Consider the following 83037-nt stretch of genomic DNA (forward strand, 5'->3'; position numbering starts at 1 on the left):
GGTACGCCCTCCCACGGGCCGTTGGTTCCCCGCGCGGGTCTGTTGTGCGCGGTTGCGGGGCTGGGGGGCCTCCCGGCCTTCCTCTTGCCCCCCCCCCGGCGCGGGGCGGGGGCGCGGGCCCGGGGCCCGCTCGTAGCCCGTCCGCAGCACCGCAGCAGCAGCACACGAGGAAGCCCCTCGGCCCGGTTGTCCGGGCGGAGGGGCTTCCTCGTGCTACGCCTCGCCTCGTGCGTCAGTGACTCGCTCGCGGCCCTGCGGGCCGGTTTACGGCTCGAACTTGTAGCCCAGGCCCCGGACCGTCACGAGGTAGCGGGGCGCGCCCGGGTCGGGCTCGATCTTGGCGCGCAGCCGCTTGACGTGGACGTCGAGCGTCTTGGTGTCCCCTACGTAGTCGGCGCCCCAGACGCGGTCGATGAGCTGCATGCGGGTCAGCACTCTGCCCGCGTTGCGCAGCAGCATCTCCAGCAGGTCGAACTCCTTCAGCGGGAGGTCCACCTTGCCGCCGCCCACGGTGACGACGTGCCGGTCCACGTCCATGCGGACGGGCCCGGCCTCCAGGGCCGCCGGAGTGACCTCCTCCGGCTCGCCGCGGCGGCGCAGCACGGCCCGCACCCGCGCGACCAGCTCGCGCGAGGAGAAGGGCTTGGTCACATAGTCGTCGGCACCTATCTCAAGACCGACGACCTTGTCGATCTCGCTGTCCTTGGCGGTCACCATGATGACCGGGACGTTGGAGCGGCCGCGCAACTGGCGGCACACCTCCGTGCCGGGCAGCCCCGGCAGCATCAGGTCGAGCAGCACCAGATCGGCGCCGTTGCGTTCGAACTCATCCAGCCCCTCCGGCCCCGTGGACGCGATGGCGACCTCGAAGCCTTCCTTGCGGAGCATGTACGACAGTGCGTCGCTGAACGATTCCTCGTCCTCGACGACGAGCACTCGGGTCACGGGCGGACCTCCGGGGCAGAATCAGTGTCGCGAAGCGAATCAATTGACGTGTGGTGTCGGTCGACCGGTGGGCCGTCCTCGTACGGCCGCTCCTCGTCCTCGAAGACGGCCGGTTCCTGCAACGCGCCGGAGAGGCGGTCCCGGCCGCGCCGGTCCACCTCTGCCCTCTCCCTCGCACTTGCCGCCTCCGGCAGTCTCAGGGTGAAGGTGGAGCCCTGTCCCTCGGCGCTCCATACGGTGACCTCCCCGCCGTGCGAGGCGGCCACGTGCTTGACGATGGCGAGGCCGAGGCCGGTGCCACCTGTGGCGCGGGAGCGCGCCGGATCGACGCGGTAGAAGCGCTCGAAGATCCGGTCCTTGTCCTTCTCCGATATCCCGATGCCCTGGTCGGTCACCGCGATCTCGATCAGGTCTCCGCCGGGGGCCGCTATGCGGCGCCCGGCTATCCCGACCCGCGTGCGGGCCGGGGAGTAGTTGACGGCGTTCTCGACGAGGTTGCCGAGCGCCGCCGCGAGCTGGCCCCTGTTGCCCCACACGTGGAGCCCCTCGGTGCCGCCAGCGGCCAGGTTGATGTGCTTGCTGCTCGCGGTGTGCCGGCAGCGGTCGATGGCCTCGCCGACCAGCTCGTCCACGCGTACGGGCTCGGAGTCCTCCAGGGGGTCGTCGTTCTGCACCCGGGAGAGATCGATCAGCTCCTGGACGAGGCTGGTGAGACGGTTCGCCTCGTTCTGCATCCGGCCCGCGAAGCGCTCGACGGCCTCCGGGTCCTCAGAGGCGTCCATGACGGCCTCGGAGAGGAGGGAGAGCGCGCCGACCGGGGTCTTCAGCTCGTGGCTCACGTTGGCGACGAAATCCCGTCGCACCGCTTCGATCCTGCGCGCCTCGGTCAGGTCCTCGACCAGCAGCAGCACCAGCCGGGAGCCGAGCGGGGCGACCCGCGCGGAGACCGCGAGGGCGTCGCCCCGTCCTGTGCCCCTGCGCGGCAGGTCCAGCTCGATCTGGCGTATCTCGCCGTCCCGCCGGGTGTCCCGTGCCATCTGGAGCATCGGCTCCACGGCGAGCTGCCCGCCGCGCACGAGCCCCAGCGCGTACGCCGCAGAGCTGGCCTTGACGACGGCGTCGCTCTCGTCCAGCACGACGGCGGAGGAGCGCAGCACCGACAGCACGGTGTCGACCCCCGGGGGGAGCACCGCATCGGTGTGCAGCGAGGTCCGCGTGGGGCGGGCCTGCTCGCGTTCGCTCCAGCGGAACGCCAGTACGGCGATGACGCCGGTGCAGAGACCGGCGATCGCTGCCGCTGCGGCGACCGCCGCGTTCACGTCCATGCGTCCAGGTTATGCGCCTGTCGTGACAGTCCCCCAGACCTATTGGTCCCAGCTCGAACACTCGTCCCCCAGAATTCACCGTCAGGTCGGTGCTGGTTCACTCCGTACCGGGGCCCGGCGCCCCTTGGGAGAGCGGGGCGGGGGCGAGGTGGGGGCGCAGGGGGCGCTTCGTCCCGTGCCGTACCGGTACGGGCTCATCGGGTGATCATGGCGAAGGGGCACCGTCTCTCAGAGTTCACCTCGGTGACGGTGGCGGTTCACTCCGGAGGGCGGATCCGGACGCATTTCGGACGGAGCGTGGGAGCGTGGAGAGGCTCGTGCTCTTCGACGGGAGCGCCGACGGAGCGCCCCGGAGCCTTTCGGAAACGACCCATGCGAGGGAAGGACAGTCATGCGGGACGCGTACCACGAGGAGCTGGACTCGATCAGCGACAGCCTGGTCGAGATGGCCCGGCTCGTAGGTTCCGCTATCGGCCGCGCCACCACGGCGATGCTGGACGCGGACCTCAAGCTCGCCGAGAGCGTCATCGCGGCGGACGAGAAGGTCGACGATCTCCAGCGCGGTCTGGAGACCCGCGCCATACAGTTGCTGGCCCGCCAGCAGCCGGTCGCCACCGACCTGCGGATCGTCGTGACCTCGCTGCGGATGAGCGCCGATCTGGAGCGCTCGGGGGACCTGGCCCAGCACGTGGCCAAGGTGGCGCGGCTGCGCTTCCCCGAGTCCGCCGTGCCCCGTGACCTCCAGGCGACCCTGCTGGAGATGGGGCAACTCGCGCAGCGGCTGATGGCGAAGGCCGCCGAGGTCATCATCACCAAGGACGTCGATCTGGCCATGCAGCTGGAGCAGGACGACGACGCGATGGACGACCTCCACCGCACGCTCTTCCAGCACCTGATGGACGACCGCTGGAAGCACGGCATCGAGACGGCGGTGGACGTCACCCTGCTCGGCCGCTACTACGAGCGCTTCGCCGACCACGCGGTCTCCGTCGCGCGCCGCGTCGTCTACCTGGTCACGGGCGACTACGCCGACGAGATCGACCCGGCCGCCGCGGCGAACGACGGCACGGCCCCCGTCGAGGGCGCCTGAGCGCCGCGCGGCCCGCGTGCCGCCCTCGGCGGGCGGCGGCACGTGCAACCACGCGCCCTTGATGCGCCCGCTCCGGCGGACGGTGCAATGGGCAGGAGGCGGGCGAAGGTCACGCCTTTCCTTGCCGAGGAGGGAACTCATGGCTGACTCCCCCGACACCCGTACGTCCACCGAGCACATCGAGGAGGGCCGCAGGTCGCTGCCCCTGCTGGGGGCCTGCGGCTGCGGCCCCGGCTGCGGATGCGGCTGCCAGTCCGGCGGCCCGTGCCAGTGCGGTGGCTGCTGCGGCTGACGCGCTGTCGTCCCCGGTGCCTGTGTGACGGCGCCGGCGCCGAGGGCCCTGTCCGGTTCGACGGGACGGGGCCCTCAGCTCTGCCCGGAGTCCCCTTCGGGGCCGGGGTCGGCGTCGGACCTGGCGTCAGCGTCGGGAGCAGGAGCGGGAGCGGGAGCGGGCCAGGGGAGGCGGGCGCGGAGGCGGAAGGAGCCGTCCGCGCTGCCGTGGTCCAGCGCGCCGCCGTCCAGCGTGACGCGCTCGCGCAGCCCCGTGAGCCCCGCGCCCGCGCCGGGAATCCCGGCGGGCCGCAGCCCCGGCGGCAGCGGGTTGACCACGGTGACCACGAGATCCCCGCCGGGCCCGCCCTCGAGGGTGACGGTGACGGCGGTGCCCGGAGCGTGCTTGCGCGCGTTGGTGAGGCCCTCCTGCACGACGCGGTAGACGGTGCGCTCGTGCTGGGCGCGCAGCGTCTTCGCCGCGTCGGGCGCGAGGGCCCGGCGCAGGGTGACGGACTGTCCCGCCGCGCGGGCCTCCTCGGCCAGCTCGGCGAGGTCGGCGAGCGTCGGCTGCGGGGCCGAGGGCGCGTCCTGGCCGCCGCTCTCGTCGGCGCGCAGCACGTGCAGCACCTCGCGCAGCTCTTCGAGCGCGTGGTGCGCGTTGTCGCGGATGACCTGGGCGCTCTCGCGCACCTCGGCGTCGCCGAGCGCAGGGCCGCCGCCCGCGGCCGACTGCTCCGTACGGTAGGCCAGCGCCCCCGCGTGCACCGACAGCAGCGAGATGCGGTGGGCCAGCACGTCGTGCATCTCGCGCGCGATGGCCTCGCGCTCCGCGCGGCGGGTGTCGGCGAGCCTGCGCGCGTGCTCGCGGCGCTCGCGCTCGGCGTCGGCGCGCAGCCGTACGACGAGCTGGCGGCGGGCCCGGATGGCGGCGCCCCAGGCGAAGAAGACCAGGTAGAAGGCGAGCACGAAGGTGGCGCTGGACCAGCCGCCCTCGTACGGGACCGAGTAGACCAGCACGTACGGCGCCGACGCCGCGATGTAGAGACCCAGTACCAGCAGCGCCCGCCGCCAGGGGACTCGCAGGCCGAGGTTGAGGACGACGGTCATCAGCGCGCCGAAGGCGGTGTTGCTGACGGCACCTGCGGGGACCAGCACCAGAGCGACGGCCAGCGGCCAGCGCCGCCGCGCCCACAGCGCGAGGCAGGCGAGGGCGCCCAGCACGGTGTCGGCGGCGGAGAGCCAGCCGGGCAGAAAGCGGGCCTCCGCGTCGTGGTTGTAGTCCAGCAGCAGCCACCACAGGACCACCGCACCGGCGAAGAGCACGGCGTCGACGGCCCAGTCGCGCGGGGTGCGGTGGATCGGGTGGACGCGGTGGGCTGGGTGGACGCGGTGGGCTGGGCGGGTGCCGTCCGCGCGGGTCGCGCCGCCGGGGTCCGGGGGCTGACCGCTCGCGAGCGCCGCGGCCAGCTCGCCGGGGAGGAGGGCCCAGCGCGGGAGCGGGACGTCGTCCGCCTCGGGGGCGGGAGCGTCGGCGGGCGCCGGTCCCGCACGGTCCCGGCTCCGTCGGGCGCCGTCGCCGCCCTGCGCGCCTGGTGCGTCGGTCACGCTTCGAGCGTAAGCAGGGCGGGGACGGCGCGCCTCGTGATCGTGGGCGGTCGTTCAGCGCGCGGGGAGAGGGCGGGGCCCTATGCGGCTCCCCAGTCGTTGCGTCGGCGCTCGTCCTCTTCGCGCTGCTGCCGGTCCTCGTCGGTGTCGTCGTCCTCCCGGCCGTATGCGAGAGCCGCGTTCACGCGCATGATGCCTCCTCCTGCCGTCGGGTTCCTCCGCGAACGAGCCACGGTAGGGAAGCGGGCGGCCCGCCCGGTAGGGCGCGAACAAGCCCCCTGTTCGCGGGGTGGCCGCGGGCAGGGGGCTCGGTCGTTGGGGCGTGGGGGCTGGGGGCGGGGTTACTTCTTGCCCTGGTTCTTGACCGCCTCGATGGCCGCCTTGGCGGCGTCCGGGTCGAGGTAGGTGCCGCCCTTCTTGACGGGGTGGAAGTCCGCGTCCAGCTCGTAGGCCAGCGGGATGCCCGTGGGGATGTTGAGACCCGCGATGTCCTCGTCCGAGACGCCGTCCAGGTGCTTGACCAGGGCGCGCAGGGAGTTGCCGTGGGCCGCGATCAGGACGGTGCGGCCCGCGAGGAGGTCCGGGATGACGCCGTCGTACCAGTACGGCAGCATCCGCGTGACGACGTCCTTCAGGCACTCCGTGCGGGGGCGCAGCTCGCTGGGGATGCCCGCGTAGCGCGGGTCGTCGCTCTGGGAGAACTCGGAGCCGTCCTCGATCTCGGGCGGCGGGGTGTCGTACGAGCGGCGCCAGAGCATGAACTGCTCCTCGCCGAACTCGTCGCGGATCTGCGCCTTGTCCTTGCCCTGGAGCGCGCCGTAGTGCCGCTCGTTCAGCCGCCAGGAGCGGTGCACGGGGATCCAGTGGCGGTCCGCTGACTCCAGCGCGAGCTGCGCTGTGCGGATGGCGCGCTTCTGGACGGAGGTGTGCAGCACATCGGGGAGCAGGCCGGCGTCCTTGAGCAGCTCACCGCCGCGGACCGCCTCCTTCTCGCCCTTCTCCGTGAGGTTGACGTCCACCCACCCGGTGAACAGGTTCTTCGCGTTCCACTCGCTCTCTCCGTGGCGGAGGAGGATCAGCTTGTACGGTGCGTCGGCCATGCCTCCGAGCGTACTGGGTGCGGAGCGCGGGCCCGGCCCCTCCACCCCCTCCCTCCGCTCATGGGTCGCGGGCGCACAGCGCGGGCCCGGACTGTGGTGTCCCGCCACATGGGCCGCGGGCGCGGCCGTTCCTACGGTTCAGCGATGCACGACAGCTCCTCCGTGGCCGAGGGCTCTGTGTCCGTCAGCCCTTCGTCCGTCAGCTCCGCCCCCGTCCCCGCCCAGAAGTGGTGAGCATGGTGACCTCCGCATCCGCGCCTCCGACTCCCCGTTCCCTGCGGCGCATCGTCGCCGCGAGCCTCGTGGGGACGACCATCGAGTGGTACGACTTCTTCCTCTACGGGTCGGCCGCGGCGCTCGTCTTCAACAAGCTCTTCTTCCCGGGCTCCGACCCGCTCGTCGGCACCCTCCTCTCCTTCCTCACCTACGCCGTCGGCTTCGCGGCGCGCCCCGTCGGCGCCCTGGTCTTCGGCCACTACGGCGACCGGATCGGCCGCAAGAAGCTCCTCGTACTGAGCCTGCTGCTGATGGGCGGCGCCACGTTCGCCATCGGGCTGCTGCCCACCCACGCCGCCGTCGGCTCGCTGGCGCCCGTCCTGCTGACCACGCTGCGGCTGGTGCAGGGCTTCGCGCTCGGCGGCGAGTGGGGCGGGGCCGTGCTGCTGGTCTCCGAGCACGGGGACGCGAGGCGCCGCGGCTTCTGGGCCTCCTGGCCGCAGACCGGCGCGCCCGCGGGCCAGCTCCTGGCCACGGCCGTCCTCGCGGTGCTGACGGCCACGCTGTCCGACGCCGCCTTCGAGAGCTGGGGCTGGCGGGTGCCGTTCCTGCTGTCAGGGGCGCTGGTGGGCGTGGGGCTGTGGATACGGCTGGCCGTGGACGAGTCCCCCGTCTTCAAGGCGGCGCTCGCGAACGCGTCGGCCTCCGGCACCGGAGCGCGGGTCGAGAAGCAGCCGCTCGTCGCCGTCGTACGGCACCACTGGCGCGACATCCTCGTCGCGATGGGCGCCCGCATGGCCGAGAACATCAGCTTCTACATACTGACCGCGTTCATCCTCGTCTACGTCACCGAGCATCTGAAGCTCTCCCAGCAGACGGCACTGAACGCCGTGCTGATCGCCTCGGCCGTCCACTTCGCGGTGATCCCGGCGTGGGGCGCCCTCTCCGACCGGCTCGGGCGCAGGCCCGTCTACCTGTTCGGCGCAGCGGGCGTCGGGCTGTGGATCTTCCCGTTCTTCGCGCTGCTCGACACGGGGAACTTCGGCGCCATGGTCCTCGCCGTGACCGTCGGCCTGGTGCTGCACGGTGCGATGTACGCGCCCCAGGCCGCGTTCTTCTCGGAGCTGTTCGCGACCCGGATGCGGTATTCCGGCGCCTCGATCGGCGCCCAGTTCTCGTCCGTCGCCGCCGGTGCGCCCGCGCCGATGATCGCGACGGCGCTGCTGGCCGACCACGGCAGCTCGACGCCGATCTCGCTGTACGTGATCGGCGCGGGGGTGCTCACCGTGATCGCCGTGCTGTGCGCCAAGGAGACCAGGTCGCGGGACCTGGCCACGGTGGGCGACGTGGACGAGCCCGTCGGCACCGTCGGCACCGTCGGATCAAGGGCTTCCGGGGCCGGTCCCGGGGCCGGTGGGGGTGCCGATCGCTCCCGACAGTCGGTGGAGCCGTAGCGCGAGCTGCGCCTCCAGGGCGCGTTCCGGCGACTGCCAGTCGTCGCCCAGCAGCCGGGCCACGCGCTCCAGCCGCTGGGCGACGGTGTTCACGTGCACGTGCAGCCTGTCCTTGGCCCTGGCCGGGCTCATCCCGCACGCGAAGTACGCGTCGAGCGTGGCCACGAGCCCTGTGCCGCGCCGTGCGTCGTAGTCGAGCACGGGGCCGAGGGTGCGGCGTACGAAGCCGTCCACGTCCCGCGCGTCCGTGAGCAGCATCCCCAGGAACCCGAAGTCCTCGGCCGCCGCGCCCTCGCCCCGTCGCCCCAGCAGCCGCAGCGCGTCCACGCAGCGCCGTGCCTCGGCGTACGCGCCCGCGACCGCGCGCGGGTCGGCGGCGGGCGCGGGGACGGGCGCGGACGCGCCCACCGTCACCGGTACGCCCGCAGCGGCGCCCAGTTGCGCGGCGACGGCCGTGGCCACGCGGGAAGCGGAGGCGGGTCCGGTCGCGGATTCGGCGGCGGGCAGCAGGAGGACCGCGCCGCCGCCCCTGGCCGCTGCCAGCCCGTGCCGGGTGGCGGCGAGATGCGCAGCCGCTGCCCAGAGCCGCTGGCGGCTCGCGCTCTCCTCGGGGTCGGCGCCGGAGCCGGGGCCGACGGCGTCGGGGCCGTGGGGGTCGTCGAGGAGGGCGCTGAGGACCACGTGCGGGGCGTCGAGGTCGGCGCGGAGCCTGGCCGCGCGCTCGCGCAGCAGGCGCGGGTCGCGCTCGCCCGAGGCCAGCAGGTCGTCCAGCAGCTCGCCCCGTACGCGCTGTTCGGCCTCCCCCGCCGAACGCCTGGCAAGCAGCAACAGCGAGGTGACGAGGGCCGCGCGCTCGAAGGTCCGCTGGTCGACGGGGGTGAGCCCCGGGTGCCCGTGCAGCGCGAGCGCCCCGAGCAGTTCGCCGCCCGCCGCGACCGCCGCGACCCAGGTGTCGCCCGCGCGTACGGCGTACCCGTCGGCGCGCGACCGCTCGACGGCCCGCGCCAGCGCGTCCGGCTCCACGTGGGGCGCCACGTGCGGCAGAGCGTGCGGCGGGGCGTGCGGCGGGGCGACGAACTCGACGTCGCCGCGCAGCACTTCGCCCACCGCGCGCGCCACGTCCGCGACGTCGCCGCCGCGCAGGACGAGTTCGGTGAGGCGGTCGTGGACCTCGCCCGCGCGCTCGATCGTCTCGTTGGCCGACTCCAGGCGGGCCAGCGCGTCGCGGGTCTCCCCGAGCAGGCGGGTGGTGTCGATGGCGACGGCGGCGTGCGCCGCGAACGAGCCGAGCAGCGCGATCTGTTCGCGTTCGAAGACGCGGGCCCTGCGGTCGGCCGCGTACAGGACGCCGATCACGTCACGGCCGCCGAGCAGCAGCGGCACGCCGAGGATGGCGACCAGGCCCTCTTCGCCGACGGCCGTGTCGATGGGCCCTGTGTGCTGGAAGCGCGCGTCGTCGGGGTAGTCGTCGGTGACGTACGGGCGTGCCGTCTGCGCGACGAGCCCGCCCAGCCCCTCCCCCATGCCGAGCCGCAGTTGCTGGAAGCGCGCGGAGACCGAGCCCTCGGTGACGCGCATGTAGGTGTCGCCGCGTTCGGGGTCGGTGAGGGTCATGTAGGCGACCTCCGTCCCGAGGAGGGAGCGGGCGCGCTGCACGATGGCGCGGAGCACGGCGTCGAGGTCGCGCAGCCCGGCCAGGTCGTGGACCGTCTCGATGAGCGCCGTCAGCTCGGCCTCCCTGCGGCGGCGGCCCTCCAGTTCGGCGCGGATGCGCAGCGCGAGGAACTTGCCCCGCTGGAGCGCGGCGAGGCGCGCGGGCGGCGCGCCCGCCTCGCGGGCGCGCGCGAGGGGTTCCTCGTACGCCTCGGCGGGGGCGCCGCGCGCGAGCAGCTCCAGGTACGCGTCCTCCTGGGGTACGGGGTCGGCGGGCGGTTCGGGCTGTTCGGGGCGGGAGCGGGTGGTGCGGGCCATGGTCACAGGCTTACCCGCCCCCTCGGGGCTCCGCCAGGGCCGCGACCGGCACCGACGACCTCAGTGCGCGGTCCAGGCGCCGTCCATCGGCAGGGAGGCGCCCGTGACGAACGAGGCCGCCGGAGAGCACAGGAACGCCACGGCCTCGGCCACCTCCTCCGGCTCCAGCAGCCGCTTCAGCGCGGAGTCGGCGAGCAGGATCTCCGACACCACCCGCTCCTCGGGGATGCCGTGCGCCGCCGCCTGGTCGGCGATCTGCCGCTCCACCAGCGGAGTACGCACGTAGGCGGGGCTCACGCAGTTCGACGTGACCCCGTGCGCCGCGCCCTCCAGCGCCGTCACCTTCGAGAGCCCTTCGAGGCCGTGCTTGGCGGACACGTAGGCGGACTTGTACGCGGAGGCGCGCAGCCCGTGCACCGAGGAGATGTGGACGACGCGGCCCCAGCACTGGCCGTACATCCCGGGCAGCGCGCCGCGCGTCAGGCGGAAGGGTGCCTCCAGCATCAGAGTGAGGAGGGAGCGGAAGGCGTCGGGCGGGAACTCCTCGATGGGGCGGACGAGTTGGGCCCCCGCGCCGTTGACGAGGATGTCGGCGCCGGCGGCGGCGCGCTCGGCCGCGTCGAGCCCGTCAGGGGTGGTGAGGTCCAGCGCGTACGGCTCGATCAGCCCGTCGCCCGAGGACGCGGACGCGGACGCGGTGAGCGCGGGCGCCGCGAGCCCTTCCTCGTCGCGGTCGACGGCGCGGACCTTCGCCCCGGCCGCCGCCAGCCGCAGCGCGCAGGCGCGGCCGATGCCGCTGGCGGCCCCCGTGACGAGCGCGGTGCGTCCGGCGAGGTCGAGGGCGACGGAGTGGGGCGGGTACGGGGAGTGCGCGGGGCTCGGCGGGTGCGCGGGGCCGTCGGGTCCGGGGGGCGTGGGCTGCGGGGGCATGCCGGTCATGGCACCACGGTAGGCAGGCCCGGCGGGGTCCTTGATGTGTGACCCGGCCACAGTTCGCCGGGCAACGGTGTTCCTCCGGCACATCCCCCGCCCCTCCCGCCGCGCCTAGGTTGCGCCCCGACCCCCACCCGGCCCCTCCCCCAGGGGCCCGCCCCGGAAGGAGCGCGCCATGAGAACGAACGGCACCCCGGTCGGAACTCTGACCGGAACCCTCCTCGCCCTGTTGCTCACGCTGCTCACGCTGAGCGGCACAACGGCTGCCACGGCCGCCGCGTCGCCCCGCAGCACCCCGGCCCCGGACCCCGACCCCGCCCGTACCGCAGCCCTGGAGCGCGTCACCGGCTTCGGCTCCAACCCCGGCGCGCTCTCGATGTTCCGCTACGTCCCCGACGGGCTCCCCCAGGGCCGCCCCGTCGTCGTCGTGCTGCACGGCTGCACCCAGGACGCGGCCACGTATGTGACCGGTGCGGGGTGGCAGCGGTTCGCCGACGCGTACGGGTTCTCGCTCGTCGCGCCGCAGCAGGAGCCGGGCAACAACCTCAGCAAGTGCTTCAACTGGTTCCAGGCGGGCGACCGTTCGCGCGGGCAGGGCGAGGCGCTGTCGGTCCGGCAGATGGTGGACCGTACCGTCGCCGATCTGGGCGCCGACGCCTCGCGCGTCTTCGTCACCGGACTCTCCGCGGGAGGCGCCATGACCGCGTCGCTGCTCGCCGCGTACCCGGACGTCTTCCACGGCGGCGCCGTCATCGGCGGACTGCCGCACGGCTGCGCGAGCACCGTGCTCGCCGCGTACTCCTGCACGAACCCCGGCGTGACGAAGACGGCGGCCCAGTGGGGCGGCCTCGTACGGTCCGCGTACCCGGCGTACACCGGGCCGCGTCCCGCCGTCTCCGTCTGGCACGGCACGGCGGACACCACCGTCGTGCCCAGCAACGCGGCCGAGTCCGTGAAGCAGTGGACCGACGCGCTCGGCGCGGACCAGAGCGCGGACGGCACCGAGGCACTGCCCGGCGGGACCACGCGCACCGACTACACGGGTCCCGGCGGGTCCGTCGCCGTCCGCTCGTACCTCGTCCAGGGCATGGGGCACGGCACGCCCGTGAAGCCGGGCGAGGGGTGCGGGGTGGCGGGTGCGCACTTCCTGGACGCGATCTGTTCGAGCCAGTACATCGCGCGGGACTGGGGCCTGACGGGCTGACCGCCACACCCCTGTCCCTCAGCGCGCCCCGCACCCGATTGACGCGCGCCGTCAATTCGGTGGCAGCCGCTCACGTGCCCTCAGTACGTTGCTCACCAGCCGCGCCGCACGCCGACGGCGCTGTCACCTGGGGGGTTTCATGAGCGCAGCCGGACCGCCGCCGAAGGACGGGCCGGAACCGGGGCCGGGGCCGGGGCCGGGGCCGGGGCCGCTGGGCAGGGTGCGGCGCGCGGCCGTCGAGAGCGTCGGCGGGCTGCCGCGCCAGTTCTGGTGGCTGTGGACCAGCACCCTGGTCAACCGCCTCGGCGCCTTCGTGGCCACCTTCCTCGCGCTCTATCTGACGGTGGAACGCGGCTACTCCGCCTCGTTCGCCGGTCTGGTCGGCGCCCTCTACGGGCTCGGCGGGGTGGTCTCCTCGGTGGGCGCGGGGGTGCTGACGGACCGGCTCGGGCGGCGGCCGACGATGCTGATGGCGCAGACGTCCACCGCGGTCTCGGTGGCCACGCTCGCGTTCGTGGAGCACCCCGTCGCCATCGCGGTGACGGCGGGCGTCGTCGGCATGGCCACGAACGCGTCACGGCCCGCCGTGCAGGCGATGATCGCGGACATCGTCGCGCCGGAGGACCGCGTGCGCGCTTTCTCCCTCAACTACTGGGCCATCAACCTCGGCTTCGCCGTCTCCTCCAGCGCGGCCGGGCTCATCGCCCGCTACAGCTACGACCTGCTCTTCTTCGGCGAGGCCGCCATGGTGCTGGCCTGCGCCGTCGTCGTCTTCGTCAAGATCCCGGAGTCCCGCCCCGAACGCGGCGCGGAGGCGGAGACCGAGGCGAAGGCGGACGGCGACGTGGGCTCGACGCCCCTGCCCAAGGAAGCCGTCTCGATGTGGACGGTGCTGCGCGACGGCCCGTTCATGGCCGTGGTCGGCCTCAGTCTGCTGATGGCGACCCTCATCCAGCAGGCGTTCGTCGCGCTGCCGGTCTCGATGGGCCAGCAGGGCTTCTCCAGCGCGGACTTCGGACTCGTCATCGCGGTCAACGGACTGCTGATCGTGCTCGTCCAGATCCCCGTCACCCGCTTCATCGAACACCGCGACCCGGCCCGCCTGCTGGTCCTCTCGGCCCTGCTGACGGGCTACGGGTTCGGACTGAACGCGTTCGCCGGATCGATGGGCCTCTACATCGTGGCCGTCGCCGTCTGGACCCTCGGCGAGATCATCAACTCCCCGACCCAGATGGGCCTGGTGGCCCGGCTCTCCCCGGTGCACGGACGCGGCCGTTACCAGGGCATGTACGTCCTCTCCTGGTCCGTCGCCTCCCTCGGCGCCCCGCTCGCGGGCGGCTTCGTCATCGACCACTTCGGCGCGGGCACCCTGTGGGCCGTCAGCGCCGTGATCGGCACGGTGGCGGCACTGGGCTACGGACTGCTCCTCCGCAAGCTCCGCACCACCCCCACCCCCCAGGAACCAGCCCACACGGCCGATCCCGAGGCGGCGCCCGTGCCCGCACCCGTCACAGACACCGCCGCACCTCGCTGAGGCGGCGGCCGACCCGGCCGGTCGGCCGGTTCGGGGATGCCACCCGAGCGGTGGGTGCGCGTGAGCTGGCGCGGCGCGCGAAGGTCCCCGTACGCCCCCCATGTCCCTCGTAGCGCTGACGCGCGACTCCCCCGCCCCATGGGCCAACTCCCAGCTCAGCAGGCCCTTTCGCCTCTCCCCGGGTTCAAACATCCTGGTGCCAGAACCTTCTTGACGCCTCTTCACAGTGCTCCGCTGGGGCAGAGTGGTTCCATGAGCAACGACCCGGATCCGGGGCGCTCCCCGCACGGCAGGCGAACGCGGCACGCACCTGTCGTCGGCGCCGGGAGCGACGGCACGCCCCGGCACCCGCCCCAGGACCCCGGGGCGCACGCACCGGAACGGCTCACCGGGCCGCCGGACACGCATCGCGCCGGCACCCCGGCGCCGCAGGCGGGACGGTCCGCACTCGCCGCCTCACCAGGCACGACGGGACACCGCCCACGCAGCACACCACAACTGCCACACCACAACTGCCGACAGCGGAATCGGGAGCACATGAGCACCACGCAGAAATCCACCGTCAGCACGAAGATCGCCGACGCCGAGAAGGCCCTGGCCACCCTGCGCGAGGCGCTGTCCCAGGCCGGGATCACGCTGCCCTCACTGCGGGTGGACCCGTCCACCTGGAGCAGCAGCACAGGCTCCGCGATGGTCGATCTCGGGCCGTGCAACGTCGAGACGGCCGAGCGGCTCGCAGCGCTCCTGCGCGCCACGCGCCCCGAAAGCTGACCGCACCGGCCGAAGGAACGCACCGGCCGAAGGACCCCGCCCCGCAGCCGAGTCCCCGCCCCTGCCCCCACCGCTCCCCAGCGCCCCCGTCCGGGCGCCGGGTCAGCCCTCGGAGGGCTTGCCCCCGGTCAGATGGGTGAACGCGTCCAGGTTGCGCGTGGACTCGCCGCGGGAGGTGCGCCACTCGTACTCGCGCCGGATCGCCCCCGCGAAGCCCATCTCCAGCAGGGTGTTGAACGACCCGTCCGCGTTCTCCAGCACCACACCGAGCAGCCTGTCCACCTCGTCGGGCGTCACAGCGGCCAGCGGAAGGCGCCCCGCGAGATAGATGTCGCCGAGCCGGTCCAGCGCGTAGGCCACCCCGTACAGCCGGGTATTGCGCTCCAGCAGCCAGCGGTGCACGGAGTCGTGGTTCTCGTCGGGGCAGCGCACGACGAAGGCGTTGACGGAGAGGGAGTGCTTCCCGACGACCAGCGAGCACGTGGTCGACAGCTTGCGCGTGCCGGGGAGCTTCACGACGTACGTGCCGTCCGCCTCCGCCGGGCTCTCCCACTCCAGTTCCGCCTCGCGCAGCACCGCCTCGATGACGGCCCGCGCCTCGCCCGCCGCGTCGCCCGCGCCCGCTCCCTTACCACTGACGCTTCCGCTTCCGCTGCCGTTGCCCTCAGCCATGGGGCGATCGTAGGCGACGGCGGCGCGCCTGGAGCGCGGCGGTGTAGACGTCCAGGGTGTCCGCCGCGGCGGCGTCCCAGCCGAAGCCCCGCGCGTGCCGGGCAGCCGCCGCGCCCATGCGCTCGGCGCGCGTGCTGTCGTCGATGAACAGGCGCAGCCGCCGCGCGTAGTCGGCGGGGTCGTGGCCTTCGACGAGATAGCCGCTCTCCCCGTCCCGCACCGCGACCGGCAGCCCGCCGACGGCGGCGGCCACCACGGGCGTGCCGCACGCCTGGGCCTCCACGGCGACCAGCCCGAAGGACTCGCTGTAGGACGGCATCACCAGCACGCTCGCGGCGCGGTACCAGTCCGCCAGCCGCTCCTGGCCGACGGGCGGATGGAAACGCACCAGATCGGCGATGCCCAGCCGCGCGGCCAGCTTCTGCAACTCCTCGGGCTTCGCCAGGCCGCTGCCGCTGGGCCCGCCCACCACGGGCACCACAAGACGCCCGCGCAGCCCCGGCTCCTCGTCCACCAGCAGCGCGACGGCGCGCAGCAGGACGTCCGGCGCCTTCAGCGGCTGTATCCGCCCCGCGAACAGCGGGACGACGGCCTCCTGCGGCAGCCCGAGCCGCGCGCGGGCCGCCGCGCGTCCGTCGCCCGGACGGAACCGGTCCAGATTGACGCCCGGGTGGACCACGGCCGTGTTCACCGGGTCCGCCTCGTAGTGGCGGACCAGCTCGTCGGCCTCCTCCCCGGTGTTCGCGATGAGGCGGTCGGCCGCCCGTACGATCTGCGTCTCCCCGATCACACGGGCCGCCGGCTCGGGCGCGTCCCCCTCGGCGAGGCAGGCGTTCTTCACCTTCGCCATCGTGTGCATCGCGTGCACCAGCGGCACGCCCCAGCGCTGCGCCGCGAGCCAGCCGACGTGCCCGGAGAGCCAGTAGTGCGAGTGCACGAGGTCGTAGTAGCCGGGGCGGTGGCCCGCCCAGACCTGCATCACGCCGTGCGTGAAGGCGCACAACTGGGCGGGCAGGTCCTCCTTGGCGAGTCCCTCGTAGGGACCCGCGTCGATGTGCCGCACCAGCACGCCGGGGGCCAGCTCCACGGTGGGTTCCAGCGCCCCCGTCGTCGCCCGGGTGAAGATCTCCACCTCGGTGCCCTGCGCGGCGAGCTGCCTGGCCAGCTCGACGATGTAGACGTTCATGCCGCCCGCGTCGCCCGTGCCGGGCTGGTGGAGGGGCGAGGTGTGCACGCTGAGCATCGCCACCCTGCGCGGGCGACGCCCTGGAAACCGGAGACGCGGCTGCTGCGAGGGCCGGGTACGCCGCTGGCCGAGCCGGGACACGTACTGGCTCACGGGGCGGTTGCCTCCTCCGGTGGGCAGGAAGAATCGAGGGAGCCGGAGAGCCCTCGCGCGTACAACAGCGGAAGGTTGCTCTCCATTTCCACTTTGCCCAATCTTGACGAAGCGTTCTGGCGCGGCGCCGGGCCGTACGCTTCTCCCATGGCATCCCGCACCTCCGCACGGCCCGTCGGCGCCGTGACGCGCGGGACCACCAACCCGAACCGGCTGCGCCGCATGGACCGCTGGATCGCCGCCGTACACGGCCCCGCGCTCCGCCGCTCCCACCTCCCGCCCGTCGCCGTCGACCTCGGCTACGGCGCCGCACCCTGGACCGCCGTCGAGCTGCTGACGCGGCTGCGCCGGGAGCGCGCCGACGCCCGCGTCGTCGGCGTCGAGATCGACCCCGCACGGGTGGCCGCCGCGCTGCCCTACGCACGCGACGGGCTCACCTTCCGCCGCGGCGGCTTCGAGATCCCGCTCCCCGGCGACCGCCGCCCGGCCCTGATCCGCGCCGCGAACGTGCTGCGTCAGTACGAGGAGGGCGAGGTCGGCCCCGTGTGGGAGCGGCTGTGCGCGCGGCTGGCGCCCGCAGGGCTGCTGGTGGAGGGCACGTGCGACGAGATCGGGCGCCGCCACGTCTGGGTCGCGCTCGGCCCCGAGGGCCCCCGCACCGTCACGTTCGCGGCCCGCCTCGGCTCCCTCGGCACCCCGTCGGACCTCGCGGAACGGCTCCCCAAGGCGCTGATCCACCGCAACGTTCCGGGCGAGCCCGTGCACGCCTTCCTCCGCGACTTCGACCGCGCGTGGGCCGCCGCAGCCCCTTACGGCTCCCTCAGCGCCCGCCAGCGCTGGATCCGCGCGGCCCACGCCCTCTCCGCCGCCTGGCCCCTGACGGACGGTCCTGCGCGCTGGCGCCAGGGCGAGGTCACGGTCCGCTGGGAGGCGGTGGCACCGGGCGGGTGACGGACCCTGCGGGGTGGGCCCGGGGTAACCAGGGCTGCCCGGCCTCAGCCCGCCCCGCGCAGCCCCCGCGTCCCCCGCGCACCGGCCAGACCCAGCGCCGCGGTCAGCGCGTCGACCAGCGGACGGTCCCGCTCGTGCGTGAGGCGGCGACGGGCCGCCGACGGGGGCAACCACACCATGCGGTCCACCTCGCGATCAGGCACCGGCCAGGGCTGCCCGGCCTCAGCTCGCCCCGCGCAGCCCCCGCGGCCCCCGCGCACCGGCCAGACCCAGCGCCGCGATCAGCGCGTCGACCAGCGGACGGTCCCGCTCGTGCGTGAGGCGGCGACGGGCCGCCGACGGGGGCAGCCACACCATGCGGTCCACCTCGTGGTTGGGCACGAACGAGCCGTCCGTCGCCTTCGCCGCCCAGTAGCGGACCTGTTTGGGGCGGCCGTTGGCCACGTAGTGGGAGGTGGGCAGCGGGGCGCCCACCTCGCAGTCCAGGCCCGTCTCCTCGCGCACCTCGCGCAGCGCGGCCCGCAGCGGCTCCTCGTCGCGCTTGAGCTTGCCCTTCGGATGCGACCAGTCGTCGTACTTCGGCCGGTGGACGAGCGCGATCTCGACGCCACCGTCGTACGGCGAACGCCGCCACAGCACGCACCCCGCGGCCAGCACGGGCCGCTCGTCGCCCGCGGGCTCCCCGTATGCCATCCGCTCAGCCCCTCTCAGACCCGGGCGGCTTCGCGTTCCACAGGCGGCCGAAGGCGAAGCGGGCGGCCTCGACGTCGTGGCGCTGGTCGGCGTGGAGGACGCCGAGCGCGTAGGCCGTGGCGGGGGCGATGCGCGGGGTGCGGGCAGCCGCCGCTGCCGCCGCGGCGGCCTCCGCCGCGTCGCGGTGCCGGTCGAGCGCGGCGGAGGCGGGGGCCAGGCGCGGGTCCGAGCCAGGCGCCGGGGCGCCCTCGCCCGCGCTGTCACCGGCCCCTGAGCCCCACAGCAGGACCTCCTCCGCGTACCTGTGCAGCCGCAGCAGCAGCCGCACCTGGTGCCAGGCCGCGTCCTGCTGCGCCTCGGAGGCGAGGGAGCGGGCCAGCGCCTCCGCGTTGTACGGCGCCTCGGCCCGCGCCAGCGGCAGCGCGTCCACCGCTTCGAGGAGCCGCCGCTGCGCCTGCTCGGCCAGCGGTACGAGCACGGGCGCGGCCTGCCCCGCTGCCTCGTCGGAGGTGAGCGGGGCCTCGGAGGCGAGCACCGCGACGGCGTCGGCCACCGCGTGGAAGCGCGAGGAGCCCAGCGCCTGGAGCGCGGCCGAGTGCGCGCGGGTGCGCGCGAGCCGCAGCTGCCGCTCCAGCAGGGCACCGGCACGCGCCGCGCCCATGGGCAGCGCACCCGTACCGCCGCCCGCACCGCCCGAGCCGCCCTCCGGCGGCTCGCCGCCGCCCGCCGCGCCCCCGTCGCTCGCGAGCCGGTGCAGCGCGCCGAGGAGCCGGTCGAGCCGTGCCGCATAGGCGTACTCGCGGGCCAGCGTGCCCGAGAGCCAGCTCAGCTCCGCGCGCAGTTGGTCGGCCCACGCGGTGTCAACGAGGGGGCGGTACGTGTGCAGCGCGCCGTTCAGGCGGCGGGCCGCGCACCGCAACTGGCGCACCGCCTCCGCGGTCTGCGCGGCGGTCTCGGCGCTGCCCGCGCTCTCGCCGTGCAGCCGCAGGCTGCGCAGGAAGCCGGTGGCCTGCCCGTGCAGATAGCCGCCGAGCACGTCGGCGACCGTCCCCGTCTCCAGCGAGTGCGCGCGCTCGGCGCCCGCCCCGCCCGCCCCGCCCGGCCCGCCCGGCCCGGACACGGGGCCGGAGCGGCCCGTCGCGTGCCCCGGCTGCCCCCCGCCGTGTCCGGGCGTCACCTGCCCGGCCGCCGCTCCGGGGCTCGCCCCGTGCCCCTGCCGCGCGGCGCCCGCTTCGCCGCCGACCCGGCGGCGTTGCCCGCCGGATCCCGCGGCCACCAGCTCGCCGTCAGCGAACGCGTCCTGGCCCTGAGCCATCACCGCTCCCTCCCCGTGTCCGCGGTAAGCCCGGCCGGCGGGTCGTGCCACCGGTCGTGCGGCGGCCGGTCGTGCGGCGGCGCGCACCGCGGGTCGCGCCGCGGGTCATGTCGCCGGGCCACGTCGGCGCCTCCGCGCTTCGATCAGCGTCTCCTGGATGTTGCGCAACGGCTGCCCCTCCTGGTCGTGGGCGTACCGCGTCCAGTCGCCGTCCGGGCCCAGGTGCCAGGAGGCGGTGTCGTCGGACATGCCCGTCTCCAGGAGCCCGTTCAAGGAGGCGCGGTGGGCGGGATCGGTGACCCGCAGCAGGGTCTCGATCCGCCGGTCCAGATTGCGGTGCATCATGTCGGCGCTGCCCAGCCACACCTCGGGCTCGCCGCCGTTCCCGAACACGAAGACCCGGGAGTGCTCCAGGAAGCGCCCCAGGACGCTGCGCACCCGGATGTTCTCGCTCAGCCCCTCGACACCGGGGCGCAGCGCGCAGATCCCGCGCACCCACACGTCGACGGGCACGCCAGCGCGCGAGGCGCGGTAGAGCGCGTCCACGACGGCCTCGTCGACCATCGAGTTGACCTTGATACGGACGTACGCCGGCCGCCCCTCGCGGTGGTGGGTGATCTCCCGCTGGACGCGGGTGAGCAGCCCGTCGCGCAGTGACTTGGGCGCGACGAGCAGCCGCCGGTACGTCTCGCGGCGCGAGTATCCGGAGAGCCGGTTGAACAGGTCGGACAGGTCGGCGCCCACCTGGTGGTCGGCGGTGAGCAGGCCCAGGTCCTCGTAGAGCCTGGCCGTCTTCGGGTGGTAGTTGCCGGTGCCGACGTGCGCGTAGCGGCGCAGGTTCTCGCCCTCCTGACGCACCACGAGCGACAGCTTGCAGTGCGTCTTCAGCCCGACGAGCCCGTAGACCACATGGCAGCCCGACTCCTCCAGCTTCCTGGCCCACTTGATGTTGGCCTGCTCGTCGAAGCGCGCCTTCAGCTCGACGAGGACCAGCACCTGCTTGCCGGACTCGGCCGCGTCTATGAGCGCGTCGACGATCGGCGAGTCACCCGACGTGCGGTAGAGGGTCTGCTTGATCGCCAGCACGTCAGGGTCGGCCGCCGCCTGCTCCAAGAACGCCTGCACGGAGGTGGAGAAGGAGTCGTACGGGTGGTGCAGCAGGACGTCGCGCTCGCGAAGGGCCGCGAAGATGTCGGGGGCCTGCGCCGACTCCACCTCCGCGAGGTCCCGGTGCGTCCCGGCCACGAACTTCGGGTACTTCAGGTCGGGGCGGTCCAGCGCCGAGACGATCCCCGAGAGCCCGCTCAGGTCCAGCGGGCCCGGCAGCGGGTACACCTCGGCGTCCGAGATCTTCAGCTCGCGCACCAGCAGGTCCAGCACGTACGGATCGATCGACTCCTCGACCTCCAGCCGCACCGGAGGCCCGAAACGACGCCGCAGCAGCTCCTTCTCCAGAGCCTGGAGAAGGTTCTCGGTGTCGTCCTCCTCCACCTCCAGATCCTCGTTCCGCGTCACCCGGAACATGTGGTGCGCCAGCACCTCCATACCGGGGAACAGCTCCTCCAGATGCGCCGCGATCACGTCCTCCAGCGGGACGAACCGGCGCGACGACGCCTCCAGGAACCGCGAGAGCAGCGGCGGCACCTTCACTCGCGCGAAGTGGTTGTGCCCGCTCACCGGGTTGCGCACGACGACGGCCAGGTTGAGCGAGAGGCCCGAGATGTACGGGAAGGGGTGCGCGGGGTCGACGGCCAGCGGCGTCAGCACGGGGTAAATCTGCTGCCGGAACAGAGTGAACAGGCGCTCCTGCTCCGACTCCGTCAGCTCCGTCCAGCGGATCAGGTGCAGGCCCTCTTCGGCGAGCGCCGGGGCGATGTCCTGCTGGTAGCAGGCCGCGTGCCGGGCCATGAGCTCACGCGAACGCGTCCAGATCTGGTCCAGCACCTCGCGCGGCTGAAGCCCCGAAGCGGAGCGGGTCGCGACGCCCGTCGCTATGCGGCGCTTCAGGCCCGCGACGCGGACCATGAAGAACTCGTCCAGGTTGCTCGCGAAGATCGCCAGGAAGTTCGCCCGCTCCAGCAGCGGGGTCTCCGGGTCCTCGGCCAGCTCCAGTACGCGCTCGTTGAACGCGAGCCAGCTGCGCTCACGGTCCAGGAACCGGCCCTGCGGCAGGTCTTCCGCTTCCGCGTCCGGGCCGCGCCCGTCCACGAAGGCGTCGGCGTCGGCGTCGAGGTCGGGCTCCAGGGCGGGCGCGGAGCCGCCCACCGCGTGCGGGCGGTGGGCCGCGATCGATCCCACGGACGGCTGTGCGGTATGCGGTGCGGGCTGGCTCATGTCCCCATTGTTCCGCGACGCGGCGGGGCCGGGCGCGGTGTGGGGAGCCTCCCAGTGGAAAGGGGAGGGGTGAGCGGCGGGCTGCATTCCGCGATGCTCGCAAGCGAGTTTGAATCAATGGTTACGCCCACATGGCGCACAGGCGATGTCCAGGGGGGCGGTTCCCCTTCCCGGGGTGCGGAGGAAACGGCGGTTGCCCCTTCACTGGCTGTGCCCCTTCACGGGGTGCGGGGTGAAGGGGCACACGGGGTGCCCGTTTCTCACGGGGTGCGCTCTGTGGACGCCTCTCAGAGGTGGTGAGGAGTCCGAAAGAGACGGAGGGGCGTAACCATTGGCGGATGTGCGGGTGCTGGTGGGCGGCGAGGCTGCTGGCATGTCCCTACAGCACACGCCCGCCCCCGAGTGTGGCGCGCAAGAAGAAACTGTCCGGCTCCCCCGCGGCACCTGGTTCCCTGGGCGGTTCATCGGTGGGGCGGCTCTCGTCCTCGCTCCCGTCGTCTGGTGCGTCGGGCTGCTCCTGCGCTACCTGGCCATGCGCACGGCGGGTTTCACCTCGGAGCAGTTGGCGTGGTTCGACAGCCGGCCGTTCCCCGCCTACGGCCAGCTCGCCGCTTTCCAGGCCGGCACCGGCCTGACCACCGCGGGCTACGGATGTTTCGCCGCAGGCGCCATCCTGCTGTGCATCGCCTTTGTCGCCCTCGCCGGGATCGTCGCCGTACGCGCCCCGAGACTCGCCGGCATCGGCGGCACGCTCGTCGTGATCGGCCTGTTCTGCCGCCTGTACTGGGCCGGGGTCGACCACACCGCCTTCCAGCTGATCGAACCGCTGGGGCTCGACCGGGCCACCCAGTTGGTGATGGCCGACTACACGGACATCTCCTACGGGCCCCTGCGGGTGCCCATCACGGCCGCCTTCGCCCTGTACGCCGGCACGGCGGTGCTCGCCGTCGGGGCCTTCCTGTCGAGAACCTTCGGTACGGGGCGGCTGGTGCTGTTCCTCCTCGCGGGATCGCTGTGGACCGGTGCGCTCAAGGAGAGCGGGCTTCTCGATGTCGTCCTGTCCGTCGGCCTGTGCGCGGTGCTCGTCCCCATCGGTGTTCGCGTGCTCCGGGACACCGTGCCCGAGCTGCGCGGTCAAGGGGTGCTCGCGACCGGACGCAGTCCGTGGAGGATCCTGAGCTGGTGATACAGCCACCATGCACGGCGCGGATGTCGGCGAATCCGAGTAATCCGGTCCGTCGCCGGCTGCGGGCCTGGCTGCTTCCCGTCGTCGCGTTCGGCAGCGCGTTCTTTCCGGCCGCGCTGCCCGGTCCGTACGGTCCCGCATGGCCGGTGCTCGCCTCGGTGCCCGGCCCGGTCGCGGCCACGGTGGTGGGGCTGCTGGCGGCGGTGGCGGTCCGGACCGCCTCGGAGTGGCCGTGGCCGCTGTTTTTGATCGCAGGCGTCGACTCTGTGGTCAGGTCGCCGGGGCTGCTGGTATCGGTGGCCTCCTACATGGCCGCGACCTCGTATCGGCGACCTCGCCATCTGGTGCTCCTCACCTTGGCCGCGAGCCTGCTGGTGGCGGTGCCACGGCCGGGAGTCGAGGCGATGTCGGCGCTCGGCGGTGTGGCGCTGTTCGTCTGGCTGCCCGTCGTGGGCGGGCTGTGGCGGGGTGCCCGGGCACAGGTGGTGGCCGGGCTGCGCGAGCGGGCCGAACGGCTGGAGCGGGAGCAGGCCGTACGGACCGAGCAGGCCCGCGCGCAGGAACGTGCCCGCATCGCCCGCGACATGCACGACGTCGTGGCCCACCGCGTCTCCCTGATGGTGCTGCGCGCCGGAGCCCTGGAGATCAACGCCACCGACGAAAAGACCGCGGAGGATGCGGAGCTCATTCGCACCACGGGAAAGGAGGCGCTTGTTCAACTCCGCTCCGTGCTAGGTGTTCTGACGGATGCGAAGACGACTGCGCCCTTCCTGCCGGAGCCGACGCTCGCCGACCTCGAACGGCTGCTGGAGCAGTCGAGGTCGGCGGGCGTCCCCGTCGAGCGGCAGGACGAGGGCACCGCGCGCGACGTCCCCGCCATGGTCGAGCACACCGCCTACCGGGTCGTTCAGGAAGCGCTCACCAATGTCCACAAGCACGCCGTCCGGCCCACGGTCCGGGTGGCGGTACGGCACCTGCCCTCGGCGTTGGAGGTCACCGTCACGAACACCGCCGCGCACGTCCCCGCTCCCCCGCTGCCCGGCAGCGGCTTGGGGCTCGTCGGTCTGCGGGAGCGCGTCGAACTGCTCGGGGGGCAGTTCGCGGCTGCCCCCGAACCCGCCGGAGGGTTCGCTGTCACTGCGAGACTGCCGACATGACGCGGACCTCCAGCCCCATCCGCACCCTGGTAGTCGACGATGAAGCCCTTGTCCGGGCCGGCCTGCGCATGATCCTCGAAGCTGCCGGGGACATCGAGGTGGTCGCCGAGGCCGACTCCGGAACCGCCGCGGTCGACGGGGTCGCGCGCCACCGGCCGCACGTCGTCCTGATGGACGTACGCATGCCCGGTATCGACGGTGTGGGCGCGCTGGCGGAGATCAACCGGCTGCCCGACCCGCCGGCCGTGATCATGCTGACGACCTTCGACCGCGACGAGTACGTCCACGGCGCCCTCCGCGCCAGGGCCGCCGGGTTCCTGTTGAAGGACACAGCGCCGCGCGACCTCATCGCCGCCGTCCGTGCGGTCGCAGAGGGCAGCGCGATGCTCGCGCCGACGGTCGCGAGGCGTCTGATCGATGCCTACGCCGGACAGCGCTCCGCCGACTTCGTCGCCGCCAGGCAGCGTCTGTCGGTCCTGACGGACCGCGAGCGAAGGGTCGTCGGCGCGGTTGCCCGCGGGCTGGCCAACGCAGAGGTCGCCCGTGAGCTGGGGATGTCGGAGACCACCGTCAAGGTCCACGTGAGCCGGTCTCTCACCAAACTTGGCCTGTCCAACCGGGTACAGATCGCCCTCCTCGTCCGCGACGCGGGCAGCCCGGGGAGCTGAGTCACGGACCGATAGTCACACTGAGCACGCCGCGCCCACCCACACAGCCGCACCCGGAACACGACGCACCGCCCAGCGCAGCGCCCCGCACCCCGTGAAGCCGCACAAAAATCAGCGCGGGACCCTACGGCACCCACCACACCGGCCGACCGTCCCGCGCAACACCCCGTCACAGGGCGCACCCCGAAAACGCCGAACCGCCCAGTGCAACGTCTAGCTCTCCGTGCGGTACATCAGGTCCGTTTCATGGGTGCGGAAGCCCAGGCCCTCGTAGACCGCCACCGCCGCACCGTTGTCCGCGTCGACGTAAAGCATCGCCGTCGGCAGCCCCCGGTCCCTCTCCAGGTGGCGCAGGCCGACCGCCGTGAGGGCCTTGCCCAGGCCGCCACCCTGCGCGCCGGGCGCGACGCCCAGGACGTAGACCTCCCCGAGCTGCTCCGCGCTGTGGACCTTCGTCCAGTGGAAGCCCACCAGCCGCGGCCCCGCACCGTCGCCGCTCCCCTCGCGCTCGGCGAGGAAGAAGCCCGCGGGGTCGAACCAGGGCTCGGCCTTCCTGTCGTCGAGGTCGCGCTGGGTGAGCCCGCCCTGTTCGGGGTGGTGCGCGAACGCCGCCGCGTTCAGCTCCAGCCAGGCCGCGTCGTCCTCACCGGGCCTGAACGTCCGCACCCGTACGCCCTCGGGCAGCGCCGGCGCGGCAAGGTCGAGCCCGGCCAGCGGACGGCGGAGCTGGCGCAGCTCGCGGAAGAGGGTGAGGCCGAGGACCTGCGCCAGGTGCCGGGCCGCCGGGTGGCCGCCGTGCGCCCAGACCCGCAGCCGACGCCCGGACGCGTCGAGCAGCGCCTGCCCGAGCCGCCGCCCGTAGCCCTTCCCCCGGTGCGCGGGGTGGACGACCAGCTCACCGGCGGGCGCCTCCACGGGGTCGGTGTCCTCGAGCTGGGCGTAGCCGACCAGCTCTCCGCTCTGCCTCAGCAGCAGGTGCCTGACCCCCGTGCGGCGCCCGCCCCGCAACTGGAGCCGCCCCTGTTCCGATACGGCCGACTGCCCGTCGGCGCGGGCCGCCTCGTCGATCAGCTCCTGCGCCTCCCGTACGACCTCGGCCGACGCCTCGTCCGTTACCACCACGTCGCTCATGGGACACGACCTTACGACCCGCCCCGAATGTGCCGGACCACCACCGCGAAACCTGACGGTAACCCTCGTCGTCCTGACACGCTACGCGCGTTGACCTAGGCTGCCGTCCGCACCGAAGGTCCAGACGGTCCAGACGGTCAGTCATCCGCAGAGGGGCACGTATCCATGACAGGAACTCCCGGCGTCAGAGGCATCGGACGAGAGCGGCACTCCGGGCGGCGAGGGCGGCGGCGGTTCGCCGTGGCCGGTGCGGCGCTGGCCGCCGCCGCGGGGCTGCTGGGCGCGGCCACCACCGCACCGGCCGCCACCGCACCAGCCGCCACCGCACCGGCGGGCGCCGACTCCCCTGGCGCCGCACACGGCAAGCGCACTGTGGACGTCCAGATGCTCTCCTTCAACGACTTCCACGGGAACCTGGAGCCGCCCCAGGGCTCCTCGGGCCAGGTGGCCGAGACGCAGCCGGACGGGACGGTGAAGCAGATACCGGCGGGCGGCGCCGAGTATCTGGCCTCCAGTCTGCGGACGGCGCGCGAGGGCGAGGGCTACGAGGACTACACCGTCACGGCGGCGGCCGGTGACATGGTCGGGGCCAGCCCGCTGCTGTCGGGGCTGTTCCACGACGAGCCGACCGTCGAGGCGATGAACCGGCTCGGGCTCGACGTGACCTCCGTCGGCAACCACGAGTTCGACGAGGGCAAGGACGAGCTGAGGCGGCTCCAGAACGGCGGCTGCCACCCGGAGGACGGCTGCTACGAGGAGGGCCGGACCTTCGCGGGCGCCGACTACCCGTACCTCGCGGCGAACGTCACCCACGAGGGCACGGGGAAGCCGGTCCTGGACCCGACGTACGTGTGGAAGCACAAGGGCGTGAAGATCGGCTTCATCGGCGTCACCCTGGAGGGCACCCCGGACATCGTCTCCGCCGACGGCGTGAAGGGGCTCGACTTCCACGACGAGGTCGAGACGATCAACGCGTACGCGAAGAAGCTCCAGGCCAAGGGCGTGAAGTCGATCGTCGCGCTGGTCCACGAGGGCGGGCTGCCCGCGAGCACGTCGTACAACTACGACTGCGACAGCCCGGGCCCCGGCGACGGCATCTCGGGCCCCGTCGCCGACATCGCGAAGAAGGTCACCCCGAAGGTGGACGCGCTGGTCACGGGCCACACCCACCAGGCGTACGCGTGCACCGTGCCCGACCCCTCCGGCACCCCGCGCACGGTCACCTCGGCGGCGTCCTTCGGCAAGCTCTACACGGACACGACGCTCACCTACGACCGCGCGACGAAGGACATCGTCCGTACGCGTGTGAAGTCAGCGAACCACGTGGTGAGCCGCGAGCAGCCGAAGGCGAAGGACATGACCTCGCTCATCGCGCGCTGGAACAAGCTGGCGGCGCCGGTCGCGAACAGGCCGGTGGGCTGGATATCCGAGGACATCCCGGGGCGTGGCGCCAAGACCCCCGAGTCGCCGCTCGGCGATCTGATAGCCGACGCGCAGCTCGCCCACGGCCGCACCCACGACGAGAGCACCGACCTGGCGCTGATGAACCCGGGCGGCATCCGCGCCGATCTCGTCCACGCGGCCTCGGGCGGCGAGGGCGACGGCGTGGTCACCTACGGGGAGGGCTTCGCGGTCCAGCCGTTCTCCAACACGGTCAACCTCACCAGCCTGACGGGCGAGCAGGTGCTCCAGGTGCTCCGTGAGCAGGTCAGCGGCGCGAACGCGGCGTCGCCGAAGATCCTCCAGGTCTCGGAGGGCCTGGCCTACACGCTCGACATGACGGCCTCGGGCGCCGACCGCGTCGTCGCGGACTCGGTGCGGCTGAACGGCGAGCCGCTGGATCCGGGCGCCACGTACCGGGTCGCGCTGAACTCCTTCCTCGCGGGCGGCGGCGACGGCTTCCCGACGCTCGCGAAGGGCGGCGACCCGTATGTGGGCGGGGACGACCTGGAGGCGCTCCAGACGTATCTCAGCGCCAACTCGTCGGCCGACGCGCCGCTTCACGCGCCTGCCGCCGACCGGATCACGGTCGAGGACTGACGCGGGGACGGAACGCGCCTGCGAGGGGGCCCCGTCGCGATCAGCGATCACGGCGGGCCCCCTCGCCCCCTCGCCCCTCCGCCCCCTCACCCCCTCGCGGGTTCAGCGCGCGGCCCCGTAGGGCGTCCTCGTACGGGCCTCGCGCAGCGCCCTGCCCCACCATTCGAGCTGGCCCAGCATGTTGCGTGCCGCCGCGCCGGTGTCCTTGGCGTCGTGGGGGCGGCCGTCCTCGTCGAAGCGTTCCCAGGCCATGTGGAAGCTGAGCGCGTCCCGGACGGTGACCGCGTGCAGCTCGGGGAAGACCTGCCGCAGTTGTTCGACGGCGCGCAGGCCGCCCGACATCCCGCCGTACGAGACGAAGCCGACCGGCTTGGCGGCCCACTCGCCGTGAAACCAGTCGATGGTGTTCTTCAGGGGCGCGGGGAAGCTGTGGTTGTACTCGGGTGTCACGACGACGAACGCGTCCGCGTTCCCGAGCCGCCGCGAGAGGCCGTCCCGCACGGCCTCGACCCCGGCGGGCAGCGGAGCGGAGAAGTCCGGGAAGGCGACGGGCAGCACGTGCTCGGCCTCGGCCAGGTCGATGAGGTCGACGTCGAAGCCGCCGTGTTCCCGGGCCTCGGCCGCGAACCAGTCGGAGACGACGGGCCCGAAGCGGCCCTCCCTGACGCTTCCGACGATGACGGCCAGCCGCAGCACGTCCGCGCGGTCGTCCTCGGGAGTGGCGGCGGCACTGGCCTCGGGGGTGGCGGAAGCGGTGACGGTGGCGGTGCTCATGACGGGCTCCTCTGGTGTCGTGGCCTGCTCGGTCACCCCAGAGTCGTCCTTCAAGTGAGGTTTAAGTCAAGCGCCCGCTGCCCAGGACGTCCTCAGCGCCCGTCTCCCCGCCCTCACCGGGCAGTTCGGGCGGCGGCGTCGCCGCGCCGGGCAGCCGCAGCACCGCCACCGTGCCGGGCCCGTGCCCCTCGCCCGAGCCGGTCCCGGCCGCCGCCTCGTCCGCCGGGCCCAGCCCGATCTCGCCGCCGAGCTGCTGCGCCGTACGGGCCACGATGGACAGCCCCAGCCCAGAGCCGGGCAGGCTGCGCGCCGACGGCGAGCGCCAGAACCGGTCGAAGACGTACGGCAGTTCCTCGGCCGGGATACCGGGCCCACGGTCCCGCACCCGCAGCGCGCCCTGCGCCAGCTCGACGGTGACCACACCGTCGGCCGGGCTGAACTTGACCGCGTTGTCCAGCAGATTGACCACCGCACGCTCCAGCGCGGCGGGCTCGGCCCGCACGTACCAGGGCGCCAGCGCCGTCTCGATCGTCACGCCGGACTTGCGCAGCCTCGCCCGCTCCACGGCGCGGGCCGCGATCTCGTGGAAGCCGACGACCTCGGCGTGCCCCGAGCCCGGGGTGGCGTCGGGCCTGGACAGCTCCTGCAAGTCGCCGATCAGCGCGGCGAGTTCGGTCATCTGGGCCCGTACGGACTCCAGCAGCTCCTTGCGGTCCTCGGGCGGCAGCGAGCGCCCGGTCTCCTCGCTGCGGGTCAGCAGGTCGATGTTCGTGCGCAGCGAGGTCAGCGGCGTGCGCAGTTCGTGCCCCGCGTCGGCGATGAGCTGCTGCTGCAACTCGCGCGAGGAGGCCAGCGCTGCCGTCATCGAGTTGAAGGAGCGTGAGAGGCGGGCGATCTCGTCGTCCCCGTCGACGGGGATGCGGACCGCGAGGTCCTCCGTGCGCGCGATGTGCTCGACAGCCCCTGTCAGCCGGTCCACGGGCCGCAGGCCGGCGCGTGCCAGCGCCACACCTGCCCCTGCCGCGCCCAGCACCCCGGCGCCGCCGACGGCCGCCAGGATGAGGGCCAGCTTGCTCAGTGAGTCGTCGGTCTCGGTGAGAGGACGGGCCACGGAAACGGCCACGTTGGTGCCCTCGACGGGGGTGGTGAGCACGCGGTAGTCCGTGCCGTCGCTGGCCCGCGAGGTGTGCACGGCCTCCTGCCGGGTGCGCTTGGCGACGGCCGCGTCGCTGTCGCTCACGTCCAGCTTGCTGCCGACGATCACGCAGCTCTTGCCGTTCCGGTCCACGACCTGGACGGTCGCGCCGAACGGGTTGGGCGCGCGGTCGTCTGCGGGGGTGCACTGGCCCGAGCGGACCTGGTCCACGATGAACCCTGACTGGACGCGGCTGTTGCGCAGCGACTCGTCCAGCGAGCCCATCAGCTCGGCCCGTACGAGGAACCAGCAGGTCGTCGCGCACGCGGCCACCGCCAGCGCCACGGTGACGGCGGCCAGCAGGGCCAGCCGCGACCGCAGGGGCAGGGCGCGCCGTGCGCGCGCCGCCGACCAGGGTGCCATCACGCCGACTCGTCCCGCAGTACGTAGCCCACGCCGCGCACCGTGTGCACGAGGCGCGGCTCGCCGCCCGCCTCCGTCTTGCGCCGCAGATACATCACGTACACGTCCAGGGAGTTGGAGGAGGGCTCGAAGTCGAAGCCCCAGACGGCCTTGAGGATCTGCTCGCGGGTCAGCACCTGGCGCGGGTGCGAGAGGAACATCTCCAGCAGCGTGTACTCGGTGCGCGTCAGCTCCACGGGCCTGCCGCCGCGCGTCACCTCGCGGGTGCCGACGTCCATCCGCAGATCGCCGAAGACCAGCACCCCGGCGTCACCGCCCGCGCCCGCCGCGCCCCGGTCCTGCGCGTACGAGCTGCGCCGCAGCAGCGCCCTGATGCGGGCCAGCAGCTCGTCGAGTTCGAAGGGTTTGACGAGGTAGTCGTCGGCGCCCGCGTCCAGTCCCGTGACGCGGTCGCCGACGGTGTCCCTCGCGGTGAGCATGAGGATCGGCACATGGCAGCCGCCCGCGCGCAGCCGCCGTGCCGCCGTGAGTCCGTCCATGCGGGGCATCAGCACGTCGAGGATGATGAGGTCGGGACCGTAGGCGTCCGCCTTCTCGACCGCGTCCAGGCCGTCGACGGCCTCCTCGGTCCCGTACCCCTCGAAGCTGAGGCTGCGTCGCAGCGCGTCCCGCACAGCGGGCTCGTCGTCGACGATCAGCACCTTCATGGACTCCGACTCCGTGGCCACCATGGTGACTAGCTTCGCATCACCGGTGGCGACGTCCTGACTATCCATTGCCGTCCCGCAGGTCGTCCAGGATCTTCTTGACGTCGTTGACGGGGATCGCGAAGCCCAGGCCCACGCTGCCCGAGTCGCTGGCGGAGGCGCCGCCGGAGCCGGACGAGGAGGAGTACATCGCGGAGTTGATCCCGATGACCTCCCCGTCCATGTTGAGGAGCGCTCCGCCGGAGTTGCCGGGGTTGAGCGAGGCGTCGGTCTGGATGGCCTTGTACGAGGTGGTGTCGCCGCCGACCTCGCCGTTGTACTGGCCGCCGCCGAACTCGAACGGCCAGCGCTGGCCGCCCTGCCCCTGGCCCTGTCCCTGCTGCTGGCCGTCCTCCTTCTGGACGGTCACCTCGCGGTCGAGGGCCGAGACGATGCCGCTGGTCACCGTGCCGGACAGCCCCTCGGGGGAGCCGATGGCGACGACCTGGTCGCCCACGCCCACCTTGGAGGAGTCGCCGAGGGTGGCCGGGGTCAGGTCGCTGACGCCCTGCACCTTGATCAGCGCCATGTCGTGGTCGGGGCTGGTTCCGACGACCTCGGCCGTCGCCGTCTTGCCGTTGCTGAAGGTGACCTTCACGGACTGGCTGCCGGAGACGACGTGGTTGTTGGTGAGGATCTCGCCGTCCTCGGAGATGACCACGCCCGAGCCCGTCGACTGGCCGTTGCCCGAGGTCGCCTGGATCTCCACGACGCTGGGGCTCACCGCCTTGGCGACGCCCGCGACGGTCCCGTCGGCCGCGGCCGACGACGCGTTGGTGCCGCTCACGGTGCTGGTGGCGCTGGTCCGGTCGTTGCCGCCGAGGAGCTGCTGCACGCCGACGGCCGTACCGCCGCCGATCACCGCCGCGCCGACGGCGACGGCCGCGAGCAGCGCGACGGGCCGCCGCATCCGGCGCTTGCGCCTGCCGTGCGCGGGCTCTGCGGCACCGGGCTCGGGCTGCGCGAAGGTCCCGTCGGCCGGGGGCGGCGGCGGGAAGCCGTCGCCGGGCGCGGGCTGCGGGAGCCGCGCGGACTCCGCGTGCTGTGCGGGCTGCGGCGCGGCGGGCTGGACAGTGGGCTGGACGAGGGTGTCGTCGGCCGCGGGCCGCGCGTGGTCCTCGCCGTAGGGCGCCGGGCCCGGCTCGTACGGGGGCACCGGCGGCGGGCTCACGGGAGGGGGCACCTGGGAATCGCGGTATTCGCTCATGCCACCGAGAATGGGCGCCCACTATGAGAGCTTCCTGAGCCCTGCCTGAGAAGCAGCCGAGATTCCGGTGGCTGTACACCGACAAGTACGGGAAGAGTACGGGCCCGGCCCGTACCCGCCCCTCGTTCCGCGTCGTCGCAGGTCAGTCCACGTCGCAGCCGCAGGAGCGGCGCAGCACCAGGCCCGAGGGGAACTGCCGGACGCGCTCGCGCCGGGAGCCCACCACGCGCAGGGAGTCGTCGAGGACGAGGTCGACGGCGGCCTTCGCCATGCCCTCGCGGTCCGAGCCGACGGTGGTCAGGGGCGGGTCGGTGAGGGCCGCCTCCTTGACGTCGTCGAAACCCACCACGGCCAGCTCGCGCGGCACGTCGATGTTCAGCTCGCGCGCGGCCCGCATGACGCCGATCGCCTGGTCGTCCGTCGAGCAGAAGACGGCCGTCGGGCGGTCGGGGCCGCTGAGCAGGCCGAGCGCGTGCCGGTAGGTGTCGTAGCGGTTGTAGGGGGCCGGGAAGAGGCGCCCCTCCACCGACTTGCCCGCCTCCCGCATCGCACGGCTCCAGCCCTCGACGTGGTCGGTCACCGGGTCCCCCGACTTGGGGGTGGACTCGCCGCCGCCGAGGCAGGCGACGTACTCGTGCCCGTGCTCCAGCAGATGCCGCGTGGCCATCTGGGCGCCACCGACGTCGTCGAGCCTGACGGCGACGTCGTCGATGGCCTCGGGGCGGCGGTGCAGGAGCACGACGCGCGCGTCCCACGCGTCGATCTCCACGGCCGCGTGCTCGCTCGGCCCCTGGCTGATGAGGATCAGCCCGGAGACCCGCATGCCCAGGAAGGCCCGCAGATAGTGGACTTCGCGCTCGTCCAGGTAGTCGGAGTTGCCGACGAGGACCATCTTCCCGCGCTCGGCCGCCGCCTGCTCGACGGCGTGCGCCATCTCCGCGAAGAACGGCTGCCGCGCGTCCGGGACGATCAGCCCTATGAGATCGGTGCGGCGCGAGGCCATGGCCTGCGCGACGCGGTCGGGGCGGTAGCCCAGCTCCTTGATCGCGGCGAGCACCCGCTCTTTGGTGGCCGGTGCGACCGGTCGGGGTCCGTTGTTGATCACATAGCTGACGACCGCGGTCGACGTACCCGCCAGTCTTGCCACATCGTCCCGCGTCACCTTGGCCACGGCGGCAGTCTACGCGGGCAGCGTCACCCCTCCGTCTGCCGTGAGGTGGAGATCCGCGAACCCCGCGCGGTGCCGCGCGCGCCCTCGTCCACGGCTTCCCTCGCGACCTGAGTGGCCGCCTCGGTGATCGCCTTGGCGTCGGCCTTCGCCTTCTTCTCCTCGGCCGACTTCTCGCCCTTCTCCGGCGAGACGAAGCGGTAGCCGACGTTCCGGACGGTGCCGATCAGCGACTCGTGCTCGGGCCCGAGCTTCGCACGCAGGCGCCGTACGTGCACATCGACGGTGCGGGTGCCGCCGAAGTAGTCGTAGCCCCACACCTCCTGGAGGAGCTGGGCGCGGGTGAAGACCCGGCCCGGGTGCTGCGCCAGGTACTTCAGCAGCTCGAACTCCTTGAAGGTCAGGTCCAGGACCCGGCCCTTGAGCTTGGCGCTGTAGGTGGCCTCGTCGACGGACAGGTCGCCGTTGCGGATCTCCATCGGGCTGTCGTCCGTGGCGATCTGCTGCCGGCCCGTGGCCAGCCGCAGCCGCGCCTCGACCTCGGCGGGGCCCGCGGTGTCGAGCAGCACGTCGTCCACGCCCCAGTCGGCGGTGACGGCGGCGAGCCCGCCCTCGGTGACGATGAGGACGAGGGGACAGCCGGGGCCCGTGGAGCGCAGCAGCTGGCAGAGCGAGCGGACCTGCGGGAGGTCGCGGCGCCCGTCGATGAGGATGACGTCGGCACCCGGGGTGTCGACGAGAGCCGGCCCCTCGGCGGGGGCCACACGCACGTTGTGCAGCAGCAGGCCGAGCGCGGGGAGGACTTCGGTGGAGGGCTGGAGAGCGTTCGTCAGCAGGAGTAGCGAGCTCACGTCTGAGTTCCTTCCTCAGTCCCGGTGAGGACGTATGGCGGCACTGCTTCGTACGGCTTGGCTTGTGTCTCCTGAAAGCGCGTCGCGCACTCCCGTAGGGGCGTGCGGCGGGCTCTTGAAAGCACAAAAGGACCCGGGGGCGGCGCTGCCCGGATCCTTCTGACACAGCAGAATAGCCGAGATGAGCGGCGGAATGGAGTGTGAGATCGCTCGCGCGGGCGCTTCGGCGGTCACGCGACGTGACCCCGGTGGCACGCTGCGCGCGACACTGAGCGCGGCTGACGGGGTGCCGATCGAGGCGGCGTACACGCCGTGCGGGGCGGGCGCGGCGCCTTACGCGACGGTCCTCGCGCACGGTTTCACGGGCGCGCTGGAGCGGCCCGCGCTGCGCCGCGCCGCCGCCGTGCTGGCCCGTCACTCGGCCGTCGTCACCTTCTCCTTCCGTGGCCACGGCGGCTCGGGCGGGCGCTCGACGGTCGGCGACCGCGAGGTGCTGGACCTGGCCGCCGCCGTGCGCTGGGCCCGCTCGCTGGGCCACGGGCACGTGGTCACGGTGGGCTTCTCGATGGGCGGCTCCGTGGTGCTGCGGCACGGGGCGCTGTACCGCCCGGACCGCACGGACGGCGACGCGGATGACAACACAGCGTGCGCGGATCTGTATACGAAGCATGGGGGGCGCGCGGGGGCGCACGACGGAGCACTTGTCCATATGCCGGACATGGAGCCGCTGAGCGCGCACGCCGACGCCGTCGTCTCCGTCAGCGCCCCGGCCCGCTGGTACTACCGGGGCACGGCGCCCATGCGGCGGCTGCACTGGGCGATCCAGCGCCCCGTGGGCAGGCTCGTCTCGCGGTACGGGCTGCGCACCCGCGTGCATCCCCACGACTGGGACCCGGTGCCGCTCTCCCCCGTGGCGGCGGCGCCGCTGATCTCGCCCGCGCCGCTGCTCGTCGTGCACGGCGACCGCGACCCGTACTTCCCGCTCGACCACCCCCGCTCCCTCGCGGCGGCGGCCGATCCTGAGCGCTCGGAGCTGTGGATCGAGCCCGGCTTCGGGCACGCGGAGAACGCGGCGGACCCCGCGCTGCTGCACCGGATCGGGTCATGGGCGGGTGCGCGGTGCCGGGAGCCCGGCGCGGCACGTCATCATGGGAGCCGCAACGCAGACGGCTGAGAGGGACCGACCATGGCGAGTGGCACGATCCGTTACTGGGCGGCGGCCAAGGCCGCAGCCGGGATCGCGGAGGAGCGATACGACGCCATGACGCTCGCCGAGGCGCTCGACGGCGCCCGCGAGCGGCACATGGAGCGGCCCGACTTCGCCCGCGTCCTGCTGCGCTGCTCGTATCTGGTGGACGGCGACCCCGTGGGCACCCGCGCCCACGACACGGTCCGGCTGGCCGAGGGCGGCACCGTCGAGGTGCTCCCGCCGTTCGCCGGGGGCTCCGTATGAGCGACCAGCAGGGATACGGGTACGGGCAGGGCCACGGGCAGCAGTACGGGGACGGCTACGGGCAGGGGTACGAGGGGTACGGGCAGCAGCCGTACGAGCAGCAGGCCCCCGTCGACCCGTACGCACAACAGGGGCCGCACGGCGCCTACGGGCCTCCGGCCGACCCGTACGGCCAGGGCGGCTACGGCCAGCAGTACGGCGCCGGGGCGCTGCCGCCCGAGCAGGGCGCGGCCGAGCGGGGCGGCCGGCCGGTGACCACGACGGCCCCCGGCGGGGTGCACGGGCTTCCCCCGGAGCAGGGCTACGGGCAGGGGTACGGATACGGGCAGGGACCGGCGTACGGGGACACCACGGCGTACGGCGACGGCGCCGTCCCGCCGCCCACACCGCCCGGCGACGCCGCACAGGACGCGCGCGGCGCCCAGGACACACCGGCCGCACAGGGCGCGCCCCGTCGCGAGGGGTCGCCGATCATCGCGCCGGGGCTCCAGCCCGCCGCGCTCACCGCCGTGCTGAGCCTGCTGCTCGCCGTCGCCGCGCCGCTGGGCAGCGTGCCGCTGGCGGTCGCCGTCGTGCTGCTCCAGGCCGTCACGGCTGCGGGCTGGTTCCGGCTCAACGGGATGTGGCCCGCGCGGCAGGGCATCGCGCTCGCCTTCCTCGGGGGCGTGGTCACCGACGTCGGGCTGCTGGTCGCCGACGAGGACCAGGCGCCCACCGTGGTCATCGGCACCCTCGGCGTCTGGTGCGTCCTCACCCTGCTGCTGCACCTGCGCAACCGTTCGGGGGCCGACGAGCGCCTCTACGCGCTCACCGCGGGCATCACGACCACCGCGCTCACCGTCGTCGCCGCAGGCCACCTCGTGGCGGCGCCCGAGGCGGTCACCACGGGCGCCGCCGGCGTCGCCGCGGCGACGCTCGCCCGCGCGCTGCCGCTGCCCTCCGTCGTCTCCCTCGTCGTCGCGCTGCTCGCGGCGGCCGGTGTGGGCGTGGCGGTCGGCGGGCTGACGGGGCTCGGCACGGCGGGCGCGCTGGTCGGCGTGGTGGCGGGGGCCTGCGCCCTGGCCGGGCTGCGGGTGGCCAGCTACGACTTCCCGTCGCGCTTCGTCCACATGACCGCGGGCGTGGCCCTGCCGCTGACGCTCGCGGCGCCCGCCGTGCATCTCCTCGGCCGGGCCCTGGGCTGACAGCGGTCGCGTTAGGCTCGCGGCACGTCGACTGCATGGGGGAAAGAACGCTATGCGCGCACTTCGCATACTGCTGGTCTTCCTGGTGATCTTCGCGGTGCTCTTCGTCGCCGCCGACCGCATCGCGCTCAAGCTCGCCGAGGACGAGGCGGCCGAGCGCGTCAGGAGTGCCCAGGGTGTCGCGGAGGCCGGTGACGCCTCCGTGGACGTCCAGGGCTTCCCGTTCCTCACCCAGGTGTTCGCGAAGGAGCTTGACCAGGTCGACGTCACGCTGGACGGGCTCACCGCGCGGGCGGGCGACCGCGAGGTGACCGTCACGAAGATCGACGCGCGGTTGCGGCACGTGAAGCTGGAGAACAACTACTCCTCGGCCGTGGCCCAGGACGCCACGGGCACGGCCCTGATCTCCTACGCGGACCTCTCCAAGGCGGCTGACGAGGGCGTGAAGGTCGGCTGGGGCGGCAAGAACTCCAAGGGCGAGGGACAGGTCGAGGTCACGGCGGGCGTCACCCTGCTGGGCCGCAGCTTCGAGCGCAGCGTCCACAGCACGGTGAGCCTCAAGGACGGCGACACGGTGAAGCTGCACGCCGAGAAGGTGCCGGGTGACGGCATCCCGGGCGTCGAGGACGCGATCCGCAAGAAGATCGACTTCGACCGGACGATCAGCGGCCTGCCCAAGGGCCTGGAGCTGAACCGGGTCGAGGCCACGAAGAAGGGCATCGTGCTGGGCGTGAAGGGCACCGACGTGGAGCTGGCGGGCTGAGGCACCCGACGCCCCAGGCCGGCGTTCCGGCCCGATGTCCCAGTAAGCGAGACGGGCCCGTCCGAGGGCCGACGAACCCAGGCGGCGCGCGGACCCCGCGCGCCGCTTCCGCGTACCGTCGCACGTTTCACCCATCTCAGCATACGAACAAGACCGTCTCAGAATCCGGATCGACGGTGACACGGCCCCTCCCCCGTCCTTACGATCGACCGCATGAAGCGACAGGCGGACCTCACGAAGCGACGGGCAGTCGACCTGTGCCGCGTCGCCGCCATGCTCTGTCGCGCGGCCGGCTGACGGCTGTCCGCCCCAGGCAGGCACCGCACGGCGCGCCCGCGCCCCGCACCCCGTAGCCGCACCGTTCCTGGTGCGCGCGGCGGCGTGCCCCTGGCCGGGCCGGGTGCCGGGCAAGGTGCCGCAGCCGTTTCCTCACCCGCTTCCCGCGCGTACGGCAGCAGTGCGCGCACCCCGAATCTCCGCAGGTACGGGCGCTCCCCCGCCCGTACACACCGCACCCGCCTACCCCGCTCCCGGAGGAGAACAGCATGAGCCGCAGCGACGTCCTGGTAGACGCCGACTGGGTCGAGGCCCGCATCGACGACCCGAAGACGGTCATCGTCGAGGTGGACGAGGACACCTCGGCCTACGACAAGAACCACATCAAGAACGCCGTCCGCATCGACTGGAAGCAGGACCTCCAGGACCCGGTGCGCCGCGACTTCGTCGACCAGGCGGGCTTCGAGAAGCTGCTGTCGGAGAAGGGCATCGCCAACGACGACACCGTCGTCCTCTACGGCGGCAACAACAACTGGTTCGCCTCCTACGCCTACTGGTACTTCAAGCTCTACGGCCACCAGGACGTGAAGCTCCTCGACGGTGGCCGCAAGAAGTGGGAGCTGGACTCCCGCGACCTGGTCGCCGAGGTCCCGACCCGCGCGAAGACCGACTACAAGGCCAAGCCGCAGGACCTGTCGATCCGCGCCTTCCGCGACGAGGTCGTGGACGCGATCGGCACCAAGAACCTCGTCGACGTGCGCTCGCCCGACGAGTTCAGCGGCAAGCTGCTCGCCCCGGCCCACCTCCCGCAGGAGCAGTCGCAGCGTCCCGGCCACGTGCCGAGCGCCCGCAACATCCCGTGGTCGAAGTCGGCCAACGACGACGGCACCTTCAAGTCCGACGAGGAGCTGAAGGAGCTGTACGAGGGCGAGGGCGTGGACCTGTCCAAGGACACCATCGCCTACTGCCGCATCGGTGAGCGCTCCGCGCACAGCTGGTTCGTGCTGCACGAGCTGCTGGGCCAGGAGAACGTCAAGAACTACGACGGCTCCTGGACCGAGTACGGCTCACTCGTCGGCGTGCCCGTCGAGCTCGGCGCCAACGACTGACGGCCGCACCCACCCGGCCGACCCGAACCCACCGAGAGGACCGTAGACGCATGTGCGGAGCGAAGGCAGGCGGCCCGGACGCCTCCACCATCAAGCCCGGCGAGACCACCATCCAGGGCAGCGTGACCCGTGACGGCGAGCCCGTCACCGGCTACGTGCGGCTCCTGGACTCGACCGGCGAGTTCACGGCCGAGGTTCCCACCTCCGCCACAGGCCAGTTCCGCTTCTACGCGGCCGAGGGCACGTGGACGCTGCGCGCCCTGGTGCCCGGCGGCACGGCCGACCGCAAGGTCGTCGCCGAGAAGGGCGGCCTGGCAGAGGTCGCCATCGCGGTCTGACGACCGGCACCGACTGCGGCGAGGGCCGCACCCCCAGGGTTGGACGCCACTGGCTGGGGGTGCGGTCCTCGCCGTGTACGGGGCCCGCATTCCGGGCCGCTCAGTAGACGAGGGCCTGGGTGTCGTCCGCCATCGCCTCGCTGACGAAGACCTGGGCTCCCGCGATGCGCACCCCCTCCAGTACGTCGCCCTCACCGATCCCGCGCCGCTTCGCGCACTGGGTGCACAGCGTGATGCGCCCGCCGGCCCTGATGCCCTCGATCAGCTCGGGCAGCGGCGCCGCGTGCGGCAGCTCGAACTCGGCAGCGCGGCCCGGCAGCGCGAACCACGCCGACTCGCCGGTCAGCCAGAGCGAGACCTCCACGCCGCTCGCCGCGGCGACCGCGGCCACCGTGAACGCCTGCGAGCACCGTTCGGGCGCGTCCGCGCCCGCCGTCACCTTGATCACGAGCTTCTTCGCCATGCGCCGAGCCTACGGCCGGTACGCGGGCGCCCGGCGCGGTCCGCGCCCCGCCGGGAACCTCACAGCGCGACGCGCGCGGGCGACGACTAGACTCGGCCCCGTCCGTAAGACACCACTCTTCGCCCCGCTCAAGGAGAGCCCCCCCGTGCTTGAGGCATTCTTCACCGCACTGATGGTCCTGGTCTGTGTCGGCACCGTGGCCTTCGCCGGTCTCACCCTCAAGAAGCTCTTCCAGGGCCAGCGCTGAGCGACCGGACCACCACCGCACCCCTCGCCCCCTAGAGATCGTCTGAGCCCCTCATGATCGAGATCCCGTCCGACCTCCACCCGGACCTCGTCCCGCTCGCCTTCCTCCTCGGTGACTGGCAGGGCGCCGGTGTCGCCGACTTCCCGGGCATGGACAAGTGCAACTTCGGGCAGGAGGCCAGCTTCCGCCACGACGGCCGCGACTTCCTGGAGTACGTCTCCCACACCTGGGAGCTGGACGCCGAGGGCAACAAGGTCCGTCCCCTGGAGACCGAGACCGGCTACTGGCGGATCGACAAGGAGCGCCAGGTCGAGGTCGTGATGATCCGGGACCAGGGCGTCGCCGAGATCTGGTACGGCGAGATGGCCGAGCAGAAGCCCCAGATCGACCTGGCGACGGACGCCATCGCGCGTACGCCCTCCGCCGGGGAGTACAGCGGCGGCAAGCGGCTCTACGGCTACGTCAAGGGCGACCTCATGTGGGTCGGCGAGAAGTCCACCCCCGAGGTGCCGCTGCGCCCGTACATGTCGGCGCACCTGAAGAAGGCCGTCGACCCGAGCGAGTGGGCCAAGGACCTCAAGGACCTGCCCGACGACGGCATCGCCTTCTTCAAGTAGGCCCGAGCCTTCCCGCGGCCCCCTACATGCGCGCCGCGACGCCGAAGCACGCCAACTCCACAGCCAAGGCACCCCGCGGGGGAAGACCGGTCGAAGTCCGGCGCTGACCCGCAACGGTAGACGGAGCCCTCCCCACGGGGAGGGCCGTGAGCCCGAACACCCGCGAGGCCGCCTAGCTCCTACAACTCGCCGTGGACTGCGAGAAGGGCGCCCGTGACTTCCCCCATACCCGCTTCCCCCGCCACGCCCGCCGCCGAAGGCGGCACCGGCGACGGCGACAGCGACGGCCCGCCCGGCGCCGCGCGCAGACTCCCCGTACCGCCCCTCGTCGCCGCGCTCGGCTGCGCGCTGCTGCTCTCGCTCGTGTGCGCCGTGGCGCTCGGCGCCTCCGGCATCGGCTGGGGCCACTCCGTACGGCTGCTGTACGCGGGCCTGACCGGCGGAGCGCTCGGCGCCGACGAGCGCTCCGCCTACACCGTCGTCTGGGACCTGCGGCTGCCGCGCGCCCTGCTCGCGGCCGTCGTCGGCGCCGGGCTGGCCTCCGTGGGCGTCGCCGTGCAGGCGCTGGTGCGCAACGCGCTCGCCGACCCTTTCGTGCTCGGGATCTCCTCAGGGGCCGCCGTCGGCGCCAACGCCGTGCTCCTCTTCGGCGCGCTCGGCGCCCTCGGGATCTGGGCGCTGTCCGTCTCCGCCTTCGTGTCCGCGCTCGGCGCGATGGCCCTCGTCTACGCGGTGGCCCGCACGGCCCAGGGCCTCACCCCGCTGCGGCTCGTCCTCACGGGCACCGCGATGTACTACGGCTTCTCCGCGCTGACCACGCTCATGGTGTTCGCCGCCGAGCGCGGCGAGGCCGCGCGCTCCGCCATGATGTGGCTGCTGGGCAGCCTCGGCGGCGCGAGCTGGACCTCGCTGCCCATCGCCACGGGCGCGGTCGCCGCCGGGCTCGCGTACCTGCTGCTGTCGGCCCGGCGCCTGAACGCGCTCGCCATGGGCGACGAGACCGCAGCCGCGCTGGGCGTCGACGCGGGGCGGCTGCGCCGGGAACTGTTCCTGCTGGCCGCCGCCGTCACCGGCGCGGTCGTGGCCGTCAGCGGCGCCATCGGCTTCGTCGGCCTGATGGTGCCGCACGCCGTGCGCGTCCTGGTCGGCGCGGACCACCGCCGTGTCCTGGCCGTCGCGCCGCTCGCCGGGGCCGTTCTGCTGGTGTGGGTGGACGTGCTCTCGCGGATCGTCCTGGCGCCCGTCGAACTGCCCGTCGGCGTGCTCACCGCCGTGATCGGCGTCCCCTGCTTCCTGCTGCTGATGCGCCATCGCACCGGATACACCTTCGGAGGTGCGTGAGCCGTGCGCGTCGACATCGAGGGGCTGACGGTCGAGAGGTCAGGGGCCACGCTCGTACGCGAGGTGGACCTGCGCGCCGACGAGGGGGAGCTCGTCGGCCTCGTCGGGCCCAACGGCAGCGGCAAGTCCAGTGTGCTGCGCTGCGTCTACCGCGCCTCGCGGCCCACGTCGGGGACCGTGCGGATCGACGGCGACGACCTGTTCGCGCTCACCCCGCGCGAGGGGGCGCGGCGGCTGGCGGCGCTGCCGCAGGAGCAGGCGGGCGAGTTCGACTTCACCGTCGACGAGATCGTCGCGATGGGCCGCCTCCCCCACCAGCGCGCGGCGGCCCGCACCAGCGAAGCGGACCGCGCGGCCTGCGCCGCCGCGCTGCGCAGGGTCGGCGCCGCGCATCTGGCCGGGCGCGGCTTCCGCACCCTCTCGGGCGGCGAGCGGCAGCGGGTGCTGATCGCCCGCGCGCTCGCGCAGGAGCCCCGCGTCCTCGTCCTGGACGAGCCGACCAACCATCTGGACATCGCCCAGCAGCTGGAGGTCCTCGCGCTGGTGCGGGAGAGCGGGCTCACCGTCCTCACCGCGCTCCACGACCTCAACCTCGCCGCCGTGCACTGCGACCGGCTGCACGTCATCTCGGGCGGCGCGATCGTCGCCTCCGGCGCCCCGCACGACGTGCTGACGCCCGCGCTGCTCGCCGACGTCTTCGGCGTACGGGCGCACCGCGTGCGGCATCCCGAGACGGGCGCCGTGCAGTTGCTGTTCGACCGCCTCCCCTCCGCCATCTGAAGGAGCCCGCGCCCCATGCGTCCCCTGCACTCCTCGCGTCAGCAGACAACAGCCGCTCTCGCTCTCGTCACCCTGGTCACCATCACCGCCTCCGGCTGCGGGGCGAAGATCGCCGAAAACGCCGAGGACGACGGGGCGGGCGGGCGCGTCGAGCCCGTCACCCTCACCAACTGCGGCGAGAAGGTCACCTTCGACCGGCCGCCGGAGCGCGTGGTCACCAACGACGTCGGCATCACCGAGATCATGTTCGCGCTCGGCCTCGCGGACCGGATGGCGGGCTACGCCATGCCGGACGACAAGGGCGACCTCGACGCCGTGCCCTGGAAGGACGGCTACGAGAAGACGAAGTGGCTCTCCAAGAAGCAGCTCAGCCAGGAACTGGTCCTCGACGCCAAGGCCGACCTGGTCTTCGCGGGCTGGGGCTACGGCTTCAACGAGGGCGACGGCTTCACCCCGGCCCGGCTCAAGAAGCTGGGCGTCGACTCGTATCTGCTCACCGAGTCCTGCCGCAACGGCCACGAGGGCGGCGGGGGCGGCAGCAAGGCGCGCGGGGTGATGCCGCCGCTGGAGGCCCTCTACACCGACCTGCGCAACCTCGGGAAGCTCTTCGGGGTCGAGAAGCGCGCCGAGGCCCTGATCGCGCGCTTCTCCGCGCAGGTCGCGGAGGCCCGCGAGAAGGCCCCGAAGGGCGCGGACCGGCCCCGTGTCTTCCTCTACGACGACGGCCGCGACAAGCCGCTGACCTCGGGCCGCTACGCGGGCCCGCACGACATCATCACCAAGGCGGGCGGCGACCACGTGATGAAGGACCTCGACGACACGTGGACGACGGTCGGCTGGGAGACGGTCGTCCAGCGCGACCCTGAGGTCATCGTGATCAACGACTACGGGGACACCAGCGCGGCCCAGAAGGAGAAGTTCCTGAAGTCGTACGCGCCGCTCCGCAACGTCTCCGCGATCAAGAACGACCGCATCTTCACCCTGGACTACGCCGACCTGGTCGAGAGCCCCCGCAACCCCGACGCGATCGCCAGGCTGGCCACGTACCTGCGGAGCGTGAAGAGGTGAGCGGCCGACCTCCTACACTGGGCGTGTGGTAACCACCAACTGGCAGAGCGACCTCCGCGCGCGCGGGTACCGGCTGACCCCGCAGCGCCAGCTCGTGCTGGAGGCCGTGGACAAGCTGGAGCACTCGACGCCGGACGACATCCTCGCCGAGGTGCGGCGCACGGCGGGCGGCGTGAACATCTCCACCGTCTACCGCACCCTTGAACTGCTGGAGGAGCTGGGCCTGGTCTCCCACGCCCACCTCGGGCACGGGGCGCCCACGTACCACCTCGCCGACCGCCACCATCACATGCACCTGGTCTGCCGGGACTGCACGGACGTGATCGAGGCCGATCTGTCCGTGGCCGCGCCCTTCACGGACCAGTTGCGCGAGAAGTTCGGCTTCGAGACGGACATGAAGCACTTCGCGATCTTCGGACGGTGCGGGAAATGCGCGGCGGCGGCGTCTTCGGGCGAGGACGAGGGCGAAGGCGACGGCGGCCGGGCCGAGAAGTAGCCCGGCCGGCGGGAGCGGGAGCGCGAGGGCGCGGGAGCCGTTCGTCGCCGTGCCGTCGTAGGCTGACGGTATGTCCTTCAACAGCCCGCTCCTCAGCCTCCCGGGCGCCGTCGCGGCCGAGGGCCCGGACGAGGGCGTCGCCGCGCACTACGGCGACCTCTTCCGGGAACAGCGCGCGCTCGCCGACGGCACCGGGTTCGTCGATCTCTCCCACCGCGGCGTGATCGCCGTCTCCGGCGAGGACCGCCTCTCCTGGCTGCACCTGCTGCTGACCCAGCACGTCAGCGAGCTGCCCCCGGGCCGCGCGACGGAGGCGCTGATCCTCTCCGCCAACGGGCACGTCGAGCACGCGCTCTATCTCGTCGACGACGGCGAGACGGTGTGGTGCCACACCGAGCCAGGTACCCAGGCCGATCTGATCGCCTACCTGGAGAGCATGCGGTTCTTCTACCGCGTCGAGATCGCCGACCGCACCGAGGAGTACGCGGTCGTGCACCTCCCCGCGGGCTCCATCGTGCAGCCGCCCGAGGGCACGGTCGTCCGCGAGACCCCGCACGGCCGGGACCTGCTCCTCCCCCGCGCCTCCCTCAAGTCCTTCGCCGACGCGGCGGCCCCGGCCATCGGCGTGCTGGCGTACGAGGCGCTGCGCGTCGAGGACCACAGGCCACGGCTCGGCATGGAGACCGATCACCGCACCATCCCGCACGAGCTGGGCTGGCTGGAGACGGCCGTGCACCTCGACAAGGGCTGCTACCGCGGCCAGGAGACCGTGGCGCGCGTCAACAACCTGGGGAAGCCGCCGCGCCGCCTCGTCTTCCTGCACCTGGACGGCAGCGAGGTCCGGATCCCCGTGCACGGCGATCCGGTGCGCCGCGCGGAGGACGGCCCGGAGGGCCGCCCCGTCGGCTTCGTCACCACCTCGGCCCGCCACCACGAGCTGGGACCGATCGCGCTGGCGCTGGTGAAGCGGAACGTGCCGGTGGACGCGCCGCTGATCGCGGGCGAGGACGCGACGGCGGCGGCGCAGGAGGTCGTCGTCGCGCCGTAGCCCCCCAGGGGCCGCGAACCGAAGCCGGAGGCTAGACCTCCACCAGCACCGTGAACGGGCCGTCGTTCGTGAGCGTGACCTTCATGTCCGCGCCGAACCGGCCCGTCGCCACTTCCGCGCCCAAGGCGCGAAGCTGCGCGACGACTTCGTCGACGAGCGGCTCGGCGACGGGTCCGGGGGCCGCCGCGTTCCATGTGGGGCGGCGGCCCTTCCGGGCGTCACCGTAGAGAGTGAACTGGCTGATCACGAGCAGCGGCGCCCCGAGATCCGAGCACGACTTCTCGCCCTCCAGGATCCGCACCGACCACAGCTTGCGGGCGAGTTGCGCCGCTTTGGCCGCCGTGTCGTCGTGCGTGACCCCGACCAGCACACACAGTCCCTCGCCGACGACCTCACCGACGGTCTCGCCGTCCACGACGACGCTCGCACCGTTCACCCTCTGCACCACAGCTCGCATACGGCCATCATGCCGTGCACGCGGCGAAGCCCCGCAAGGGCCGTTCCCTGGCCATTACGGGGGCCGCCGGATGGGTGCCGATCCGCTGCGCGAGAGCCGCCCAGAGTGGCACGATGCGCACACGCGGTGCGTAACACTGTTACCGCGGCAAAAGGGGACGAGGGGACAACAACCCATGAATACAACCGGAGCCGGGAGGACGCCCGGCAGCGTTCCGGGCGCCCGTACGAGCAGGGCCGCCGTCTCGAAGCGGGACGGGTCCGGGCCCGGACCGGGAGCCGGGCCCGAGGAGGTGCCGCGGGCCGGGGGGCCGGAGGCCGACGCGGCGGGGGCCGGGCCCGGCAGCCAGGTACCGGGGCAGGCATCTGGCCAGGTACCGGTACCGGCGTCCGGCACCACGTCCGGCTTCGGCTCCGGCGCCGGTTCCCGCGTCGCGGCACTGCTGCACCCGGCGCCGCAGCACGGCGGCGAACCGTACGACGCGCTGCGCGACCCGGGCCAGCCGGACCTGCACGCGCTGCGCCTGCCCGAGCTGCGGACGCTGCGCAAGGGCGCGCAGCGCGAGGAGGCGGACCTCAGCTACGTCAGGCGCCTGCTCCAGGGGCGCATCGACATCCTGCGGGCCGAGCTGGCGCTGCGTACGTCGCCCAGTTCCCCGCTGATCGACCTCCTGCCGGAGATCCTGACCGACAGCCCGTCCACCCACCGCTCCTCCGCGCGCCACGTGACCCTGGGGACCCCGTACAGCGAGGAGTACCGGCTGCTGGCCGAGGAGATGCTGGCCGAGGTCGAGCTGAGCGATCTCGGGGCGCGGACGGACGACGAGCTGCGGGACGCGATGGGGCGGCTCGTGCGGTACGAGCAGCGGGTCTCCGGGCGTCGGCAGTCGTTGCAGCAGACCGCCGACGGGTGCAGCGCGGAGATCGCCCGCCGCTACCGCGAGGGCGAGGCCCAGGTCGACGACCTGCTCTCCTGAGGTCCGGCTCTCCTGAGGTCAGCGGATCTTCGCCCCGTTGGGAAGGGGACATAGGGGGCGGTTACCGTGAGGGTGACGTACACGTACACCACCCGCACCACAGCCCCCACCCGCGAAGGGACAGCCGCCGCGCAGGGGGTGTCAAGGGAAGGCCGCCCCGATGTCCACCGCCACCCCCGTCATATCCGCAGCGCACGACGGCCGGGCCGCAGCGGCTCCGCCGGTGCTCGCCGAGATCGTCCGCTCGGGCTTCGTCGAGGGCCACCACCGCGGCTCCCTGGTCGTGCTCGCAGCCGACGGCACCCTCGACTGGTCTCTGGGCGACGTCGCGAGCCCGGTCTACCCCCGGTCGTCGAACAAGCCGTTCCAGGCCACGGCCGTGCTCCGCGCCGGTCTCGACCTCTCCGGGGAGCGGCTGGCGCTGGCGGCGGCGAGCCACTCGGGGGAGTCCTTCCACCTGGACCTGGTCCGCGAGATGCTCGCCGAGCACGGCCTGGCCGAGACGGACCTCGGCTGCCCGGCCGATCTGCCCCTCGACCGCGAGGAGGCGGAGCTGTACCTCGCCGCCGGGCACCCCCGCGCCCGTACGACCATGAACTGCTCGGGCAAGCACACCGCCATGCTCGCCGCCTGCCGCGCCAACGGCTGGCCCCTGGACACCTACCTCTCCCCCGAGCACCCCCTCCAGCGCCTCGTGCGCGACAGCCTGGAGTCGCTGGCGGGCGAGCCCGTCGCGCACACGGGCACCGACGGCTGCGGCGCCCCGCTGATGGCGGTGTCGCTGACGGGCCTGGCCCGCGCGTTCCGCGCCCTCGCCCTGGCGCCGTCGACGACGCCCGAGGGCCGCGTCGCAGAGGCCATGCGCGCGCACCCCGAGTACGTGGCGGGGACGCGTCGCCACGACACCTGGCTGATGCGCGAACTGCCGGGCACGGTCTCGAAGATGGGCGCCGAGGCGGTCCAGGCGGTGGCGCTGCCCGACGGGCGTGCCCTCGCCTTCAAGCTCGACGACGGCGGAGCCCGCGCCCTGGGCCCCGTCCTCGCCCGCGCCCTCGCGCGCTGCGGCGTCGAGGCGCCCGTGGTGGCCCGTATCGCCGAGGCGCCGCTGCTGGGCGGCGGCGCGACGGTCGGCGAGGTCAGGGCGGCGTTCTAAGGGGGCCGGCCTTTTCGAGGCCGGGAAAACCCCGTGCGCGGCGCGGAGCCCCCCGCCTAGCGTGACCGCATGACCTTGGACATCCGCACCCTGGCCGCCGCCCCCGACGAGTTCCCCGACTGGCTGCGCGCCGTCGCCACCGGCTTTCTGCGGGTGCCGGACATCTCGCCCGAGGAGGTGACGGTCAGGCGCGCGGACGCCGACCTCACGCGGACCGTGGGCGCTTACGACGACACGTACGGCGGGGGGCGCTGCGTCGCGACGTTCCGCAGCTTCCCGCAGGAGCTGACCGTCCCGGGCGGCGCACGCGTGAACGCGTGCGCCGTCAGCAACGTCACCGTCGCCGCCACGCACAGGCGCCGCGGGCTGCTCACGCGGATGATGGCGCAGGAGCTTCGCGCGGCGAAGGAGCGCGGCGAGGTGATGGCCTCGCTGACCTCCGCCGAGTACCCGATATACGGACGCTACGGCTTCGGGCCCGCCGCCTGGTGCGTCGAGTACGAGGTGGAGTCGGCCCGTACAGGGCTCGATCCCCGCTACTCGGGCCCTGCCGACGGCGGACGCGTCGATCTCGTGGACGGCGCGGAGGTGCGCCGCGTCGCGCCCGAGCTGTACGACAGGTTCCGCGCCCAGCCGCACCGGCAGGGCGTCATCGAGCGCGGCACGTCGTGGTGGCGGCGGCACACGGGCCTCGACCGCTTCGAAGGCGACGGCTTCACGCCCCGGTTCCACGCCCTGTACCGCGACGCGGACGGCGTGCCGCAGGGCCTCGCCGCGTACACCGTCGACGACCACTGGGAGGCCAAGCTCCCGGAGGAGACGGCCACAGTGCTCTCGCTGTTCGGGACGACCCCGGCCGCCGAGCGGGCCCTGTGGCTCTTCCTGCTGTCCATGGACTGGGTCTCCCGCGTCCGTACGGGCCTGCGCGCCCCCGACGACGTCCTCCCCCTCCTCGTCCCCGACCCCCGCGCGGCCCGCATCAAGGCCCGGTCCGACTTCCTGTGGCTGCGCCCCCTGGACGTGCCCGCGATGCTGGAGGCGCGCGCCTACCCCGTCACCGGCACGCTGGTACTGGACCTGCGCGACGAGGCGGGGCTCGCCGGTGGCCGCTACCGGCTGGAGGCGGGGCCCGAGGGCGCGAAGTGTGTGGAGACGCGCGAGGACGCCGACCTCTCGATGGAGATCGGCGAGCTGGGGACGCTGTATCTGGGCGACGAGTCCGCGACCCGGCTCGTGGCCCTGGACCGCGTCGAGGAGCACGGGGAGGGCGCCGCGACGACGGCCGACGTGCTGTTCCGCACGGCCAGGCGGCCGTGGTGCCCGGACGTGTTCTGACGGCGAACCACCCTCGCCCGCCCCTCCCCTCCGGGGGCGGGTGAGGACGGCCCGGTCAGACGAGCAGCATCGTCAGCACGACCGCGCCGACGCAGCTGCACGTCACGTTCCTGGCCTTCACACCGACGGTCAGCAGGCAGAGCCCGATGACCCCGACAGCGCCGAAGTGCCACTCGATGAGCTGCTCGAATCCGACGATGACGGCGGCGAGAGCGAGAGCGAACAGAGGCATGGCGTTCCCCTCCTTCGGAAGGCGCGGAAGACGCGGTGAAGGTGCGAGCGGTGCGTAGGCCGGCCCATACGCCGTCGGACGGGCGGGGAGCGGAGGGAAGGACGCGGGCCCTGCCGCGGGACCACTTGGCGGACTTGGCCACCATCTCGATCCGGTTGACTCCAACTCACTTACCAACATTCCCAGTTGGCGACAACTCAAAAACAGTTGGCGAACAACTCTGCGGTATTGTCCGGAAGTTGTAACGTCGTAGGTGTGACAGAGAAGAGCGCCCCACCGAATGGCAGGCCGCCCCACGAAATGGTCGCCGCCACCCTCCGTGAGCGCATCAGGGCGGGCGATCTGACCGAGGGCACCCGCCTTCCCACCCAGAAGCACCTGGTCAGCGAGTTCGACGTCAACCGCACCGTCGTACGGCAGGCACTGGAGACCCTCAAGCGCGAGGGCTTCCTGACGGACACGGGGCGCGGCGCGCCACCGACCGTAGCCGTGCCCGTCACGCAGTCCGAGGCCCCGCAGACCTCGGGCACGGAGCTGTCCGAACGCCTGTACGAGGCGTTCCGCGCCAAGCACGTCACGATTGACTCGTTCTCGCTCACCACGGAGACGTTCAACAGCGCGCTCTCGGGCGCACGCCTGGGCGTCTTCGACCGCGAGCTGACGCCGGAGTCGGTCACGGTCCGCGTGATCGTCCCGAGCCCGACGGCCCGCCTCGCCATCCCCCGCCTCATCGACGACCCCGACGACCCACGGGTCGTCGAGCGCCTGCACGAGTTGCAGCGCACCTGGACGAACGCGCTCAGGCTGAGCCTGGAGGGGCTGCGGGACCGCGGGCACATCGCCGAGGTGTCGTGCGAGATACGGACCGTGGCCGCCACACCGCTGCACAAGCTCTATCTGCTCAACCGCACCGAGGCGCTGATGGGCTACTACCGCGTGCTGGAACAGCAGGTCACGCACCAGGGCGAGCAGCTCGACATCTTCGACGTGCTCGGCATCGACGCGAACCTGTACCGCTCGTCGTCCGGTCCCGACTGCCGCGACGAGCAGGAGGCGAGCTTCGTCAAGGACTCGCAGCAGTGGTTCAACTCCCTGTGGGACCACATCTCCGAGCCGTTCCCGGCCCACTAGGCGTGTTGTCCGGGGGTGTCGCCCGCGTCCTGTACGTGAGCCCCGCGCCAGCAGATAGTTGTACCCCCTGTCGGCTAACCGAGGAACGCGATGCGTGATCTCATCGGCCCCGCGAAGTGCGTGATCTTCGACTTCGACGGCCCCCTCTGCCACCTGTTCCACCGCTTCCCCGCGCCCGGTGTCGCGGACCGCCTGCGCGAACTGATCCCCGCGGCCCACCCCGGAAACGGCTCCCTCTCCTCAGACGCCCCCTTCTCCGACGTCGACGACCCGTACGTCATCCTCCAGCGGGCCTTCGCCGACCCCGCCTCCGTCGCCGACGGCACGGCGCACGCCGTCGAGCGCGCGCTGACCCGCGAGGAGGTGCGGGCCGCGTCGCACGCGTATCCGACCCCGTACGCCGACAGCCTCGTGCGCACGCTCAGCTCGACGGGCAGGCGGCTGGCCGTCGCCACCAACAACGCACAGCAGGCGGTGGAGCGCTATCTGGAGACGCGGCTGACCGGCGCGCTGTTCGCCGGGCACGTCCACGGGCGCTGCGCGGACGCCGGGCTACGGCTGAAGCCGGATCCGGACTGCCTCGTACGGGCACTGGAGTCGACGGGCGTGGCGCCCGGTGACGCGCTGATGATCGGCGACGCGCCGCGCGACCTGGCGGCGGCCCGCGCCGCAGGGGTGTCCTTCCTCGGCTACGGGCGCAACGAGCGCAAGGCGGCGGCGCTGCGCGCTGCGGGCCTGGAGGCGGAGGACATGGTGGACTCGCTGCGGTCCGTGCTGAAGTGCGTCGATCCCGGCGCGCACGTGTGAGGTGAGGCGGGACGGGGCGAGGTGGGGCGGGGTGGGGCGGGGTGCGGTTCGCAGACGTGGGCACGCGGTGCACCGTACGTAAGGTGGTCGGCGCACCCCGCGCACCCGCGTTCCGTGCGCTCCACGCGCTCCACGCGACCGAGCAACCTCGCACACGAGGAGGACGATCAGCGATGACCGACGCCCCCACCCCCGAGACGAACGAGCCCGCGCACGACCCCGAGGTGCTGGAGCTGGCCCAGAAGATCTTCGACCTGGCGCGGCACGGCGACACCGACACGGTCGCCGCCTACGTCGACGCGGGCGTCCCCGCGAACCTCACCAACGACAAGGGCGACTCCCTTATCATGCTCGCCGCCTACCACGGCCACGCCGCGACCGTGAGCGCGCTGCTGGCCCGGGGCGCCGACGCGAACCGCGCCAACGACCGGGGGCAGACCCCGCTCGCGGGCGCGGTCTTCAAGGGCGAGGACGAGGTCGTACGGGCGCTCCTCGCGGGCGGCGCCGATCCGCGCGAGGGGCAGCCGTCCGCGGTGGACACGGCCCGGATGTTCGAGAAGCGGGAGCTGCTGGAGCTTTTCGGCGCCGAGTGACCCGCCGGGGGCCTGGGGTGCCGGAACCCTTTGGGGGCTCCGGCACCGGGCGGATCACGTCGCGCCACGCCACGTCACCCGGCCGACATCTCCGGGCTCCGCTCCCGTACGTCGGCGACCACGCAGCTCACGTTGTCGGGGCCACCGGAGTCGCGGGCCAGCGCGACGAGTTCGCGCACCGCGGCGCCGGGGTCCCCGACCGTCGTGACCACCCGGCGGATCTCGTCCGCCGGGACGACGGCGGACAGCCCGTCGGAGCAGAGCAGGTAGCGGTCGCCGGGCCGCGCCTCGTGCAGGCGCAGGTCGGGGGTGGAGTCCGCGTCCCGGGCCAGGGCGCGTGCCAGCAGCGCCCGCTGGGGGTGCGACGCGGCCTCGTCCGCGCCGATGCGGCCCTCGTCGGCCATCGCCTGCACGAGGGTGTGGTCGTGGGTGATCTGGAACAGCTCCCCGTCCCGCAGCAGATGGGCACGGGTGTCCCCGATGTGGACGAGGGCCAGCTGGGAGCCGGTCCAGAGCATGGCGGTCAGCGTCGTGCCCGCCCCAAGGGGCCCCTGCTCCTGCCCCTGCCCCTGCCCCTGCCCCTGCTCATGGCTGCCGGACGCGGTCGCGGTCGCCGTCGCGTCGTGCACGGCGCGGCCCGCCTCCTCGACGGCGTCCTCCAGCGCGTTGAGGAGGCCGCCCGCGGGCACGCCGTCCGTCTCCAGCCGCTTGAGCGCCTCGACCGCCGCCGCGCTCGCGGGCGCCCCCGCGGGTCCGTACCCGTCGGCGACGGCGAGCAGCCGGGAGCCCGCGTAGGCGGTGTCCTGGTTGCTCTCGCGGACGAGACCGGGGTCGGAGAGCGCGGCGTAGCGGATCTCCATGGGAGGCGTGGTGCCGGGGCTGTCCTGGTTGCCAGGGCTGTTCGGGTTGCTCGGGTGGCTCGGGTGGCTCGGGTTCACGGCGGGGTCCTTCCTGGACAAGTGGTCGACGAGGAAGGCGGCGAGGTCCCGTCGCGCGGCGGTCTCCGTCTCGACGCGCGCCCAGTACGCGCGCACCTCCTGGGCCGCGGCACCGGGCCCGGCGTCCGAGCCCGTGTCCGGACCCGCCTCCTGGCCCTCCGCCAGCGCGCACACCTGGCGGATACGGGCGAGCGGCATCCCCAGGCGCCGGAGCCAGGCCACCAGCCGGGCGCGCTCCAACTGCGCGGGGGCGTAGTGGCGGTAGCCGGTCGACGGGTCGACGTGGACGGGCTCCAGCAGCCCGAGTTCGTCGTAGAGACGCAGCGCCTTCGGCGAGAGCCGGGACGCCTTGGCGAAAGCGCCGATGGTCAGCAGCTCCATGCCCGCCCCTCCCTCCTCGTGCCCTCCTCGTGCCGGGCACGCCGCCCGGCGCTCCCGATGCTGTGGCCTCCCCCAAGGTGAAGGTCAACGGCCCGGCCGGGGGTCCGGCCTGCGCGCGAGGAAGACGAACTCCAGCCCCGGCCGGTCGGGCGCGTCACGGACGTCCTCCACCACATACCCGTGCGCGGTCAGCTCCGCCTCGACCTCCTCCCGCCCGCGGAAGCGCAGCGTCGAGTCCGACGTCAGCACCTGCCCGTCGGCGTCGAACACGTAGGTCGAGCGGAACGTCACCAGCGGCCCGTCCACCTCGGTCACCTCCACCCAGTGCTCGACGGCACCCACGCCCGGCACCTCGGCCACGCCGTACGTGGCCGCACGGGTCCACCCCTCCCAGGCGCGCCGCGCCGGGTCCCGGGTCTCGAACACCAGGTGCCCGCCCGGCCGGAGCGCCTCATAGGCCCCGCTCAGCGCGCGCCGCCACGCCCGCGGGTCGGCGACGGCCTGGGCGACGTTCCCCGTCATCGTCGCGAGGTCGGCCCGCAGGCCCGGCGGCAGCGCCGTCACCTCGCCGTGGACCCAGCGCACCCGCTCGCCGCCGGGCTTGCGCCGGGCCACGTCGAGAGAGGCCCGCGCGGGATCGACCCCGACCACCTCCGCCCCGCGCCCGGCCAGCAACAGCGCGAACACACCCGTCCCGCATCCGATGTCCAGCACCCGCCGCGCCCCGTGCTCCTCCGCCACCCGCAGATACGCGTCGAGATCGCGCCGGTCGGCCTCGACGGCGTCATAGACGGCGGCGAGCCGCGGATCCCCGTACTGCTCATCAGCCATGCGCCGAAGCTACGCGCCCGAAGTCTGTGCGGCGATGAAGCCTGAACGTGCACACAAGATTAATCCTCTGCCATCATGTGGGCATGACTGAGATCACCATCAGCAAGGCCCGCTCCGAACTCGGCGATTTGGTGCGCCGCGCCGCCCACAGCCGGGAGACCATCGCCCTCACCGACCACGGCCATGTGGCCGCGCTGCTCGTCTCGCCCCAGGTCATAGAGGATCTCGAAGACTCCCTCGCCATCGCCGAGCGTGAACGTCGCAAGGCGGAGGGCGCCCTGGGTGGAGGCATGTCGCACGAGGAGGTCGGACGACTGCTGGGGCTGCGTCCGTGACCTACAGCATCATCTGGGAGCCAGCGGCGACGAACGCCGCCGTACGCTTCCTGAAGGACGACCCCAAGGGCCTGGCCGCCCTGTACGAGGCCGTCGACCTCCTCGCCGAGGATCCCCGCCCTGCCAACTCCTCACCATACGGAAGCGTTTACCGGCGTCTCCGGGCCAGCGACTATCGAGCGCTCTACGTCATCGATGACGACGTGATCCGCATCCTCGTCACCCACGTCGGCCGCGCGTCGCACTGAGCCCGCGCCCCCTGACCGACCTGTCGAGAGCCGGAACGGCCGCGACGCCATCGCCACCACCCCCGGATCACAGTCCAGCCGCATGAGCTGACCGAGTTCCACCCACGCGTCGGCCATGTGCAACGAGCCGTGACCGAGTGCTCGTGTCCGCCCTGCTGAACCTTGCCGTGGCCCGCTCGGCGGTGTCCGGCTCTCACCCGTGTGCTGACAGAACGTCGCGGAGAGCGAGAGGGGCGCGGCCGGTCAGCTGGGTGTAGTCGTTTCGGACTCGGTCCCAGCGCTGCTCGCGCACCGAGGCGAACATGGACGAAAAGGCGTAGAGCCACCAGGGATCCAGGCCGGTCGCCGCCGTCTCGGCACAGTACGTGTCAGCCGGGATGTCCACGTAAACGACAGGCGTCTTCCATGCCTCCGCCGAGATCGAGGCGATGCCCGCCAGGTCCACCGACTCGGGTCCCGTGATGTCATGGTGACGGCCGGTCGGCTCACCCACCGCGAGCGCGGCGAGGGCGCGCGCCACGTCGTCGCGCGCCACCAGGGAGACCCTGCCATCCGCTGCCGGAAGCCGCAGCAGCCCGGTGGCGCGCGCCTCGGTGAGCCAGGCTTGGAAGAACTCGATGTAGAGCGAAGCCCTGGCGAACGAGCACGGGACGCCGGTAGCCAGAAGCAGATCCTCGGTGAGCCGGTTGACCACGGCATAGCAGAACGGGGACGCCATGTCGGCGTCGACGCTGCTCAGCGCCGCGACATGGCCGACGCCCTCGGCCGCCACGGCGGCGACGACGTTGCGGTGGTGCAGCAGCACCCGTGCATCGGGCCCGTCACTGGAGACGAAGACCAGAGTGTCCACGCCCTTCAGCGCCGCACGCAGCGCCGGCGGATCGGCGTAGTCGGCGACGGCGACCTCCACTTGCGGCGGCAACGCCTCGGCAGGCAGCCTCCTCCTGGTCATCGCTACGACGTCCACGTCGGCCCGGCCCGCGAGCAACTGCACCACCCGCCCGCCCAGCCTGCCCGCCGCCCCCGTCACCGCGATGCGCATCGATGCCCCCGTCGCCTTGTCACCAGTCGTACAACCGTAGGCCGCCAAGCGCGGCAGCGGCTCAGAAAGAGCGAGACAGGCCACACATGACCGTCGTGGCCGTGTTCGGCCAGTTGTGCGACGCGACACTTTTGCAAGCAGGCGCTTGCAAAAGTTAGCAAGGGCGAGGCACTGTAGGGGCATGGCTTCCCTGAACGTCGGCAACCTCGGCGAGTTTCTGCGGGAGCAGCGGCGGCAGGCCAAGCTCTCGCTGCGGCAGCTCTCCGACGCCGCTGGGGTGTCGAACCCGTATCTCAGCCAGATCGAGCGCGGGCTGCGGAAGCCGAGCGCCGAGATCCTCCAGCAACTGGCCAAGGCGCTGCGGATATCGGCGGAGACGCTGTATGTGCAGGCCGGGATTCTCGACGAGCGCGACCGCGAGGACCTGCTGCACGTTCCGGCCGCGATCCTCGCCGATCCGTCGATCAACGAGCAGCAGAAGCAGGCGCTGCTCCAGATCTACGAGTCGTTCAGGAAGCAGAACGGACACGGCCCCGACGGCAAGGGCGACATCTCCGGCGACGAGGCCGGGGAACCGGCGGCAGAACAGGCCGGGCCCGGGGACACCGGGAAGCCGTAGCCGACGCGGAAGCGGCACGGCAGCAGAGCGGCACAACGTCACACACAGGCGCCCCACCAGGCGTCACGCGGCACGACCCACCAGGGAGGGACCCTCAATGCCCAACACGGACGAACTGCGCAAGACCCTGACCGACGCGACCCCGCTGTACTTCGCCGCCGGTGTCATCGACAAGATCCGCGAAGAGGCCCCGGAGCGGATCGCCGCCGTGCGCGCCACGGACCCCAAGGAGGTCCAGGCGAAGGTCAGCAAGCAGGCCAAGGAGACGCAGGCCAAGGTCAGCGAGGTTCTGGGCACGATCGACGCCGACATCAAGAAGCTGCGCGAGCAGGCCCAGCACTACGCGCTCCAGGGCGTGGGCGTCGCCGCCGAGTACGCGGTCAAGGCACGTGAGGCGTACGACGAGTACGCCGAGCGCGGCCGGGGCGCCGTGAAGACCTGGCGCGGTGAGGCCGCGGACACGGTGGCTCCCGAGGAGTACACCGTCGAGCGCGAGCCGGTGAAGGTGGCCGAGCCCCCGGCCGGTTCCGGCTCCGGCTCCACGAGCGGCTCCGGTTCCACGAGCGGCACCAGCGGTTCCGGCACCAGCTCCAGCTCCAGCACCAGCACCGGTACCAGCGGCTCCAGCAGCTCCGCCAGCGGCGCGAAGAAGACCACCGCGGCCAAGAAGACCACGACCGCCAAGAAGACGGCGCCGAAGTCGGACTCCTGAGTCCCGACGCCGCGCGCGAAGCGGGCCGGGTGCCGGACAGGCGCCCGGCCCCTCCCGTCGCCCCTCCCCGTCACCGCGCCCCTAGGGGTGCCCCGGACAACCCCCGGACAACGTTTCGTACCTCGTGCGTCGAGGGCACCGCCCCAGGTACGGTGGCACGAGCGACCGCGCGAACCCAGGAGTGTGAGCACCAATGCTGATGCAGAGCTTCGGGACAGTGCTCTGGTTGATCAACATCGCGGTGCTGGCCCTGGCCGTGTTCGCCTTCATCGACGCCGCACTGCGCCGCGACGACGCCTACCGCGCCACGGACAAGCAGAACAAGGGCTTCTGGATGATCATCCTGGGCCTGACGGTCCTGGTGAACCTCCTGGTGCCCATGGTGATGCTCCAGATCATCGGGCTCATCGCGACGATCGTCTACATCGTGGACGTACGCCCCGCGATCAAGCAGGTCACGGGCGGCGGACGCGGCGGCCCGCGCAGGGGCGGCAGCAGCAGCGACGGCCCGTACGGGCCCTTCAACGGCCGCTGAGCCCTCCGGGCCGGGGGCCCGGCCCGAGGCGCCGAGGCGCGTCCCGTTCAGCCCCGCGCGAGCAGCATCACCGCGACGTCGTCCGTCAGCTCCTCGCCGTTGAGCCGCCGCACGTCCTCCATCGTCGCGTCCAGCAGGCTCTCGCCCCTGGCGCCCTGCGCCATCCGCCGCGCGACGATGTCGGTGATCCCCTCCTGGCCGAGGCGTCTGCGCCCCTCGCCGACGCGCCCCTCGATCAGCCCGTCCGTGTACATCAGCAGGCTCCAGGCGCGGCCCAGCGCCACCTGCCTGCGCGGCCAGCGCGCGTTGGGGACGAGGCCGAGCGCGAGGCCGCCCTCGTCGTACGGGAGCAGCCGCGGCGTCCCGCCACCGCCACCGCCGCCACCGCCCGCGCCCCCGGCCACGAAGAGCGGCGAGGGGTGCCCTGCCAGGCAGACACCGGCGCTGCGGCCGTCGGGCGAGATGTCCACGGTGCACAGCGTCGCGAAGATCTCCTCGCTCGCCCGCTCGTGCTCCAGCACCTTCTGGAGCGTCCCCAGCAGCTCGTCGCCGCACAGCCCGGCGAAGGTCAGGGCCCGCCACGCGATGCGCAGCTCGACTCCCAGGGCCGCCTCGTCGGGACCGTGGCCGCAGACGTCGCCGATCATGGCGTGGACGGTGCCGTCGGCGGTGCGGACGGTGTCGTAGAAGTCGCCGCCGAGCAGCGCCCGCGAGCGGCCGGGGCGGTAGCGGGCCGCGAAGCGCAGCTCGCTCCCCTCCAGCAGCGGCGTGGGCAGCAGCCCGCGCTCCAGGCGGGCGTTCTCCTGGGCCCGCAGCCGGGACTCCGTGAGCTGGCGCTGCGCGAGGTCGGCGCGCTTGCGCTCGACGGCGTAGCGGATGGCGCGGCTGAGGGTGCGGCCGTTCAGCTCGTCACGGAAGAGGTAGTCCTGCGCGCCGAGCCGTACGGCCTCGGCGGTACGTTCCGCGTCCGCGCCGTCGGTCAGCGCCAGGACGGGGTGGCGGGGGGCCAGGCGCAGTACGCGCCGCAGCATGTCCAGCTCGTGGGGGCCCGGCGCGGCCTCGCCGCCGTCGCCGGGGCCGCCCGCACCGTCAGCGCCGTCGGCCTCGGACCCCGGACCGGAACCCGAACCCGGCGCCTCCACCTCCCGCGACTCGCCGCGCGCGTCCTGCCCAGCGGGCAGCAGCGCGAGGTCGAGCAGGATGCAGTGCACGTCGTCGGTGAGCAGCCGCTCCGCCTCGGTGAGGTTGCGCGCCGTGCGTACGCGGATGCGCTCCCTGGGCGCGCCGGGAAGCCCGGCGCTCGCGGAGTCCAGGATCTCGGGCACGCTGATGGCGCCCGTCGGATCGTCCTCGATCACGAGCAGGGTGAGGGCGCCGCCGGCGCTCCGCACGGTCTCCGGCTGCCTCGTCGTCCCCGGCTCGCCGGTCTCCGCTCCCGCGGCCCCCGCCTCCGTCTCCGCGGTCTCCGCCTCCGGCACCCGCGTCTCCCCCTCGCCGGTGCCCGGGTGCGGCGGTGCGGCAGGCGGCGAGGCCGCGTACTCCCGTTGCACACGTACGGGCATGTGAGTTCCTCTTCCCTCCCCCCGAGGGTGCGGTAGTGGGCCAGTCGGCACGCCACCTGGCCCGGTCCGCCGAGCGATGGTCGGTCGCTCCTCGTGCCGGGCTGTCCGAGGGGACCTTAGCGCCCCCGTACGTATGTACGGAATGGCCGGAGAGAATCCTCCGCCGTCATATGCCCTCGCGACGCGGGGAGTTCGCCCCCGGCGCCGCCCGCGCATGACCAACGTCACTCGCCGTGCGCTCCACGCGGGGCGCCCGGCGAGTGGCCCGGCTCACTTGTCCGGCCGTACGACTCCCAGGATCGGCATCGAGCCAGCGCCCTCGATGGTGATCTGCCGCCCCGTCCTGGGGGCGTGCACCATCGCGCCGTCGCCGACGTACATGGCGACGTGGCTCGCGTCGTTCTTGTAGATGATGAGGTCCCCCGGACGCATCTTCTCCAGCGGCACCCTGGGGAGCTGCTTCCACTGCTCCTGCGACGTGCGGGGGATCTGTTCGCCCGCCGCCTGCCAGGCACGCATCGTCAGCCCCGAGCAGTCGAAGGTGGCGGGGCCCTCGGCGCCCCACTCGTAGTCCTTGCCGATCTGGTTCGTCGCGTACGCGAGGGCGCGCTTGCCCGCCTTGGACGCCTTGCCCTCGATCTCGTCCAGCACGCCCGACTCGAGCCACTTGGACTGCCGCGCGTAGGCCGCCTCGGCCTCCAGCTCGCGCAGCTTCTCGCGCTCGTCCTTCGCGAGCCGCGACTCCACCTTCTCGGCCTTCGCCAGCTGCTTCTCGACGCTCTTCTTGGCGGCGGCCTTCCGCTTCCGGTTCGCCTCCAGCTTCTCCCACTGGTCCGTGGCGTCCTCGGCGTAGCCGTCCAGCTTCTCCTTCGTGCCGGTCAGCTTGCCGATGAAGCCCTTGGCCGCCTGCTGGCCCTTGCGGACGAGGGAGACGTCGCGCAGGAACTTCTCCGGGTCCTTCCGCAGCAGCACGTGCGCCTCGTCCGGCATGCCGCCGCTGCGGTACTGGGCGCGGGCCATGGCGCCCGCGGTGTTCTTCAGCTTGTCGAGCTTCGTCTGCGTGGCGTCGATCTTCCTCGCCAGCTCGACGATCTCCTTCTGCTGCTTCTCGACCTTCTCCTCGGCGCCGTTGTACGCCTCGGCGGCCGACTCGGCCTTGTCGTGGAGCCGCTCGATCTCCTTGCGGACGTCCTCCAGACTCCGGCCCGCGCCCGCGCCCGCGCCCGCACCCGCACCCGCGCTCCCGCCGCCGCTCCCCCCGCTGCTCTCCCCCGGGTCCGCGTACGCCGTGGCCGACGCCGGCCCGGCCAGCACTCCCAGCGCGCAGGCCACGGCGACGGCCGTTCCGCGCCTCCCCGGCAAGCCTCCAGGCCGTGTCACACGGCCACCCCCTCATGCCTCGGTATGCCTCGGTGGTCCACTCAGCCCGACTGGAGCGGATAGTGCCACGAGCCGCCCAAAACCAACAGAGCCCCCCACAAGTCCCTCCGCTCCCCTCCTCACGTCCCGCTGCCCCCGGGCCCGCACGTCGCGCTACTAGGCCGACCGGCGAGGTTCACCTCGCGTTCACCCACTTCCGTCGGCCGCTTCACCTGATCTGCCTAATTTCAGCCGTACCGAGAGCGCGCGCCTCCCCACGGCGGGCATCGCGCGGACATAGCTGGGACAGGCTCGGTTCTCGCGAGGCTCGGAAGAGAACGACCGAGAGCGACCGAGAGCACACACCACATCTCATCGCACGCCGTTCCCCACCGGCGGGCCCAGGAAGGAACTGAACGAAAGTGAAGCTTCAGCGCACGAACCGGCTTCGCGCCCTCGCTGTCGGGGCTGTCGCGGTCTCCAGCGCCCTGGTACTCACCGCCTGCGGGTCGGACGACAACAGCGGCAACCCCGAGGGCTCGGGCTCCGCCGCCACGGGCGACATCAAGTGCGACGGCAAGGGCAAGCTGCTCGCCTCGGGCTCCAGCGCGCAGAAGAACGCGGTGGACGCGTGGGTGAAGGACTACCAGGCGGCCTGCAAGGACACACAGATCAACTACAAGGACATCGGCTCCGGCGGCGGCATCCAGGAGTGGCTCCAGGGCACCACCGCCTTCGCGGGCTCCGACTCGGCGCTCAAGCCCGAGGAGGTCGCGTCCTCGAAGAAGATCTGCAAGGGCGGCCAGGGCATCAACCTGCCCATGGTCGGCGGCCCCATCGCCATCTCGTACAACGTCTCGGGCGTGGACGACCTGACGCTGGACGCCTCCACGATCGCGAAGATCTTCGACTCGAAGATCAAGAAGTGGAACGACCCGGCGATCAAGAAGCTCAACCCGGGCGCGAACCTCCCGAACACCGACATCCAGGCGTTCCACCGCTCCGACGAGTCCGGTACCACCCAGAACCTGGGCAAGTACCTCGGTACCGCGGCCAAGGACGACTGGAAGTACGAGGACGAGAAGTCCTGGCCCGCCAAGGGCGGCCAGTCGGCCTCCGGCTCCTCCGGGCTGGCCCAGCAGGTCAAGCAGACCGAGGGTTCGATCAGCTACTTCGAGCTGTCCTACGCCACGGCCAACGACCTGAACAGCGTCAAGATCGACACCGGCGCCGCCAAGCCCGTCGAGGCCACCGCCGACAACGCGTCCAAGGCCATCGCCGACGCCAAGGTCATCGGCAAGGGCAAGGACCTCGGGCTGGAGCTGAACTACAACACCAAGGCCGACAGCGCCTACCCGATCATCCTCGTCACCTACGAGATCGTCTGCGACAAGGGCAACAAGAAGGACACTCTCGACGCGACCAAGTCCTTCCTGACCTACACGGCCAGCGAGGGCGGCCAGAGCACCCTCACCGAGCTGGGCTACGCCCCGCTGCCCGACGAGATCGCCGAGAAGGTCCGCAAGACCATCCCGGAGCTCTCCTAGTACACCCGGGCGGGGCGGCGCAGGAATGCCGCCCCGCCCTCTTCCGGTGCACCGCCGCCAGGGGAAAGTCCCCACCCAGACCGGAGACACCATGGACATATCTCCCACCTCCGCAGCCCCGCCCCCGACGTCGCAGTCACCCGGCCCCGGCCCCGACCCCGCCCCGGCTCCGGTCAAGGGCAAGGCAGTACGGCCCGGCGACAAGATCTTCCTCGGCCTCTCCCGTGGCTCGGGCATCACCCTGCTCGTGATCATGGCCGCCATCGCGGCCTTCCTGACCTACCGCGCCTACCTCGCGATCTCCGAGAACTCGGTCAACTTCCTGACCGCCTTCGAGTGGAACCCGCAGGGCGACCCGCCCGCCTTCGGCATCGGCATCCTCGCCTTCGGCACCGTGGTCAGCTCCGTGATCGCGATGGTCATCGCCGTCCCCATCGCGGTCGGCATCGCGCTGTTCGTCTCGCACTACGCGCCGCGCAAGCTCGCGACGCCGCTCTCGTACGTGATCGACCTGCTGGCCGCCGTGCCCTCGATCATCTACGGCCTGTGGGGCGCCCTCTTCCTCGTCCCCTACCTGGACGGGCTCACCCGCTGGCTCGACCAGTTCTTCGGGTGGACGGTCGTCTTCGAGATGTCCAACCCCGGCAGCCCCGCGCGCTCCATCTTCACCGTGGGCATCCTGCTCGCGATCATGATCCTGCCGATCATCACCAACGTGACCCGCGAGGTCTTCCTCCAGGCCCCGAAGATGATCGAGGAGGCCGCGCTGGCGCTGGGCGCCACCCGCTGGGAGGTCATCCGCATGTCGGTGCTGCCCTTCGGGCGCTCCGGCATCATCTCCGCCTCGATGCTCGGCCTCGGCCGCGCGCTCGGCGAGACCATGGCCGTCGCCACGGTCCTCTCCCCCGGATTCCTCTTCACCTGGCACCTGCTCGACCCGGGCAGCGGCACCTTCGCGCAGAACATCGCCGCGAAGTTCAACGAGGCGGACGAGTTCGGCCGCGACGCGCTGATCGCCTCCGGGCTCGTCCTCTTCGTCATCACTCTCCTCGTCAACGGCGCGGCCCGCCTGATCATCGCCCGCCGCAAGGAGTACTCGGGGGCCAACGCATGAGCAACGCACTGATGGACAAGCCGCAGGTCGACGACGTGCCGCCGCCGTCCACTCCCCTCGCGCACCGCAGGATGCCCAGCTGGTCGCCCGTCGCCATCGCGGTCGTCTCGATCGCGCTCGGTATCGGCGTCGGCTCCGTCGCAGGCTGGGAGAGCCGCGTCCAGTGGGGCCTGATCGCCGCGCTGTTCTTCGTCGTCGGCACCTACGCGCTCACCACCGCGGTGGAGGGCAGCCGCCAGGCCAAGGACCGGGTCGCCACGAGCGTCGTCTGGGTCTGCTTCGTCCTCGCCGTCGTCCCGCTGGTCTCCCTCGGCTGGACGACCATCAGCCGCGGCTCGAAGCTCCTCGACGGCTACTTCCTCACCCACTCCATGGGCGGCATGACCAACCTGGAGGAGGGCGGCGGCCTCTACCACGCGCTGCTCGGCACCCTCGAACAGGTCGGCCTGGCGACGGTGATCGCCGCGCCGCTGGGTCTGCTGACCGCGATCTACCTCGTCGAGTACGGCCGCGGGCGCCTCGCCCAGGCCGTCACCTTCTTCGTCGACGTCATGACGGGCATCCCGTCGATCGTCGCGGGCCTCTTCGTCCTCGCCTTCTGGAACCTCGGCCTCGGCTTCGGGCCCTCCGGCTTCGCGGGCTCCATGGCGCTCGCCATCCTGATGATGCCGATCGTCGTGCGCTCCACGGAGGAGATGCTCAAGCTCGTGCCCAACGAGCTGCGCGAGGCGTCACTCGCCCTGGGCGTGCCCAAGTGGCGGACGATCCTCAAGGTCGTCCTGCCCACCGCCATCGGCGGCATCACCACCGGCGTGATGCTGGCCATCGCCCGTATCGCGGGCGAGACGGCGCCGGTCATGCTGCTGGTCTTCGGCAACCCGCTGATCAACCCGAACCCGTTCTCGGGTGCGCAGGAGTCCCTGCCGCTGTACGTCTGGAACCAGTACAAGCTCGGGAACACCGCCAGCATCGACCGCGCCTGGGCGGGAGCACTCACCCTCATCGCCTTCGTGATGATCCTCAACCTGGTCGCCCGCGGCATCGCCCGCTGGAAGGCCCCCAAGACGTCGGGCCGCTGAGGCCCGGTCCGTACGCGAGGGGGCACCCCACAGGGCCGCCCCCCGGAACCCCGAAGAGAGTGACAAGTCCCATGGCCAAGCGCATCGACGTCAGCGGCCTCACCGCCTTCTACGGCTCGCACCGGGCCATCGACGACATCTCCATGACCGTCGAACCCCGCTCCGTCACGGCCTTCATCGGCCCCTCCGGCTGCGGCAAGTCCACCTTCCTGCGCACCCTGAACCGGATGCACGAGGTGACGCCCGGCGGCCGTGTCGAGGGCAAGGTGATGCTCGACAACGAGGACCTCTACGCCTCCGGCGTGGACCCGGTCGCGGTACGCCGCACCATCGGCATGGTCTTCCAGCGGCCCAACCCGTTCCCGACGATGTCCATCTACGACAACGTCGCGGCGGGCCTGCGGCTGAACGGCAACTACAAGAAGAAGGAACTCGACGCGATCGTCGAGAAGTCCCTCAAGGGCGCCAACCTCTGGAACGAGGTCAAGGACCGCCTGAACAAGCCCGGCTCCGGGCTCTCCGGCGGACAGCAGCAGCGCCTGTGCATCGCGCGGGCCATCGCCGTCGAGCCGCAGGTCCTGCTGATGGACGAGCCCTGCTCGGCCCTGGACCCGATCTCGACGCTCGCCATCGAGGACCTGATCGGCGAGCTGAAGGCCCAGTACACGATCGTGATCGTGACCCACAACATGCAGCAGGCGGCGCGCGTGTCCGACCGCACCGCCTTCTTCAACCTCGCGGCCGTCGGCCAGCCCGGCAAGCTGATCGAGATCGACGAGACCGAGCGGATCTTCTCCAACCCGACGGTCCAGGCCACCGAGGACTACATCTCGGGCCGCTTCGGCTGAGCGCCCGAGCGCCTGAGCCGTCGCGCACGGCGCGCATGGACAGCCTCGCGGTGCTGCATGGCGGTGCCACCGCAAGGCGAAGGGTCCGCCCCTGTCACCCGGGGGCGGACCCATTCATGTGCGCGGGCACGGGGCCCTGCCCGTCAGCCGAAGAAGAGCTTCACCAGGTAGTAGCTGACCGCCGCCATCAGCGCGGCGGCGGGCATCGTGATGAACCAGCCGAGGATGATGTTCTTCGCGACGCCCCAGCGCACTGCGCTGACCCGCTTCGTCGCCCCGACACCCATGATCGCCGAGGTGATCACATGCGTCGTGGAGATGGGCGCGTGGAACATGAAGGACGCCGTGTACATCACGGAGGCGGCCGTGGTCTCGGCGGCGAAGCCCTGCGGCGGGTCCAGCTCGATGATCCGGCGGCCCAGCGTCCGCATGATGCGCCAGCCGCCCGCGTACGTACCGAGCGAGAGCATCGCCGCACAGGCGACCTTGACCCAGACGGGGATCTCGTTGTGGTCCTGGACGTTGGCGATGCTCAGCGCCATGACCACGACGCCCATCGTCTTCTGCGCGTCCTGGAGGCCGTGCCCGAGGGCCATGCCCGCTGCCGAGACGGTCTGCGCGATGCGGAAGCCGCGCTTGGCGCGATGCGGGTTCGACTTGCGGAAGAGCCACATGATGGCGCACATGACGAAGTAGCCGATGACCAGCCCGACGATGGGCGAGAGGAACATCGGCAGCACGATCTTCTCGATCACGCCTGACCAGTAGACGGCGATGCCGCCCGCCAGCGCCGCGCCCACCATGCCGCCGAACAGCGCGTGCGAGGACGAGGACGGCAGCCCGAAGTACCAGGTGACCAGGTTCCAGACGATGGCGCCGACGAGCGCGGCGAAAAGGATCGCCATGCCGCTCGACCCGTGCGGCGTCTCGATCAGGCCCTTGCTGACCGTCTTCGCGACACCGCTGCCCAGGAAGGCGCCCGCGAGGTTCATCACGGCGGCCATGGCCAGCGCGGCCCGGGGTGTCAGCGCCCGCGTCGAGACGGACGTCGCGATGGCGTTCGCCGAGTCGTGGAAGCCGTTGGTGTAGGTGAAGAAGAGCGCGACCCCGACGGTCACGATGAGCGCGAACGTGTCCACGAGGGGTCAGGACTCCTTGACCGCGATGGTCTCGACCGTGTTGGCCACGTGCTCGAAGGCGTCCGCCGCCTCCTCCAGCACGTCCACGACCTGCTTGAGCTTCATGACCTCGATCGCGTCGTACTTCCCGTTGAAGAGATGTGCGAGCAGCTTGCGGTGGATCTGGTCGGCCTGGTTCTCCAGGCGGTTGACCTCGATCCAGTACTCGGTGAGGTTGTCCATCGTCCGCAGGTGCGGCATGGCCTCGGCGGTCAGCTCGGCCGCCCTGGCCAGGACCTCGATCTGCTGCTCGACGCCCTTGGGCAGTTCCTCGATCTCGTAGAGGACGACGAGATCGACCGCCTCCTCCATGAAGTCCATGATGTCGTCGAGCGAGGAGGCCAGTTTGTAGATGTCCTCGCGGTCGAACGGGGTGATGAAGGAGGAGTTCAGCTGGTGGAAGATCGCGTGTGTCGCGTCGTCCCCCGCGTGCTCCGCGGCTCGCATCCTCTCGGCGATCTCGGCCCGTGCGGAGGAATCCGCCCCGAGCAGTTCCATGAGGAGCTTGGAGCCGGTCACGATGTTGTCCGCGGAGGCCGCGAACATGTCGTAGAAGCTCGTCTCCCTGGGGGTCAGACGAAAGCGCACTGGGGGTCCTCGGGCTGCGTCGGTTTCGGTCTCGTTGATGCTAGGCGCATCATCCGGCCACGGCGAACCGGCGTTCCCCAGTGTCACCCATGGAGATGTGTGCTCGGCACCGCCCTCCGCCAAATCCGTTATCCTATACCCACGAGGGGTATATGCCCACACCGCGGACGGCCGCGGACCGCACCCCCTACGTCACGTCCAGCACGGGAGGACCCGCCATGACGACGGCCGAGACCAGCGCCGGGAGCGCCACCACCGTCGGGAAGGGCGAGACGTGTTCCGCCCACGCCGCGACGGGCGAGCACGGCTACACCAAGGACAAGGACGCCCACCTCAAACGGCTGCGCAGGATCGAGGGCCAGATCAGGGGCCTGCAACGCATGGTCGAGGAGGACGTCTACTGCATCGACATACTCACGCAGGTGTCCGCCTCCACGAAGGCGCTCCAGTCCTTCGCCCTCCGCCTGCTGGAGGAGCATCTGCGGCACTGCGTGGCGCACGCCGCGCTCGACGGCGGCGCCGAGATGGACGCCAAGGTCGAGGAGGCCACGGCCGCGATCGCCCGCCTGATGCGTACGTAGCACCCCTCGGAAACAGGCGCCGGGTATCGCCCTGGCATATGACGCAGCTCACGCGGGGACTTGCGCCGGAACGCACACGGAAACGGGGCCCGGGGCGGTGCCCCGGGCCGGCTCAGCGCCGCTCGTACTGCCTCACCGGCTCGTCGAAGTCCCCCGTGACCGCCCTCAGCACCTCGTCGATCCGCGCCAGGCTCAGCCGCTCCTCGCCGGCCGCCTCGGCCGCGGAGGCCGCGATCATCAGTTCGCCGCACAGCTCGATCTCGGCGAGGGCCACGTGGTCCTGGACCACCGAGCCCTTCGACCCGCGAGCACTGCCAGGCACACGCACCACCTCCTCGTGTATCCCCAGAGTAGGGAGGGGCGCACCCTCCGCGCATGGCACTTCCGAACCATTTCGTTCCCCATCGCGGCGGCTAGCCCGTCGGCCCGGGCCCCAAACCCCGCCCGGGAGCCGGGAGGACAGGAGCACGGCGGTCGGACGGCGTGGCCCGCGCGCACGCGTACGCACTCCCGCGCACCCGGCCACAGGCGACCGCCCACCGCACGACGTTACGGGGACGCGATCGTTCCCGCGTAGATGTCACGGGACTCGGGCATTCCGATTCGCACCGGTGTACCGAAATCGCGCAGTCTGACCGTCGAGGAGACGGCCACCCCCGGGGCGCCCTCCCTGCTCTCGCCGTGCGCGTCATGCGCGTCATGCCGGTCGTGCTCGCCGTTGACGACGGTGAACTCGTGCCGCACCTTGCGCAGTCTGCCCCGCTCGTCGATGTCCGCCTCGAAGGGCACCGCCTTCGTGGAGAACCCTTTCGCCGCCGCCTCCAGTTGCCTGCGGGAGTGCGGGGACGCGGCCTTCGCGGCTGCCCTGAGGTCCAGCGTGCCCTCGTAGTGGCTGACGGTCTCGCCGTCCAGCGTCCGCTCGCCCTCGTAGGAGACCTGACGCGCCCCGCGCAGCAGCTCGGCCGCGCTGACGGGGTCGGTGGCGCCGCTGGTGACGAGGTTGCCGTCCGAGAGCGAGGCGGTCTCGACGCGCACCCACTTGTCGCTGGGGACCCCCGCGCCGCGGTTCTTCATGTAGACCGCGTCCGGCGTGATCAGTTCGGTGATGGGCCTGCGCTGCCCCACCGCGGCACCCGAAGCACCCTCCGGCAGCAGGATCCTGAGCCGTCCGGCCCGCTTCGCGTAGTCGAAGGCGCCCGTGCCGTCGATGGTGACGCGGGTACCGCCGCTGGTCATCTCCATGGCGGTGACCGTGCTCGACGTGCCCGACCTGGCCAGCACGTCCGGGGCCTCGCGCACGGCGCGGAGCGGATCGCGGGGCACCTTCTCCTCGGCCGCCGCCGCGCCCCTTCCGGAGCAGCCCGTCGCCGTGACCAGCACCACTCCCACGGCTCCCGCCGTGCCCACCGCGACGGCCGAGACCCCCGCCCTGCGCCGTCCGCGCCGTCGCACCGCCATCTGTGCCGACCCCCATGCAGCCAAGCCGTCGCTGAAACTTGTTCTGCTAACGAGGGTCACTGCCGGGCCGTCACGGGCCGGTACGGTTGTCACGTGCGAGAGCTAGCCCCCGAGCGGAAGCTCGAAGAGCAGGACGGACACCGTACGTCGACCGATGAGCGGGGCTCCTTCACCAGCGCGAGATGCGACTGCGGCTGGCGGGGTCCGGCGCGCAGGGCCCGCGACAAGGCCCGCGCGGACGCCGCCGCACACCTGCGGGGCCTCGAGGACTGACACCACGCTCAGGTGCCGCCGATCCAGCGCGGCCGTTTCGGGGGGGGCCGCCGTCCGGGCTCAAGGGGCGCGACGGTGCCGTCGCGGCCGTCGCGCCGTCACGTCACGACAAGGCCGTCACGCCGCCAGATCGCGGTCCCGGCCCCTGCGCGTGCCCGACTCCGCCGCCGCGTCCGCGCCCGGCCCGTCCTGACCGCCCCGGCGGCCGTCCGCCGACGCGGTGGCCTCGGCGCCCGCTTCGTCGGCGCCGCCCTTCGCACCCGCCCACACCAGCACGCCCACCCGCGGGGAGCCCGCGACGGCGCGCACGACGGGGGTCAGCAGCCACATCGCGGCCGGGGCCAGCAGCAGGGAGACGGCCGTGCCGAGCGCGAGCCCGCCGATGACGTCCGTCGGATAGTGCACGCCCATGTAGACCCGGCTGAAACCGGCCGCGACGGCGAGCACGATGCCGATGAGGCCGAACTTCCTGTTGACCATGAAGATGCCGACGGCCAGGGCCATGGCCAGCGTGGAGTGGTCGCTCACGAACGAGTAGTCGGACTTGCCGTCGATCAGGACTTCCAGACCGTGGTGGTCGAAGAAGGGGCGGGGGCGCTCCACGAAGCCGCGGATGGGGATGTTCACCAGCAGCGCGACGGCGGCGGCGAGCGGCGCCCACATCAGCCCCGCGAAACCGGCCACGGCCTCGTCACGGGTCTCGCGGCGGCGGGTGATCCGCCACCAGGCCCACAGCCCGAGCAGGACGAGCCCGAACACGATGCCGTACTCGCCGACGTACTCCATGGTGTGATCGGCCCAGGTGGGGGCTTCCTTCGCCAGCCCGTTGATCTCATAGAGCAGGTCGACATCAGGGTTGTCCCAAACAGCCATCGCGGTGCGGCCCCTCACTCTGCTCTGCTCGTCGCTCTTCTGCGCTGCCGACCCCCGTGGTCGCGGTGCGGAATATCCGTTCCGCACCATAGAACGACACGTGGCGCACCTGGCGTTCCGCTCTTACCGAACGATCACCCGGACGTTATCGAAGGGTGACCCGTCGTCGCAGCTCAGGCCCCACGCGTCACTCAGCGTTCACAGCACATTACACACCCGGACATCATCCGGCCGTAGGCCGAGTCGCGCCAAAGTACTTCGGCGTATCGATCGGATCGAAGCGGATCTTCGCGCCGGTGTAGGGCGCGTCGATCATGTGGCCGCCGCCGACGTAGATGCCGACGTGGTCGATCGACCGCGAGTTGTTCAAGTCCGTGCCGAAGAAGACGAGATCGCCGGGGAGAAGTTCATCACGTTTAGGGTGCGGGCCCGAATTCCACTGGTCGTTGGCGACACGCGGCAGCTCGATCCCGACGCTCTTGTACGCCGCCTTCGTCAGCCCCGAGCAGTCGAACCTGCCACCCTGCTCCGGAGTGCCGTTGCCGCCCCAGAGGTAGGGCGTGCCCAGCTTCTGCTGGGCGAAGTAGATGGCGCCCGCCGCCTGCTTGGACGGGTCGACGCGGCCCTTCTTGGCGGCGAAGCTCTGCTCCAGCTTGCGGATCGTCGAGACGTAGTTCTTCGTCTCCTCGTACGGCGGCACCCCGCCGTACTTGATCACCGCGTAGGCGCCCGCGTTGTACGCGGCCAGCATGTTGTCCGTCTTGTCGCCCGGCGCGTCCTTCACATACGAGGCCAGCTTGCAGTCGTAGCTGGCGGCCGACGGGATGGCGTCCTTGGGATCCCACACATCGCGGTCCCCGTCGCCGTCGCCGTCGATGCCGTGCGCCGCCCAGGTGCCGGGGATGAACTGCGCGATGCCCTGCGCCGCGGCATGGCTCTGCGCGTCCGGTTTCCAGCCGCTCTCCTGGTAGAGCTGGGCCGCCAGCAGCGCGGGATTGAGCGCCGGGCACAGGTTGCCCCACTTCTGCACCAGCCCCTGGTACGCCGACGGAACGGCGCCCTTCGCGAGGCCCACGGCGGCGCCCGTGGCCCCTCCCGCGAGGTTCGCCGCCGCCACGTACGTACCGACCACGAGCAGCGCGACGAAGCCCGCGAGCAGGCCGAGCCCGCCGCCGACACCCAGCAGCCATATCTTTTTCCGACGCTCCCGCACGTCTCAACCTTCCCCCATCCGCGAGCCGTTCAGTGCCGATCCGCTCCGACTCATGACAGAATCCGGGAGAAGCGCGTCGTCGTCCACGGCGCAGGCGCGCACCCGCGGACGGTCCACACGGACATTCCACTCCAACATCCGACATGGGGCGGTGAGTTCACCATGTTCCTGGCAGCCGACAAGGGCGACATCACCACCATCATCGGCGGAATCGCTCCCGACTGGGGACCTTTCGGGACCCTCGGCAGCGAGGCCCGGGTGATGATCGAGGTCGTGATGGCGGTCGCCATCCTCCTCTGCCTGGGCATCGCCATCTGGGGCGCGGCCAAGCAGCGCATCGGAGCAACGGCCCTGCGCGACACCTTCAGCGCCGAGCAGGGCAAGGGGCTGATCGTCGCCGGACTGACAGGCGTGTTCATCATCGGCTCGCTCGGCACGCTCTTCACGATCGTCTACGGCATGGCGGTCTAGTCCGGGCTCCTCCGTCCCGCTTAGGGTGGCGGCACGAGCCGCCGGAGGAGCCCATGGACATCGTGAATCCCGCTCTCCACGACTATCTGCTGGCGCACTGCACGCCGGCCGACGACGTGCTGCGCGACCTCGTGGAGGAGACGCAGCAGGCCGTTCCGGGCACGGAGATGCAGGTCAGCCATGACGAGGGCGTGCTGCTCACGATGCTCGTCAGGCTGACGGGCGCGCGCTCGGCCGTCGAGATCGGCGTCTTCACCGGCTACTCCTCGCTCTGCATCGCGCGCGGGCTGCCCGAGGACGGCCGCCTCCTCGCCTGCGACGTCTCCGACGAGTGGACGTCCATCGCACGCCGCTACTGGGACCGCGCCGGGGCCACCGACAGGATCGACCTCCGGCTCGGCCCCGCGGCCGACACGCTCCGTGCCCTTCCCGAGGAGCCGGCCGTGGACTTCGCGTTCATCGACGCGGACAAGGTCGGCTATCCGACGTACTACGAGGAACTGGTGCCGCGCATGCGCCCCGGCGGGCTCATCGTCCTGGACAACGTGCTGCGCACGGGGCTGGTCGTCGATCCGTCGGCCCAGGACGACGCCGTCCTCGCCATCCGCCAGACCAACGACACGATCACCGCCGACGCGCGCGTCGAGTCCGTGATGCTGCCGGTACGGGACGGGGTCACGCTCGTACGGAAGCGGTGACCCTCGCGGGTTCCTGTGCAGGTGCCCGTCCGGTGAGGTGCCCCGTGAGGGCCGGGCGCTTAGCCTCTCTGCCATGCCGACACCTTTACCGCGCCCGGAACGGCCGGAACGACCGGGAGCGCTGGACCACGCCCGTTACTGCGCCGAACTCACCGAGCAGGCCCGGCAGTTCCACGCCGTCGTACGGGACGCCGATCTGGGCGCGCCCGTGCCGACCTGCCCGGAGTGGACGCTCCGGGAACTGACCGTGCACCTCGGGGGCGCGTACCGCTGGATGGCGGAGATCGTCAGGACGCGGGCCTCAGCGAACGTCCCGGACGAGGACGTACCCGCCTTCGCGGGCCCCGGGACCGCCCCGGACGGGCGGGCGCCGTCCGCCGAAGCGCTGGGCGACTGGTTCTCCGAGGGCGCGCTGCTGCTCGTCGAGCAGTTGCTCGCCGCCGGGCCCGACGAACCCGTGTGGTCGTGGTCAGGGGACGGCCGTGCGGGCTTCTGGGCGCGCAGGGCCACCCACGAGACGGTGATCCACCGCGCGGACGCGTGTCTCGCGACGGGCACCGAGTTCACGGTGGGCCAGGTCGTGGCGGCCGACTGCCTGGACGAGTGGCTGGAGATCGCCACCAGCCCGGTGATGTGGCAGTACAACCCGAATCTGCACAAGCTGACGCCGCGCGCGGGCAGCACGCTCCATCTGCACGCGACGGACGTCCGTGCGCCCGAGGGCGGGGGCAGCGAGGACGGGGACGGCGAGGGCGGCGAGGGGGTCGCGCCGTCCGCCGAGTGGCTGATCGACGTCGGCGCGGACGGGCTCGCCTTCCGGCACGCGCACGAGAAGGCGACGGTCGCGCTGCGCGGCCCCGTAGCGGACGTCCTGTGCGTCCTCTACCGCCGGCTGCCCCGCGAAAGCGACCGGGTTCAGGTCCTGGGAGAGGCCGAGCTGCTGGACCTGTGGCTGGAAGTGGTCAGTTTCGGCTGAGCGTTGCTGGTAAAGGGGGCCAGGGCTGTTCGGCTCAGCCGTCGGCCGGGGTCAGTTCGCGGATGACGCGCGCCGGGTTGCCGACGGCCAGGACGCCCGGCGGCAGATCGCGGGTCACCACACTCCCGGCGCCCACGACGGTGTCCTCGCCGATGGTCACGCCGGGGCAGACGATGACGCCGCCGCCGAGCCACACGTTGTCGCCGATCGTGATGGGCTTCGCGCTCTCCCACTTGGCGCGGCGCGGTTCCGGCTCGAGGGGGTGCGTCGGGGTGAGCAACTGCACGTGGGGGCCGATCTGGACGTCGGCGCCGATGGTGATGCGGGCGACGTCGGCGAGCACCAGGCCCCAGTTGGCGAAGGTGCGGGGGCCGATGGTCACCTGGTAGCCGTAGTCGGCGCGGAGCGGGGTCCGTACGACGACGTCCTCGCCCACGTCGCCCAGCCACTCCTTGAGGATCGCGTCGCGCCCGGCCTGGTCGTCCGCGGGTCCGGAGTTGTAGCGCTCGGCGAGCCGTTCGGAGCGGAGCTGGTCGGCGGCGATCTCCGGATCGTCGGCAAGGTACAGCTCGCCCGCGAGCATCCGCTGCTTCTGACTGGGCACGGTGGTGTCCTCCGGCGTGGAAGAGAGGTTGGGCAGGGCGCGGCGCTGGACTTCCATGATCGGGGAGCCCTTTCGCCGTATCAACGTCCGCCCTGCGGCATTCTCTGTCCACAGCCTGTGGACAGAGAACGGGATTTCGCCACTCCGGGCCCGACGGGACCGCCCCGTCGCCCGCGTCCCGGGGCCGAATCACGGGCATTGCGCCCGAGGCGTCGGCACGATCCTGCCGGGTGGAGCGGGCGTGCGGCGCATGGCACGCCCGTGGCGGAAAACCGTCGACGAGAAACGGGTAGAGGGGGACAGTTCGGTGCGAACCGACCTTGCCGCCTCGCCTTTTCCGTCCCCCTCCGCCCCCTCTCCGTCTCGCCTGTACGGGTCTTGCGCGGGTTCACCCCGGCCCGGTAGGGGTGGTGGCCGCGCGACGGAACCGTGGCCCCGCACGTCCACGACCACCGCGTACGCGCTCCGAGTCTTCATCCACACCCCTGTGGATAAACACACCGGGCGACGGCCCGGCGCCCCTCCGTGCGCTCACTTCGCGGGGACGCGGACCTCGTCCCGGATGCCGTCGACGCGCTCGGCGAAGGCGTCGAGGTCGACGGAGGCGGGGTCGGCCGTCAGCGCGTCGGCGCCGCTGTCGGTGACGGAGCCGCCCGAGCCGTTGTCGCCCCAGGCGCAGACGGCCATGGTGAGCTGCTGGCCACTCTCCTCCTTGGTCAGCACCTCACAGGTGAGGGGGTCCTCCGCGCCGTCGGGAGTGATGTCCCGCCGGGGTACGGCCACGTCCGTGGTGGAGTCCTGCTCCATCCCGTCGAGCATGTCCCTGCCCGAGGACTCGTCGCTGGCCGAGGAGTTGACCCCGGCGAAGAGAAGCTGGTCGGTGCCCGAGCCGTCCTTGTAGAACCCGGTGTAGCCGGTGTCGCCCGAACCAAGGTCGGGATTCTGGGAGTTCGTCTGGTCGCTCAGATCCTCGGCGAGCGTGAGCTTTCCGCCCTCCAGGGTCTTGGGCAGCGTCACCTCGTAGCCGGGCCCGGCCGCCGAGCCCCCGCCGCCCGCGCCGCCGCCTCCGCCGCCTCCGCTCATGGCCCGGATCACGCCCATGGCGCCGAAGCCCAGGATGAAGAGCCCCACGAGGCTGGCCGCGACGATGGCGATGACCTTGCCGGTGCCGCTGCCCTTCGGCGGAGGCGGCGGCCCCATGGGCGGCTGCCCCCACGGCCCTTGCGGGCCCCCGGGCCCAGGGCCAGGCCCAGGGCCCCACCCCGGCCCGTAAGCCTGCGGCGGCGCCCCGTACGGCGGCTGCGGCGGGCCGCCGTACGGCGAGGGGGCACCGGGGCCGTTCTGCGGAGGGCCGAAGCCGGGTGGGGGAGGGGTGCTCATGGGGGTTCCGTTCGTCGGCGGGGCGGCGCGAAGGAAGGCGCGAGGAGAGGGGGGCGAGGGGGTGCGTTCGTCACCTCATCATCCCCGGAGCAACGAGATCACGTCCGCACACCTCCACGTCCGCCGCCCCGGAACCGAAACGGAATCGCGACGGGCCCAGCCGTACGCCCCATCAAGGCCCCGTCACCTGTGCGTTCGTGTGCCACGTGGGGCGCATTGCGCATATGTCGCGTATCAATTCGTAAGACGGAGCCAGCACCCTTTGCCCTCTGGGCCCACATGGCCGGTACCCCCGCTAACGTCATGTGAGGAGACAATGCACTGACGGCAGTTGAGCGGTAGAGGTCGAGGGGGCACGTCCGGCATGAGCATCGGCGGCGGAGACGGTTACGGCGAGCGTGATCGTGGGGGCGAGGACAGCCCGTACGACGGTCATGGCTCAGGCCGCCTCACCACCCGCACGCGACTCCCCGACGGCGAGACCGGCAGCGGCGGCAGACCTCCGGCCAGGCCGGGGCGCAGCGTGGTCACCGTGGTGGGCGTCGTGGTGCTGCTCGTCGCCGCCATCGCCTTCGCCAACAGAGGCGGCGGCGACGGCGACAGCGCGGACGGCAAGAAGGCCGACACGGCCCGGCCCACAGCGCCCACCGGCACGAAACCGGTGGAGGGCGGCTCGGGCGGGATTCCGGCGGGGTTCCCGAAGACGGAGCAGGGGGCGCAGAGCGCGGCGGCGAACTTCGCCGTGGCGCTGGTCTCCACGGACATCGTGAAGCCCGACGAGCGCCGCGACATCGTCCAGCAGGTCTTCGTCCCCGGAAAGACCGAGGAGATGCAGACCAAGATGGACAGGGCCTACAACTCCCGCGTGCTCTCGGAGCTGGGCCTCGACGAGAACGGCGAGCCCGAGAGCGGCCTGACCTACGTCTCCCGTACGGCACCGATGGGCACCAAGGTCACCGAATTCGAGGGCACCAGGGCGAAGCTCGACGTCTGGTGCACCGGCGTCTTCGGCACCGCCGGAACGAAGTCCACCAACCCCGTGACGAGCGACTGGTTCACCATGCGGATGGACCTGCGCTGGACGGACGGGGACTGGAAGGTGTCGTCCTTCGAGCAGAAGGAGGGCCCCGCGCCGGTCAACGGCGACAACAAGGCATCCAGTGCGGACCAGATCGCTGACGCAGTCAAGAAGTACGGAGGGTTCACGTATGCCCGCTAGCCCTCGACGCCGAGCCGTCACGGTCACGGCCGCGTTCGCAGGCATCCAGTCGGCCGTCCTTCTCTTCGCCACACGTGCCCTGGCGGCCCCCTCACCCGAGCCCAACGATGACTGCGACCTGGTCACAGGGCCCGCCAAGGACTACTGCGAACGCGGCGAGTCCGGTGGCGGGAGCGGCGGAGGCAACCCCGCCGATGACCCCACCTCCGCCCTCGACCCCCTCGCCTCCCTCGCCAAGGGCTGCGCCGAAGCCGCCGCCTGGACCGTGGACAAGCTCTCGGACCTCGTCGAGGACACGTCGAAGGTCGACTTCACCAACCCCGACTTCCTCCGCCAGTACGCGGTCGTCTTCGCCGCCTCGACGATCCTCACGCTCACCCTCTGGCTCCTCGCGGTCGCCAAGCGGGCGATCCGGGGGGTGCCGCTCACCGAGGCGCTGACCGAGGCGATCGGGTTCCTGTGGCTGACGGTCATCGCGTCCGCTTTCACGCCGCTGATCCTCTACACGATCGTCTCGGCGACCGACGCCGTCACGGACGTCATCGCGAGCGGCACATCAGATAAGACGGACAAGTTCTTCGGCACGTTCTCCGAGGCCCTCAAGGAGGGCGAGGACATCGGCGGCGGGCCGATCATGCTGATCGTGGTCTCGCTGGTGTCCGTGCTCGCCGCCGGCGTGCTGTATCTCGAACTCGTCGTCAGGGCAGCGCTCCTGTACGTCGGCGCCCTGCTCGGCACCGCCGTCTACGCGGGCCTGGTGGACAAGAACATGTGGGGCCACGTCCGCCGCTGGGCGGGCATCATGATCGCGGTGATCCTGGTGAAGCCCGTCATCGTGATCGTGCTCGGGCTGGCCGGGGCGCTCTCGTCGTCCGACGGGCCCAACGCGTTCTCCGCGATCGTCTCGGGGCTCGCCATCATCCTCCTGGCGATCTTCGCGAGCGCCATGATCTACCGCTTCGTCCCCGGCTTCGGCGACGAGATCGTCAACCACCGCAACGCCAGCCGCGACCCCGCCTCCCGTGCGGCGGCCGCCGTGGTCTCCTCGCCCGCCGCGCTCGTGCGCCAGGGCATCAACACGCACAGCGCCCGCGGCAGCGGAGGCGGCGGTGACGGCGGAGGCGGGGGCGGCGGCGCCAAGCCCGCGAACCCCGTCAGCGGCGGCGTGGCGGCCCACAGCTCCCGCGGCGGGGGCGGCGGGGGCGGCACCGGAGGCGCGGGCGCCCGCGGCAGCGGAGGCGGCGCCCCCGCTTCCCGCTCGGCCCCGGCGCAGCGCGCCCACACCGACCGCGGGACCTCGTCCCGGCCCAACAGTTCCGGAGGTGATCGCGGATGACGACCTCCTCTCCCCCGGTCGGCGGTCCGCGCCGCACGTACATGATCGGCCGCGCCAGGCCGAACGCGATCATCGGCAAGAACCGCGAGACCGGCGAGATCGCGCTGATCATCGCCGGTGCCTTCCTCGGCATGATGAGCGGTCTGCTGATCCCGGTCCTCTCCTTCCGCATCCCCGCCCTGGTCGGCTTCCCGATGCTCGCGCTGGCCGCGATCTACGTGCCGTACAAGGGTCGTACCTTCTACAGGTGGTTCGAGATCAACCGCTCATACAAGAGAATGCTGCGCAAGAACGCCACCCAGTACCGCTCCGCCGCCGCCGAGGCGGGCACCTCGCTCGAAGGGCGTGAGGTCGAGGTCGGTGCGCCCCCCGGCGTCGGCCGCATCAACTGGCTCTCCGCGCCCTTCGGCCCCGACGAGATCGCCGTACTGCTCCACGCCGACCGGCGCACCGTCACCGCCGCCATAGAGATCGAGGGCCCGGGCGTCGGGCTGCGGGACAGCGAGGACCAGGAGGCGCTCGTCGACCGCTTCGGCACCCTCCTCAAGCACGTCGCGAACGGCGACGGCTTCGTCACCCGCCTCCAGATGCTCGCCCGCACCCTCCCCGCCGACCCGGACGCGCACGCCAAGGACGTGGAGCAGCGCGGCGACCACAGGGCCGCGCCCTGGCTCCGGCGCTCCTACGACCAGCTCCAGTCGATGGTGTCCACGTCGAGCGAGCAGCACCGCGCCTATCTCGTCGCGTGCATGCACTACACCCGCGAACTGGCCACCGAGGGCGCGACGATCGCCAAGGCGGCGCGCCGGGGCGCGGGCCGGAAGCTGACCAAGGACGAGGGCATGGCCATCGTCATGGCCCGCGAACTCACCGACATCTGCGCCCGCCTGGCGGAGGCCGACATCCGCGTACGGCAGCCCCTGGGCCAGGCCAGGCTCGCCTCGCTGATCCACTCGATGTACGACCCCGACCACCCCATCGACCACATCCAGGCGATGTCGAAGCGGAACGCGTGGCCCGCCGAGCTGGACGCGACGGAGCCGACCTACCTCCAGGCCAAGACCCGCGAGTCCACGACCCGCGCCCCCTGGTGCCACTCCACGGCCTGGATCAAGGAGTGGCCGCTGACGCCCGTCGGCGTCAACTTCCTGGCCCCGCTCCTCGTCCACACGCCGGACGTGATCCGTACGGTCGCCGTCGCCATGGACCTGGAGCCGACGGAGCTGGCGATCGAGCGCATGCTCACGGAGAAGACCAACGACGACGCGGAGGCGAGCCGCGCCGCGAAGATGAACCGGACCGTCGACCCCCGGGACGTCGCCGCGCACGGCCGCGTCGACCAGCGCGGCGAGGACCTGGCCTCGGGCGCGGCCGGAGTCAACATCGTCGGCTACATCACCGTCTCCTCCCGCTCCCCCGAGGCGCTCGCCCGCGACAAGCGCACGATCCGCGCCTCGGCCGGAAAGAGCTACTTGAAGCTGGAGTGGTGCGACAGGGAACATCATCGGGCGTTCGTCAACACGCTGCCGTTCGCCACCGGGATCCGACGATGACGACCCTCACGAGTACGAGTGCGACGACGACCACGACCACGGGAACGACGCCGAGGACCACCACGAGGACCACGACGACGAGGCCGACCAGCACGACAGTCACGCCGCCGAAGACGACCCGGAGGTAACGGCCATGGCCGCGCTCGATCCACTGACCGCCGTCACCGAGGCGTTCACCAGCTTCCTCTTCGGCAAGACCGAGACCACCCGCCTCCCCGTCCGCACCTCGACGGGCCAGGCCCAGGCGGTGTACCTCCCCACCGCCGCGCCCGGACTCGGCGATTCCGGCGTCATCATCGGCCGCGAGGTCTACAGCGGCAAGGGCTACATCTACGACCCCTTCCAGCTCTACGGCCAGCAACTGCCCGCGCCGCACTGGCTGGTGCTCGGCGAGTCGGGCAACGGCAAGTCGGCGCTGGAGAAGACGTACGTGCTGCGCCAGTTGCGCTTCCGCGACCGCCAGGTCGTCGTGCTGGACGCGCAGGGCGAGGACGGCGTCGGCGAGTGGAACCTCATCGCCGAGGAGATGGGCATCACCCCCATCCGTCTCGACCCGACGGCGGCCCTGGACCAGGGCATCCGCCTCAACCCCCTCGACCCTGCCATCACCACCACGGGCCAGCTCGCCCTGCTGCGCACCATCATCGAGGTGGCGCTCGGCCACGGTCTCGACGAGCGCTCGGGCTTCGCGCTGAAGGTCGCGCACTCCTACGTCAACGCCACCATCGCCGACCGCCAGCCGATCCTCACCGACATCGTCGACCAGCTCCGCCACCCCAAGCCGGAGGCGGCCGAGGCGATGAACGTCGCGCTGGACGACGTGCGGGCCTGGGGCCTCGACGTGGCCCTCGTCCTGGACCGGCTGGTGGACGGCGACCTGCGCGGCATGTTCGACGGGCCGACGACGGTCGGCATCGACCTCGACGCGCCGCTGATCGTCTTCGACCTCTCCCACATCGACCGCAACTCGATCGCGATGCCGATCCTCATGGCCATCGTCGGCGTGTGGCTGGAACACACCTGGATCAGGCCCGACCGGAAGAAACGCATCTTCCTGGTGGAAGAGGCGTGGCACATCATCAACAGCCCCTTCGTGGCGCAGCTCTTCCAGCGCCTGCTGAAGTTCGGCCGACGGCTCGGCCTCTCCTTCGTCGCGGTGGTCCACCACCTCTCCGACGTCGTGGACGGCGCGGCGGCGAAGGAGGCCGCCGCGATCCTCAAGATGGCCTCGACGCGCACCATCTACGCCCAGAAGGCCGACGAGGCACGCGCGACGGGCAAGGTGCTCGGGCTGCCGCGCTGGGCCGTCGAGATCATCCCCACGCTCTCCCCCGGCATCGCGGTCTGGGACGTCAACGGCAACGTCCAGGTCGTCAAGCACTTGATCACCGAGGACGAACGCCCCCTCGTCTTCACCGACCGCGCCATGACCGAGTCCTCCGCCGTGGAGGAGGCCGTCGACTTCGACGCCGTACTGGAAGCGGATCTGGAAGCCGAGTCCGAGGCCCGAGCCCTGGCCATCGAGCAGGGCAGGGCCACGAGAAACTCCACCGTCGCCTGACATGCGCGGAGGACACGAAGAGCACCGGGCACGGGGCACGCGGGGCCCCTACGGCGACGGACACGACGACGGGTACGGCGACGGGCAGGGCGACGGATACGGCCCCCCGTACGACGGCCGGGGACCGCGCCCCGGCGGCCCTCGGCGCACCCGTACGGGCCCGGGGAACCGAGGCGTCCCTGACAGCCTGCTCGTGGGCGGCCTCGCCTTCCTCCTCGGGCTGACGGTGTTCACCTGGACGGCGACGGGCCTGGCGGGCCTCTTCAGCCACGGCTCCTGGCCCGAGGGTGTGACCTTCGGCCGTACGCCCCTGGCCATACGCGCGCTGGCCACCGAGCCCCACGACCTCGCGGGCGCTTGGCCGGACGCGCCGGACGGGCAGTTGTCGGGGTACGGGCTGTTCTGGGGCGTCTTCATCAGCCAGTTGCTGGTGCTGCTCGTCGTGACGGTCTTCGTGGTGGGTACGGTCGCGCGCGCCCGCGCCGTACGGGCCGCCCGTCGCGACGGCCTCCTCGTCCGGCCGCGGCGGCCCCACGAGCAGCCGCCCCCGGCGCGCGAGGCGGCCGAGACGCCCGTACCGACGCCGACACCGGCGCCGGCGCCCGCGCCACCGCCCGTCGAACAGCCCCAGGAGCCGACGCCGACGCAGGACGCGACCGGCACCGGCGCCGAGGCCGGAACGGCGACCGGCGCGGGTGTGGGCGCGCTCATGGGCACCGGAACCGGAATCGGGTCCGGAATCGGGTCCGGAATCGGCATGGTCGCCGCCCCGGGCGCCGACGCCGACCCCCGCACCCTCGTCCAGGACGCGCCGGGCGCCGCCCTCGTCGTCACCCGCGACGCCACGCTCTGGGAGGACACCAAGGACGGACGGGCCAAGCTGGGCCCCGTCCACGTCTTCGACCCCACCCACCTCTGCGACACCCCCAACCGCATCCGCTGGGCCCCGCACCACAACTGCGCGGACAAGACCACAGCGGCGGCCCGCGCGACGGCCCTGCTGGAGCCCCTTCGCTCGCCCCGCCCCATCGACGCCGAGGCCCACGCTGCCGCAGTGACGCTGCTGCGCTGCTGGCTCCACGCGGCGGCGCTGGAGGACAGGCCGTTCCGCGAGGTGCACCGCTGGGCCCTCGCGAAGACGCCCCCGTCGGACCCCGTGCAGACACTGCGCACACACCGCAAGGCGTCCCCCGGCTCGGCCGGTGAGCTGGAGGCCACCCTCACGGCGCACCCCGAACGCCGTCGCGCCGCCACGGAGCTGATCCGGCAGGCCCTCGCCCCGCTCGCCCAGCTCCACGTCCGCAACGCCTGCACGGCGGCACGGGCCGACCGCGTCGCACTGGAGTCCTTCCTCGACGAGACGGGCACGCTCTACGTCGTGGGCGAGGACCCCGAGGTCATGCCGATCCTGAACGCGCTCACGCAGAGCGTGGCCGAGCACGGCCGCCGCGTGTCCGTGCGCCCCTCCGCCGCCCGGCTCGACCCGCCACTCACCACGGTCCTCGCCATGGACCCGAGCGCCCCGCTCCACCCCCCGGCTCCCTGACCCCCTTCGGTCCCTCCCTCGCCCGGGCCGGATCCTCCGGTGTGGCCGAACAGTCCGATCCGGTCTTCGCGTTCCACACGTACATCAAGGCGCGGCAAGCGCGCACATTCCGCGGTCGAAGGACACGATCCCTCCCAGGCAGCCGCAGTGGACCAGCCGCTGGTGACCTCCGGTTTCGGGCATGCGAAAAGGGCCCCCGAGCAGGATCCCTAGTGACACTGTCACCGGGAACCCGCTCAAGGGCCCTCAACATAAAAGGAGTTCGGCGGCGTCCTACTCTCCCACACGCTCCCGCATGCAG

General features: G+C 72.3%; 84 protein-coding genes. 49 read left to right on the top strand and 35 right to left on the bottom strand.

Going from position 1 to position 83037, the window contains the following annotated elements; all coding sequences use genetic code 11:
* Nucleotides 1-264 precede the first annotated feature (264 nt).
* Complete coding sequence (locus tag ACWGJ2_RS27515) at nucleotides 265-945, bottom strand: response regulator (protein WP_453348938.1); 681 nt, start codon at nucleotides 943-945, stop codon at nucleotides 265-267.
* The gene (locus ACWGJ2_RS27520; RefSeq protein ID WP_453348939.1) at nucleotides 942-2270 is read right to left on the bottom strand and encodes a sensor histidine kinase; all 1329 of its coding nucleotides are present in this window, start codon (nucleotides 2268-2270) and stop codon (nucleotides 942-944) included. Before ACWGJ2_RS27520 ends, ACWGJ2_RS27515 begins: the two co-directional genes overlap by 4 nt.
* Nucleotides 2271-2661: 391 nt before the next feature.
* On the opposite strand from ACWGJ2_RS27520, the gene phoU reads away from it, so the two are divergent.
* Together phoU and ACWGJ2_RS27530 are read left to right on the top strand one after the other, a co-directional pair.
* Complete coding sequence (gene phoU / locus ACWGJ2_RS27525; protein ID WP_453348940.1) at nucleotides 2662-3360, top strand: phosphate signaling complex protein PhoU; 699 nt, start codon at nucleotides 2662-2664, stop codon at nucleotides 3358-3360.
* Between the two features lie 139 nt (nucleotides 3361-3499).
* A complete protein-coding gene (locus ACWGJ2_RS27530; protein ID WP_453348941.1) occupies nucleotides 3500-3652 on the top strand; it encodes a hypothetical protein in 153 nt (50 codons plus the stop codon).
* Between the two features lie 74 nt (nucleotides 3653-3726).
* On the opposite strand, the gene ACWGJ2_RS27535 is transcribed toward ACWGJ2_RS27530, so the two are convergent.
* Nucleotides 3727-5238 (bottom strand): histidine kinase, encoded by a 1512-nt coding sequence (locus ACWGJ2_RS27535; protein WP_453348942.1) that lies wholly within the window; start codon nucleotides 5236-5238, stop codon nucleotides 3727-3729.
* A 341-nt stretch (nucleotides 5239-5579) separates the two neighbouring features.
* Nucleotides 5580-6338, bottom strand: a complete 759-nt coding sequence (locus ACWGJ2_RS27540) for a phosphoglyceromutase (protein WP_453348943.1) — start codon at nucleotides 6336-6338, stop codon at nucleotides 5580-5582.
* 236 nt (nucleotides 6339-6574) lie between these two features.
* On the opposite strand from ACWGJ2_RS27540, the gene ACWGJ2_RS27545 reads away from it, so the two are divergent.
* Nucleotides 6575-8008, top strand: coding sequence for an MFS transporter (locus ACWGJ2_RS27545; protein ID WP_453348944.1), 1434 nt, complete (start codon nucleotides 6575-6577; stop codon nucleotides 8006-8008).
* Here the strand turns inward: ACWGJ2_RS27545 and ACWGJ2_RS27550 are convergent.
* Nucleotides 7937-9979 (bottom strand): helix-turn-helix domain-containing protein, encoded by a 2043-nt coding sequence (locus ACWGJ2_RS27550; RefSeq protein ID WP_453348945.1) that lies wholly within the window; start codon nucleotides 9977-9979, stop codon nucleotides 7937-7939. The two genes, ACWGJ2_RS27545 and ACWGJ2_RS27550, sit on opposite strands and share 72 nt — an antisense overlap.
* Before the next feature lie 60 nt (nucleotides 9980-10039).
* On the bottom strand, nucleotides 10040-10909 hold the full coding sequence (locus ACWGJ2_RS27555; protein WP_453349017.1) for a 3-hydroxybutyrate dehydrogenase: 870 nt from the start codon (nucleotides 10907-10909) through the stop codon (nucleotides 10040-10042).
* Nucleotides 10910-11087: 178 nt separating this feature from the next.
* Between ACWGJ2_RS27555 and ACWGJ2_RS27560 the strand changes: the two genes are divergently transcribed.
* The 3 genes from ACWGJ2_RS27560 (at nucleotide 11088) to ACWGJ2_RS27570 (ending at nucleotide 14421) form a co-directional block, all read left to right on the top strand.
* Nucleotides 11088-12116 (top strand): extracellular catalytic domain type 1 short-chain-length polyhydroxyalkanoate depolymerase, encoded by a 1029-nt coding sequence (locus ACWGJ2_RS27560; RefSeq protein WP_453348946.1) that lies wholly within the window; start codon nucleotides 11088-11090, stop codon nucleotides 12114-12116.
* A 139-nt stretch (nucleotides 12117-12255) separates the two neighbouring features.
* Entirely contained in the window at nucleotides 12256-13650 is a 1395-nt protein-coding gene (locus ACWGJ2_RS27565; protein ID WP_453348947.1) for an MDR family MFS transporter, read from the top strand.
* A gap of 537 nt (nucleotides 13651-14187) precedes the next feature.
* On the top strand, nucleotides 14188-14421 hold the full coding sequence (locus ACWGJ2_RS27570; protein WP_453348948.1) for a hypothetical protein: 234 nt from the start codon (nucleotides 14188-14190) through the stop codon (nucleotides 14419-14421).
* A gap of 102 nt (nucleotides 14422-14523) precedes the next feature.
* Here ACWGJ2_RS27570 and ACWGJ2_RS27575 read toward each other — a convergent pair whose 3' ends face one another.
* Together ACWGJ2_RS27575 and mshA are read right to left on the bottom strand one after the other, a co-directional pair.
* On the bottom strand, nucleotides 14524-15093 hold the full coding sequence (locus ACWGJ2_RS27575) for a YbjN domain-containing protein (RefSeq protein ID WP_453348949.1): 570 nt from the start codon (nucleotides 15091-15093) through the stop codon (nucleotides 14524-14526).
* Nucleotides 15086-16432: a D-inositol-3-phosphate glycosyltransferase gene (gene mshA / locus ACWGJ2_RS27580; protein WP_453348950.1), complete on the bottom strand. Its 1347-nt coding sequence runs from the start codon at nucleotides 16430-16432 to the stop codon at nucleotides 15086-15088. The genes ACWGJ2_RS27575 and mshA overlap by 8 nt, the downstream gene beginning before the upstream one ends.
* Nucleotides 16433-16579: 147 nt before the next feature.
* On the opposite strand from mshA, the gene ACWGJ2_RS27585 reads away from it, so the two are divergent.
* Nucleotides 16580-17383 carry a class I SAM-dependent methyltransferase gene (locus tag ACWGJ2_RS27585; protein WP_453348951.1) on the top strand — a complete coding sequence of 268 codons (804 nt, stop codon included), beginning with the start codon at nucleotides 16580-16582 and terminating at the stop codon, nucleotides 17381-17383.
* A gap of 44 nt (nucleotides 17384-17427) precedes the next feature.
* Here ACWGJ2_RS27585 and ACWGJ2_RS27590 read toward each other — a convergent pair whose 3' ends face one another.
* From ACWGJ2_RS27590 to ACWGJ2_RS27605, 4 genes are all read right to left on the bottom strand, one after another.
* Nucleotides 17428-17562 carry a hypothetical protein gene (locus tag ACWGJ2_RS27590; protein ID WP_453348952.1) on the bottom strand — a complete coding sequence of 45 codons (135 nt, stop codon included), beginning with the start codon at nucleotides 17560-17562 and terminating at the stop codon, nucleotides 17428-17430.
* 43 nt (nucleotides 17563-17605) lie between these two features.
* On the bottom strand, nucleotides 17606-18076 hold the full coding sequence (locus tag ACWGJ2_RS27595; protein WP_453348953.1) for an NUDIX hydrolase: 471 nt from the start codon (nucleotides 18074-18076) through the stop codon (nucleotides 17606-17608).
* 4 nt (nucleotides 18077-18080) lie between these two features.
* On the bottom strand, nucleotides 18081-19391 hold the full coding sequence (locus ACWGJ2_RS27600) for a CHAD domain-containing protein (RefSeq protein ID WP_453348954.1): 1311 nt from the start codon (nucleotides 19389-19391) through the stop codon (nucleotides 18081-18083).
* Between the two features lie 105 nt (nucleotides 19392-19496).
* Nucleotides 19497-21812 carry an RNA degradosome polyphosphate kinase gene (locus tag ACWGJ2_RS27605; RefSeq protein WP_453348955.1) on the bottom strand — a complete coding sequence of 772 codons (2316 nt, stop codon included), beginning with the start codon at nucleotides 21810-21812 and terminating at the stop codon, nucleotides 19497-19499.
* Between the two features lie 286 nt (nucleotides 21813-22098).
* Between ACWGJ2_RS27605 and ACWGJ2_RS27610 the strand changes: the two genes are divergently transcribed.
* From ACWGJ2_RS27610 to ACWGJ2_RS27620, 3 genes are read left to right on the top strand one after another with little or no spacing between them, the layout of a single operon-like run.
* Nucleotides 22099-22911, top strand: coding sequence for a hypothetical protein (locus ACWGJ2_RS27610; protein WP_453348956.1), 813 nt, complete (start codon nucleotides 22099-22101; stop codon nucleotides 22909-22911).
* Nucleotides 22908-24068 (top strand): sensor histidine kinase, encoded by a 1161-nt coding sequence (locus tag ACWGJ2_RS27615; protein WP_453348957.1) that lies wholly within the window; start codon nucleotides 22908-22910, stop codon nucleotides 24066-24068. The genes ACWGJ2_RS27610 and ACWGJ2_RS27615 overlap by 4 nt, the downstream gene beginning before the upstream one ends.
* The gene (locus ACWGJ2_RS27620) at nucleotides 24065-24736 is read left to right on the top strand and encodes a response regulator (protein WP_453348958.1); all 672 of its coding nucleotides are present in this window, start codon (nucleotides 24065-24067) and stop codon (nucleotides 24734-24736) included. The genes ACWGJ2_RS27615 and ACWGJ2_RS27620 overlap by 4 nt, the downstream gene beginning before the upstream one ends.
* Before the next feature lie 213 nt (nucleotides 24737-24949).
* Here ACWGJ2_RS27620 and mshD read toward each other — a convergent pair whose 3' ends face one another.
* Nucleotides 24950-25867 (bottom strand): mycothiol synthase, encoded by a 918-nt coding sequence (gene mshD, locus ACWGJ2_RS27625; protein WP_453348959.1) that lies wholly within the window; start codon nucleotides 25865-25867, stop codon nucleotides 24950-24952.
* A 165-nt stretch (nucleotides 25868-26032) separates the two neighbouring features.
* On the opposite strand from mshD, the gene ACWGJ2_RS27630 reads away from it, so the two are divergent.
* Nucleotides 26033-27907 carry a bifunctional metallophosphatase/5'-nucleotidase gene (locus tag ACWGJ2_RS27630; RefSeq protein ID WP_453348960.1) on the top strand — a complete coding sequence of 625 codons (1875 nt, stop codon included), beginning with the start codon at nucleotides 26033-26035 and terminating at the stop codon, nucleotides 27905-27907.
* A gap of 102 nt (nucleotides 27908-28009) precedes the next feature.
* On the opposite strand, the gene ACWGJ2_RS27635 is transcribed toward ACWGJ2_RS27630, so the two are convergent.
* The 6 genes from ACWGJ2_RS27635 to ACWGJ2_RS27660 form a co-directional block, all read right to left on the bottom strand.
* The gene (locus ACWGJ2_RS27635) at nucleotides 28010-28681 is read right to left on the bottom strand and encodes an NADPH-dependent FMN reductase (RefSeq protein ID WP_453348961.1); all 672 of its coding nucleotides are present in this window, start codon (nucleotides 28679-28681) and stop codon (nucleotides 28010-28012) included.
* A 61-nt stretch (nucleotides 28682-28742) separates the two neighbouring features.
* Nucleotides 28743-30239, bottom strand: a complete 1497-nt coding sequence (locus ACWGJ2_RS27640) for a HAMP domain-containing sensor histidine kinase (protein WP_453348962.1) — start codon at nucleotides 30237-30239, stop codon at nucleotides 28743-28745.
* Nucleotides 30239-30970, bottom strand: coding sequence for a response regulator transcription factor (locus ACWGJ2_RS27645; RefSeq protein ID WP_453348963.1), 732 nt, complete (start codon nucleotides 30968-30970; stop codon nucleotides 30239-30241). The genes ACWGJ2_RS27640 and ACWGJ2_RS27645 overlap by 1 nt, the downstream gene beginning before the upstream one ends.
* A gap of 37 nt (nucleotides 30971-31007) precedes the next feature.
* Nucleotides 31008-32192, bottom strand: a complete 1185-nt coding sequence (locus ACWGJ2_RS27650; RefSeq protein ID WP_453348964.1) for a S1C family serine protease — start codon at nucleotides 32190-32192, stop codon at nucleotides 31008-31010.
* A gap of 142 nt (nucleotides 32193-32334) precedes the next feature.
* Nucleotides 32335-33363 (bottom strand): LacI family DNA-binding transcriptional regulator, encoded by a 1029-nt coding sequence (locus ACWGJ2_RS27655; RefSeq protein ID WP_453348965.1) that lies wholly within the window; start codon nucleotides 33361-33363, stop codon nucleotides 32335-32337.
* 23 nt (nucleotides 33364-33386) lie between these two features.
* Nucleotides 33387-34211 (bottom strand): response regulator transcription factor, encoded by an 825-nt coding sequence (locus ACWGJ2_RS27660; protein ID WP_453348966.1) that lies wholly within the window; start codon nucleotides 34209-34211, stop codon nucleotides 33387-33389.
* A gap of 181 nt (nucleotides 34212-34392) precedes the next feature.
* Between ACWGJ2_RS27660 and ACWGJ2_RS27665 the strand changes: the two genes are divergently transcribed.
* From ACWGJ2_RS27665 to ACWGJ2_RS27695, 7 genes are all read left to right on the top strand, one after another.
* Nucleotides 34393-35385 carry an alpha/beta hydrolase family protein gene (locus ACWGJ2_RS27665; RefSeq protein ID WP_453348967.1) on the top strand — a complete coding sequence of 331 codons (993 nt, stop codon included), beginning with the start codon at nucleotides 34393-34395 and terminating at the stop codon, nucleotides 35383-35385.
* 12 nt (nucleotides 35386-35397) lie between these two features.
* A complete protein-coding gene (locus ACWGJ2_RS27670; RefSeq protein WP_453348968.1) occupies nucleotides 35398-35664 on the top strand; it encodes a MoaD/ThiS family protein in 267 nt (88 codons plus the stop codon).
* Nucleotides 35661-36848 carry a hypothetical protein gene (locus ACWGJ2_RS27675; RefSeq protein ID WP_453348969.1) on the top strand — a complete coding sequence of 396 codons (1188 nt, stop codon included), beginning with the start codon at nucleotides 35661-35663 and terminating at the stop codon, nucleotides 36846-36848. Before ACWGJ2_RS27670 ends, ACWGJ2_RS27675 begins: the two co-directional genes overlap by 4 nt.
* A 52-nt stretch (nucleotides 36849-36900) precedes the next feature.
* Nucleotides 36901-37611, top strand: a complete 711-nt coding sequence (locus tag ACWGJ2_RS27680; protein ID WP_453348970.1) for an LmeA family phospholipid-binding protein — start codon at nucleotides 36901-36903, stop codon at nucleotides 37609-37611.
* Between the two features lie 213 nt (nucleotides 37612-37824).
* Nucleotides 37825-37908, top strand: coding sequence for a putative leader peptide (locus tag ACWGJ2_RS27685; protein WP_453349018.1), 84 nt, complete (start codon nucleotides 37825-37827; stop codon nucleotides 37906-37908).
* Between the two features lie 248 nt (nucleotides 37909-38156).
* Complete coding sequence (locus ACWGJ2_RS27690; RefSeq protein ID WP_453348971.1) at nucleotides 38157-38996, top strand: sulfurtransferase; 840 nt, start codon at nucleotides 38157-38159, stop codon at nucleotides 38994-38996.
* A 50-nt stretch (nucleotides 38997-39046) separates the two neighbouring features.
* The gene (locus ACWGJ2_RS27695) at nucleotides 39047-39334 is read left to right on the top strand and encodes a DUF1416 domain-containing protein (RefSeq protein WP_453348972.1); all 288 of its coding nucleotides are present in this window, start codon (nucleotides 39047-39049) and stop codon (nucleotides 39332-39334) included.
* A 100-nt stretch (nucleotides 39335-39434) separates the two neighbouring features.
* On the opposite strand, the gene ACWGJ2_RS27700 is transcribed toward ACWGJ2_RS27695, so the two are convergent.
* Entirely contained in the window at nucleotides 39435-39797 is a 363-nt protein-coding gene (locus ACWGJ2_RS27700; RefSeq protein WP_453348973.1) for a DsrE family protein, read from the bottom strand.
* 300 nt (nucleotides 39798-40097) lie between these two features.
* On the opposite strand from ACWGJ2_RS27700, the gene ACWGJ2_RS27705 reads away from it, so the two are divergent.
* The 6 genes from ACWGJ2_RS27705 (at nucleotide 40098) to ygfZ (ending at nucleotide 45394) form a co-directional block, all read left to right on the top strand.
* Complete coding sequence (locus ACWGJ2_RS27705) at nucleotides 40098-40661, top strand: FABP family protein (RefSeq protein WP_453348974.1); 564 nt, start codon at nucleotides 40098-40100, stop codon at nucleotides 40659-40661.
* Between the two features lie 213 nt (nucleotides 40662-40874).
* Nucleotides 40875-42002, top strand: coding sequence for a FecCD family ABC transporter permease (locus tag ACWGJ2_RS27710; RefSeq protein WP_453348975.1), 1128 nt, complete (start codon nucleotides 40875-40877; stop codon nucleotides 42000-42002).
* 3 nt (nucleotides 42003-42005) lie between these two features.
* On the top strand, nucleotides 42006-42782 hold the full coding sequence (locus tag ACWGJ2_RS27715; protein ID WP_453348976.1) for an ABC transporter ATP-binding protein: 777 nt from the start codon (nucleotides 42006-42008) through the stop codon (nucleotides 42780-42782).
* 15 nt (nucleotides 42783-42797) lie between these two features.
* Nucleotides 42798-43850 (top strand): ABC transporter substrate-binding protein, encoded by a 1053-nt coding sequence (locus tag ACWGJ2_RS27720; protein WP_453348977.1) that lies wholly within the window; start codon nucleotides 42798-42800, stop codon nucleotides 43848-43850.
* A 25-nt stretch (nucleotides 43851-43875) separates the two neighbouring features.
* The gene (locus ACWGJ2_RS27725) at nucleotides 43876-44346 is read left to right on the top strand and encodes a Fur family transcriptional regulator (protein WP_453348978.1); all 471 of its coding nucleotides are present in this window, start codon (nucleotides 43876-43878) and stop codon (nucleotides 44344-44346) included.
* Nucleotides 44347-44416: 70 nt separating this feature from the next.
* A complete protein-coding gene (ygfZ, locus tag ACWGJ2_RS27730; protein ID WP_453348979.1) occupies nucleotides 44417-45394 on the top strand; it encodes a CAF17-like 4Fe-4S cluster assembly/insertion protein YgfZ in 978 nt (325 codons plus the stop codon).
* Nucleotides 45395-45425: 31 nt separating this feature from the next.
* On the opposite strand, the gene dtd is transcribed toward ygfZ, so the two are convergent.
* Nucleotides 45426-45851, bottom strand: coding sequence for a D-aminoacyl-tRNA deacylase (dtd, locus tag ACWGJ2_RS27735; protein ID WP_453348980.1), 426 nt, complete (start codon nucleotides 45849-45851; stop codon nucleotides 45426-45428).
* A 484-nt stretch (nucleotides 45852-46335) separates the two neighbouring features.
* On the opposite strand from dtd, the gene ACWGJ2_RS27740 reads away from it, so the two are divergent.
* From ACWGJ2_RS27740 to ACWGJ2_RS27750, 3 genes are all read left to right on the top strand, one after another.
* Complete coding sequence (locus ACWGJ2_RS27740) at nucleotides 46336-46827, top strand: RsiG family protein (protein ID WP_453349019.1); 492 nt, start codon at nucleotides 46336-46338, stop codon at nucleotides 46825-46827.
* A 160-nt stretch (nucleotides 46828-46987) separates the two neighbouring features.
* Nucleotides 46988-47980: an asparaginase gene (locus ACWGJ2_RS27745; protein ID WP_453348981.1), complete on the top strand. Its 993-nt coding sequence runs from the start codon at nucleotides 46988-46990 to the stop codon at nucleotides 47978-47980.
* A 69-nt stretch (nucleotides 47981-48049) separates the two neighbouring features.
* Nucleotides 48050-49315, top strand: a complete 1266-nt coding sequence (locus ACWGJ2_RS27750) for a GNAT family N-acetyltransferase (RefSeq protein WP_453348982.1) — start codon at nucleotides 48050-48052, stop codon at nucleotides 49313-49315.
* Between the two features lie 55 nt (nucleotides 49316-49370).
* Here ACWGJ2_RS27750 and ACWGJ2_RS27755 read toward each other — a convergent pair whose 3' ends face one another.
* Entirely contained in the window at nucleotides 49371-49547 is a 177-nt protein-coding gene (locus ACWGJ2_RS27755; RefSeq protein WP_453348983.1) for a hypothetical protein, read from the bottom strand.
* A 255-nt stretch (nucleotides 49548-49802) separates the two neighbouring features.
* Between ACWGJ2_RS27755 and ACWGJ2_RS27760 the strand changes: the two genes are divergently transcribed.
* From ACWGJ2_RS27760 to ACWGJ2_RS27770, 3 genes are all read left to right on the top strand, one after another.
* Nucleotides 49803-50678: a winged helix-turn-helix domain-containing protein gene (locus tag ACWGJ2_RS27760; protein WP_453348984.1), complete on the top strand. Its 876-nt coding sequence runs from the start codon at nucleotides 49803-49805 to the stop codon at nucleotides 50676-50678.
* Between the two features lie 90 nt (nucleotides 50679-50768).
* Nucleotides 50769-51485, top strand: coding sequence for an HAD family hydrolase (locus ACWGJ2_RS27765; RefSeq protein WP_453348985.1), 717 nt, complete (start codon nucleotides 50769-50771; stop codon nucleotides 51483-51485).
* A gap of 173 nt (nucleotides 51486-51658) precedes the next feature.
* Entirely contained in the window at nucleotides 51659-52078 is a 420-nt protein-coding gene (locus ACWGJ2_RS27770) for an ankyrin repeat domain-containing protein (RefSeq protein ID WP_453348986.1), read from the top strand.
* Nucleotides 52079-52152: 74 nt separating this feature from the next.
* Here the strand turns inward: ACWGJ2_RS27770 and ACWGJ2_RS27775 are convergent, their stop codons facing one another.
* Both ACWGJ2_RS27775 and ACWGJ2_RS27780 read right to left on the bottom strand, forming a co-directional pair.
* Nucleotides 52153-53397, bottom strand: coding sequence for a MerR family transcriptional regulator (locus ACWGJ2_RS27775; protein ID WP_453348987.1), 1245 nt, complete (start codon nucleotides 53395-53397; stop codon nucleotides 52153-52155).
* Nucleotides 53398-53481: 84 nt separating this feature from the next.
* A complete protein-coding gene (locus ACWGJ2_RS27780; protein ID WP_453348988.1) occupies nucleotides 53482-54228 on the bottom strand; it encodes a class I SAM-dependent methyltransferase in 747 nt (248 codons plus the stop codon).
* A gap of 83 nt (nucleotides 54229-54311) precedes the next feature.
* Here ACWGJ2_RS27780 and ACWGJ2_RS27785 point away from each other — a divergent pair, with 83 nt between their 5' ends.
* Complete coding sequence (locus ACWGJ2_RS27785) at nucleotides 54312-54563, top strand: type II toxin-antitoxin system Phd/YefM family antitoxin (RefSeq protein ID WP_453348989.1); 252 nt, start codon at nucleotides 54312-54314, stop codon at nucleotides 54561-54563.
* Entirely contained in the window at nucleotides 54560-54811 is a 252-nt protein-coding gene (locus tag ACWGJ2_RS27790) for a type II toxin-antitoxin system RelE family toxin (RefSeq protein ID WP_453348990.1), read from the top strand. The genes ACWGJ2_RS27785 and ACWGJ2_RS27790 overlap by 4 nt, the downstream gene beginning before the upstream one ends.
* A 193-nt stretch (nucleotides 54812-55004) precedes the next feature.
* Here ACWGJ2_RS27790 and ACWGJ2_RS27795 read toward each other — a convergent pair whose 3' ends face one another.
* Nucleotides 55005-55853, bottom strand: a complete 849-nt coding sequence (locus tag ACWGJ2_RS27795) for an NAD(P)H-binding protein (protein WP_453348991.1) — start codon at nucleotides 55851-55853, stop codon at nucleotides 55005-55007.
* A gap of 181 nt (nucleotides 55854-56034) precedes the next feature.
* Here ACWGJ2_RS27795 and ACWGJ2_RS27800 point away from each other — a divergent pair, with 181 nt between their 5' ends.
* The 3 genes from ACWGJ2_RS27800 (at nucleotide 56035) to ACWGJ2_RS27810 (ending at nucleotide 57719) form a co-directional block, all read left to right on the top strand.
* Nucleotides 56035-56472, top strand: coding sequence for a helix-turn-helix domain-containing protein (locus ACWGJ2_RS27800; RefSeq protein ID WP_453348992.1), 438 nt, complete (start codon nucleotides 56035-56037; stop codon nucleotides 56470-56472).
* Between the two features lie 97 nt (nucleotides 56473-56569).
* Nucleotides 56570-57184 (top strand): hypothetical protein, encoded by a 615-nt coding sequence (locus ACWGJ2_RS27805; protein WP_453348993.1) that lies wholly within the window; start codon nucleotides 56570-56572, stop codon nucleotides 57182-57184.
* 193 nt (nucleotides 57185-57377) lie between these two features.
* Nucleotides 57378-57719 (top strand): DUF2516 family protein, encoded by a 342-nt coding sequence (locus tag ACWGJ2_RS27810; RefSeq protein WP_453348994.1) that lies wholly within the window; start codon nucleotides 57378-57380, stop codon nucleotides 57717-57719.
* Between the two features lie 47 nt (nucleotides 57720-57766).
* On the opposite strand, the gene ACWGJ2_RS27815 is transcribed toward ACWGJ2_RS27810, so the two are convergent.
* On the bottom strand, nucleotides 57767-59281 hold the full coding sequence (locus ACWGJ2_RS27815) for a PP2C family protein-serine/threonine phosphatase (protein WP_453348995.1): 1515 nt from the start codon (nucleotides 59279-59281) through the stop codon (nucleotides 57767-57769).
* A gap of 270 nt (nucleotides 59282-59551) precedes the next feature.
* On the bottom strand, nucleotides 59552-60643 hold the full coding sequence (locus ACWGJ2_RS27820) for an NlpC/P60 family protein (protein WP_453348996.1): 1092 nt from the start codon (nucleotides 60641-60643) through the stop codon (nucleotides 59552-59554).
* 419 nt (nucleotides 60644-61062) lie between these two features.
* On the opposite strand from ACWGJ2_RS27820, the gene pstS reads away from it, so the two are divergent.
* From pstS to pstB, 4 genes are all read left to right on the top strand, one after another.
* Nucleotides 61063-62187, top strand: coding sequence for a phosphate ABC transporter substrate-binding protein PstS (pstS, locus tag ACWGJ2_RS27825; RefSeq protein ID WP_453348997.1), 1125 nt, complete (start codon nucleotides 61063-61065; stop codon nucleotides 62185-62187).
* Nucleotides 62188-62278: 91 nt separating this feature from the next.
* Complete coding sequence (gene pstC, locus ACWGJ2_RS27830) at nucleotides 62279-63301, top strand: phosphate ABC transporter permease subunit PstC (RefSeq protein ID WP_453348998.1); 1023 nt, start codon at nucleotides 62279-62281, stop codon at nucleotides 63299-63301.
* Nucleotides 63298-64380 (top strand): phosphate ABC transporter permease PstA, encoded by a 1083-nt coding sequence (gene pstA / locus ACWGJ2_RS27835; protein ID WP_453348999.1) that lies wholly within the window; start codon nucleotides 63298-63300, stop codon nucleotides 64378-64380. Before pstC ends, pstA begins: the two co-directional genes overlap by 4 nt.
* A gap of 71 nt (nucleotides 64381-64451) precedes the next feature.
* Nucleotides 64452-65228: a phosphate ABC transporter ATP-binding protein PstB gene (gene pstB, locus ACWGJ2_RS27840; RefSeq protein WP_453349000.1), complete on the top strand. Its 777-nt coding sequence runs from the start codon at nucleotides 64452-64454 to the stop codon at nucleotides 65226-65228.
* A gap of 143 nt (nucleotides 65229-65371) precedes the next feature.
* Here the strand turns inward: pstB and ACWGJ2_RS27845 are convergent, their stop codons facing one another.
* Together ACWGJ2_RS27845 and ACWGJ2_RS27850 are read right to left on the bottom strand one after the other, a co-directional pair.
* Complete coding sequence (locus ACWGJ2_RS27845) at nucleotides 65372-66367, bottom strand: anion permease (protein WP_453349001.1); 996 nt, start codon at nucleotides 66365-66367, stop codon at nucleotides 65372-65374.
* A gap of 6 nt (nucleotides 66368-66373) precedes the next feature.
* Nucleotides 66374-66994 carry a DUF47 domain-containing protein gene (locus ACWGJ2_RS27850; protein WP_453349002.1) on the bottom strand — a complete coding sequence of 207 codons (621 nt, stop codon included), beginning with the start codon at nucleotides 66992-66994 and terminating at the stop codon, nucleotides 66374-66376.
* A 152-nt stretch (nucleotides 66995-67146) separates the two neighbouring features.
* Between ACWGJ2_RS27850 and ACWGJ2_RS27855 the strand changes: the two genes are divergently transcribed.
* Complete coding sequence (locus ACWGJ2_RS27855) at nucleotides 67147-67575, top strand: metal-sensitive transcriptional regulator (protein ID WP_453349003.1); 429 nt, start codon at nucleotides 67147-67149, stop codon at nucleotides 67573-67575.
* 112 nt (nucleotides 67576-67687) lie between these two features.
* Here ACWGJ2_RS27855 and ACWGJ2_RS27860 read toward each other — a convergent pair whose 3' ends face one another.
* Both ACWGJ2_RS27860 and ACWGJ2_RS27865 read right to left on the bottom strand, forming a co-directional pair.
* Nucleotides 67688-67897, bottom strand: a complete 210-nt coding sequence (locus tag ACWGJ2_RS27860; protein WP_453349004.1) for a hypothetical protein — start codon at nucleotides 67895-67897, stop codon at nucleotides 67688-67690.
* Between the two features lie 227 nt (nucleotides 67898-68124).
* The gene (locus ACWGJ2_RS27865; protein WP_453349005.1) at nucleotides 68125-69033 is read right to left on the bottom strand and encodes a hypothetical protein; all 909 of its coding nucleotides are present in this window, start codon (nucleotides 69031-69033) and stop codon (nucleotides 68125-68127) included.
* Between the two features lie 93 nt (nucleotides 69034-69126).
* Here ACWGJ2_RS27865 and ACWGJ2_RS27870 point away from each other — a divergent pair, with 93 nt between their 5' ends.
* Nucleotides 69127-69306, top strand: a complete 180-nt coding sequence (locus tag ACWGJ2_RS27870) for a hypothetical protein (protein WP_453349006.1) — start codon at nucleotides 69127-69129, stop codon at nucleotides 69304-69306.
* Nucleotides 69307-69423: 117 nt separating this feature from the next.
* On the opposite strand, the gene ACWGJ2_RS27875 is transcribed toward ACWGJ2_RS27870, so the two are convergent.
* Both ACWGJ2_RS27875 and ACWGJ2_RS27880 read right to left on the bottom strand, forming a co-directional pair.
* Entirely contained in the window at nucleotides 69424-70179 is a 756-nt protein-coding gene (locus ACWGJ2_RS27875; RefSeq protein ID WP_453349007.1) for a phosphatase PAP2 family protein, read from the bottom strand.
* Nucleotides 70180-70402: 223 nt separating this feature from the next.
* Nucleotides 70403-71362, bottom strand: a complete 960-nt coding sequence (locus tag ACWGJ2_RS27880; protein ID WP_453349020.1) for a C40 family peptidase — start codon at nucleotides 71360-71362, stop codon at nucleotides 70403-70405.
* A gap of 192 nt (nucleotides 71363-71554) precedes the next feature.
* Between ACWGJ2_RS27880 and ACWGJ2_RS27885 the strand changes: the two genes are divergently transcribed.
* The 3 genes from ACWGJ2_RS27885 to ACWGJ2_RS27895 all read left to right on the top strand — a co-directional run bounded on the left by ACWGJ2_RS27885 (nucleotide 71555) and on the right by ACWGJ2_RS27895 (nucleotide 73537).
* Nucleotides 71555-71863 (top strand): hypothetical protein, encoded by a 309-nt coding sequence (locus ACWGJ2_RS27885; RefSeq protein ID WP_453349008.1) that lies wholly within the window; start codon nucleotides 71555-71557, stop codon nucleotides 71861-71863.
* Nucleotides 71864-71916: 53 nt separating this feature from the next.
* Complete coding sequence (locus ACWGJ2_RS27890; RefSeq protein ID WP_453349009.1) at nucleotides 71917-72561, top strand: O-methyltransferase; 645 nt, start codon at nucleotides 71917-71919, stop codon at nucleotides 72559-72561.
* Between the two features lie 73 nt (nucleotides 72562-72634).
* Nucleotides 72635-73537: a maleylpyruvate isomerase N-terminal domain-containing protein gene (locus ACWGJ2_RS27895; RefSeq protein WP_453349010.1), complete on the top strand. Its 903-nt coding sequence runs from the start codon at nucleotides 72635-72637 to the stop codon at nucleotides 73535-73537.
* Nucleotides 73538-73571: 34 nt separating this feature from the next.
* Here the strand turns inward: ACWGJ2_RS27895 and ACWGJ2_RS27900 are convergent, their stop codons facing one another.
* Both ACWGJ2_RS27900 and ACWGJ2_RS27905 read right to left on the bottom strand, forming a co-directional pair.
* A complete protein-coding gene (locus ACWGJ2_RS27900; protein WP_453349021.1) occupies nucleotides 73572-74120 on the bottom strand; it encodes a sugar O-acetyltransferase in 549 nt (182 codons plus the stop codon).
* A 552-nt stretch (nucleotides 74121-74672) separates the two neighbouring features.
* Nucleotides 74673-75341, bottom strand: coding sequence for a hypothetical protein (locus ACWGJ2_RS27905; protein ID WP_453349011.1), 669 nt, complete (start codon nucleotides 75339-75341; stop codon nucleotides 74673-74675).
* Nucleotides 75342-75885: 544 nt separating this feature from the next.
* On the opposite strand from ACWGJ2_RS27905, the gene ACWGJ2_RS27910 reads away from it, so the two are divergent.
* The 5 genes from ACWGJ2_RS27910 to ACWGJ2_RS27930 all read left to right on the top strand — a co-directional run bounded on the left by ACWGJ2_RS27910 (nucleotide 75886) and on the right by ACWGJ2_RS27930 (nucleotide 82736).
* Nucleotides 75886-76740: a hypothetical protein gene (locus ACWGJ2_RS27910; protein WP_453349012.1), complete on the top strand. Its 855-nt coding sequence runs from the start codon at nucleotides 75886-75888 to the stop codon at nucleotides 76738-76740.
* Nucleotides 76730-78076 carry a hypothetical protein gene (locus tag ACWGJ2_RS27915; RefSeq protein WP_453349013.1) on the top strand — a complete coding sequence of 449 codons (1347 nt, stop codon included), beginning with the start codon at nucleotides 76730-76732 and terminating at the stop codon, nucleotides 78074-78076. Before ACWGJ2_RS27910 ends, ACWGJ2_RS27915 begins: the two co-directional genes overlap by 11 nt.
* Nucleotides 78073-79629: an SCO6880 family protein gene (locus tag ACWGJ2_RS27920; RefSeq protein WP_453349014.1), complete on the top strand. Its 1557-nt coding sequence runs from the start codon at nucleotides 78073-78075 to the stop codon at nucleotides 79627-79629. The genes ACWGJ2_RS27915 and ACWGJ2_RS27920 overlap by 4 nt, the downstream gene beginning before the upstream one ends.
* 133 nt (nucleotides 79630-79762) lie before the next feature.
* Nucleotides 79763-81190 (top strand): ATP-binding protein, encoded by a 1428-nt coding sequence (locus ACWGJ2_RS27925; protein ID WP_453349015.1) that lies wholly within the window; start codon nucleotides 79763-79765, stop codon nucleotides 81188-81190.
* Between the two features lies 1 nt (nucleotide 81191).
* Nucleotides 81192-82736 (top strand): hypothetical protein, encoded by a 1545-nt coding sequence (locus ACWGJ2_RS27930; RefSeq protein ID WP_453349016.1) that lies wholly within the window; start codon nucleotides 81192-81194, stop codon nucleotides 82734-82736.
* Nucleotides 82737-83037 lie beyond the last annotated feature (301 nt).

This window comes from Streptomyces sp. NPDC054796, from assembly GCF_053611545.1.

What these genes read in the sequence shown, in the direction of transcription:
- ACWGJ2_RS27520 (WP_453348939.1), bottom strand. Translation starts at nt 2,270, where the DNA reads ATGGACGTGAACGCGGCGGTCGCCGCAGCGGCAGCGATCGCCGGTCTC.
- phoU (WP_453348940.1), top strand. Translation starts at nt 2,662, where the DNA reads ATGCGGGACGCGTACCACGAGGAGCTGGACTCGATCAGCGACAGCCTG.
- ACWGJ2_RS27530 (WP_453348941.1), top strand. Translation starts at nt 3,500, where the DNA reads ATGGCTGACTCCCCCGACACCCGTACGTCCACCGAGCACATCGAGGAG.
- ACWGJ2_RS27540 (WP_453348943.1), bottom strand. Translation starts at nt 6,338, where the DNA reads ATGGCCGACGCACCGTACAAGCTGATCCTCCTCCGCCACGGAGAGAGC.
- ACWGJ2_RS27545 (WP_453348944.1), top strand. Translation starts at nt 6,575, where the DNA reads ATGGTGACCTCCGCATCCGCGCCTCCGACTCCCCGTTCCCTGCGGCGC.
- ACWGJ2_RS27550 (WP_453348945.1), bottom strand. Translation starts at nt 9,979, where the DNA reads ATGGCCCGCACCACCCGCTCCCGCCCCGAACAGCCCGAACCGCCCGCC.
- ACWGJ2_RS27555 (WP_453349017.1), bottom strand. Translation starts at nt 10,909, where the DNA reads ATGCCCCCGCAGCCCACGCCCCCCGGACCCGACGGCCCCGCGCACCCG.
- ACWGJ2_RS27560 (WP_453348946.1), top strand. Translation starts at nt 11,088, where the DNA reads ATGAGAACGAACGGCACCCCGGTCGGAACTCTGACCGGAACCCTCCTC.
- ACWGJ2_RS27565 (WP_453348947.1), top strand. Translation starts at nt 12,256, where the DNA reads ATGAGCGCAGCCGGACCGCCGCCGAAGGACGGGCCGGAACCGGGGCCG.
- ACWGJ2_RS27570 (WP_453348948.1), top strand. Translation starts at nt 14,188, where the DNA reads ATGAGCACCACGCAGAAATCCACCGTCAGCACGAAGATCGCCGACGCC.
- ACWGJ2_RS27575 (WP_453348949.1), bottom strand. Translation starts at nt 15,093, where the DNA reads ATGGCTGAGGGCAACGGCAGCGGAAGCGGAAGCGTCAGTGGTAAGGGA.
- ACWGJ2_RS27585 (WP_453348951.1), top strand. Translation starts at nt 16,580, where the DNA reads ATGGCATCCCGCACCTCCGCACGGCCCGTCGGCGCCGTGACGCGCGGG.
- ACWGJ2_RS27590 (WP_453348952.1), bottom strand. Translation starts at nt 17,562, where the DNA reads ATGGTGTGGTTGCCCCCGTCGGCGGCCCGTCGCCGCCTCACGCACGAG.
- ACWGJ2_RS27595 (WP_453348953.1), bottom strand. Translation starts at nt 18,076, where the DNA reads ATGGCATACGGGGAGCCCGCGGGCGACGAGCGGCCCGTGCTGGCCGCG.
- ACWGJ2_RS27600 (WP_453348954.1), bottom strand. Translation starts at nt 19,391, where the DNA reads ATGGCTCAGGGCCAGGACGCGTTCGCTGACGGCGAGCTGGTGGCCGCG.
- ACWGJ2_RS27605 (WP_453348955.1), bottom strand. Translation starts at nt 21,812, where the DNA reads ATGCAGCCCGCCGCTCACCCCTCCCCTTTCCACTGGGAGGCTCCCCAC.
- ACWGJ2_RS27610 (WP_453348956.1), top strand. Translation starts at nt 22,099, where the DNA reads ATGTCCCTACAGCACACGCCCGCCCCCGAGTGTGGCGCGCAAGAAGAA.
- ACWGJ2_RS27620 (WP_453348958.1), top strand. Translation starts at nt 24,065, where the DNA reads ATGACGCGGACCTCCAGCCCCATCCGCACCCTGGTAGTCGACGATGAA.
- mshD (WP_453348959.1), bottom strand. Translation starts at nt 25,867, where the DNA reads ATGAGCGACGTGGTGGTAACGGACGAGGCGTCGGCCGAGGTCGTACGG.
- ACWGJ2_RS27630 (WP_453348960.1), top strand. Translation starts at nt 26,033, where the DNA reads ATGACAGGAACTCCCGGCGTCAGAGGCATCGGACGAGAGCGGCACTCC.
- ACWGJ2_RS27635 (WP_453348961.1), bottom strand. Translation starts at nt 28,681, where the DNA reads ATGAGCACCGCCACCGTCACCGCTTCCGCCACCCCCGAGGCCAGTGCC.
- ACWGJ2_RS27640 (WP_453348962.1), bottom strand. Translation starts at nt 30,239, where the DNA reads ATGGCACCCTGGTCGGCGGCGCGCGCACGGCGCGCCCTGCCCCTGCGG.
- ACWGJ2_RS27645 (WP_453348963.1), bottom strand. Translation starts at nt 30,970, where the DNA reads ATGGTGGCCACGGAGTCGGAGTCCATGAAGGTGCTGATCGTCGACGAC.
- ACWGJ2_RS27650 (WP_453348964.1), bottom strand. Translation starts at nt 32,192, where the DNA reads ATGAGCGAATACCGCGATTCCCAGGTGCCCCCTCCCGTGAGCCCGCCG.
- ACWGJ2_RS27665 (WP_453348967.1), top strand. Translation starts at nt 34,393, where the DNA reads ATGAGCGGCGGAATGGAGTGTGAGATCGCTCGCGCGGGCGCTTCGGCG.
- ACWGJ2_RS27670 (WP_453348968.1), top strand. Translation starts at nt 35,398, where the DNA reads ATGGCGAGTGGCACGATCCGTTACTGGGCGGCGGCCAAGGCCGCAGCC.
- ACWGJ2_RS27675 (WP_453348969.1), top strand. Translation starts at nt 35,661, where the DNA reads ATGAGCGACCAGCAGGGATACGGGTACGGGCAGGGCCACGGGCAGCAG.
- ACWGJ2_RS27680 (WP_453348970.1), top strand. Translation starts at nt 36,901, where the DNA reads ATGCGCGCACTTCGCATACTGCTGGTCTTCCTGGTGATCTTCGCGGTG.
- ACWGJ2_RS27685 (WP_453349018.1), top strand. Translation starts at nt 37,825, where the DNA reads ATGAAGCGACAGGCGGACCTCACGAAGCGACGGGCAGTCGACCTGTGC.
- ACWGJ2_RS27690 (WP_453348971.1), top strand. Translation starts at nt 38,157, where the DNA reads ATGAGCCGCAGCGACGTCCTGGTAGACGCCGACTGGGTCGAGGCCCGC.
- ACWGJ2_RS27695 (WP_453348972.1), top strand. Translation starts at nt 39,047, where the DNA reads ATGTGCGGAGCGAAGGCAGGCGGCCCGGACGCCTCCACCATCAAGCCC.
- ACWGJ2_RS27700 (WP_453348973.1), bottom strand. Translation starts at nt 39,797, where the DNA reads ATGGCGAAGAAGCTCGTGATCAAGGTGACGGCGGGCGCGGACGCGCCC.
- ACWGJ2_RS27705 (WP_453348974.1), top strand. Translation starts at nt 40,098, where the DNA reads ATGATCGAGATCCCGTCCGACCTCCACCCGGACCTCGTCCCGCTCGCC.
- ACWGJ2_RS27720 (WP_453348977.1), top strand. Translation starts at nt 42,798, where the DNA reads ATGCGTCCCCTGCACTCCTCGCGTCAGCAGACAACAGCCGCTCTCGCT.
- ygfZ (WP_453348979.1), top strand. Translation starts at nt 44,417, where the DNA reads ATGTCCTTCAACAGCCCGCTCCTCAGCCTCCCGGGCGCCGTCGCGGCC.
- dtd (WP_453348980.1), bottom strand. Translation starts at nt 45,851, where the DNA reads ATGCGAGCTGTGGTGCAGAGGGTGAACGGTGCGAGCGTCGTCGTGGAC.
- ACWGJ2_RS27745 (WP_453348981.1), top strand. Translation starts at nt 46,988, where the DNA reads ATGTCCACCGCCACCCCCGTCATATCCGCAGCGCACGACGGCCGGGCC.
- ACWGJ2_RS27750 (WP_453348982.1), top strand. Translation starts at nt 48,050, where the DNA reads ATGACCTTGGACATCCGCACCCTGGCCGCCGCCCCCGACGAGTTCCCC.
- ACWGJ2_RS27755 (WP_453348983.1), bottom strand. Translation starts at nt 49,547, where the DNA reads ATGCCTCTGTTCGCTCTCGCTCTCGCCGCCGTCATCGTCGGATTCGAG.
- ACWGJ2_RS27765 (WP_453348985.1), top strand. Translation starts at nt 50,769, where the DNA reads ATGCGTGATCTCATCGGCCCCGCGAAGTGCGTGATCTTCGACTTCGAC.
- ACWGJ2_RS27770 (WP_453348986.1), top strand. Translation starts at nt 51,659, where the DNA reads ATGACCGACGCCCCCACCCCCGAGACGAACGAGCCCGCGCACGACCCC.
- ACWGJ2_RS27775 (WP_453348987.1), bottom strand. Translation starts at nt 53,397, where the DNA reads ATGGAGCTGCTGACCATCGGCGCTTTCGCCAAGGCGTCCCGGCTCTCG.
- ACWGJ2_RS27780 (WP_453348988.1), bottom strand. Translation starts at nt 54,228, where the DNA reads ATGGCTGATGAGCAGTACGGGGATCCGCGGCTCGCCGCCGTCTATGAC.
- ACWGJ2_RS27785 (WP_453348989.1), top strand. Translation starts at nt 54,312, where the DNA reads ATGACTGAGATCACCATCAGCAAGGCCCGCTCCGAACTCGGCGATTTG.
- ACWGJ2_RS27795 (WP_453348991.1), bottom strand. Translation starts at nt 55,853, where the DNA reads ATGCGCATCGCGGTGACGGGGGCGGCGGGCAGGCTGGGCGGGCGGGTG.
- ACWGJ2_RS27800 (WP_453348992.1), top strand. Translation starts at nt 56,035, where the DNA reads ATGGCTTCCCTGAACGTCGGCAACCTCGGCGAGTTTCTGCGGGAGCAG.
- ACWGJ2_RS27805 (WP_453348993.1), top strand. Translation starts at nt 56,570, where the DNA reads ATGCCCAACACGGACGAACTGCGCAAGACCCTGACCGACGCGACCCCG.
- ACWGJ2_RS27810 (WP_453348994.1), top strand. Translation starts at nt 57,378, where the DNA reads ATGCTGATGCAGAGCTTCGGGACAGTGCTCTGGTTGATCAACATCGCG.
- ACWGJ2_RS27815 (WP_453348995.1), bottom strand. Translation starts at nt 59,281, where the DNA reads ATGCCCGTACGTGTGCAACGGGAGTACGCGGCCTCGCCGCCTGCCGCA.
- pstC (WP_453348998.1), top strand. Translation starts at nt 62,279, where the DNA reads ATGGACATATCTCCCACCTCCGCAGCCCCGCCCCCGACGTCGCAGTCA.
- pstA (WP_453348999.1), top strand. Translation starts at nt 63,298, where the DNA reads ATGAGCAACGCACTGATGGACAAGCCGCAGGTCGACGACGTGCCGCCG.
- pstB (WP_453349000.1), top strand. Translation starts at nt 64,452, where the DNA reads ATGGCCAAGCGCATCGACGTCAGCGGCCTCACCGCCTTCTACGGCTCG.
- ACWGJ2_RS27855 (WP_453349003.1), top strand. Translation starts at nt 67,147, where the DNA reads ATGCCCACACCGCGGACGGCCGCGGACCGCACCCCCTACGTCACGTCC.
- ACWGJ2_RS27865 (WP_453349005.1), bottom strand. Translation starts at nt 69,033, where the DNA reads ATGGCGGTGCGACGGCGCGGACGGCGCAGGGCGGGGGTCTCGGCCGTC.
- ACWGJ2_RS27875 (WP_453349007.1), bottom strand. Translation starts at nt 70,179, where the DNA reads ATGGCTGTTTGGGACAACCCTGATGTCGACCTGCTCTATGAGATCAAC.
- ACWGJ2_RS27885 (WP_453349008.1), top strand. Translation starts at nt 71,555, where the DNA reads ATGTTCCTGGCAGCCGACAAGGGCGACATCACCACCATCATCGGCGGA.
- ACWGJ2_RS27890 (WP_453349009.1), top strand. Translation starts at nt 71,917, where the DNA reads ATGGACATCGTGAATCCCGCTCTCCACGACTATCTGCTGGCGCACTGC.
- ACWGJ2_RS27895 (WP_453349010.1), top strand. Translation starts at nt 72,635, where the DNA reads ATGCCGACACCTTTACCGCGCCCGGAACGGCCGGAACGACCGGGAGCG.
- ACWGJ2_RS27900 (WP_453349021.1), bottom strand. Translation starts at nt 74,120, where the DNA reads ATGCTCGCGGGCGAGCTGTACCTTGCCGACGATCCGGAGATCGCCGCC.
- ACWGJ2_RS27905 (WP_453349011.1), bottom strand. Translation starts at nt 75,341, where the DNA reads ATGGGGCCGCCGCCTCCGCCGAAGGGCAGCGGCACCGGCAAGGTCATC.
- ACWGJ2_RS27910 (WP_453349012.1), top strand. Translation starts at nt 75,886, where the DNA reads ATGAGCATCGGCGGCGGAGACGGTTACGGCGAGCGTGATCGTGGGGGC.
- ACWGJ2_RS27915 (WP_453349013.1), top strand. Translation starts at nt 76,730, where the DNA reads ATGCCCGCTAGCCCTCGACGCCGAGCCGTCACGGTCACGGCCGCGTTC.
- ACWGJ2_RS27920 (WP_453349014.1), top strand. Translation starts at nt 78,073, where the DNA reads ATGACGACCTCCTCTCCCCCGGTCGGCGGTCCGCGCCGCACGTACATG.
- ACWGJ2_RS27925 (WP_453349015.1), top strand. Translation starts at nt 79,763, where the DNA reads ATGGCCGCGCTCGATCCACTGACCGCCGTCACCGAGGCGTTCACCAGC.
- ACWGJ2_RS27930 (WP_453349016.1), top strand. Translation starts at nt 81,192, where the DNA reads ATGCGCGGAGGACACGAAGAGCACCGGGCACGGGGCACGCGGGGCCCC.